We start from the raw sequence: 115,343 nt of genomic DNA, 5'->3' as shown, positions 1-115,343 counted from the left end.
GACGCACGTGCATGGTACCAGAGTTTTTACACCCCAAATAATGCCACCCTGGTGGTCGTTGGGGATGTTAATCCGGCAAAAGTGCATGAATTGGCAAAATTATATTTTAGCCCGCTTAAGAAAAAACCAAATTTTGTACGCAAATCCCAGCAGGAACCGCCTAATCTTGGGGCTAAATCCGTCGCCATCCATGCCCCCGCAAAGCTGCCAATGCTTATGTTTGGCTATTCAGTCCCCAGTGTTAAAACAGCAAAAACCAATTGGGAACCTTATGCTCTGGAAGTGATCGCCGGGATTCTGGACGCAGGGGAAAGCTCACGGTTTGCCAAAAACCTCGTTCGCGGCAGCCATATGGCCAGCAATGTGGATATTTATTACAACTTGTATAACCGATATCAAACACAGTTTGTCCTTTTTGGTATCCCTACTCAATCGCATACTATGGACGAATTAAAAACGGCTTTGCTGCGCGAAATTCATCGTCTGCAAACCGAGCCGGTCAACGAAGTCGAATTGAATCGAATCAAAACACAGATTATCGCCCAGAAAACCTTTGAAAAAGATTCTATTTTTGGGCAAGCGATGGAACTGGGGTTACTGGAAACTATCGGATTGGGCTGGGAAACTGCCGAAGCTTATACGGCTAAAATCGAGGCCATTACACCTGCGCAAATTCAGGAAGCTGCCCAACGTTATTTTAATGACAATACAATCACAGAAGCACGTTTGTATCCATTATTGCAGTCCAAGGAATTACAATGAGAACAATTTACTTTTTATTTGGTTTACTAATCAGCAGTTTAAGTTTAAGCGCTCATGCGGCTTCCTTTAAAACTGAAAAGTGGAATACCAGCAATGGGGCGCGCGTTGTTTTTTACCAGGCTAATGAAGTGCCCATGCTTGATATCAGCGTGGCTTTCGCAGCCGGTTCCGCTTATGACGGCAATTATTTTGGCTTAAGTGCGCTGACTAACCGCCTGCTGGATCAGGGAAACGGCAATCTGGATGCTAATCAGATCGCCGAAAAAATAGCCAATACCGGCGCTCAGTTCAATAGCGAAGCCAGCCGGGATATGGCCATATTGCGCCTGAAAACCTTAACCAGCAAGCCCGCATTAAACGACGCGCTGGACATCTTTACCCTTATCATTAACAAACCCAATTTCAAGCTGGATGCACTTAACCGCGAAAAAAACCAGCAGATCATTGCGATAACCCAGGCGCAAGAATCCCCTGGCGACATCGCCAATAATTTATTTTTCAACAAGCTCTATAAGAATCATCCCTATGCCCATCCAGTCAATGGAACTGTTGACGCATTGAAAAAAATATCCAGCTGGCAGGTTAGGGATTTTTATAAAAAGTATTATGTGGCCAATAATGCCGTTATTGTCATGGTAGGAGCAATCAGCAGCCAGCAAGCCCATGAAATTGCTGAAAGATTGGTTAAGAATTTGCCGACTGGTACTAAAGCGCCTTCAATCGCAAAATCAGAGCCTTTCGCTGGCCCGGAACAGGTTAATTTCAATTTTTCATCTTCGCAGACAGTCCTGAAACTGGGACAAGTAGGCATACAACATGATAATCCCGATTATTTTCCATTAATGGTCGGAAATTACATTCTTGGCGGCGGCTCTTTGGTCTCTCGCCTTTCAAATGAAATTCGCGAGAAAAATGGCCTGACCTATGGAATAAGCAGCCAATTCATGCCTATGCCGGGTAATGGTCCTTTTATGATTAGTTTCTCCACACAGAATAATCAGACTCAGCAAGCACTCAAGATGACTCAGGACACGTTGAATGATTTTCTGAAAACAGGTCCGTCAGACGAAGAGCTAAATGCCACCAAACAGTATCTGATCGGCAGCTTTCCTCTATCGTTATCAAGCAACACAAATATTGCTGGCATGCTCCTGCGCATGAGCTTCTATAATCTACCTGATAACTACCTGGATACTTATGTAGCACGTATTGAAGCAGTAACAACAGCTGACATTAAAAAAGCATTTGATACAACTATTCATCCAGAACGCATGCTACTGGTTAGCGTAGGGAAAATGTGAAAAATACAGTAAGAATCATTGGCGGTAAATTCCGCGGAAAAAAGATTAACTTTCCATCGTCCGAGGGATTGAGGCCTACTCCCGACCGCGTTAAGGAAACCCTTTTTAACTGGCTAATGCATTCCATTAACGGCAAGCGCTGCCTGGATGCATTCGCCGGCAGCGGATCACTGGGATTTGAGGCCTTATCACGCGGCGCCGCCCATGTTGTTTTTCTGGAAGCTTCAAAACCGGTCATTGAGCAACTCCGGAAAACGGCAGCGGCTTTTCCGGCCAATGATATTCAGATAATTCATACTGATGCCCGTCTTTATCTTAAAAAATGCCAGCAGAGCTTCGATCTCATCTTCCTTGACCCCCCTTTTTCGGATAATCTGCAGGAAGCCTGTATTCAGGATATCGCCGAAGCTAATCTGCTTGTACGCGGCGGTTTTCTTTATGTTGAATCCCCAGTGTCGCTGGCACTTGAAACGACTCAGTGGAAACTGCTCAAGGTCAAACAGGCAGGACAGGTATTTTTTTCACTTTATGAAAAACTTTAGGCCCTCTAAGCCCAGGAAAGCCGGTGATTTTCTGACCTCCTGCTTAAAGTACTTCTTGACAAGGTGACAGCCTCCTGTTTCAATCATTGCAGTACTGATCTATTAAACAGCCGAACAAATAATGAACAAAAAATTGGCACTATTGATTGCGACTGCTATCTTATTGCAAGCTTGTAAAGGCACGGGAATCTATAAAAAACCTCCAATGAATGATCCAAGCGATGATGCAACGATTAAACTTGCGGAAGCGGCTTCTTCTATCAGCGATTCCATGCTGCAGATGACCAGAGTCGAGAAAAGTATCGTTCCTCCCAATGTAGATAATACGCTCACAATTCCTAATGCCTACAATCTCCAGGCCAGAGCATCGGTTGACTGGTCCGGCCCTATTGAGGAATTAACCGCACGTATTGCCAAAGCCGCCCATTATCGACTAAGGGTACTCGGCCCGGAGCCTGCTATTCCGGTACTGATCAGTCTTAATGCCAAAGATCAAAGCCTTGCCGAAATCCTGCGGAATATTGATTATCAGGCAAAACACAAGGCGAATATCCATGTTTATCCAAACAGTCAGGTAGTTGAATTAAGATATGTCAAAATTTATTCCTAGTTTAAGTTTTTGCTGCTTGACCCTTTTGGTGGCATGTTCGCATCGGTCCACAGTGACGGTTATTGATACCAGCACACTGCCAGGATTAATCGCGATGGGCAATACCGGCGCTGCTGCACGCAGTATGCCCACCATAGGTAAAATCAGGGAAATGGCGCTGAAGGAAACCGCTTTAAGTCTTGGTGCTCAATCCGGGCTGGCCTGGCGAGCCTGCCAGATTAATGATGAGCTGACAAGACAGCAAAGGACTCTGGATGCGGTCTATGACTTTAATAGCCTTATTCTTGAAAATAATATTTTACCGCCAGTTTTGCTGGAAGGCCGCAACACCTTAAATCTTGCGGATATGCAGACTATTCACGTTTCCGACAGGGTATACAAGGTCGCGAAACAATCTCATTTTGTGACAACCCCTCCCACCTGGCGCCAATATCTGTGGATGGACTACAAAAAACCGGAAACACCCCATGTAAGCCTGCTGCCTAAATGCAAGGAAGAGAAGATAATCTGGAACACTTATGTAGAAAAAGGTTGGAAAAATGGTGTTGACCAGGCGAATACCATCCTGGAGGAAAGTGTTGCCCGTATTAAAGAAGATTTTTCAGGAATGATTCTCTATCGAAAACTTTTAGCCATGAATATGGTTTCTCCTCCCTTTGTATCCCATACCGAATTAGGGATCACCGGGGATGCTTCAGAAATCCACATTGACGATCGCGTCCTGCGTATCACTGCTCTTCCCGGCCTTAACATTAACAGCAAGGAATGGCGTGCAGCGGTGGAGAAAGACGAGAATGCCTTGGAGCAGTTTAAGAATATGGATAAACTGGCGCAGAACACCAATATCACGGTCACCAGCAAAGCCTGGCAGCCTGTAATCGCGCCGGTGAATTAATAGCAATCCCTTCGCAATGAAGACAAGTTAATTCTTCTGAAAAATTGAGACAAAGCGCTGGAATGGCTACACTTAACAGGTGTAGCCTTGATAAGCAAGCGCAAGGTCATCAAGCAACAGGCTAGGCCAAATTAAAGCCTGAATAATTCACAAAATCAATTTCAACTCTTTAAATTCAGGATTGCATATGAGTAACATTAATCTGATGCCAGATGAGCCCACTCGATTCACGCCAATTTTTATGGATAAAATGCTTGAGCATGCCGAAAGTCTGCATGCTTCTGACATCACCATTCAAACGGGTTCGCCCATTTTTGCTGAAGTGTACGGCAGGCTTTTGAAAATCACGAATCGTAGTTTATCCAATACTGAATTGGGTGATCTGATTAACTCGATTTATGGGCCTAACGCCACGACTCAGCTATTATCCGGTAAAGATATCGATACTCACTATGAGTTTCGTCCCAATCGCGGCGTTCGATACCGCTACCGCGTCAATGCCACTGCTTGCCTGGTCGAGGGCCATGATGCCATACAAATCACATTAAGAACGATTCCTACTACCCCTCCAAAACTGGAGACTATGGGACTTCCCGACAATATTCTGGAAGCGATTGCGCCCCAGGAAGGCATTGTTTTTATCACCGGAGCGACTGGTTCGGGCAAATCTACACTTCTTGCTTCTATCATTCGTGAACTGATTGAAACCCGAGAGTCCAATCGGAAGGTTCTTACTTATGAAGCACCTATTGAGTTCGTTTTTGATGAAATTGAAACCATATCGGCAGTTGTCAGCCAATCGGAAATACCAAGGCATTTACCCGATTTCGCAGATGGGGTTCGTAATGCACTGCGTCGAAAGCCTCGTCTGATTATGGTGGGAGAATGCCGGGATGCTGAAACAATCAGCGCGGCGCTTGAAGCGGCATTAACCGGACACCCTGTTTATACCACCCTGCATACTTCTGGAGTAGCCGAAACCATGCGCCGTTTGGTAACCTCATTTAGCGGAGAAGAACGTTTGGGCCGTACCATTGATATTCTGGAAACGATTCGCCTCTGTATCTGGCAAAAACTGGTCCCTACTGTTGATGAAAAACGGGTAGCCTTAAGAGAATACCTGGTTTTTGATGAAGAGGTACGTGATATCCTGCTGGAAGGCGATCCTAATGAAGTAACTTCTCTAACTCGTAAACTGGTGCGTCAGAAAGGCCAGTTAATGACGGTAGATGCCCGGAATAAATTCGAACAGGGAATTATTAGTGAACGGGTTTATAAGTTGATTATGGCGGGTACGAAAGATTATCAGAGAGAATAATTGTAAGGATCGCCTATCAATTAAATCCCCTCGGCTTGTGTCTGAGGGATCCAGAAGACTCGTAGAGAAACACTGGACCCTGCAAGTGCATGAGAATTAAAAGCTATCGTATTCCCGCGGCTTCGACCGCGGGGCCCACACGAAGCCAATTTAATGTTAAGAACACTTGTTTATGACGACCTGTTAAATCCTATTTTTTGGCAACATTGAAACCTGTCTGAGGACCATACTACTCCAACAGGCATGAGCCCCGCGGTCGATGCCGCGGGGATTCGGGGTGGTCTACACCGGGATTCGGGATATTCGCTACCACTGGAAGCGATAGTCGCCATTATTCCCCGGCACTCGCTTCGACATTCGCTCCCGGCGAGCTGACGGCGCTGGCTGCTTTCTTAACACCCTTCATCGCGTAACCGCTGAGCTGTTTATCGATCTGCTGAGCCGCTTTAGCTGTGCTGGCACCAGCGTCACTTATCTGTTTCTTGGGTTCTTCAGCCCATTGCGAGGTTTCCTGGCCAATACCTTCAGGTTGGCCGCCAATCCATCGCAGCACTTTATCAGGAAGATAGGTGATCAGCGTGAACGATTTGGTTACTGCGGTTACATACATCATGGTATAAACGAGAATGGAGAAGAAGAATCCATAAATACCCGCCCATCCTGTATATCCTGTACTTGTATTGATTGCACCCGCCTGCTTGCTCGGATCACCCGATGAACTGCTGTAACTAAAGGCTGAGCCGCTTGGATCCCCCTGAATAAAGGTAACCACATTATAGAAACCGGCATTGATAATCCATACCACCACATAGGACAGGGCTATCGCTGCAATATACCCAATAATCATCATCGCAGGGCGTAAAAAGACATTCATGAGAATCATAATGGCCTGTTCCCCTTTACCGAAGGCACCCTCACCCTCAGGATGGGTGATACCCAAGGCAACAATGGGTGCCGCGACCATCGCCTCAATCACTGCAATCAGCCATGCCATAGTACCAAAGGTAAAAATCATATACGGCAGGAAGGGAATAAAATAGGCCGTAGTAAATCCAATGCTGACCATTGTACCTAACCAGGCAATCAATAGCGGCATTACCATGGCGATCAATGGGAATATGAATACACCAAACCAGGGGATCAATATACTGGTAATCGCCATCATCAGGAGATAAATCCATAGTTCATTGGCAAAGTTGATATAGTTTACCCCCATATTTGCCAGTGCAATGACCGGATTTACCGTAGGCTGCTGAATAAACGATACACCGTAGGTGAAAATCTGAGCCATCCCCTGCAAGGGCACAGAAAGGAAGGTCAGGACCACCATATTGATGATTTGCGCCATCATGGAGAGGAACAGATTAAACAGGGTTACGAAGATAACGTTATATAGCAGCACCCCAAACATTTCGCCCAGACAGAATACGAAGAACAGAATCTGTACCTTACCGCAACTAAAGCTCATTGGTTTGAGGTAAAAGGGGGTAAACGTAATGTTAATCTTCATGGCGAACTTTGGCGCGGTAACAATGCCTGGTTGTCCAGGTAATTGTACCATGGAGGCATTGGTGATATAGCCATAGGTGGTTGAAGAGCCCAGGCCGCTTACTGCTTTATGGCTTATGGAATTAAAGGTCGGGGCATCTAATCCGGAATTTAATACGGTCGATCCATCAATCAGGCCAGCGATGTGTTTTACGTATTTATCATCGCCCTGATACCATTGGCATAACTCGGAGTACTGTCCCTTACAGGTTCCGTCTCCACCAAAGGCATTAGTCATTGTGCTGGTGTCAGCAGAGCTGCTATTAAGACCTGAGTCAGAATCCGTTTGATTCGACAACTTGATATCTGAAGAGTTAATTTTAGCGAGGTCAATAAAGTAACTGCCAGCCATTAGCCATCCCTGAGCTTCTGCCTTGGCAATAAAATCCCTGACATTATCCTTAGTGCTGCTTTCACTGGCCTGCTGGAAAAGATTGAGCGTGGGCAGCATAATCCCATTATAATCCGCCACAGCCCCCTGAAACTCGGTACCATTGAACAGTGGCGCTGTCGAGCTGGAAGAGGAATCACTTCCCCATGAGATACAATCTTTATCCGGGCTGGTACAAGGCACTCCTGTCGACATGTAGGGAACGCCATATTGCTGGATGGCAACTTTTGAGAACTTGCTATCTTTGTCGGAATTCCCTCCTGTTGTACTTTGAGGGTTTAATTTGGGGTCATTATTGACCATCACAGTCGCCACCTGCGATAGATCCTGATACATCTGTTGAATGGCAATCGCCCGGGACATTTTTACAGTGTCGATTTCATTCTTATCCAGAGTTGAAATATTTTTTTCGATTGTTGTAATCTTGTCAGCAGGATAGGAATTCCACTGAATGGTTCCGCAGATCCCATTTAAAAACGCATAGGCAGAATCAGAACCGAAGTTAGGCATTGGAACAGACTGCTTCGAGTTGTTCGGATTATTATTTTGCACAGTAACCACATTCACTGAATTAAGAAAGTCAGGCACATTATTCTGACAAAAATCCTGCATCTGCTTGCTAGGTCCATTGGTACAGGGACCGGAGTTTTTGGCCGATTGATTCTTATATCCCTGCTGGACAGTGCTCAGTGTATTCTGTAATCCAAGCATACAGACTTGTCCCGCCAAAATAGCGGATGCCCCGGTTGCAATGCTGCCATTATCCCCGAGAATTGATTTCATTGGATCCATCTGGGCCTGAACAATCACCCCTCCCCTGTTCAGATAACTTAATGCCGCCTGCCAGACTTTATCAGCTGCCCCAACCCCCTGGACGACTACCCACATGACGAAAATCTGCATCAGGCAGTAACCGGAAGCCTTTGGGATCAAAAGTGCCAAACCAAAAGTGGAACGCAAAGGAACCCAGATAGAAGACCACTTCTGCCCAAGCATCTGGCCTTCATGGGCAGTATTAACGGTAGACACCAGCAGGGTGTACATAATGATGATTCCGCCGAGAGCCAATACCGCAGAGTTAAAGACTCCAAACATGGTTCCCATAATCTGGCTGCCAGTACCATGCAATACGCCGTCAACTATACCAAAGATATTCCCCAGAAAAACAACTGAATAATCACTGGGCGGGGGGGCAAAACTGATAGAACTTCCGCTGCTGCCGGCGCCAGAGCTGTCTTGAGCGATAGCTAATACAGGCATTAAAGCCGAAATCAGACCCAATAATAATTTATTCATGTTTTTCACCTAACAGACCCTTCCTATACCATTCCTTGAAAGAAACTCCTAATCGACGATGCTTAATCTGGTAATACCAAAAGTGATAGCGGAAAGCCAGAGCCAAGGCAATAAGCATTACAACCAGGCTAATTAATACTGCTTTTAGAGAGCCGTAAAATACATGATAACCCGCATAACCAAACATAAAAACAGCCGCGATCACCATAATGATGCTCAGGCGGTATAAACCTTTCTGACGAGCAAGCAACTCGGCATCATCTATATGCAATTCCCGAACAGCCTGTTTGAATGATTCGCCTGTTGTACTCTGTTGGGGGACAAACATTTTTTTAAATCCATTACCCAGGTAAATAGTAAAGGATTTCAAACGATCATAATCAATCCAATAACGAATGTTAAAGATACTCCTGATAATAGTACCTATTCGCGAATGACTTTCTTTTTTCATAAAATTTACTTTCTATGTATTAGATTTTTCTACCACTTACTATACTATAGTAGTTACATAGCCCCCAGTCTATCAATTAGTTTGACAGTAAAAAAAGAGTAAATGTATGCCTGATCTAAGTCATGAAGCCTCAGCCCAATACTGGTTTGAATATGTCGATCCAATGATCTATCGCGTCATCACCTTTATGGAAAGCGTGGAAGACTGGACAATGGATGGCAATCCCGAATTGGAGGCAGCAATTAAACAGCTCGGAGAAGAACTCGATGACATCGATAAAATCGATATGGGAATGCTAGGCCAGGAGGATGCCTTCATTCGCATGGCCGGAAATATTAAATCGGGTCGCGGCTTGAGGCTTTTACAAGCCATTGATACTGTACATCCGGGTAGTGCTTCGCGTATTCTGATTCATGCGGAAGAAACCAGCCTGGGCAGTCACGATCCAGCCGGTTTTTTTCTGAAAAGAAATATTACATTTGAACGCCTGCGCCTGCTGGGACGCGTTTTTTCAGAATATCGCTTAAAACTTGTTGCTCGTGCTCTTGAAGGGGAAGAATAATGCTATTAAAACTGAAACAGGCTTTACCTGCTTTACTGTTAATTTGTACATCGGCCGTGATGGCAGAAGATGCTCCGCCAGCGGGCGGGGATGCCGGCGGGGGAAATCAAAGCGATCTGCCCACCTATCTGCAAAACCTTGGAAAATATTTCGGCTATGACATCACCCAGTACTGTACAACAGGAAGCACCTGTGGCCAGGGAGCCAGCGGCGCGAGTACATTCAGCAATCTGCTATTGAACTCGCAAAATAATCTGAACCCGGAAGTATCCAGTTATTACAGTTTTCTGGGCGCCCTGCTTTCTCCGGGAAGCTCCAGTGGCGGCAGCAGCGGCCAGGGAGCGCCTATCGTTAATGGCGGTTCACAAGGCAACAATACAATCAACAGTCTGGCAGCAACTACATTCCCATCCTATGGCAGCAGTTCAGGAAGCGGGGTGAGCGCTTCAGCCTTAATTGATCAGACTGCGAATAAGCAATACTTGTCTGATCCCGTAAGCCAGGCGGTTTTTAATATTTTAGCCACGCCCAACAGCAGCTACTGCGTCAATAATGATGGCACCTGGAAACAACAATGCCAGTATTTATATCGCAGTCTGGTAATGTCTAATGTTATCGGCACCCTGCCTTCAACTGATCAGTTTTTTACCAGCACCTATACCCAGGGATTGGTTTCACAGTTAAACAGCAATGCCTTACTTTCTCCATTACTGTTTAGCACCAACGCCAGTGGACAAACCAGCACCTCTTCGCCATTGATATCACAGGATTCGCAAAATCAGGGCTTAACAGCCAATAGTCAGGTACAGGAAGCTGCCAATTTTATTCGTTATGTCACTGGACAAGTGAATCCAGTTGCCCTGCCCGATCGAAACACCTACGATTCCTTGTATAATAAAGCACTTAACCTCAGTAAAAATACAGAACTCTCTGATCAGCTCCAGGCCCAAACCACTTTGACTGATTATCTCACCCGCCTTCGCACTTATGCGGCACAAGTATCTGTAGGCGTAAGCAATCTGTATTATATATTGTCAAAACGCATGCCTCAAAGCCTTGGCGGCAGCTCAGGCAATACCACCAGCCAGGCCTTGAGTGAATACACCATGGCAACCTGGCGACTTTTCAACAGCGACCAGAGCAGCAGCACTGGAGGACAACCCCAACAGCAATGGGTGGAGCAAATCAACACGGCCAACTCGGCAACTGTCCAAAAAGAAATCGCTGTTCTACTGGCTGAAATTAACTATCAAATGTATTTAAGCAGACAACAGCAAGAGCGTCTCTTATTAACAGAAACCATTCTGTTACTACAAAACTCCCACGCAGCAGAACCCGACGCAGGTCTCGCTACCGGCAGCAACAGCTCCGACTACCAAAACCCCTCATCCTCTTCGTAAAGGAACCGCGTATCATTGCTTAAAAAGAGGCCCGCGTTTTATACGCGGGATCCTGTAAATCGCGAAATAATACACTGCTGGGCTTTACAGCCCAGCCTACTGCTTTCCACCACCTTCTCCCCGTGGCAGCACTCCAGGGGCTTCAGACAATGTAGGTACGCACTTTGCAAAACATACACGGATATATTTTTGTCCAACTACAGATGTAAAGAAAATACGGGCTGGGATAGTTGCTACTTTTGTCTTTAAGATTAGTTGTTCCGATGCTATTTCATCGTTACTGAAACAATTCGAAATATCAACAAGTGCATAGTAGCTACCTTCAGGCAGGATAGGTTTAAATCCCGCATTAATAAAGTCTGATATCACAATATCACGTTGCATTTGATAAAATTGCTTTAGATTCTGATGATAAGAATCTGGTAGAGACATTAATCCTATTGCGGCATTTTGTAATGGCGTGACAGGGCATACATATAATAAATCTTGAGTTATCGCCATTTTTTTTATTATGTGAGATGGGCCTGCCGCATATCCCAATCGCCATCCGGTAACATTATAAGTTTTGGAAATTCCTGAAACTGTGATGGTTCTTAATTTATTATTATCAAGAGCTGCAAAAGAAATATGTCTATTTGAATCATAAGTCATGTATTCATATATTTCATCTGAAACTACATAAAGGTTGTACTTTTCTGCAATTTTACCTAGAGCCTGAAGCTCTTCTTTTTTAAATACTTTACCCAGCGGGTTTGAGGGATTGCATAGCAGTATTCCGCGTGTATGGCAGTTGATTGACTGTTCAAGTTGCTCCAAATCGAACGATAAATCGTCAAGGTTTAATGGCATTAACCTGACTTTGATACCAAATAGCTCAAGTAAATTGCGATGTGCAGGATAAAATGGCTCAAAAAGCAATACTTCATCACCAGGGTGAAATAGAACTTTAATGGCGCAGCTTAAAGCTCCTGTTGCGCCATGAGTGATTATCACTTCGGTTTCTGGATCGACTGCAATTTGGTTAAATTGGTAAAATTTACTGGCTATTGATTCTCTTAATTCTACAATTCCTTTAGAAGATGAATATCGATGCACATTTTGATCCGCCAGGATATTATAGAAACCTTCTAATATTTGTTTATCTAATGGCAAAGACGAAACGCCCTGGCTTAGATCAATTCCATTTATCTTTTGGCAAAAGCTAGTAATTGATTCTATATCCCACCTTTCTATCATCCGCTCAGGCATTTATATATTCCTTTTTTGCGAACTTAGCCACCAATATGAATAATTTTTGCAGCAAAGCGTTACTAGATAGTTGATACCAATCTCTAAGCTCTTCTTTCATTGAACTTAGTGAAAAGTCCGGAGTCAAAACCGAAAATAAACGAATAATTTGCATGTCAATTAATCGAATTGAGAAACGAAATAATTGTAAAAATTGCTCGAAAATCAAAATAACTTGCCCATCCAATGCATATAACTCATTCTTAATTTGGCTCAACTGCAGAATCGAAATATGATTTGCCTGATTTAATAAAAACTGCACACAAGCACTGGGATTCGAATACCAACTTGCATGCAGCTTTCTCTGAATTTCGCGAGAAATTTTACATAATACCCTTGTAAAACTTTTAACCAAAGACTCATCCAGGTTCAATTGCCATGCCATTTTTACTATCTGGGTGTATTGCTCCCTTTCCACAGATGGTACATAAATTGGTTTTTTAAGAAGAAATTTAAGTGAAGCGATAATACGCACGTAGTCCATTCTCATTTGCATCAATCGGACTAATTCATATTGAGCTGCTCGCATCTCTCCTCCCTTAGCTCTGAATCCTGATTTATCATTTGTGAAAAAAGATACTGCTCGCACTGGCGTATTGTTTGATGTTGTTTTAATAAAGCATCTCGACTCTCACCAAGTAAATTAACAAATCCAGGGCAATTGATAAGAGTACTCGTCTCTTCCAGGATCCCTGTGGTTTTTATTGAAATACTGTGAAAAAAAGGCAAACTCGATAAAACCTCTAAATTGGGTTCATTTCGAATAACTCCAGTAATGGGTGAAATCAGAAAAGTACATAAAAGTCGCTTACGTAAACCCTCTTTATTTTCAGGTCTTAATATTTTATGAAAATTATCCGGATTCAAGTAAGACTCAGCAATCATAGAGATATGATTATAGCCCAGGGCCTCTGTATAGGCTGAAAGATCTATCCCCCCGATCGGTCTTGCAGCTGTCTCAATCAGCACAGGAGTAGAATCATCAACTAGCATGACCTCGCTATGACCCGCACCAAATTGAATGCCTAAGGCATCCAGTGCCTTCTTAACATAATTCGTTAAAGTCATATACAGGGCTTCTTCCTCCAGGGGAGATAAAAGTTCCGCATAATCATAAACAGGTGATGCATTAATAGTTGTTTTGTTAACCCGAATTATGTCAGTAACATAATGCTCCCCGTTATGACTCACCGTATTGACTACATATTCCGTTCCATTCAGGAAGGGTTGAATGAGCAGCTCATCATTTTTCTCACCAAGTGCATTAATAGTATTAATCAGCTTATCAAAAGCTGTTTGCACATCCATCCAGTTCTGGCAAATGACTACACCGTCAGTTCCTGCGCTCGATAACGGTTTAAGCACAACTGGATAGGTTATACCTTGTGTGTCGAGCCAAAAGAAAATTTCTTCGCACCTACGGGTTTTTAGAACCGGGATAAAGTCTACCCCAGCAAGGGCAATAGCCTTCTGCATCTCATATTTATTTCTTCGGGCCACACTCAGTGTTGGATCATTAGTGGTGGGAAGTGACAATTTTTTGCTGATACTGTCCGCCAGTAATACCCCCATTTCAGAGCCAGGGATCACTGCGTTTATTTCAAACTTACGCAACTCGTGGATAATTTCTTCAGTAACGCCTCTCCAAATCAGGTTTTTTATAAAATCCTGTTGTCTGAATGATGCTAAAAAATAAGGATTTATTGTTTCTCCAGGTTGAACATGTATACACTGATATCCACGAGAAATGAATGCAGGCGCCAAGTATTGACCCGTAGAATAAGCCCCAACAATAACTATTACTGTATTTTGAAAATTCATAACTCTTCCTTTTTTATTGGGCTAAAAAGCGGGATTGTTAGCCTCACCAATCCTGTACTAAGCCCTACTCCTGATAAACTTAAAATAATACCTGTTATTTGCAGCAAGCTAATCGGTTGTTTTAAAACTGCAGAAGCTAACAATAATGCAAAGGGAGGCATCAAAAGTGTAATTACCCCAGTTTGTGCAGGACCAATAAGCTTCACACCATTCGACCACCATAGATAGGAGAGCACCCCTCCTAAAACAATGAGATACCCCATATACATGCAAAACTCCATATTTAAATGCTCTGCAATAATCCGGCAATCACCAAAAAAAATCGCAGGAATAAACAGCAAGCTACCTGCAATAGTTGCATAGGCGGTTGTATGCAGTGGAGGCAAGTGAATCAGCACTGATTTACCGAAGATTGAATAAAATGAAAAAGAAAAAGCTGCCAGAATGAGGAGTAGATTACCTAACATATTATTCATGCCAGGATGCAAGCTCCAATCCCCAGTCAATGTGGCCACCGCACCTGCTAAACCTATTAATAAACCAAGATATTGGGAGCGACTTAATTGATCAACAGTCTTGATGTGCGAGAGAAGGACTGTTGACAATGGTTGCACTGTTGGGATTAACAGTGAAGCACTAATTGCCGATGAAAGGGATAACCCCCAATATGCGAAAAGGTTATATGCCACAACGCCAAAAAACCCCATTCCAAGCAAAGGCCATATCCCATCAGACGGAATCGATATCCATCTATATCTTTTAGAACAACAAAGAATCAGAATAAACCCTAGGGAAACGCCGATATTTCGAATCAATAAAGTAGTCATTACTGGCTGTCTGGTTAATGCAAGCTGGCTTATAATAAATGCACCTCCCCAAATAAGCTGGACGAAAATGAGTTGCAAATAGGTAATTACTTCTGCTTTTTTTTCCATACTTTGATACCTACCCTGCTAAAAACCCACCATCAACTGGCAGAATTGCCCCGGTGATAAATGAGGCGTCATCAGATGCTAAAAATAATACAGTCCGAGCCACCTCCGCCGGCAAACCTAATCGTCCGAGAGGATGAATTTGCCCTTTTATTTTTTTTAATTCAGTAATATTGGGAACGGTGCCAATAGCCCTATCAGTCATGGGTGTATCTATAATTCCTGGGGCTACTGCATTAACCCTGATATTATAAGATGCATATTCAACAGCCATAGCCTGTGTCAATAATTTAACAGCGGCTTTGCTTGCACTGTAAATCGCATCCTCTGCCCAAGCTAGAAAAGAAGCCACTGAAGCCATATTAATAATGACGCCTGAATATCGTTCTGTCATATTCCTAAGAACATGTTTTGAACAGAGAAAAACACTTTTCAAATTTGCATCCAGGAGTTGCTGGTATTCTTCCTCCTTGAAATCTATCACTTTGCCTGAAATCTCTATTCCCGCATTATTGAATAAGACATCTATTTGTCCATACTGTTGAATTACACACTCCACCAGCTTCTCCACGCTTTCGGCGTTGCTAACGTCAGCATAATAATAGATACATTTCTGCCCTCTTTTAGAAAAAGACCTGACTACCTCTTCAGATTTTTCACGGTTAATATCTGCAATGATTGTTATGGCCCCTTCCTCCGCAAATTGATAAGCCGTCTCCAAACCAATTCCTGAAGCGCCTCCCGTTATAAGAACAACTTTTTTATCAAACCGATTACTCATGATTAATCCCTTATATTGCTTTTGACAAGCCGCCATCAATGTCGATACTTATTCCGGTGATGTAATCTGCCAACCCGGAACATAGAAAGCTAATTAAAGAGGCTACTTCCTCCGGCTGGCCAACTCGTTTTAAAGGGATACTTTCGCAAATGCTCTCTTCAATTGACTCAACAGAATGACCTGATGTGCTGGATAATTTGTGAACAAATGAATGATATCTTTTCGTTGAAATAAAGCCTGGATTAACCCCCGTTATACATACATTGTACATTGCGGTTATCTTTGAAAATGCTTTAATAAAATTCATTAATCCCGCGTTGATAACTCCAGGCATCATTAAGTCAGAGGCTGGCTGTTTACCTGTTAACCCCAGAACATTAATAATCTTTCCCGAACGCTGTTTTTTCATTGTTTCAAATACGAGCTGTGTTAACCGGATATAACCTAATAATTTTTTCTCACAAGCCTCCATCCAGCTCTTGTCGGAGATCACACTATCCACAGTATTAAAAGGAGCACCATCCGTGCTGTTCACTAAAATATTTATCTTTCCAAAACAACGTAAAGCTTTCGTTATCAATTGTCTGGCTTCTTCAGCGTCATAAATATCAGTCACGAACATTTCAATCAAGCAGTCAGGTAAACGGTTCCGAATAGCTGCTTTTGCCGTTTCTAATGCTTCTTTCGTTCTTCCACATAAAAGTAAATGACAACCCTCTTGAGCTAGTTGCCAGGCAGTTGCTAATCCAATCCCTGAACTAGCTCCGGCAATTAAAGCGACTTTTCCATTCAACTGTAAATCCATATCAAATCTCTCGCGTATACTTTAAAGGCTTATTATAGCGGTGGGGCAAAAACAAATTCAGAGATATAGCTGTTTCCTCAAATGGGTTATATGCACCATGACTAATACTTTCAGGCGCATAATATATTTTCCCAAAATGGAAGTTCTCCTCCTCCTCCCCCACCTGCATGAGATAGTTTCCGTGGACTGCTATCCCAATTTGCTCCCCAAGGTGTCGATGGGCTGGCATAGACGCCTGTTTTGGAATAGTACTTAACATCAACTCACACCATGAACTGACAAAAAAGCACATATTAATTCCTGTTTTTAATGTGCGTTTATTTTCAGGATAAATAAAATAGTCATTCTTTCCAGGAAAGGTTTCGGCTTGGACACTTCGTTTAATATCAAGCCCGACGGCAACTTGTCCTGAGCGGTTGATTGCTGAGTGCGGTACATTGGGAGGGACGGCATAAGCATTTTTCAGCTCATATAACTCCTCTTCCTTTCCATCAATCTGAATAGTGAATGAGCCTTTTAAGGCCATTCCCAGTTGTCGTTCAGGATGCGCATGTTGTTTTAACTCTGCATCAGGCTGAAGATAGGAAATCATTATTGTAGTCTGGTTAGTATCATTTAAGTTGAATATGTAAGAATCAATACCTTCCACAGGACTAATCTGGCGAGCAACCGGAAAAAAATGGCTCATGCCTTGACCTCCTTTTTGATAAATACAGACCATCCCATTCGAATAGCCCCGTATGGCGCACAGCAAACAAGCCCATACTTATTCATCGCATTCCTGTTTGTTAAAGCCAAATCAGCTTTACGCTCAAACACCTCGAGCGCAGCTTTACTGGTGGACTCTACGTACTCTATTTCATAGCCGGATAGACCCATTTCATCAACAAGACTATCCAGCAAATGCGCAGGTGCAGGATGTGAAACAATTCGACAATATTGTCCAGAGGGAATAGTATCTTCTCGCCTTGCTAAGCCATACGGGGGGGTATCGTGTATAAATATTCCGTATAAAGCAATTTTGGGGTTTATGTAGAATAAGTTAATTTTACTATAGGCGTGCGGGACTATAGCTAATGTAAGATCGCCATGAACCAACTCACGAAGTACGCACTTAAAACTGTTTAACAGTATAATTGCAAACTGATCTACCTGCTTCTGCCTAAATCTAAATGTTCGAGTAAAATATATTGTCGCAGCCTCGCTGCTTGTACCTGTAGGCCCCAGTGTGCCTATATTTATTATTTTATTTGACAATTCCATTTCAGCCTACTACATCAATTAGCATAACATTTTGCAATACACTGCATTACATGTATTGTTTGTGCATAATTTAAACGAGGATCTAACAGGCTTTTGTAATTTTTCTTAAAGTCCATTGCAAGACTGTCATTTTCAGAGGATGTATAATCCATACATTCCATTACATTCTGGTGCGTTGCTTCAAGATGGATAGCATTTAGTCGACTACCCATTGCTCTATGAATCAAAAATGAGCTTTTGATTTCCTCAATAATGTTGTTTAGTTTTCTTGTCTTTATTCCTGATCTTAAAATTTCAGTATTCCCATGCATGGGATCACAACTCCATAAAACAGTACGCTTAGTTTTTTCAACTGCCTCTATCAATTGTGGCAAAATGCGGCTGACCTGTTTGACCCCTAATCTTGGGATTAGCGTGATGCGCCCAGGAAGATAGTCAATGTCTAGTGTATTGATTGTTTTTATAAGTTTTGGGATAGGGGTATCTGGTCCTATTTTTATTGCAAGAGGATTGGCAATTTTTTTCAAATAGGCGATGTGCTCAATGCTACTCACAGTACGCTTACCAAGCCAGGGAAAATGCGTTGAAAGGTTATAATATAATCCCGTTCGCTTATCTAATCGTGTTAATGCTTGCTCATAATAAAGCAACAAAGCTTCATGGCTTGTATATACCTGTTGATCTTTTTTTAGCGCTCTATTCCATTGCCTGATTTCTCGATAAATAGATGCAGAGCAATTATAACTTAGAAGCATTCGCCAAGGGTCAGGGGTTCTATATTTTTTGTGAAATTGGTTTACCATATCACCGAAATAAGAATAGATCTTCTCACTTCCAGAGTTCTCGAAGGGATTACTTCTGGGCTTCGCATATTGACCTGCTATCCGCCCCACCTGAAGTGCAGCACTCCCAGTTTTTCTTTGAAAAAAATCAGCTAATTGCTGTATAAACTCCAACTTTGCATAGGTTGTATCTTGATCACACTCATAAAAACTTTCAGCACAATCTCCTGATTGAATTAAAAAATATTCTCCTACCGCTGCTTTTGCTATCAGTTCACGTAGATTATTAATTTCTTTTATTGAAACAACAGGGGCTTGGGATTCTAAAATATTTTGGATATGTGCCAACTCATTTGTTCGATGATGAAATGGAAAAGATTGCTTTTCTTGATTTATGAATTGGTTTGAAGCTTCGAACATTAATTACTCCTTTAATATTATTTAGTCTCCTTGCATACCTTTAGTATTCAGCCCAATTTATTTCGACTTATAATTTTTTGAGCCAGTTACCAAAAGGTAAATAGATGGTATGCTATTTTTACTTTGATGTAAATATTTTCAATTAGTGGGATAAAATTTTTTAGCATATTTTCAAACAAGTAAAAAAATGTTACTCTAAGGTATTTAATGAACGAGGATAGCTTTGACAGAACAATCAGTTAGTTTTTCTTCAGATAGGACAAATGAAAGCTTATCTAATAATCTTGCACTGTTGATGAAGCATAACAATGTTTCAGAAAGTGAACTAGCTCGGGCATTAGGCGTACCTTATAACACGATTCATCGCCTAATAAGTGGGCATACTTCTGATCCTAGAATTTCCACATTAAAGTCTATTGCTGCATACTTTAATGTCAGTTTAGATACTCTACTCAATCCTATTGAGCTGATTAAAAATCCGTTTACAACTAATAATTATCCAAAAGCGGTTCCTATAATTTCATGGGAGCAAGTGTCAAATAATAAGCCATTAAGTCTCGGTAACTATCAAAATTGGGCTAATTGGTTACCCATACCTTTAGCTTCTATTGATAACCTTAGTCAAAATGCTTATGCTATTGAAAGCAGACCGTCCATGTATCCACGTTTCCCTACTGGTTCTTTTTTTGTTATTGATCCTGAATGTAAGCCCATAGATGGTGATTTAATTTTATTTAAAATTAGGAAAGATGGAGCTGTATCCCTTCGCGAGTTAATGATTGATCCCCCCACAATGAAACTATTGCCTATTATTCAGAACTCGGACTCACTTAACTTTGTTGCAAGTGAACACGAAATTATTGGGGTTGTGGTTCTATCCATGCATCAACCAAGAAGAATTAACTGTACCCGACTTTAATCGTTGACTACGGCTATTCGATAAATCGTCCGCTATACTACGAACTATAATCACTTGCATTAGTTGATATATAGCAGCGATGTAAGATAACTTTGCTATGTTAATTAGAACGTTTATTCACATTTTATTATTAATGAGTTACTCAACAACAATATGAAATAATAACTCTAAGTAAGCCAGCTTATATGTTTTGGTATGGGTAAATACTTAAATTCTCTGTTTTATTTTAAAATTATGTAAGTTACAATTTTGTGAATTTTAAGTCAAAAGGAAAAATGGAACAGAATAATTCCAGCTTGACAAGGAACCGAGAAGCAATATCGCTTAAAATTTTGTCATTTATTGCCAATAAAGAAGGTTCTAAAATAGACTGTTTCAGGTTTATTCCTACTGATGACTATTTAGTATTGATCAAATTATTGGATGATAAAGATGCACTCAAAAAGCATTTTATTGAACCACTCTGATTGGAAAACTACACTCCATTCATCAATTGCCCACGGAGGTTATTCCATTCTTCCAAAGAGAAATATTAAATTGTAGCTATTGTGTTTTATTACAGAAAAATGCGTACTTTAGGATGAAGTAAATGAAGTTGTATAAAAAGTTGCTGGCGTGCTTCACCGATAGCAAAAAAGAAAGCAAAACCAAGGGAAAGTTTATTTTATATAAAATTGTTGATTATGATGAAGATAATTATTTAATTCAGTGTATAAATACGCGGGGCATAATTCCAATGTCGCTTGAGGAAATACTCTGTGATGTTGTTATATTGTTTGGGCTACATCCTATTCAATCTTGCTTCGTAGGAATTGAATATATACGTACTAATCTTACGCATCCATTTCTTAAAATAACACAGAAAAACTGCATTAGCAGTTATCAAAATAGTCGTTATGGGAAATATAATCTTTTATTCCAAAATAGAGATGGTTTAGTTGGATTTGAATGCAAAACAACAGATGAAATCTATATAAGAGAGCCCAGCGAGATAGCACTAGCCAAAAAAATTATTGAAGAATTTGATGCGATTCAAGCATTTTATATTGGGGTTATGGCAGGTCGACAATTTGCAAAAAACCCAAATACACAGAGAGAAACCAATAAAAAGAAGCACTTAAGGCTAGTTGTAGGTTAGCTGTATGAAATATAAAATTCAAAAAAAAACATTAATTAATCCTAGCGGCTATCAAGTTTTAGTTATCATCGGCATGTTCTATATGAGCATTATGCTTTGTAATGCGGTCTTGACCAACCGGTATATTGGCAGCAACACCATGTTTGTGTTAGGTGGTAGCTTCTCATCGTGTAAACCTCCCCTTATTAGTGCCAACCGAAACTAGAGTTTTCCGACTTATTTTTAATCAATCTATAATCAAATGGTGACAGATCTCCCAGTGATTCATGCGGTCTTTCTTCGTTATATTCTTTCATCCATTTCCCGGTTATTTCCCGAACTTCATTGAGATTTCTGAACAAATAAAAATCCAGTATTTCATTGCGATAAGTTCGATTAAACCGTTCAATAAATGAATTTTGAGTAGGTTTTCCGGGTTGAATAAACTCAAGAGTAACTCCGTGTTTTTCAGCCCAGTCAGCCAATACCAGAGAGATAAACTCAGGCCCATTATCAAGACGCAGTTTTGCCGGATATCCTCGACTGGCAGCAATGCTGTCAAGCACCCGGGTAACCCGTCGGGCAGGCAGGCTCAGATCCACTTCAATGGCCAGTGCTTCCCGGTTGAAATCATCAACCACATTAAATGTCCTGAATCGTCTGCCACAGTTCAATGCGTCGCTCATAAAATCAGCAGACCAAGTATGGTTAACTGTAGCGGGAACCGCAAGAGGCTCTGGGTTGCGTGTAGGCAATCTCCGCTTTCCTTTACGGCGGATATTCAACTGCAATTCACAGTAAACCCGGTAAACCCTTTTGTGATTCCATGTAAACCCCGCCTGCCTCAGTTTGACAAACACTTTCCTGAAGCCATAACGCGGATAGCGTTCGGTAACTTCCATCAGCTCTTTAATCACCGTCTCATCCTTATTTACTGCCGGCTGATAATAGTAACCTGTGCGACTCAGGCTTAAGGCGGCACAGCTCTGTCTAAGACTCATGCCGTATTCATTTACCAGATAATCAGCCATTTCCCTTTTCTCTGCCGGCTTTAAAGCTTTTTTTCTATCACATCCTTCAACGCACGGTTTTCCAGCGACAAATCAGCGAACATCCGTTTCAGCTTTGCATTTTCTTCCTCAAGTTGCTTCATTCGTTTAATATCTGAGGCCTCCATCCCGCCATATTTAGCTTTCCAGTTGTAATACGTGGCATCGGATATTCCATGCTCACGGCAGACATCCTTTACCAGACGGCCATTCTCTACATATTTTAAAATATTTAATATTTGATGCTCTGTAAATCGGCTGCGTTTCATCGTTTCTCCTCCTCTTGCCTATTATGCCGGAGAAACTCTATTTTTGAATGGTGCTATTTTACGGGAGGGTTACATGGTTAATCCTGTAATCACCGAAGTGAGTCAGGAAACTCAGAATTTTAACCATGGTTGCCTGAGTGTACCCTGCCCAAATCGCTGCGCTGTTACCAGCCCCATGACCATCAGGGTCACTTACCTGGACCCACTTGATGAAATGAGAGAACACGATGTGAACTACACTGGCACTGACGCAGTCGTGTTATGGCATGAGCTCACGCACATCGTATCGGGAAAAACTTATATGGACGTTACTTTTGAGGCTCTTCCCGTGAATGATCTCCTTCAATTTTATAAGCTGATCAATAATGAGCTCCGCCTTCGCAAAACGACCGCTCAGAAAAACATCCCTGAACTAACTGTGCCACCCTTTCATTTCAGCGTCAGGATAGATAATGGGGTGCCTAGACTGGACTCAAAAGTATTAGAAGAAATTATTCCTAAAATTTCAGATGAAACCTTAATGGGTTTAAGTAATCAGGCTCATTGTGTTTTAAAAAGCCGATGACTTCTTATATTTTACCCCCTTTATATTAACGGGCTTGCAATGGCGTCTTTATTCGAGTTAGCACCTCATCAATGGCCTGATACACCAGTTTCTTCTTTTCATCCCATTTCTCGACCACATTCTTCTGCAGCACCTCACAGTTATCAGACAGCCATGAACCATATTTAACTAATAAAAGCGCGCCATTAGCGGTTAAACATGCCCCAAGGTCTTTCTGGACAGTGGAGTCGCAAAGATTGCCTTCGCTATAACAGGTCAGCACAAGCAATTTACCCATTGCCTGCCAGTCTGAAGGCGGTTCCACACCAAGAAACTGTTGGTTGATTACTTTGGGTAATGCCTGATCCACAATCCAGTTGATGTCCTGGGTTTGCAGGCTAAAGGGGCAGGATAAATGTTTGCTGTACTGCTTCAAATCCTTGCCGATGTTAGATAGTTGATGGCCGTCAAAGCATTGTTTGGCAAACAGTGAGGCAGAAAAGATACTCAGTAACCCGAAACACAAAATAGCGAAATAAATCTTTTTCATAAAGCCTCCCATTATTTTACCAGCCTTGCGTGCCTTCCAGGCTGGATTTTTTTATTTTTTTCCAGGTAATACACTTTAGTAAATTCTGCACCGGTAAATAAAATTTGTGCTGAATAATAAATCCAGACCAGGATAATAATCAGGGCACCCGATGCGCCAAACCCCTCTGCAAGATTAGAATGAGAAAGGTATAACCCTAATAAAAACTTGCCCAGGGTAAACAGTAAGGCCGTAATAAAAGCGCCTAACCACACATCTTTCCATCTCAGTAACACATCTGGAATGATTTTAAATATCATCGCAAAAAGAAGGGTAATTCCTGTGATAGAAATCACAAAATTTAAACCATAGCCGAGAAAAGCAAACTGAGGCAGCAACTGTAACAGCCGCGAGCTGATAATCGATAATATCAGCGAAATAATCAAGGATACCAGGAGAAGAAAGCCAACACCAAGTACCAGCGTAAAGGATAAAAACCGATCGGCAATAATTCCCCAAAATCCTCTGTCTGACTTTGGAGTCACCCCCCATACAGTATTCAGGCCAGTCTGCAATGCACCAAAAAAACCGGAAGCGCCAAACAGCAAAATAATGATCGAAACAATTTTGGCGAACAGATGCATGGAAGGTTTGACACTGGAGATCATCATTTTAATTTGCTCGGCTGGTGCCGTTCCAAAGGTTTTGGCAAATTGTTGCAAAAGATTTTGCCGAACACTGTCTGGATCAAAAACCAATCCGGCAATGGCAATGGAAATGATTAATAATGGCGCGAGGGAAAAAATAGTGTAGTAGGATAAACCGGCAGATAAAGTAGCAACTTTATCTGCGCTCCAGTTCTCCAATAAGTGTTTGAATACCCGTTTGAAGTCCATTTTCACGGCAAGTCCATTCCATTACGTGTTTTTTATATCAGCGTCGACTCGCAGAGTAATCGGGCTGAGGACGAACTGCTGTATGTCCAGGCTGGGGAACTATGCGGCCGCCAAATAGTCCAATTCCCTGCTGCAACAATTTCCTTGTTTCTTCTGGCATCCTGGAATTCGGGCTTAAACTATTTAAGGCCCTGTCTAAAGGAGCAGACTGAATTTGCGCAGCCCTTACTGTTGCCTTCAGACTTTCAATGGCTGCAGGTGTTGGCTTATCCCTCATCAAGCGGAGCATATGTGTATAGCTGGATTCGATATCTTTCTGAAAAGCAGGCTGGGGCCGGGGGGTAGGCGCTCTATTTCCAAGGGAAGGATTTGCATTCACTGCCACCCTCTCCATTGCATGTAATCTGGCCTCATCGATATCAATAAGGGTTTTGCTAAATTTGGCAACATCTTCCAATACTTCAATGCGTCTTGTTTCAGCTGCATTCCTTCTTTGCTCCAGGCGGTTCATCTCATGGGCGCGTTTCATATGGAATAATTGTTGCATACCCAACATGCCTTTATGTTGTAAATCCAGCTTCTGCGCTTTATCCAGGAGATGAGGGGTTTGAGGGGGCAAGTCGGTTAATTCATTTTCATGCTCGAATAAATAGACATGCTCGTCCTTCATGATGAGATGATAATGAATGGGCACAAAGAAAGCTGCTTCTTTCAAATTATCCACTTTCATACCAAAAATATTATACATGCGCTTTTCATTGTTAAGTGCGGCCAACAGGTTATGCAGATGCTGGCGATGAATCTTATCCGCCTGTTTTTGCTCTGGGGATATTTTAGGAGCGGCTGTCTGGGCTGCTTTCAATTGTTCCAATCGCTGTAAAATGAATTGCGTCTGCTCTTCGGGATTGCTGCGCTCATAAACAGGCTCTAAATGGGCCTCATGCTCATTGAGCAGCTCTTTCAGAGTGTCGTATTTCTGGGTCAGTTCCTGCTGTTTGGCATCAATGCGTTCAAGCTCTTTCTCAATTTCCTGGGCATCACGCAAACTTTGCTTTAATGCAGCATGAATTATGCGCTCTGAAATCTCATACGCTTCCAGCAGTAACTCCCATTCCAGACCAAAGGGGGGCATTTCCAGTTTAATAGTATCTTGCGTTACTTTGTTACGGGCTAAATCCTGCTTTATCTGTCTGTCGATCTCTGCATTGTATTCTTTTTTAGCTCTGGCTCGTTTCGCAAAAAGAAGCATTAACAGATAAGCCAATGCCCGTTGTGATCTGAGCCTGTCCATTTGCGCCTTTGCGTGAATAGCATCAATCATGGCCTGGTGCTGAGCGATTTCCTTGTAAACTCTGACTTTTGCTTCACGTCCTTCCGGGGATTCCAGAAATTCATGCACATCTTTGGCATTTTTCAATCCAAAAAGGCCAAGGACTTTTTTTACATCACTGCCAGGAACCGAATTTGCCTTCTTTTCCTGCGGAAGATTGTCAAACGACATCAGCCATTGTGAAACAGAATTATGTTGAGAAGGCATTAGGATCCTCGCGTGTATAGAAATTGGAAATATTGTTAATTTTATACGTTTTTGAATTTTTATGCAATTCGGAAAGGAGCCAATTTTGTGCAACTTGTTATGATGCAAACCAGGCCTGAGGTGCACGTTCGATGCGGCATGAGCCCCCGCGGTCGCGCCCTGAGAGAAGTATATGGAAAAACGCTACGTACGCGGTACGTAGACACTGATAATGGTGAAATTTTGTGAGGATCTCAGGGTCGCGCCGCGGGGATTCAGGCGCTATGCCAGGGAGTTCGCGATCTGAAATACTTCTTCGAGCCGTGAAATAACTGCCTTGGTGGAAACAAGCTTCATGGTATCTGGACCATGTGCATGCGTTCCCCACACATTATCGCTTGCCGATTTGTTTAAAACGGAGCTGACTGCTTCGGGATAACAATCCACTGCCAAATGGCGAAAAGTATAGGGCCCTGATACTTCCGCGCTGGTCACGGCATGTAAGGCTATTACCGGTGTGCCGACAGCTGCAGCCATATGGGACGGCCCCGTGTCGGGACAAATAAGAAGACTTGCCTTGCTTATGACTGCGAGAAGCTGCTTGGGTTTAGTCTTTCCTACCAAATCCAGGCATTCGGTTTTTTCAAGGATGCGATCCGCTAATTCCCGATCATAGGGACCTGGCCCGCCCGTCAAAACGGGTTTAGCATTCCAGACCTGTCTCGCGTGCTGGATAATCTCCACATAACGTTCTACCAGCCAACTTCGTTCAGGCTTGCTTGCGGCAGGATTGATTAGCAAAATCGGTCCCTGTTCAGGCAAATGGGTTTCAGCCCATTGATAGTCTGCTGCAGCAATCGGTAAATCCCAACGCGGTGCCAGGGGAGGCAGGGAAAGCGCGTCTGCAAACTTTAAAAAGCCATCCAGGGTATGATCATTCCCCGGAGCAATGGTTTCATTGACAAACCAGCCATGACCATCTTTTGCACGCAAAGAATCATAGCCAATTTTTCGCTTCGCCTTAATCAGGGGATACAGTAAATTAGCACGGAAACTTGCCTGCGGTGCCAGTAGTACATCAAACTGGCGTCCGCGCATCTGTTTATAAAACCGCCAGTAATCACCGAGAGAATCAGGTTTATTCAGTACGATAAACTCAACACCATCCATCCCCTCTACTAAATCATAGGCTGGGCGTGAAATGACCCAGGTAATAGATACATTTGGCAAGCTATCCTGTAGACGCCTGACCAGGGGAACCAACATTAACACATCGCCCAACGCAGACAAGCGCACAATACATATGGATTTAATCATAAAATGCTGCCAAATACAGATTAGGCCGATTTATTTTGCAAGACAAACTTGGAACCACAATAGGGGCATGTTTCCTTGCCGGTTTTCTCGATTGGCAGATATACTTTGGGATGGGAGTTCCACAATATCATTTCATCAGTGGGACAACTCAAGGGTAAATCTTCAGGATGAACAATATACATTTTTTCAGTACTAGCCGGAATCTTTGCGCTTTCAGACATGAAATTCTCCATTAATCGCACCACTATGGGCAGTTAATCAGGAATTATCCAATATTTTATGGATGTTGGCTACGACCTTCTGCATCGTATTGCTTTCCTCCGGAGGAAAATAGCTTATTTGCTCCCAGTGTCTCAACCAGGTCAATTGTCTTTTGGCCAATTGACGGGTTGACGCAATGCTTTTCATACGAAAATCCTCAAAAGAAGAATTTTTCTCGCCAAGATATGCCAGGGCCTGCCGATAGCCAACGCAGCGCATCGAGGGGTAGTCTATTGTCAAAGACCACTTGGCCTGTAGTTGCCTCACTTCTTCAAGAAACCCCTGCTCCAGCATCAGATCAAACCGCATAGCGATTCGCTCATGAAGCCAGGCGCGGTTACCGGGAAAAAGTCCTAAATTAATAAATGAAAACTGATGCTTTGGATCCTGCTGCTGCAAAAAATCAGATAAGGGCTGGCCCGTTGCATAATAGACTTCAAGAGCACGCTGGATACGCTGGCTGTCATTGGCATGGATGCGGGCAGCGGTGCGTGCATCGACTGTTTGTAATTCAAGAAATAAGGTATTAAGACCCTGGCTCATTATCCGCCTCGATAATTCACTGCGAATATTTTCATCGGCTGTGGGTAGCACAGACAAGCCTTGCTGAAGCGCGTTGAAATACATCATTGTGCCGCCCACCAGCAAAGGCCATTTGTCGCGCGAGCGTATTGAATCAATGAGTTGAATTACGTCCTCGCAGAACTGGGCAGCCGAATAACTCTCACAGGGATCAAGAATGTCAATCAGATGATGGGGGGCGCCGTCTAGCTCTTGATCATCCGGTTTTGCAGTGCCAATATTCATCTCACGATAAATCATCGCTGAATCGACACTGACAATTTCAAATGGGAATTGCTGGACCAGGCGGCAGGCCAAAGCCGTTTTACCAGAGGCGGTTGGCCCCATAAGGCAGAATACCAGATTATGCATGCAATAAATCTCGACAACGCTGCTCGGACAAATGAATTGCGATCCCGCTTAAATCAGCCAACCCGTTCAGTTGCTGTTTTAGATAATTAAATAACTCCTGTTTCGAATCTTCAGATGAGAAAACTAATGAAAAATCATAGTGTGCAATCAGCTGCTCGACCACCTGGCTAAAACTGTCCGGGGAGTCTTTAAAAAACGAATCAAGAAACTGTTTAATATTTAAACCGGGCAACATCAGTGGAATCGAACTTATCTGCATTTCACAATCTGATATGCCTAGAAGTGAAATTCCCAGCTGCTCAAGCAAACGCTTTGCCTCAAGTCTTTTATTAAAAATGTTTAAATCCAGAGCATATTTTACAGGAACAAGCAGCGGACGTGAAGCGAGTGGAAGAACGCTTTGCAATAATTGGTTTTTTAAATATTGTCTTTGCAAGTCAGGCAAGTGCACCAGGTATGGTTTTTCGTCAATGGCAATTAGCGCATAACTCGGGTTTAGAATATGCCATTTTTCGTAAGCGGGGTATTTTTGCTTGCTGTCCTCCTTCCGAAGGACTGGAATCGCCATGCGCTCCCTGACATAGGTTGGGGCAGGAGCCTCAAGAGTGAAAGCGGTTGAAGATGGCGGAGAGGATTTGCTTAACACCGCAGCGATTTGCGAACTGATAAAATCATGAATTAAACGGGGTTGCTGGAAGCGCACTTCATGCTTGGTCGGATGAACATTAACATCAACCTGATTGGCTGCAATTTTTAAATAAAGCAGGCAGGAGGGATGCCGTCCCGCATAAAGTAATTCTTCATAAGCCTGACGCACTGCATTATTGAGCAGCTTATCCTTAATCATGCGCCCATTAAGATAAATCCATAACTTATCAATTTGGCTGCGCTGGTAATCCGCATTACTGATATACCCTTCAAGGAAGATGCCATTGAGCTCGCTATTCATATGAATTGATTGTTCCAGAAAGGATTTACCCAGAATTTTTTGAATGCGCTGCCTGCGGCTTAGTTCATCTTTAACCGGGGAAAGATTGAACTGCAATTTTCCGTTATGGCTGAACTGGATGGCCATTTCGGGAGCGGCGAGCGCAAAACGTCTTACGACCGTATCAATCGCCTGGAATTCAATTCGCTCAGACTTCAGAAACTTTTTGCGTACAGGCGCATTGTAAAAGATATCCCGCACGTCAACGGTTGTCCCCTGATTCCGGGCACAGGGTGAAAGCTTATTCTCTTCCCAGCACATGGCATGTGTCTGCTGAGACGGCTTTGAGCTAATACTTAGACGCGACACGGAAGCGATACTGGCCAAGGCTTCGCCCCTAAAGCCCATACTGGTGATCGCATATAAATCATCCAGCCGAGAAATCTTGCTGGTTGCATGCGGAGCGGTTGCCAAAGGGAGATCCTCTGCCAGAATACCAGTGCCATTATCGCTGATTCTGATTTGATTAAGCCCGCCACAGCCAATATCAATCGTAATTTGTGTTGCTTTGGCATCCAGTGCATTTTCCAGCAACTCCTTTACAATCGATGCCGGCCGCTCCACGACTTCCCCTGCAGCAATCTGGTTCGCAACATCAACCGGTAATTGCTGAATTCTCATGACACAGCAGCGGGAATAGTTAATCGTTGTCCCGTTTTGATTGAACTATCATTCAAATGATTAGCGGCCTGTAATGCTGCGACTGTTACTTTATAACGGGCAGCAATTTTAGGAAGAGAATCGCCCGCCTTAACCAAATGGAATGGACCGCTGCTGTTGGCTAAAACCTCAATGCGTGTGCCATGTGGAGGATAGTCCCAGAAATAACCCTTAATTCCCTGGAAAATAGCCTGCGTCAACCGAGCCTGGTAGGCGGCATTTGTTAAATTACTTTCTTCCTGGGGATTAGAAATAAAACCTGTTTCAATTAAAATTGACGGAATATCCGGGGATTTCAGCACCATGAACCGCGCCTGCTCTACCCGGCGGTTATGCAATCTCGTTATGGTGTCCAGATTACGCAGGACTCTTTCGCCCATATGGAGGCTCGCCCCCACCGTTGCGGTTTGCGACAAATCAATCAGGACAGTCCTCACCAGACCGCTTTGATCATCCAGATCAGCCAGATTGACGCCCCCCAACTCAGAGTAGTTTTCTTTCTCCGCCAGCCAGCGTGCTGCTTCACTGGTCGCCCCCCGTTGCGATAAGGCAAAGACCGAAGCGCCATTGGATTGTTGATTTATAAATGCATCCGCATGAATAGAAATAAAGACATCACCATTATACTTTCTGGCAATATTGAGGCGTTCCCGTAAACCGACATAATAATCACCATTGCGCGTCAGTACGGCGCGCATTCCCGGTTGACGATCTATAATATGCTTCAGCTTGCTGGCAATTGCCAGGGTGACATTTTTTTCCCAGTTATGATGCGGTCCTTTAGCGCCAGGATCCTTCCCTCCATGACCTGGATCAAGAACGATAACCACATCACGTAATGAACGGCCAGGGAGCTGACGTACGGGAGCTGGCGGGGTGGATGCATTTGATTTCGATGGTTTGACGACAGCCACCGGCCCATTGCCCGTAGATAAGTCCAGTGTAAACGCATGTTTGGCTTTCGAAGAAGCCCAGGGGCTGGTTCTTAGCATTACGACATCAGTGACTTCGAATACCAGGCGCAAAGTTTGCGGATTCGGCCGACCGCTTCGTACTCGTTTAATCAGCTTATTGCCTTTTAGCTGATTAAGATTGAACACCAGATCGGTGGATTCAAAATCGACGACTACGCGATCAGGATTGGTTAAAGTAAAGACTTTATGGGCAATAGCTGTATCCAGGCTAAAGAAAAGCGACATCTTGCCGTTCTGCTCTTTAATTTCAATTGATTGTAGTTTGGCAGCAAAAATACTTGCGGATACAAGTGTTAACAATCCAAGGAGAATTACTCGAATTTTCATTCTTTACCTTCAAGGCAGGATATAATCTTATCACCAGCGGCGCTTAAGGACTCAATCCTCATTTCGCGTCCGCTCCCAGTTATCGTAAGTGTTATCCAGAGATCCGGATTTTTTATACTTTGTTTTGCCCGCTCCGGCCACTCCACACAAATCATTGCATTATCATCAAAATAATCACGAAAACCAATAAACTCAAGCTCATCTTCATCTTGAATACGGTATAAATCAAAATGATGTATTGGCCAGCGTCCGCAATTATAACTTTCTACCAGAGAAAAAGTAGGGCTTTTTATAACCGAGCTGACTCCCAACCCATTTAGCAAGGCGCGTATGAATGTTGTTTTTCCGGCACCAATTTCGCCTGTGAAGTTCATTATCAGAGGAGAATGTAGACACGCTGCAAAATAAGCGGCAGTTTTCTGCGTGGCATTTTCATCAGCTAATTCAAGGTGCAGCGTTTTTTTTTGCATCACATTATTCTCTTGATGTCTACTTTTGATCTCCGTCTTTGCGAACGAAGTGGAGTAATCAGACTCAGTGCTTCATTCTGGCTCCGCTCTGGTTTGCTTCGCAAGGCTCGCAAAGACCGGGATAGGGTACTCACAAACCAATTTTTGGGCCCAGACGTATTTTATTATTCATCAATAAACGAATGAAGGGCATTATATCACTGGCTAATAAGCCTTTTTCCCCTTCTTCCCCTGCTGCCAGATCACCGGCAGCTGCATGCAGCCACACGCCGAGGCGGGCAGCTTCTGCCAAACTAAATTTCTGAGCAATCAGCCCCGCTATAATGCCGCTCAATGCATCTCCCATCCCGGCACTAGCCATGCCGGGATTACCCTGAGCGCAGAGATATGTCTTCGCTGCATCGGTTCTGATTAAGGATCCCAGCCCTTTTAGAATAATCTGACCGCCATACTGCTGCTGTAATTGAGAAACCGCCTCAAAACGATCTGACTGGATATCATTTATCTTACAATGGAGTAATCCTGCCGCTTCGCCGGGGTGCGGGGTTAGGATCCAGTTATCATCATGCTGGGGATGATCCGCAAGAATGCGTAATGCTGATGCATCAATCACCATTGGCAACTGCGAGGCAATCACTTCATTAAATAATTGCACCGCCCAGTCGTCAGTTCCCAATCCAGGACCAATCACGCAAACGCTGGCCCTTTTTATCAAGCTCAAAATGTCTTTAATCGAACTGATACCATGAATCATCGCCTCCGGCAAACCGGTTACCGGTCTTTTAGCATGTTCCGGTTTGGTAGCCACTGTTACCAGGCCCGCGCCGGTCCTTGCTGCTGCAAGTGCTGCCAGACAAACTGAACCCGGCATCCCTTCCCCGCCGCCAATAATTAACACATGGCCAAAATCGCCCTTATGGCTATTCTTTTTGCGCGGCGCCAGTAAACTTGCTACTTCTTTTTCTTCAATTAAAGTCGCAGCTGGCATTATTTGCGATAAACAGGTTCCGCCCCCCAAATCATCGAGAAACAAATGTCCGCGATAATCCGGCCCATCCATTGTCATCAAGCCGGTTTTGAGGCCTATAAAGGTAATGGTGCATGATGCTTTGACACAATGACCCAGAATGACTCCGGTATCTGCCTGTAATCCAGAAGGTAAATCCAAAGATAAAACAGGCAGTCCGCTGTCATTGATCAAAGCAATTGCAGATTGCAAAGGCTCCCGGACCTGATTTTGTATGCCTATTCCCAATAATGCATCAACAATTAATTCTGCATCATTATCAATCGTATCTTCCATAAATAAAAAAACCACTCCAGCCTGCTGAGCCCGCTCGGCCATTTTCCGAGCCAAAGGCGGCAACTGTTCGGTGGGTTTAAATTGATTAATCAGAACTGAATAGCCCTGTTCATGTGCCAGCCTGGCCAGGACATAGCCATCTCCGGCATTATTACCGCCTCCGCAGAAAACAATTAATTTTCTGACAGCTGGATACTGGATCTGCAGCAGCTTAAACGCGGCACGACCTGCATTTAGCATGAGATCTTCTTCTGAAAAACCCAAATGGCGCTGCATCATTTGCTCGCAGTCCCGTATTTGTCTGGTATTGAAAACTGAAGTGGGCGATTTGATCATGATGTTTTTATTGTTATTGAAGGTATTATTTTTTTGTCTTTACGAACGAAGTAAAGCAATCCAACCTCAGGGATCGCTTCGCTATACTCGTAAAGACATTAATCATTCAGCAAAATCAATCAGATTCTTTTTTAACCAACTTTAGCGCCGGCTTGGGCCGTTGCTTGGGTTCAATCTTGGAAGGTGGTGGCGGCTCATGATATTCCTCGCCAAATTCCATCCCGCGGCCATTTTCCTTTGCGTAGATAGCAAGCACCGCTGCTGGAATGACAAAAATTTGCATCGTTTCACCGGAGAAGCGAGCCGTAAATACAATTCTATCATTTTCAAGATGCAGCCCTCTGCATGCCTGAGGCGAAATATTGAGAACGATTCGCCCGTTATTCACATGAGCCTCAGGAACTTGCACACCCGGATAATTTGCATTGACCAGGATATATGGCGTCATATGATTATCGACAATCCAGTCATAAATGCCCCGAATCAAATAGGGCTTGTTAGATGTCATACTCATAATCAGGCAGCCCGTAATTGTTTCTCAACTTCCGATAAACTGGTTTGGAATGAATCCCGCTTGAATAATCGATGCATATAAGCATGCAATGCTTTTGCTTTTGCAGGAACTTCGATACCCAATTGCGGTAAACGCCATAACAAAGGAGCCATTGCGCAATCCAGCAACGAAAACTCATCGCTCAGAAAATAAGGCTTGTCAGCAAATACGGGGTCGAGACTGACGAGACTCTCCAACAAATGCTGACGAGCTTCTTCAGCCTGCTCATTCCTCTTGATTTGCATTAACAGGTAATACCAGTCATGCTCAATACGATGCATCATTTTTCTGGCTTCTGCTCGTGCAACAGGATATACAGGAAGCAGAGGTGGATGAGGAAACCGCTCATCGAGATATTCCATGATAATTCTTGCTTCGTAAAGAACCAGTTCGCGATCCAATAATGTAGGGATGGTTCCATAGGGATTGATGGAGAGCAAATCGTTCGAGGCTTCACCTTGCTTGGCGGGAAGAATTTCTACATTAACCCCTTTTTCCGCTAATACAATTCTTACCTGATGACTGTAGACATCATCACTGTCAGAATATAAAGACATAATCGTGCGCTTTGTCACAATAGCCATCTAAACTCCTCGTCATACGTTAACTCATGGCATACACATGCAAAAGAGTGCATTTTAGCACAAATTAGCAATCAATGTTTAAGAATAGGCAAAAATTATCATTAAGCCATACCCAGGACTTAAGCTGTCAACACGACGCCTAGTGCCCAATTTTCTCCCAATAGGATTTCTTCAATCGATAAACAACAAACAGGAATATCAGCAAAAATGCAATAACAACCCCGCCGGCCCGATATCTGACCAACTTTGCCGGCTCGCCTACATACACTAGAAAATTAACCAGATCGGTAACGGCGCTATCAAACTCCTGAGAAGTCATTTCCCCAGGCTCAGCAAGCAGCAAATGAGAGAGAAATACATTCCCTTCTGCATCCTTATTTTCCACAGCCACCATTTTTCCAGCCAGAGGTTCCAGTACATTGGGCATCGCCACACCCGGTATCAAAATATTATTGGCACCAAAGGGTCTTGTCTTATCGACATAGAAGCCTTTAAGATAAGTATACAGCCATGAAGGGCCTCTCTCACGCGCGCTGAGAGACAGATCTGGAGGAACTTTGCCAAACCATTGCTGAGCATCCTGCGCGGGCATGCTAATCCTGATAGGATCATAAATTGGCGCCCGGGTGAAAATAAGGTTGCTAACCAGCAGATCCGTATCGATTTCACCGTCAAAAGTAGTTAATCCCAAATCATGGGCCATACGGTTGTAACGCATATATTTCAGGGAATGGCATCCTGAACAATAATTCATGAACATTTTAGCACCGCGTTGCAGTCGAGGCCTGTCCTGAACATCCACATCAACAGGGAGTAGCTTAACATTATCCTCAGCTGCCGCATGGAGTATGCCGGCTAATAGTAAGGAGGAAAGACCAAGGAATAGCTTTTTTCGAATCATCTGGTAATCCTCTCTGGTACGTCAAGATGCTGCTCATAGCGGGTGTAAAACGGCATTAAAATAAAATAGCTGAAATAAATGATCGTGCAAATCTGTGCCAGATACTGACGTATGGGCGTGACTACTACGGTACCTAGATAGCCCAGGGTTACAAAAGCAATTAAAAAAATCAGCAAAGCCCATCGGGAAAGATAACCCTTATAGCGCATTGAACGGACAGGGCTTCTGTCCAGCCATGGCATAAAAAACAGGACAAGAATTGATGAGAGCATTGCAATAACACCGATTAATTTATTAGGAATGGCTCTTAAAATGGTATAAAAAGGAGTCATGTACCAAACTGGTGCAATGTGGTTTGGAGTCACCATGGGATCAGCCGGAGCAAAATTGGCATGCTCGAGAAAATATCCGCCCATTTCAGGGGTAAAAAAGATCACTGCAAAAAATAAAACCAGGAAAACCATTATCCCCACTGCGTCTTTAACGGTGTAATATGGGTGAAATGGGATGCCATCGAGAGGTACCCCCTTTTCATCCAGGTGTTTTTTAATTTCAATACCTTCTGGATTATTGGAACCAACCTTATGCAGGGCAACGATATGCAGGAACACCAGGATCAATAGCAGGAGCGGGATGCCAATGACATGCAGGGCAAAAAAACGCTGCAGGGTGGCGTTTGCCACATTGTAGTCGCCACGTATCCAGGTAACCAATGTATCGCCGACAAAGGGAATAGCACCGAACAATGAAGTGATTACCTGTGCCCCCCAATACGACATTTGCCCCCAGGGCAGTAAATAGCCAAAAAAAGCCTCTGCCAGCAATAGCAGAAAAATGACCATGCCAATCAGCCAGATAAGCTCCCTGGGCTTTTGATAGGATCCATACAGGACGCTGCGAAACATGTGCAAATAAATCACAATAAAAAAAGCAGATGCACCGGTGGAATGCATATAGCGCAGAAACCAGCCATAATTAACGTCACGCATGATGTATTCAACTGACTCGAAAGCCTGCGCCGCAGTTGGCGTGTAAAACATGGTCAGCCAAAGGCCAGTTACCAGCTGGTTTACTAACACGATAGTGGCTAATGAGCCAAAGAAATAAAAAAAGTTGAAATTTTTTGGCGCATAATATTCGCTAATATGCTTTTTCCAGGTGGTAATCAGAGGAAATCGAGCATCAATCCAGTTCAGTAATCCGCTCATGCTTGACCATCCTTTTCATCTTCGCCAATTACAATAAGGTGCTTGTTAACAAATCGGTAGGGTGGAACTTCCAGATTAATTGGCGCAGGCACCCCCTTAAAAACTCTTCCTGCCAGATCGAAGGTGGAACCATGGCAGGGGCAGAAAAACCCGCCTGGCCAATCAGGCCGAAGCTCTCTTTCATTGGGGGTGTATTTGGGCGAGCATCCCAAATGGGTACATATCCCGACCAGAACCAGATATTCTGGATTAATAGAGCGAAATTTGTTTTTGGCATATTCGGGCTGCTGGTCAACCAGCGAATCGGGATCACGTAGTTCGCTATTATGGCCATTTAAATGATCGAGCATTTCGCGAGTTCGTCGGATAATCCATACGGGCTTACCTCGCCATTCGACAGTAACCTGCTGGCCAGGCTCAATTTTGCTTATGTCCACCTCTACGGGCGCCCCTGCTGCCTGTGCCTTTGCACTGGGCATCCAGGATGAGACAAATGGGGTTAAGGCGCATACCGCCCCTATTCCTCCCAATACACCGGTTGTGCGTAATAAAAACTGACGCTTCTGCTCATCAATGACTTCCGGTAGATACTCATCACTATGCTCGGGCTTGATTTCATCATTCACGGTGCTTCTTCCTGTTTACTTCCTTTTATACCGTTTCAGATATTATGATTAAAGCGTCCATATACCGATCGGCATCTAGGTAAACGCGCTTCGATTCCAGAATTCTGATAAAGGTGAAATGTACTATTTATATCAAAGATTTAAGCATTTGCAAATGGAGGAGAATTTTTTTGCCAGAATGAAAGTGCACCTTTCAATGAGCCTGGTTAGGGTTACGGACTGGAAGCCGCCCAAGTAAATGCTTCGTATACATATATCTGATTAGTTTAAACGCTCTACGTACTGCGCTTTATGCGCGATAACCCTAAAAATAGGATGGTGTTGTAATATTTTTACTACATCACTGCCCTGCCTGGATACCGCGCATAAAGCGCGGTACGTAGGCGATTAAGGGTACGTAGACGATTAGCGGTTCATCGGCGCCTGATGGTATACAGCGAAGAAATTCATCGTAAAAAAAACCCCGCAGTAGGCGGGGTTTCGTAAGCATAATTTCGATTAACGTTTTGAGTACTGTGTTGCACGACGTGCTTTGTGCAGACCAACCTTCTTACGCTCAACTCGGCGTGAATCACGAGTCAACAGGCCTTTGGCGCGTAATTTACGACGATAAGAATCAGCTTGGGGCTCAGCGTCTTCAGCCAGATCAATTTCATCATACTGTACCAGTGCCCGGGCAATACCCAAGCGAACAGCACCAGCCTGGCCAGATATACCGCCACCGGCAACAGTTGCATAAATATCGAAACGCTCAAGAACATCAACTGTTTCCAGAGGCTGTCTTACCACCATACAGGCAGTTTCACGGCCAAAGTACTCTTCAAGCGGACGGTTGTTAATTTTGATCTCGCCTTTACCAGGACGGATAAAAACTCTGGCCGTTGAGCTTTTTCTACGACCAGTACCATAGTATTGCTGCAATTCAGCCATATTATTTATTCCTCAATCTCTAGTTGCTTGGGTTGCTGAGCAGCATGTGGATGTTCACTACCCGCATAGACTTTAAGCTTGCGGTACATTTCTCTACCCAACACATTTTTGGGGAGCATACCCTTTACTGCCAATTCGATAATTCTTGTAGGGCTTTTAGCCTGGAGCTTCTCGAAAGAAGTAGACTTAATGCCACCAGGAAACCCAGAGTGATGGTAATACATCTTCTCTTTAAATTTTCGGCCTGTAACAGTCACTTTCTCAGCGTTTGTTACGATAATATAATCCCCGGTATCCACATGAGGTGTATATTCTGCCTTGTGCTTGCCGCGTAAGCGACGAGCAATTTCAGTAGCCAGACGACCTAAAGTTTTGTCGCTAGCATCAATTATGAACCAATCACGTTTAACTTCGTGAGCTTTGGCGCTGAATGTTTTCATTAAATTAACTCCGTACCGCCTTTTATCATTGGTAATCTTTCAATCTTGGACGGGCGATTTTAACCAAAACTGCAATAACCTACAAGTAAAATAAGTAAAAACTTGAACAGAATCTAAAAAAAATATTATTTAAGCATTACTTATCAATTAATAAATGTTCAACAATTTTATTCTTTAATAAATGCTTGTCAACAATTTCATCAATATCCGCTACCGAGGAGTAAGTATACCACACTCCTTCAGGATAAATTACAACACATGGACCTTGGCTGCAACGCCCAAGGCACCCTGATTTACTCACACGTATTTTTCCAGGACCATGTGCACCCAATTCAAGCAAACGCTCTTTAAGGTGCTCAAAATACTCGATGCCGCCAGAATTGGCGCAGCAAACTTTACCATCTGCTTTTTGATTGGTGCATACAAAAACATGCCGGGTATAATGACTCAACAACTATTTTCCTTTTTGCTCAATTTTCGTTTTTAATTTCAGACCAGCCTTAAATGTAACTACCCGTCTTGCAACCACCGGAATTTCTTCCCCAGTTTTTGGGTTTCGGCCAGGTCTTTGCGGCTTATCGCGCAAATTAAAGTTACCAAAGCCGGATAATTTGACATCCTTGCCATTTTCAAGTGCATTTCGAATAGCTTCGAAAAATTCCTCCACCATCGCTTTTGCATCTGGTTTAGATAAATCCAATTCACTAAACAAGGTTTCTGCAATCATTGCTTTACTTAGTGCATTCACGATTTTAATCCCTCAAAGTAATTGAAAAATCATCCTCAAGTGTTCTGAGTATAGCATCAATTACCTGGTTTATCTCATTATCAATCAAGGTTTTATTATCGTCCTGCAGGATAAGCGCAATCGCAGCACTCTTTTTCCCCTGAGGAATATTCTCTCCACGATAGATGTCGAATACATGGAATGACTTTAACCAGTTGTTAGGGATAACCGATTTTACAGCTTTTTCAATGTCTGACATTTGGATAGGGTCATCGATCAGAATGGATAAATCTCGGCGAATCTGTGGAAATTTTGAAATCTGCTTATAACGAACTGCTTCATTGGCCATCAACTCATTTATTCTAAGCTCAAATAGCAACACCTCTTCCTGAATATCCAATGCATCAGCAATCCTAGGATGCAGACTGCCGCACCATCCAGCGGCTTTGCCATTAATCATGATTTGCGCAGATTTTCCTGGGTGCAGCGCAGAATGTTCGGCAGGAATGAATTCTGCGTTTGAAATTTGCAATAAGGCAAATAAACCTTGCAGATCACCCTTAATATCATAGAAATCAAAAGAACGTCCTGGCTCACACCAGTTCATGCCCCCAATTTCTCCAGCAATCAAACCAGCAAGGCAAGGGTTTTCCTGTACTGTACTGCCCTCTATCTGAAAAGTCACGCCCGCTTCGAAAAACTTGATTGAAGTCTGCTGACGATGGATGTTGTAAATCATAGACGCTAATAAGCCAGGCCACATCCCGGTACGCATTTGCGATAACTCACTGGAAATGGGATTGAGTAAGCTCAGCGCAGATGACTGTGGATAGAGTGCATGTTGTAATTCGGGGTCAACAAAGCTGTAGCTAATCGTTTCATGATAACCTCGATCTGCAAAATAATGCGCTGCACGTTTCGAGATCGACTCAGTCGGTGCCATGCTGCCAGGTTGCACAGTGGTTATCATTTTCTGCCCTGGAATGCGATCATATCCCCGAAGGCGGATAACCTCTTCGATTAAATCCACGTCAAGCTGTATATCAAACCGATAGGCAGGAGGTGTCACTTTCCAGAAAGAGTGCTCTTTGCTGATGTGCATTCCCAGGCCCTTCAGGAGCGTAAAGATTTCGGCCTCTTCAATTTCAACACCGGTTAACTGCTTTACCTTTTCAGGATTAAAATGAATACTGGGAAGTGTAGGTATATGCACTTTTTCAGTCACTTCGCTTATTGGCGCTGCTTGTCCGCCGCAAATTTCCAATATCAGGCTGCTTGCCCTTTCAATAGCCTGCAATTGTAGTGTCGGATCAACACCCCGTTCAAAACGTTGGGATGAATCCGTAAACAAACCAAACCTGCGTGCCACACCCGCAATATGAGCAGGGTTGAAATAAGCACTCTCAAGAAATACAGCAGTTGTTTCGTAGTTCACTGCTGAACGCTCTCCCCCCATAACACCGGCGATTGCCAGGGCATTTGCCTTATCTGCGATTACTAAAATATTGTCAGCCAGAGTCACCTTCTGCCCATCCAGTAACTGCAGGGCTTCATTATTTTTTGCAAACCGAACCTCAATATCTCCTGAAAGCGTTTGTAAATCAAAAGCATGCATGGGCTGTCCAAGCTCAATCATCACATAATTAGTGATATCCACTACTGGATGGATACTCCGTATTCCAGCGCGCCGCAAACGCTCACGCATCCACAACGGCGTCACTGCCTGCGAATTGATTCCTTGAATCACCCGGCCGCAATAATGTGGACAGGCTTCCGGCTGCTTTAATTCAATTAATTTTTGCTCGTCAATCACTGGTTTTGACGTATGCATCGCAGCCGGCGCCAATGGTGATTGAGTCAATGCCGAGACTTCTCTGGCAATACCGAGCACACTCAGGCAATCCGCGCGATTCGGTGTCAGATCAATATCAAAAACCTGATCATCGAGTGACAAATATGTCCGCAAATCCTGGCCCAGAGGTGCATCGCTGTCTAATTCAATTATCCCATCGGAACTTTCACTTAGACCCAACTCTGAAGCAGAACACAGCATCCCCTGAGATAATTCACCGCGTAGTCTGGTTTCCTTGATGTGTAGACCGCCAGGCAAATTAGCGCCAATTTGGGCGAGGGCGACTTTTAAACCCTTTCTGACATTTGACGCACCGCAAACTATTGGGAGCTCTTCTTTACCTGTATTTACTTTGCATAGGGTTAATTTATCTGCCTGCGGATGAGGGGTTGTATCTACAACTTCAGCAATTATAACCTGAGTAAAAGAGCCTGCTACCGGGCTAATGGAGTCCACCTCCAGACCCGCCATTGTTAATAGTTCGGCAAGTTCTTGCGCATTAAGAGAGGGTTTTACCCATTCACGCAGCCATTCTTCACTTACTTTCATTATTTCCTCTTAAGGCTTCATTTATCAGGACAAGGTTATTTAAAATTGTTTTAAAAAACTTAAATCATTTTCGAACATCATTCTTAAATCATCAATGCCAAAGTAAAGCATTGCTAATCGGTCCATCCCCATTCCAAAGGCCCAACCTTGGTATTCATCGGGTGAGATATTCACGGCCTTTAATACATTGGGATGAACCATGCCGCAGCCCAGCACCTCAAGCCAACCTGAAAATTTACAGGAGCGGCAGCCCTTTCCAGAACATTGAGTGCATTCGATATCCACTTCAGCTGAAGGCTCGGTAAAGGGGAAATAGGAGGGTCGGAATCTTAGCTTAAGCTCCCGACCAAAAAAATCGGCAAAAAAATCATGAAGCAAGCCGCGTAACTGGGATAAGTTCGCTGTTTTATCAATTAGCAAACCTTCCACCTGATGAAACATGGGAGTATGAGTAACATCCGAATCGCAACGATAAACACGTCCTGGCGCAATCAGGCGCAATGGCGGCTGGCGCTCTTCCATCGTTCGAATTTGCACCGGTGAAGTATGGGTGCGCAGCAAGTATCCATCCCCAAAGTAGAATGTGTCATGCATGGCGCGGGCAGGATGATGCCCGGGGATATTAAGTGCTTCAAAATTATAAAATTCGGTTTCAACTTCTGGGCCGGTTACAATATCGAACCCGAGACGGCTGAAATAATCATTCACTCTTTGTTTAACCTGGGTAACAGGGTGAAGCGAACCCTGATGTGTATTTCGCCCAGGGAGACTGATATCAATTCGCTCATCACTGAGTTTTTTCTGCAGGGCTATTTCTTTCAGATCAATTAATTTATTTTCAATTAAGGTATTGAGTTCCCTTTTGGCCTGATTAACCAATTGACCCATCTTTGGTTTTTCTTCCGCACTGAGATTAACAAGACCTTTAAGGATTTCCGTCAAAAGACCTTTTTTTCCCAGATAATCAATTCGGATAGCTTCCAAAGTTTGTATGTTATTCGCGTCCTGTACGGCCTTGGCAGCTTGTTGCTGTAATTCGACTATGTCTTGCATGATCTTGACCTGCATGTAGAAAGGGAGGCAAAAGCCTCCCTATTCATCTAACAAAATGAAGCTTTATCGATAATAGATCCATTCGATTTCTGCCAGCTGCAACAACTCTGACTGGCAGAAGGAACTATCATCTTACTGTGCTAAAGCAGCTTTGGCCTGCTCAGCAACAGCAGCAAAAGCCTGCTTGTCATAAACAGCCATATCAGCCAGAACTTTTCTGTCCAGTTCGATAGACGCTTTTTTCAAACCATCAATCAATCGGCTGTAGGATAAGCCACACTCACGTGCCTGGGCATTGATACGGGTAATCCACAATGCACGGAATTGTCTTTTCTTTTGACGACGGTCACGATAAGCGTATTGACCGGCTTTGATAACCGCTTGTTTGGCTACTCGGTAGGTACGGCTACGGGCACCATAATAACCTTTTGCTTGATCTAAAACCTTCTTGTGACGTGCTTTGGCAGTCACTCCGCGTTTAACTCTTGGCATTATTCACTCCTCCCCTTAACTACCATGAAGCATACGTTCAGCGAGACGAGCATCACATTGTTTTAATGTACCTGCTGCAACACGCAAATGACGTTTTTGCTTTGGTGATTTCTTGGTAAGGATGTGATTTCTATAAGCGCGTCGACGCTTGATTGAACCACCCGCTGTCTTACGGAAGCGTTTGCTCGCTCCACGATGCGACTTTAACTTTGGCATAACATATACTCCGCATTTGTTTCGCTACTAATGTTAGCTATCAGGCTACTGTCGAGCTCATATACCGGGCAATTTCTATGACAAATACCTGGTATGCAAACTTGTCAGTAATACTAATCAGCCTTTTTTCTTAGGCGACAACACCATGACTAACTGGCGACCTTCACGTTTTGCCTGTTGCTCAACCACAGCATATTCAGCTGTATCGATCATGAGGCGCTCCATGATTTTCATACCAATTTCCTGATGAGCCATCTCACGACCGCGAAAACGCAGTGTAATTTTGACTTTGTCACCATGATTAAGGAACCGTATCAGGTTGCGTAGCTTGACCTGATAATCCCCGTCTTCCGTCGTTGGACGGAATTTTAGCTCTTTGACCTGAATTTGCTTCTGCTTCTTCTTCGCTTCAGACAATTTTTTATTCAGTTCAAACAGATATTTACCATAATCCATAATCTTGCAAACAGGCGGCTTGGCTGATGGCGAAATTTCGACCAGATCATGCCCACTATCCTCTGCTGCGCGTAAAGCTTCTCGCGTAGACACAATGCCCACCTGATTGCCGTCAGCATCAATGAGACGTACCTCAGGTACATTGATTTGTTCATTTACTCTTGCACGATCGCTATCGCGCTTATTTGGTGCAGTAATAGTTTAACCCTCCATCTGATTTTTAGACACGACCTTTGCCTGCAATTTCTTTTCGCAATAGGTCGCAAACACTCTCAATATTCATTACACCTAAATCGACCCCTTCACGCGTTCTTACTGAAACGGAGCCGGCTTCCACCTCTTTATCGCCAATGACCAAAAGGTATGGAATTTTTTGTAAAGTGTGCTCGCGAATTTTAAAACCAATTTTCTCATTTCTCAAGTCAAAACTAGCTCGGATTCCCTGTTTTTGCAAAATTTTTGTTACTTGCTGGCCAAATTCCTGTTGTTTTTCACTAACCGTGAAGACCATGGCCTGAAGTGGAGCAAGCCAAAGCGGCATTTTTCCAGCATAATGCTCAATAAGAATTCCCATAAACCGCTCAAATGATCCGAGAATCGCCCGGTGCAACATTACCGGATGTTGCTTGCTGCCATCTTCAGCAATAAAGGTTGCGCCCAGTCGTACCGGCATGGAGAAATCAACCTGGATAGTACCGCACTGCCAGATTCTGCCCAGACAATCCGATAATGAACATTCAATTTTCGGGCCATAAAATGCACCTTCTCCCGGCGCGTCCTGCCATTGAATATTATGGCTTGCCATTGCCTGCTTCAGTGCATTTTCTGCCTTGTTCCATACCTCATCGCTGCCTACCCGCTTTTCGGGTCTTAAGGCCAGGCGGTACTTAATTTCACTAAAGCCAAAATCAGTATAAACGGACTGCACCAGCTCCAGCATCATGGCCACTTCGGACTGTATTTGCTCTTCTGTACAGAAAATATGCGCATCATCCTGCACCATGTTACGCACCCGCATTAAACCATGCAGAGATCCTGAAGGTTCACAACGATGGCAATTGCCAAATTCAGATAAGCGCAGCGGCAAATCCCGATAGCTTTTCAATCCATTATTATATATTTGTACATGGCAGGGACAATTCATGGGTTTAACTGCATACAGCCGATTCTCTGTTTCAGTAATAAACATTTCGTCTCTGAAATTATCCCAGTGCCCTGATTTTTCCCACAGGGAACGATCGACTAATTGTGGGGTCTTTACTTCCTGATAACCAAAATCTGCCAGGCGGCTACGCATGTAGCGCTCAAGCTCCTGATAAATAGTCCAGCCGTTAGGATGCCAGAATACCATGCCTGGCGCGATATCCTGAAAATGAAACAGATCAAGGGCCTTGCCCAATTTACGATGATCTCTTTTCTCCGCTTCTTCAATACGATGCAAATAAGCATCCAGCGATTTTTTATCATTCCAGGCGGTGCCATAAACACGCTGCAGCATTTCATTATTGGCATCTCCACGCCAATAAGCGCCTGCCAGTTTGGTGAGCTTGAATGCTTTCAATTTTCCAGTGGATGGCACATGCGGACCCCGGCACAAATCTTCAAAATCACCCTGGCGGTATAATGAAATAACCTCACCCTGAGGAATCTCGGCAATAATTTTAGCTTTATACTCTTCACCCAAACTTCGAAAATAATCAATGGCTTCATCTCGCGGCAGTTCACGTCTGGAAACGGGATAATCCGCCTTGGCCAACTCCATCATTCTCGCTTCAATACGCTCCAGGTCTTCCGGAGTGAAGGGCCGTTCAAAGGCGAAATCATAATAAAAGCCATCTTCAATCACAGGTCCAATTGTGACTTGGGCACTTGGAAATAATTGCTTGACTGCCTGGGCTAATAAATGCGCTGTAGAATGACGGATTACTTCGAGACCCTCTTCCTGTTTATCAGTCACAATGATTAAATCGCAGTCCTTATCAATTAAATAGCTGGTATCAACGAGCTTCCCATTAATCGAGCCAGCCAGGGCAGCTTTTGCCAGCCCCGGGCTAATAGTATTTGCCACTTCATAGATGGTTACAGGCTGTTCAAAGTGTTTAATTTGTCCATCAGGCAATTTAATATTAGGCATCTTTATTCCTTCCGCATCAGATTGAAGCAAGTTCCAGCATAATGCACAGAGAAATTTACAATTCCGGCATCATCAATGTATATATTGGCAAAACCTACAGACTAACCTATTTTTGAACACAGGTAAAGCGCTAAGTACTTAAGCAATAGGTCGTTAGAAAGGAGGAAGTTTTTTATTTATCAGAATCCCAGGGCATTTTGAAGAATCAAACAGTATTAATCGGTTGGGATGGTAGGCACGAGTGGGATCGAACCACCGACCACCACCATGTCAAGGTGGTGCTCTACCACTGAGCTACGTGCCTAAAAAATCGTTTTGAACACAACGTTGGGCATTATATTAAAGCTCCTATCACAAAGCAAATAGTTTATTAAAATTTCAAAACATAAATAAAAAAGGCTTGAATGGACTGCGATCTATTCAAGCCTGACACGGCGAGGTTAATTGCCATGGGTTAAACCACTACTGACAGTTACTGGGGTAATTTGTTCCATCTTCATACCACCCATCTCTATCAGTGCTTTGTGAAATCGTTTCCGTTGACTTCGAAGCTCATCTTAGCAAAAAAAAATTAAATGTCAACTATTAATTTCTAAAGGAAACTTAAAGTTTCCAAAATATATAATAATTGCGATAGAGTTTCTAATTTGTTACACTGGCGTATCACTTCTCTAATTATTCAAAGATGGAAAAAGTTGACCTGAGTAAACAGTTTTCTTACCGATTGCGTGATGCAATGATTTCTGCGGGATTAAACTCTCAACGCTCAACTTCAGGTGTTTGTATTCATCAACTGGCAACTATAACGGGTTATTCTGTACAGATATGCAGACGCTATTTACGTGGCGAAGCAATACCAGAACCAACCAAACTGGTTGAAATTGCGGAAAAACTAAAGGTTTCACCCGGATGGTTATTATTCGGAGACAGTCTTTTACAACAGCCTGAAGGGAAAGAAACGCTCCTGATTCACAAGAATCTGCTGCACTATATTTTCACGCGCGCAGGAGATCTATATAATGCGAGCCATAATAGAGATGAGATAGCCAATTTTTTGCTGGATCTTATCAAGGATGTAAGTCAGATAAACGCAAACTCTGAGCAAACCAGGAAGATTATTGATTTGGCTCTGTCATCTGCTGGCCATTTTAACCATTAGCATGGAACGTTTTAAGCAAATTCATGGAAACCAGTCGTATTTTAGCAACAGCGCATCCGCAAATGATGGAACTTTTGTTTAGCCGCAAGGATAGAGTCCAGCGTGTATTCAGTGACGTGCTAGGACTAAACCAGATTCATCATCTTTCAATTAGTCTAATTGATACGCAATCCCGTATTCTGATTATCTCATCCACACCAGCCATGGAATTTAATCTATTTACCCGTGGGCTATGGGAATATGACTTAACCTATCATCCCGACTGGTATCAGCGGTGTGAGCAGGCTAGCTGGCAATCACTCTATCTTCCAACGCGTTATGATGAGTTGTATTACTTGCGCCAGGTCAGACACGAGCTTCCGCTTGGCACTTCTATTGCTGAATCGCGAAATGGCAAATATTTTATTTTTTCATTTGGGAGCAATAACGCCTGCGTGCAGGCGCAGTCTTTATTTCGTCATGAAAAAGAAGGACTGGCAAAAATAGGTCGGTATTGCAGCAGTTTGCTTGAGCATTTCTTTTATGAGTTATGACTATCAGTGCTTCGACTGAAGCGAAGCACTGATAGTGGAGCTATTGATAATGTATAATAACACCCGCTTTTGCGTTTTCACTTAACTCTAATGCTTTCGTGATGGCTTCTTTTTTATTTTTAAAATGACCGCTGGCTCTGGATGCCCCCTGTTTTTTAATAGCCCAGCCGCGGTCATCTGCAAATACATAATAGAAAGCATTTTTAGAAGGTTTTAAACTCAAAGCCTCCGCTAATAGTTTTTTTATGATGATTAAGTGTTCTTGTTCCTGCTTTAAAGCGTCCATAAACGCTTCAGCAATCTCGACGAGTCCATTCTGAGCCGCTAACTCAATTAATGTTTCCCACGCGGCATTATCGGTAAGTTCGACAGTTAATAAGGCTTCCAGCACCTGCGGCATTGTTGTTCTTGGATCGGTTAATACCTGAATTATCCCCATTCCCAAAACACCGCTCACGTCTGCACAAGGGGTCATCGCGGTTGGATCGGCTTTTAATTGATTGATTGCTTTTTCAACCATAGCCATATGCTCTGCTTCCTCATCGCGTAGATGCTGGAACTCCTCGCACAGCGCCGGCATTTTAAAACCCTTGGCTTTTGCCAGCGCTGCATCATACAAACGCACCCCTGATCGTTCATAAGCAAGACGTTCTCCCAATTTATCAATTAATAATTGAAACCCAGGTTTCGGCAACTCGCCATTTACTGCCTGAGGGATACTGCCTACAGGATTAGCCTCCGCAGTCATATGGCTGCGTTCTTTTTCAAGTAAGCTGATATCACCAGCCACATCAGGCGGAAAATCACTTTCAGCATTCAGCATTGACTCCAGATTCTGTGGCTCCAGTAGAGCACCTGTAAAATTTTGTCCCTGATATTCTTTCATAGTAGACTCCTGTCTTAGTGTCGAGAGCTGCTAAGCTCAGTTCCCGGACGCCACTGATACCCTGCAGAAGCAATTTCGGCCGGTACACCTTGTGAATTCATGTACTCTCTATATCGCAGTGACTCAGCATCTTCTTTTTCCAAAGGCACAAATTGAGTGCCGCAGGTTCGCAGGTTAACTTCTTCATTAAGCACTTTACGCACAAATGCTCTTTGACTTTTAAATTCGAGCATTGCCGGCATATTTCCAGTCAGCAATTCCGCGGGATCCCTTTTCTCATACTGTTTAAATAAACTACAAGCCAAATGGTAATGGCCTAATTCATAATCCAGGAATCGCTCCCACATTGCTTTTATACGGGGATTACCTTCCTGCTCAACACAACTCAAATATATATAAATTTCCATGAGCTCATGGACTATCCATTTTTCAATGAGTGTCTCCTGGGGATCCATTAATGAACCATATTGAGTGACGTGCTGCTCTTCAATGGATGCGATTTCCGCATAGAGCTGTCTGGCAATGGGATCCGCAAAGAGCGGTCCTATGTTCATGTAGTAATCATGTGTCTGAAACTCAGCCGCAGTAATCATCGCTGCATGAATTTTCGTAATGAGTTGGGCCTTCTCTTTTTGATAGGAGTTACGTAAATCATTTTTCGGAGAGCGATGATGCTCTGTTGTGGGCCGGCCGGGTACAAGATCGGTATAGCCCTGCAAGATATTATTGGCATCTTTACCCTCAAGCCGATCCAGCATTGCGGCATAGCGGTAAAGATGATCAAAATCCTCGAGCAGCCCGAACCGATAGGTCTGCGCCTGATAAGGATCAGGTTCTTCTTTTGCTACTGCTGCAGTGACCTCAATAGCCACCTGCTCATAAGCAATCGTCGTTTCAAGCGGTGAATGATCAGCAGATAAAAGCCAGTTAATCTGGGTGGCCTGATGTTGTTCTACTCTCCTCACCTCTGCGAGCGGAAGCTGGAGCTCTTTGCTGAATCGCGATAAAAAATGTTTTGTCCTCAATGCATCCAGCTCAATACCATTCAGTAGAATAATGCGCACTCGGGTAAACGCGTCATCATCTAGCTTACTGATTGGGTTTCCTGCCAGTTCTTTCCAGGTAAATTGCTGCTTATCAAGGGGACAGCCTTTTTCTTCCAATAGAGATAGAAAGTTATTTGTCATAGTAAACTCCTTTTTAAGGACTAGCGCGTTCATCATCCTGAACAGTTGATATTTTTGGTTTATATTATAACTATAGCAAGTGTGCAATTTTTACCCAGATCATGCCTCACTCTATATATGAAATATGAAGGAGAAGATATGACAATCGGGAAACTCATGTTTATTGGTGGTGCAGAAGCACAAAAAATCGATGACTCAAAAAATTCAGAAAAGTATCGCTTTGAACTGTTAGAGGAACTATTTTCTGATTTACGGGTCGAAAAAATTGAGATTATCACCACACCAACGGATGAATTCGAAAGAATGAGAAAAAAATACAGTACTGTTTTTGATAAAATTACTGGCGTGAGACCCCAGTTTATCGTTCTTGAAAAAAATATGCCTGACAAATATAACGAACGTCTTGAGAATGCCGATGCAATTTTTTTCACCGGAGGCAATCAGGAGGAAGTACTGGATTTGCTGAGCAAAGAGTTTATTCAAATTATCAGCAGCCGCTATCGAGAAGACAAACTAATTCTCGCAGGCACCAGTGCCGGCGCAATGATTCTTGCCGATCAAATGATTTGTGAGGGGGGAAATGAAGCCTCGCAGGTTGACGATCATCTAAAAATGAAACCCGCTATTGGGTTATTGTCAGACTCTATCATTGATACACATTTTATTCAGAGAGGACGATTTGCCCGCCTGGCACATGCGGTTAAGCGCTTCCCAAACCATATTGGATATGGCATTGAGGAGAATGCCGCCTTGCTTGTTGAAAATGGTAATCATGCCAGCTGTTATGGTGGCGGGACATTAACTATCATTGACGGCCGGGGTCTGCATAAAACAGATTACAATATTAACAAGACACTCAGTAATGAATTCGTACTTAATCTGAAAGTTCATTTATTGATTAAGGGCTGTCAGTTTAAGCTCCCTTATTTTGAACAGGTGCATTGCTGATTTTTCCCGGTTGCAGGCAACCGGGAGTGCAGCGGACGGATTAGGATCCTAACATCCGCTCTTCTTCAAAGAATGTAACTTTGCCGGTTTTAATATCGTGCACGCCTGCTACTATGCCCACCTGTCCCTTATCAAGCAAGTCACGGATAATAGGACTTTGCTCTCTAATCTGGCGGACTACATTTAAGGCATTATTGCGTGCAATCTGGTTAAGCAGTTGAGGGCTCGTACAGCTTTCAGTACCAGCCTGCTTTTTGGATTCAGCGACCACCGGTTTAATTTTATCAAGAATATGATCAAGGTGCCCCAGACTCACGTTTTCACAGGCACCAGCCATGGCGCCACAGGAGGTGTGCCCTAAAACCACAATGAGACGTGAGCCCACCACTTTGCTTGCAAATTCCATACTACCTAGCATATCATCGCTCAGCACATTACCAGCTACCCGCAGGATAAACAAATCAGCCAGCCCCTGATCAAAAAAGATTTCAGGCACACTACGCGAGTCCATACAATTAAGCACTACCGCCCAGGGATACTGGCCATAGGAAGATTGTTTAGCCTGGGCACGGTAGTTACGCTGCTGCATTTTCCCATCTAAAAAGCGTTGATTGCCCTCTTTAAGTTTCATCAGCGCCTGTTTTGGAGTTAAACTTTGCTGCTTCTCCGCAGTACTGATTTTTTCAATGAGTAACACTTCTTCCACTGAAGCAGCAACGGTCGACTGCATCCAGGCCAATGACATAGCCGCTAATAGGCATCTGATAATAGACATGTTCGTTCATCCTTGAGAAAAGTATTAGTTAATCAGTTTCCCAACTCCAATTCAACCCATATCGGTGCATGATCCGATGGACGTTCCGCACCTCTTGCTTCTTTATCTATGCGGGAAGCCAGGCAACAAGATACCAGCTCATGGCTAAGCAGGATGTGATCTATCCGCAGGCCGCGATTACGGCGAAACGATGCCGCGCGGTAATCCCACCAGGTAAATTCAATTTCATTTTCCGGGAAAAGACGAAAGCTATCTTTTAGCCCCAGGCTTAACATATTGGTAAATGCCAAACGCTCTTCAGGGCTCACCATTACCCCGCCAACCCATTCCAAAGGGTCATGGACATCGCGGTCTTCCGGCGCGATATTAAAATCACCGAGCACCACCAGTTTAGGATATTGTTTTAGCTGCTCTTCAATATAAGCGTTCATTTTAGCCAGCCAATTGAGCTTGTATTGATATTTGTCGGAACCAACAGTAGAACCATTTGGAATATAAAGGTTGATAAAGCGTATTCCCTCAAATGTCATCGCCAGGATTCGACGTTGCGGGTCAGCCAGATCGGGGATATCCGTAACGATCTCCTGTGGGGCAGAGCGGCTAATGACTGCGACGCCGTTATAGGATTTCTGTCCTGAAAACACGACATGATAGCCCATCTCCCTGAATAAATTGGCAGGAAAGTTGTCATCAAGCAATTTGGTTTCCTGCAATGCCAGGATATCAACCTCATTTTTTTGAATCCAGTCGATGACTTGTTCCAATCTTATTTTCAGAGAATTCACATTCCAGCTGGCTAATTTAAGCACACCAATCTCCATTGTATTCAATAACCAAGGGGGCATGATCAGACCAGCGATCTGCAGAATGTATAGAAACCGCCTCGACTGACTCGGTCAAACCAGGTGTGATCACCTGATAGTCAATTCGCCATCCTATGTTATTGGCTCTTGCGGTTTTACTGCGCTGAGACCACCAGGTATATTGATCAGGATGCTGATTTTTAACCCGGAATGCGTCAACAAATCCCATTTCGCCAAAAAGCATGTCCATCCAGGCGCGCTCTTCCGGCAAAAATCCAGAGTTCTTTTGATTAGACCGCCAGTTTTTCAAATCAATCTGCTTGTGGGCGATGTTGTAATCGCCGCAAAGAATCAGTTCTCGCCCCTCTTTTTTCAGATTTGTCAAATGGGCGGCAAACCGTTTGAGGAAATCAAATTTGACCTCCTGCCGAATCTCCCCGCTTGTTCCAGAGGGAAGATAAAGGGAGACTACGCTCAGTTTGGGGTAATCAAACTGAATATACCGCCCCTCCTTATCACAAAAATCAAATCCAAGTCCTTTGACAATGCGCTGCGGCTTGTGGCGAGCATAGATGGCAACGCCGCTATAACCTTTCTTCTCGGCATCATAATAGTCGCAGTGATAGGATTCGGGATGATAAATCTTATCGGAAAGCAGTTGTTCAAGTTGCGCCTTGGTTTCCTGAATACATACAAAATCAGCATTCTGATGTTTTAGCCAATCATAAAATCCGCTCCGTGCTGCTGCACGGATACCATTTGCGTTAAAACTGATTACTTTCACAATTGACCCTTTATAACTTCTGGTAAAAATATAGCATAGAATTGAAAAGCCCTGGTGCTATCCGCTGGGCTTTACAGCCCAGCCTACGTTCAGGCTAGTATTCTATCGGATTGACCGCTAAATCAAAATAGTTTGTATCCAGCTCTATGATTCATTATTAGTATCGTTTAGGATATTTCTCTTCACTTTACAAGGACAGTTCCATGAGATTTATACGGCATTCCCTATTAGCTAATCTGATTGTCCTTGCCATTTCTTTACTCTGTGCCTGTAATCGAGAACAGCCAAAACCCACAGCCGCCCCGGCTCCTGAGGTGGTTGTCGCCTATCCTCTGAAAAAGAAAATTATTGAATGGGATGAGTACACTGGACGTTTTCAGGCTGTCCAGGAAGTGGACGTGCGGGCAAGGGTAACCGGCTACCTTCAGGAAATTAAATTTAAAGACGGGCAACGGGTAAAAAAAGGCGATGTGCTTTTCATTATCGACCCCAGATCTTTTGATTATGCACTGGCACGGGCGCAGGCGGAATTCGAAGTAGCCAAAAGACGCTATGAACGCGCAATCAAACTGCAAAAGGCCAGTTTTATTTCAACAGAGGTTATCGATCAGCGGTTACAGGAGATGCAAGTTGCGCAAAGCAGAGTAAATGAAGCGAAATTAAATGTCGAATTTACCCAGGTCACTTCCCCCATTAACGGCAAAATCAGCCGATATTTTGTGAGTGTCGGTAATCTTATTCGTCAGGACGATACCGTGCTGACCCGGGTAGTCTCGGTAGATCCGATTCATTTTTATTTTGAAGCAAGCCAAAATGATTTATTGAAATATATTCGCCTTGATCGAGCCGGAAAACGACCCAGTTCCGATCGATACCCCAATCAGATCCTCATTCAGCTTCCTGATGAACAAGGCTTCCCGCATCAGGGCAAAATGGATTTCGTCGACAATGTGGTTGATCAGGAAACCGGCACTATTCAAGGCCGGGCACTGGTTCCCAATCCCGATGCAGTGATTTATCCAGGACTGTTCGGCAGGGCACGGCTGATTGCCAGCGGAGAATACGAGGCTTTATTGCTGCCTGATAAGGCCATTAACATGGAACAAAACCGTCAGTTTGTTTATGTCGTGGATGACAAGAATCAGGCAAAGCGGGTTTATATTGAATTAGGACCTTTACGCGATAGCGGTTTCTATATCATCCGAAAAGGATTGAAGGCTAACGAAAAAGTGGTAATTGATGGATTACAGCGCATTCAGACTGCCGATCAGTTGGTCAAACCGAAACTAATTACACTCAAGGAATAGCTGTCTCCATGAAAATTGCTCATTTTTTTATAGACCGGCCTATTTTTGCAACAGTTATTGCTATTATCATTGTCCTCGTTGGCAGCCTTTCCTATTTGAATCTGCCTGTTGAACAATATCCTCCAATTGTTCCCCCTACTATTCAAGTCACTGCCCAATATCCAGGCGCTGATGCTAAAACAGTTGCCGCTACAGTCGCCACGCCCATTGAACAGGAGGTCAATGGTGTTGAAAATATGCTTTACATGGACTCACAATCTACCAGTGATGGACAGATGCGCTTGACTATCGCTTTCAAAATTGGAACCGATCTGGATCAGGCACAGGTTCTGGTACAGAACCGGGTTGCCATTGTAGAGCCCAAGCTCCCGGAGGAAGTAAGGCGGATTGGCATTACAACAGTTAAAAACTCCCCTGACCTGATGCTGGTCATTAACCTTTTTTCCCCGAACAATCAGTATGATCAAACTTACATCGGCAATTATGCTGTGCTACAGATACGCGATAAAATCCGCCGCATTGAAGGGGTGGGCGATATCCGTCTTTTTGGCGCCAGTGAATATGCTATGCGCATCTGGCTTAATCCTGACCTGATGAATTCGGCAGATATTACCGTTAGCGATGTGTTAGCTGCCCTGCGCTCGCAAAATGTCCAGGTAGCCAGTGGTATTTTAAATCAGCAACCACAGGAGAATCAGTTTGGCATTGAATTCAGTATTGAAACGCAGGGAAGACTGGTTACACCTAAAGAGTTTGAAAAAATCATCATTAAATCAAAGGACGGCCGTATTGTTTATCTGCGTGATATCGGGCGGGTTGAGCTGGGAACACAGAACTATCTGATTAAAGGCTGGCTGAACAAATATCCTGCAGTCGCATTACCAGTTTTTCAACGTCCGGGAACCAATGCACTGGAAACTGCAAAAGAAATTGTGCAGGCCATGAAGGAGCTTTCCCCCCGCTTCCCCCCAGGCTTGACGTATAAAATTGCCTACAACCCCACTTTATTTGTACAGGAATCGATCAATGCTGTTCAGCATACTATTTTCGAAGCAATTATATTGGTGGTGCTGGTCATTATCATTTTCCTGCAAACCTGGCGAGCAGCTATCATTCCGGTTATCGCTATTCCCGTTTCCTTAATTGGAACTTTTGCGGCAATGGAGGCCATTGGATTCTCCTTAAATTATCTCACTCTTTTTGGCCTGGTTCTGGCCATTGGTATTGTGGTCGATGATGCCATTGTGGTTGTCGAGAATATGGAAAGAAATATCCATAATGGCATGGAACCGCGTGAAGCTGCCCGAAAAACCATGACTGAAGTAGGCTCAGCACTGGTAGCCATTGGCCTCGTATTGGTTGCGGTGTTCTTGCCTACCCTATTTCTGCAAGGAATTTCTGGAAAGTTCTATCAGCAATTTGGGGCGACAGTTGCAGTTGCCACGATCATTTCTGTTTTTGTTTCCTTAACTTTAAGCCCGGCACTGGCGGCACTTTTACTTAAAAAGAGACCGGAGAATTACCAGCAAACCCTTCCAGTCTGGCGAAAACCGTTTAACCGGCTAGCCGCTGGATTTAATCATTGCATGGAAAGCGGTTCCGAGAAATATGGCAGGCTGGTCTGTAAACTAACACGCCGAAATAGTTTAATGGTTGTAATTTATACAATCTTAATCTTTTCTACTTTATTCCTCTTTCGAAGTATTCCCGGCGGTTTTATTCCGAAACAGGATATCGGTTATTTTATTGTATCCATTCAGCTACCCTCCGGCGCCTCCCTTTCCCGTACTGACAAGGTAGTCAGGCAGGCAATTGACAAACTGCTGGCCATTCCTGGAGTGGCCAATGCCGTTGGTTTTACAGGCTTCTCTGGCGCAACATTTACTAATTCTTCCAACAGCGGTGCAGTATTTGCGGTTCTTGAACCGTTTGATGAACGGCAGAAAAAGGATTTGTCTTATGATGATATTCTTAACCGCATGCGTCAGGAGATGGGAGGGATACTGGATGCCAACATCGTCGTGATACCACCACCGCCAGTACGAGGCATTGGTAATGCCGGCGGTTTCAAAATGATGATACAGGATCGTGCCGGAATCGGTACTGATGCGCTTGAAAGAGCGACCTTAAACCTGGCAGCCCATGCTAATCAGGCAGAAGCAACCACTTCCGTATTTACTTTCTTTGAAAATAAAACTCCCCGTCTTCGTCTAAATTTTGACAGAGATCGTGCTGAACGCCTGGGGGTCAGAGTAGCCAGTGTCGTTGAAGCCCTGGAAGTGTACTTGGGATCAGTATTTATCAATGAATTCAATTATCTGGGCAGAACATTCAGGGTTATTGCCCAGGCAGACGCCAATTACCGATTAACCCCCGATGATGTTTTGCGTTTAAAAGTCCGGAATGAAGAGGGACAAATGGTGCCGATTGGGTCCGTAGCCAGAATTGAAAACACGACCGGCCCTTCCCGCATTCCCCATTTTAATCTGTATCCAGCCATTGAATTATTAGGCGATACTAAACCTGGTTATAGTTCAGGAACGGCATTGGACACTATGGAGCAGCTGGCTCGTCAATACTTACCTTTTGGTATTGACTTTGAGTGGACTGAAATCGCATTCCAGGAAAGAGCAGTCGGCAACACCGCCGTATTAGCCTTTACACTCAGTGTGATTTTTGTCTTCCTGCTGCTTGCCGCCCAGTATGAGAGCTGGATTTTGCCTTTGGCTATTATTTTAATCGTCCCGATGTGCCTTTTTTCTTCTCTTCTTGGGATTAAGTTATTGGGTATGGCTAACAATATAATGACGCAAATCGGTTTCCTGGTATTGGTGGGCTTAGCCTCAAAAAATGCTATTTTGATTGTGGAGTTCGCCCGCCAGCTAGAAAATAGAGGCGAAAACCGCTGGAATGCAGCAATTGAAGCCGCTCGCCTGCGTCTACGCCCTATTTTGATGACCTCCTTTGCATTCATCCTCGGCGTTTTCCCGCTGGTGGTTGCACAAGGTGCAGGGGCAGAAATGAGAAGGGCATTGGGAGTTGCCGTATTTAGCGGAATGCTTGGTGTTACATTCTTTGGTTTAATATTTACACCGGTATTCTATGTGATTACCAGTTATCTGGGATCGCTTTGGGCCAAAAGGAAACATCAGTGATCGACTGTTGGGCTTTACAGCCCACCCTACAACAGATTGATAGTAGGCTGGGCTGTGAAGCCCAGCGAATCCCACTGTTGGGCTTCACAGCGCAACCTACTTAGCAGAGAAATGGCCCGAGGAAATCTTCATTACTCAATGGGCAATGCTCTACTCCCTCTAACAATTGCAATTCCTGTGCTTTCCGGACAAAATCATCCGAATTTTGCACGATGCACTTCACTAACTCAACCAGGGCTTGCTGGCAATACATGCTGTCGCAGAGGGTCGAATAATATTCGATCCCTAACACAACCCGGGCGACTGCCGTCAAACAATTATTGGGACGCAGCATCCGACCGTCCTTTCGGGTGGGATACAAATGGTATGGCTCTTTTTCAGTGATCAAATCAGTCGTTCTCGACAAATACTCCTTCAGAGTGACTTTAACTCCAGGCCCTAAAGGTAATTGGACTAACAGCAACGGATAATGGCCCTCTAGATTTCTTGATCGCTCATGCCATTTAGTAATGTCTGTTTCAAAAACGCTATATTGCGGACTATAGACGTTCATTTCTTCATTGAGAATTTCATTTGAAGACTTACCTTCAAATTGCGGATCACGAAAGGCATTACGCTTGTCCACTACCGAAGCGGTATTCGGCCTTTTACTGATATGCCCGAGGATTCCTCCTTTCTGATCTGTCAGAAATGAAAAGCCATGACCTGGATAAAGCCCGGATCCTTTGCTCATTTTCTGAGTGGGGGTTACACCGATGAATAAGGAATTAGGGTATTTCTTGACCATATCGACTATTGAGCCAATAACCTGCGTAGGCGGATTTTTACTAAGCTCATCATGATTTTTATGAAACTTTACATAGTCCTGATGTAAATTTATTTGCAACAAGTGTCCGATATTGGAATGCTCGTGGCTGAACGAAAATTCACGATGCTTTGTTACCAGATGTTCGCATCCGCTTGCTATGCCGCGTTTTTGCTGCGATGAAAAACTGACTGCTAATTTTGCACTCTGTTGCATATGCAAGGATTTGAAAAAACTATACATAAGACTCTCTCAGTTAAACCAAGATTATCTGTTCCATTGATAAATATGGTGTGAAGAAGACGTAACGCTAATTGCCCTTAGTTCCTGTGTGAGCACCATGCTGTAATAACAGCGACAGATTAGTGAAGGAGACTAAGAAGCAGGAGCACCTCATTCTTAATTGCTCCAATAACCACAGTAACAGCGGGGGAAGAGGTTTGGGGGCTAATATGGATGAAAGAATGAGTTGCATGCATAATGACTTCTCTAGCAAGTTGAATTTATTTTACCAATACAATGTGTACTGTAACTATACATGATGCGGAGATTGTTATCAATACACCGCATTCACTTCAGAGTAAAGCCAACAGCGGTTTAGATCCTGGACTGTTTGAGAGCAGCCTCGGCGAGACGCTGGCCGAGTCGGCGGGCCAAAACAATTTCATCCTCGGTTAAAGGCTGTTGATTATCCAGGCCGGCCACATGGGTGGCACCATAAGGAGTACCACCCGATTGAGTGGTATTGAGTGCCTGTTCGGTGTAAGGGATCCCTAGAATCATCATGCCATGATGCAGTAAGGGGAGCATCATACTCAACAAGGTGGTTTCCTGGCCCCCATGCATGGAGCCAGTAGACGAGAATACGCAGGCAGGTTTATCCACCAAGGCTCCCGACAACCACAGGGAGCTGCTCGAATCCAGAAAATACTTCAGCGGTGCCGCCATATTCCCAAAACGGGTGGGACTTCCCAGCGCCAAACCGCTGCAATGCTGCAAATCATCAAGACTGGCATAAGGCGCTCCTTCCTCAGGAACCGGGGGCGCAATCGCTTCACAGGTTGGTGAAACCGCAGGTACTGTACGAAGTCGAGCCTCAATTCCACCCACGCACTCCACCCCTCGTGCGATGTACTGGCCTAGTTGAGCGGTTGCGCCTTTGCGCGAATAATACAATATCAGAATGTACGGTTTTTGCGTCATTATTGTGTCCTTCTTCTAGCTCACTGCTGGTTCAAGAGCAGCTATTTTGATGTTGGATTTTACAAGACTTAAGACCACAGCGCTCATCGCCAACCCACCTGTCGCAAGAAGCATTGGCAAGCTCGCGCCTACCTGGGCTATCAATCCTGTAAAAAGGGAGGTTAATCCAAAACACAATGCCATAATAGAGCCGGTAACCCCCATTACCCATCCCTGCTCTTGGGCACTTACCAAGTGTGAAAAAATAGTCAGGAGCAGTGAGTATGCAACCGACAGGCTAATCCCAATAAAGAAGGTAGCCATCCAGGCTACCCAGGCCTCTTGAACCAAAAGCATCAGCAGTACCTGGGATGCAGTCACTAATAACCCAACAATCACCACCAGGTTATATTCAAATCGTTTTGTACAGAAATCAACGACATAACCGCATCCCACACTAAATCCAAGTCCCATGAAAGCGAGAAAGAATGAATTTTCCATGACGGAATAATGATACTTTTGAAACAGATACAGGGGAATGAATGAAAAATAATTACTCCAGCCAAAAATCATGATCAGAAGCACCACAGAATATTTAGCAATTTTCGGATGCCTGAAGGCTGAAATTATAATATGAATGGCATGATGCCAGCGTATTTTGATTTTCTCCTTGCCTTCCCCAAAAGTCTCTTTAAAAGAAATTGCCAGGATAATGGCATTAAAAAGGGAAATCGCAGAGGCAAAATACATCGGGGTTGCAAAATTAAACCAGCTAATCAGGCGAGAGTCCGAAAGAACACCGCCAAATACGGGTCCGAGTACGAAGCCTAAGGATACGGCAAGTAGAATCCAGCCGATATTCCTAGCCTTATTTTCCTCAGAACTGACATCGACAATCGCTGCCTGGGCAATAGGCTGGCTTCCGGCTGTAAAACCGGCAATCATTCTACCTAGAATTAAAGCCCAGAAACTGCTGCATAGAATAGCAATGGCCGATAGTAAATAGCCTAAAAATGCACCAATCAGACAAATCATTAATGATTTTTTACGGCCAACGCTATCGGATAGATCCCCTAAAATTGCGGCGCCAAAAAACCAGCACAGCATAAAAATTCCAATGGTAAGCCCATAGTAAAAATCACGCATGCCCTCACTCAGCGAAGTTGGGAGAAAACCGGAAGTCGGCTCAATAATAATGGCATTGAGTATAGGAAATAATAACCCCAATCCCATGCCGTCAATAAATAATACAAGAAACAGCGGCAGAATGGCCGTTAGCGATTTTTGCTTAGTCATCATTTTAATCCTTAAAAACAGATCTCTCCTGGCAAACTGAATGAAGTATACCGAATGCAAGAGAAATTACGTGTAGCGTTTGAAACAAACAGGGGATATGCGCGGGGCATAATGGGCGCTTAGTTATTCATTTTATTAGCCAAACCAAAAATAACAGTCGATTGAAGTAGTATGGGTTATTTATATTAACAAAAAGTTTAATGGATAGCCATAGATGAGTAATCAATGTATAATACATGACCGTTTTTGCGTATTTATACCAATGTCGCAGCCATTAATTAACATCACCCGAAAACAGGCCTTGTATTTCGCAGGCTTTCTGGTGCTATATCAGTTTCTGACCTATATCGCTAATGATATGATCATGCCTGGAATGATTCATGTGGTTGCCTCATTTAATGGATCCGAATCGTCCATTGCAACTTCGCTCACGGTGTATGTTCTGGGAGGCGCCAGCCTGCAGCTTTTTCTGGGGCCGCTTTCTGATGCATTCGGCAGACGCCCAGTCATGTTGACCGGTGTAGCACTGTTCCTTATTTTTACCCTGTGGATAGCCGCTTCAAACTCGATGGCTCAGTTTTTAATGGCCCGTTATTTTCAGGGTATGGGTCTTTGTTTCACTGCAGTAGTGGGCTATGCCACCTTGCAGGAAATCTTTGCTGAAATGGATGCTATTCGCCTTATTGCTATCCTTTCCAATGTCGCCTCACTTGCACCACTGGTCGGTCCCTTGGCGGGCGCTGGCTTCATTCTATTATTCCACTGGCGCGGTATCTTTTTATTAATTGCTTTTCTTGCTGTTGCAGCCATGCTGGGTCTGAAATATTTTATGCCTGAATCAGTAGGGGCAGTGAAGAAAGACGGGGAAATTATTCCTAAAATTTCCTTAGCCCCCAAAATAGTGGCCAATAATTATCGCCGGTTATTATTGAATAGCGAATTTATGATCGGCGCTATTGCTTCCGGCATTATGGCTATTCCATGTATTGCCTGGATTGCAATTTCTCCCATCATTTTAGTAACGGATGCCCAATTAAGCGTCATTCAGTATGCACTCTGGCAATTGCCAATCTTTAGTGCCGGCATTGCAGGCAACTTCTATTTGCGCTGGCTGACAACGCATCGATCGGTCAAGCAAATAATTATTAACGGATCTTTCATTTTCAGCTTTGGTTTGTTGCTCTGCTATTTATTACCCTTGTTATTTTCTTCCAGCTACATCTGGCTCATGCCCGGCCTTGTTATCTATGGATTCAGTTTGGGAGCGCTTACTGCTCCTTTAACCCGTCATGTACTATTTAGCACGGCAATTGCCAAAGGGACCGCGTATGCGATGATCAGCTTAATCAGTATGTGCGCGCAGGCGCTTGGCGTAGAGATAGCCAATCGGGTCTATGTAGCGCATAATAACCTTCATTTTGGACTGTTTTGTTTTGGCGCCGGCATTGCTTATCTTTTGGGGTTATCACTGATGTTTAAGCTCTCATCCAAGAGGATCTCAGGCGGACTTAGCCAATCGGCACCAGTGGTATAATAGGCAAAACACTATTGATAAGGGATATGGGCTCTAATGGACTGGAAAATCCAGCTAAAAAGACAATATGAAACCTGCAAGCGTTTCATCTATTTTGTAGTCAACAATTTTTTCGAAGATGACTGCACCTATCGCGCATCAGCACTGGCCTTCACCAGTCTTCTGGCTATTGTCCCGCTTATGACCGTGGGCTTATCCATTTTGTCCTCTTTCCCGGTATTCCAGGGATTGATTGAACCCTTGCAAAATTTTATTTTTGCAAATTTTGTCCCCGCTACTGGAGCGGTCATTCAGACTTATATTCAGCAGTTTACCGCGCAGGTTTCAAAATTGCCGGTATGGGGCGTTATTTTTCTTATCGTCACCGCCCTTTTGGTGATGGTCACTATCGAAAGGGCCATGAATAAAATCTGGCGGGTGAATTGTGCCCGTCATGGCGTCTCCGCTTTTCTACTGTATTGGACCATCTTATCACTTGCGCCCGTGCTTTTAGGATTAAGTCTTGCAGCAAGCTCCTACCTTTTTTCATTACCTTTATTAAAAACGCCATTGACACCCTCTTTTCTGCTGAATTACCTGCCTTTCTTTTTGTCCTTAATCGGTTTTACCTTTCTGTATGTCGTAGTACCCAATCGCCCTGTCCAGCTCCGCCATGGATTCTGGGGCGCTTTGTTCGCTACGGTTTTATTTGAATCTGCCAAACATGCCTTTGCCTATTATTTGGGACGGTATAATACTTACCAGCTTCTATATGGCGCCTTTGCAACGGTTCCGATCTTCTTTGTCTGGGTGTACTGGGTATGGATTATCACATTGATGGGTGCAGAAATTTCCTATGCTCTGGCGGTCCATCATCAAAGGCGGCAAGGCCAGCCTCTGCCAGGCTTTTTACATGCCTTACTATGGTTATATTGTTTATGGCAGGCCCAGCAAAATGGCAGAGGCCTTAGTTTGGAGCAATTGACTGAATCCAGTGACAGACCTTATGCAGTGGATATCGGAAAAATGATTGAGATTCTGGAAGATTTGCAATTAATTCATTCGGACCATGATGAAACCTTCCACTTAAGCCGAAATCTGGGAGAGTTTTCAGTTTACTGGTTAAGCCAGCAATTACCGTTTCAATTGCCTTCACAGATTGAATTGAAAAATGATCACTGGCAACCCTGGTCAGGTATTTTTAATGAAGCCGACAAGCAATTAAAAAATACCTTATCCATTTCCCTGCATGAGTTATTCGGGCGCAGTCACGTTAGCGCAAACGCTAATTGACTGTCCGAACGGCTTAGATTTTCCCGCGATTGCTCAAGATCGGCAGTTCTTACCTCATCAAGATGGCGGACAGCCGCCAAATCACCCACAGCATGCGTGGGTACATAAATCTCATGTCCCTCACAATGAGAGAGTGCCCTGCCGCCATCCCATCGCGCCATTGCAAAATCAAAACCGAGACCAGAAAAAGCGGAGGAAAGCGGGAACCAGAATTCAACCTCGGTAGCGTAATCAATAAATCTAAGACTGCGCGGCAGTGTTTCCCCGCTAAATAGAGATAAAGGATCCGCCCAACTGCCTGGCCGGCAATATTCGTGGGCAATGTGCGCGGGTACATCCCGCTGCGCCTTGCCAACCTTCATCCATGCTTCTACTCTCTGATGATAACTTAATTTACCATAAGTAGCCGTATAACTTTCTAATTCAGTAATTAATGAATGAAAATCAAACTGCAGTTTTGTACTGAGGGATTTTGCCGGAGAAGAGCAAAAGAAAGAAAAAATACCCTTTGGGCGGTACTTCTTCAAGATTTTTTTGAGCCATTCATATTCAGTTGCGGTAAACGATACATTTTTATAGTTTTCGACAGTAGCTTGTTGTATCTTTGCGCTTCGTTTTCCTATCATCTTTTGCAATTGGTGGAATTCATCAGCGTTTAAATTTTTCAGAACAAAACTCATGTCATAATGTGCGTTTTGATAAGCGATTCCGTGTTGTTGATAAACAAGTCCATAGCGCTCGATTGCATCAATTCTTTCTAGCAGGAATGCTTTGGTTTCCTCATCCATATGACCTTCCAGCATACGCTGCATATGGGTATCTTTAGCCCAATAGGCATATTCATAGGCGGTACAATGAAAGCTGCGTCCAGAGTAATCAGTCAATCTACCAGGCGTCCGAAGTAAGTTCTGTTTGTCCCGGGATGATTCTAAAACACTATAGGCCTCATCTTGCCTGCCTTTTCCCACATAATCCAAAAGCTCGCAAACTTTAAATGCAGGTAAAGCCCGAACGTCCTTGGGAAGTCTTTTCCATTGTACATCACTCAATTTATTTCTGAGGTCAGCAGGTTCGATTTCAACAGTAATAGCAGGTTCACCCTGAGGGATGGCCATATTGGGATGCAGGTGCGACTCTTGGCGGATCTCGGCAAAATAGGCCTGGTTTTTTGGGGTTGTAGGAATGATGTTCGAAGCATCCGTGCAAATTAAGCCCTTGTGGGCAATAAAAATAGCATTTTCCCCTTGGGCTTCGGTATCCAGAAACATGAAATCATCCATGTGCGGGTTTTCTTTTGTAGCCGTCACAATGCGATAGGTGGTTTCAAATTTTTGGATAATCGCCTCTTTATCCAGTGAGTCAAGCTCTCGTGATAATCCAAATTCATTCTGATGTTGATTGAAAAATGCCGCAATATGTGACTCTACATTCTCACCAATACTCAATGAATGTGCTACAACATTGACAAGCTCCTCGCTTAAAGATGATGAGTTGTCTAAAACCTCTCCAAAATTTTTATCGCTGAAGCCCTTGGACCTACAGTAGACATTTAAAACGCCAAGGTAAAACTGCGTCATTAGGGAGAGGCTTTCTGCTTGATGCTCCTTATTATTATAAATTCCAAGATAGAATGGCGAACCCGGAATCATCTGCCACAGCTCGGGTGCACAGATGCCTAATACTGCATCAATATAGTCTTTCGCGGATGTATCCTCAGCAAACCCCATAAACTTGTCAATCTGCTCTTTATTAACTGGCGTTTTAATGCCCTCATTAATCCAGTTGTCCACATCGATCTTAATATTAAATTGCTTTGCACACTGTGATTTTAACAGACCCCTGATATCGTCAAATGTCGCTCCTTGAGGGAGTCTTTCTAATACACTATTAATAAGGCTTTTTCTAGGGTCTGGTTTTTTCAATACCAGTTCTGCAAAGAGTCTCTGCATTTGATTATACAAGGGGGATAGCGGCGCACCTTGAGCATCATTTTTTCGATTAATTGTAAAAACAGGATTCACAACATTGGACAGAGGGTCTTGAGTCTCAGGCCGCAATTGAATGCCGTATAAATTGGAATCCTTTTCAAGAATTCTGTCCACCTCATTCTGATAACTGGTCCACATTTCAACAAGCGCCTCAATGTAGATGTTGATTTGAGCCAGGCGCTCTTTCTTGGCCAGGTAAAGCACATCACTCTCTTCTAACAGGGACATATGAAATTCTAGCGTGGCTTTATAAGAATCCAGTTCCAGGACGGCACCGCCTTCAAAAAATGCTTTTAACTCAAGGTTGGATTTACAGGTGTTATCGGTGCTTACATGAAGACCTGCGGTAAAAGGAACCAGGAGGTGAACACGATTGTTCGCATGATTAATATAGAGATAACGAGAATTACTGGGTTCGATTAATGGTATTCGCATAAGCCGCATTTCTGTTCAAAATTAAGCCTATTATAACCCAAGCTATAGCCACATGCCTCTGTTTTGAACTTAATGTATCAATTTAATTTAAATGTAGTCTGTTTGAGCTGCAGCAAACGAAAATAGTATTAGCCTTTATGTTGGGCCTAAGCCCAACACAGGTAAATTTATCAATCTTTTTTACCGCCGCCATCTTGTTTATTGACAGTACGCCAGGCTCTTTCTTCAGCTTCTTTATGGGAAACACCTTTCTTCTCATAGCCTTTCTCAATATGTTCAGCTTTCCGTTTCTGTTTGGCTGTGTAACTTGATTTATCTCCACGTGGCATGATCCACCTCCTTGCTTATACAAACTTTAATTATAATTATAGCAAATGGCTTTTTCCGACAAGGTTTTTCAAAAGGGCTATAGTTAAAGAGTGAGTTTTAGAAAAGGAGATCGTTATGACAACCTGTCAGGTATGTGGAAATAATTACCAGAATCCTTTAATTATTCAACAAAATGGCAATCACTACACTTTCGATTGTTTTGAGTGTGCGATTCAGGAGTTAGCGCCAGAATGCAAACATTGCTCTTGTAAAATTATTGGCCATGGCGTGGAAGCAGAAGGGGAATATTATTGCTGTGCCCATTGTGCCCGAGAGGCAGGAATCTCTGAGGCTCAAGACCATGTGTAATAAATACAGATTTATTCCGTCAAATAATCCGCCAGCAACTTCTGGAAATCAGCAAGACTCAGAGGCTTTATCAATAAGTCATTCATTCCTGCCGAAAGGGCCTCTTCATTCATGGCATGTACGGTTAATCCAATAATAGGGACGGAAGGCTTGCCATTCGCAACCTCCCATTCCCTTATTTTTTTTGTCAGTTCCAAACCCGAAAAATCAGGTAATCCCAGATCGGTAATTATCAAATCAAATTCATGTTCTGTAGCCAAAGAAAAAGCTCGTTCGGCATTGTCAGCGGATAACCAGCGGCATTGGCTTTGCTTGGCTAAGCTTTGAATTGTGGTCAAGGCAATTAAATTATCTTCTACCAACAATATGAAAGGAATTGGCATTCTTTCAGATCCTTAAAAGCCATAAACAGTAATGATCATGGCTTATCAATAATTTGACACACTATCATCGTTTCATATTTCATCCATATAAGGATTATAGTCTGATGAAAGCCTCCTGTCATAGTTATCACTTAAATCGCAGCGTCCGAGATCCCAATTGAAAGCAGACGCTTTTACGATTATAAAATATATCGAGCCAGATCTTCATCATCTACCAGCTTGCCAAGATGTTTATCGACATAGGCCGCATCAATGTGAACTGCTTCACCCGATTTGTCCGTCGCTTCAAAAGAAACAACCTCCAAAAGGCGTTCCATTACCGTATACAAACGTCTGGCACCGATGTTTTCCGTGCGCTCATTCACTTTCCAGGCGACCTCCGCAATGCGGCGAATGCCGGTATCATCAAAGGTCAGCGTTAGCCCTTCGGTTGCCATTAAGGCTGAATATTGCTCTGTCAATGACGCGCTGGGCTCTGTAAGAATTCGCACAAAATCCTCTACGCTTAATGCCGAGAGTTCGACACGGATGGGTAAACGTCCCTGAAGTTCGGCGATCAGATCGGAAGGTTTGGCAACATGAAATGCGCCTGAAGCGATAAAGAGAATATGATCGGATTTGATCATGCCGTATTTAGTCGAAACCGTTGAACCTTCTACTAAAGGCAGCAGATCACGTTGTACCCCCTCTCTTGACACCGAGCCGCTCATTCCATTTTCTGAGCGTTGTGCGACTTTGTCCAGCTCATCAATAAATACAATGCCGTGCTGCTCGACTTTTTCGATAGCTTTTTGCTTGATATCATCTTCATTGATTAACTTGGCCGCTTCTTCCTCGCGCAGGATTTTCATTGCTTTGACGATTGTCATTTTGCGCGTTTTGGTACGTCCGCCCCCGACTTGCTGAAACATAGACTGCAATTGGCTGGTCATTTCTTCCATGCCTGGAGGAGCCATTATTTCAATGCCGACTGGTGAAGAAGCAATTTCTATTTCTATTTCATTATCATCCAGCTTGCCTTCCCTTAGCTGCTTGCGAAACACCTGACGGGTTGAGCTTTCTTTTTCGCTGGCCATCATGGTGCCGCGGGCAGCAGGCAGCAAGGCATCCAGGACACGCTCTTCAGCAGCGTCCTCAGCGAGGTGTTCAACCTTTCTCATGGCTGTTTCACGCTCCTGCTTGATAGCGATATCAGCCAGATCCCTGATTATTGAATCAATATCGCGTCCTACATAACCTACTTCTGTAAACTTGGTTGCCTCTACTTTGATAAACGGAGCCTGCGCCAGTTTTGCCAGACGGCGGGCAATTTCAGTTTTACCCACCCCGGTTGGACCAATCATCAGAATATTTTTTGGCATAATTTCATTACGCAATGCATCATCTTCAATCTGCATGCGCCGCCAGCGATTACGCAGTGCAATCGCCACTGCTCTTTTGGCTTCGTCCTGTCCAATTATAAATCGATCTAACTCCTGAACAATTTCACGCGGAGTCATCATAGTATTACTCATGCTCACTATCCAATTCTTCGATGGTTAAATTATGGTTGGTGTAGATACAAATCTCACCGGCAATTTTTAAACTTTGCTCTACGATTTCCCGGGCAGATAAATCGGTATTTTCCAATAAAGCCCGTGCAGCTGATTGGGCAAAAGGACCGCCGGAGCCAATAGCAATCAGGCCATGCGCCTCTGGCTCAATCACATCGCCATTACCGGTGATAATCAATGATGCTTTGTGATCAGCAACGGCTAACAGGGCTTCCAGTCGGCGCAGTATTTTGTCAGTGCGCCAGTCTTTTGCCAATTCAACGGCAGCACGTACTAAGTGACCTTGATGCATTTCCAGCTTACGCTCGAATCGTTCAAATAAAGTGAATGCATCTGCCGTACCCCCGGCGAAACCAGCGATCACTTTGTCTTTATACAAGCGCCGCACCTTCCGTGCATTACCTTTCATCACTGTGTTGCCCATGGTCACCTGACCATCGCCCCCAATAATCACTTTATTCCCCCGGCGAACGGAAAGAATGGTAGTACCGCGATACTGTTCCAAGGCCAATCCTCTTTTTCATAAGTCAAAGCTGTCAAATGGGGGTCAATTCAGGAATTTCAATGGATACTGGTAATATTTTTTACGGGCTGTAGCCAGAGTCATACGATCCCGCGGCGAGGTCCCACGTATCCCCGCGGCTTCGACCGCGGGGGCCATTCAACCATGCAGGACTAGCAAAAATTTTTCAGGTGGGCAGCTTAATGGATCCCGCGGTCAAAGCCGCGGGAATTCGGCAGATCTTAGCCGCGGGTATTCGGCAGGGTCTTCGCCGTAGGATTCGAGTACGGACTTACCCTGAGGTCTCAGCAGGTCATACAGCCCTGCTTTTCGCAATGCTGGCAAAGGCCTTTCAACTCAATAGTTGATTGGCCAAGATTGAACTGACAATCTTCGGTTAGCTGTTTAATCAGTTCCCTTAACTGCTTGTTGTAAATTTCCTGCACCTGATGACAGTGGTTACACACCATCAGGAGTTCAGAAGGAAAATGCTGCTCCGGCTGTTTGCACAATGTATAACATTGGATGGACTCGACCTTGTGTACTAACCCGGCAAAAACAAAGTAATCCAGCACCCTGTAAACAGTGGGCGGCTGGGCATTAATTTTTGTTTCCAGCAAATGCTCAAGAATTTCATAGGCTTTTAATGGCCTGTTAGCTGACCACAGAATATAAAGAATAGACTTTCGAAGAGAAGTCAGACGGTTATTAATGAGTCCTTTGCAATAAAGATTAAAGGACTCAGGATATATCATGGCTGGCTGCCGCCTTCAGAAACGAGACGCCATTCTCTAGTGGTTCAATACCAAGAAACTCGGCAATACTCTGCCCCACATCGGCGAAGCTGTCCCTTCGTCCAATGAAGCAGCCTTTTGTTTGCTTGCCAAATGCCAGAACTGGAATATGTTCGCGGGTATGATCAGAGCCCGGTTGAGTGGGATCACAGCCATGGTCCGCAGCAATTACCACTAAGTCATCCGCTTGTAATATATTGATTAGCTCAGGGAGTCGTGCATCAAAGGCTTCCAGTGCCTGCGCATAGCCAGCCACATCCCGCCGGTGGCCATAGGAAGAGTCAAAATCAACGAAGTTGGTGAACAGTAAACTGCCGGCAGGTGCGGTTGCCATAGCGGCGAGTGTGGCATCAAACAAGGCCATATTGCCATCGGCTTTAACCGTTTGCGTTAGTCCCTGGTGTGCGTAAATATCAGCCACCTTTCCTATCGCAATCACCTCTCTGTTAGAGGCTTTTAATTTATCAAGTAAAGTCGGTGCGGGAGGAAGCGTGGCATAATCTTTCCGATTGCCAGTCCGCTTAAATGCACCTGGTTTGCCAATAAAAGGACGTGCAATGACGCGACCAATCTGGTATTCATCCACCAGACGGCGAGCAACCTCGCAAATTCCATAAAGCCTTTCAAGGCCAAAATACTCTTCATGCGCAGCAATCTGAAAAACACTGTCTGCTGAGGTGTAAACAATGGGTTTATTGCTGATGATGTGCTCTTCACCCAATTCATCAATAATGGTGGTTCCGCTCGCATGCTTAAGACCCAGCACACCAGCGATTTTGGTTTCTCTTATAAAATCAGCAATTAATTTTTCCGGGAAACAATTGGGGGCATCTGGAAAATAGCCCCACTCGAATAAAACGGGTACGCCAGCCAATTCCCAATGGCCGCTTGGCGTGTCCTTCCCCAGACTTTGCTCAACCGCATAGCCATAATATCCTGCGGGTTCCCCCAGGCTGCCTAAATCAACCAGAGGAATACCTGTGCTGGCTAAAGCGGCATGGTAGAGCCCCAGTCTGGCGAGATTGGGAATCGATAGAGGGCCATGGCGCAGCTCTGCGCGATTAGCTTGATCTGCAGCGCAGGCTGCATGAATATGGCCAAACGTATCTGCGCCCAGATCACCATATTTGCCGGCATCCTGGCTAGCGCCAATGCCGAAAGAATCCATCAACAGAATACATACGCGACCGACCATTTTACTCCTCCACATGCCGTCCATGGGTTTCTTTCAATCCCCATAAGGCCAGCCATGCGATAATTAAACCGACAGGTAAAATGATTGCAGCGAACTGATAATCGCCTAAGGAGTAGACAGGCGTTTCGCCATGCATTTGCATTTCCCCATGACTCATTAATAGCACACTAAACAGATTCTGATAAATAATGTAACCGCCCTGGGTTAATATAGAAATCACACTGACTGCTGTCGCAGTAATTGCAATAGGGCTCTTTTCTGCAACCAGCGCATAGCTAATTACTTGTCCAGCAGTAAAAAATCCGAGCAGGAAAAATAACACTTTCATTACGGGTAAGGACACTGGCGCATAGAGAACAAGCACCAGGATGGCCAGTGAAACGATTACACAAGCTTTCATCGGCATAACCCGCAAGGCCAGTTTATCAGATATCCAGCCAATTAAAGGGCCGCCGATAATTGCGCCAAGAAAGAGCAATGTATTAACCATGGCCGCATCTTCTTTACTGACTCCCAGACGCTGCACAAGATAAAGAGAACCCATCATCGCTCCAAATACGGCAATGGCCATATTCATCAAACTGGTACACAAGGCAGCTCTTAAAGTCTGGGTATTCAAATAGGTCTGTTTTGCAACTGCCAGCAGGTTCAAAGATTTAGGAGAAGTGGATTGCTTCTGTTGTTTCTTTTCAAGAATACCAAAGAACATCAGAGCAAGCATAATCATTCCTAGCCATCCGACCTGGGTTAAGGCCTCCCGCCAACCGACCTGGGAAACCAGTTTTGTCAGAGGATATTGGGCTAGCATGCCGCCGGTCATGGCAATTGTCACAATAATACCGGTTACCATCGCCATTTGCCGAGGCGGGAACCATCGCGATGCCAGACGAATAGGGCCAAGGAAGCAAAAAGCGCTGCCGATGCCGGTGACAAAACGACAAAACAATGCAAGGTAAAAGGAATGTGAATTGGCAAGAATAAATGTGCTTAAAACGCACAGGAACATGGCTAGCAGGACGGTTTTCTTAGTGGAGTATCTATCGAGGACGAAACCGGCGACAAACAGAAAAATGACGTTTGAAACATAATAAATACTGGATAACAACGCCATTTTATCAGCCTGGATATGATAATCCTGCATGATATTATCAGCAATTGAGGCAAACATATTGCCCTGGATAAATTCATAAAAGAAAAATAAAGACGCACTGACACACACTATCCAGGGAAGCAATGATTCACGCAGTTTGCCAGTTTCTCTGTATTCTTCTACCATCTGCATATTCACTCCTTAGTTGATATGTTTGCAGTGCGTTTCACGCATGAGCATAGAGGTAATGAAAGCCAGGATTATAGTCAGGGGAAACATCCACATCGCAAACTGAAAATCCGCTGTTGCATAATTTTGGGAGCTAGTGCCCGCATGGTTTTGAATCAGAAAACCAAATAACACCTGCCCAACTCCGCCGCCGCCCATAATGAGCACAGAGGCGATCCCGGTCGCAGCCCCTGTGTTGTCGGAAGAATTGCTTTCTGCAATTAAGGGGTAACTAATCACCTGGGTACTGGTAAATAATCCCAGCATGAAAAACAGCATGCTTAATTGCAGCTGTGATAAATCCATATTAAAAAACAGTGGTATTACAACGATTAAACTGCCCAGCGCCCCGGCGATCATCAAGGGCTTTCGTTTCCCCTGGTAATCAGACAACCAGCCGACTAATGGACAGCCGATTATACTGCCGATAAAAATCATACTGACCACATTGCTGGCAGCCATTTCCGATAACTGATGCACTTGCTGAAGATAACTTGCCCCCCATAAAGCACACAGCACCATAATCGGCAAATTCAGGAAAGAGGTATATAAACCGGCCAGCCAGGTTTGAGGATTGGATAAGGCCCTGAAAAAGCCGGGAAGCAGTGCGGAACGAGAATAAGAAACAGGTTTTGTTTTATGGGGACTATCCTGAATATTTACTGCAATCCATGCCAGCAGCAATCCACCCACTGCGCTATCGATTAGCAGCGCATTTCGCCAGCCAAAATTATTAACCAGTTGCGCCAAAGGCGTATGTGCTGTCATTCCCCCCAAAAAGGCCATCGTTACTAAAGAGCCAATAACAAATGCCTGGCGGCGAGGAGGAAACCAGCGGGATACTAAAACCACACAGGACAGAAAACAGAAGGCATTGCCGATTCCTGAAAGGAAATGAAAGATGGAAGCCAACAGAAACGAATGGGTAACGGCAAAGCCTAAAGTGCCGATCACACAAACAAACATGGCAGTCAGGATAACCCGGCGCGTCGAGAAGCGGTCAAGAATTAAGCCTGCAGGCAATAGAAAGAGAATATCTGCCCAGAGATACATGCTGGACATCCAGCTCAATTGGGCTGCATTTAAACCAAAATCATCCCTTAATGGCTGATTGATCACATCAAAAATATTTAGCTGAAAAAATTCATAGAAGAAAAACAAGCCAGCAGAAAGACAGACTAACCAGGCTTTCATACCCCCACGAGGCGCTACCGCAACACTCGAATCCAAGGCCAATGAGTCAGACAAGCATTCCCCCAGGAATAGACGCTAAAACTGGGGCGCATTATATCAAATATTTGCGTGAATTGGTATCTTTATTGGACAAAGTATTTGCAATTGAAGATTTGATGAAGCCCGTGATGAAGTATAAGCCTAATTCCAGGAGCTTTGCATTTTTGACTCACCCAGCCTAATATGTCATTACTATTTAAATTAGTAAAAGGAATTAACCATGATTTCCGTAAAGGGATATGCAGCCCTGCTACCTAAAACACCGCTTACCCCCTACAGCTTCGAACGCAGAGCCACTGGCGAGCATGATGTATTGATTGATATCAGATATTGCGGCGTTTGCCATAGCGATATCCATCAGGTACGCGATGAGTGGGGGCCAGGCTTGTTCCCCATGGTACCAGGGCATGAAATTGCGGGTATTGTGCGTGAAGTAGGTTCAAAAGTCAGCAAGTTTAAAAAAGGCGATCATGTCGGTGTCGGCTGCTTTGTCGATTCATGCCGGCACTGTGAAAATTGCCTTGAGCACCAAGAGCAATATTGCCTGGAAGGAATGACACATACCTATAATAGTAAAGAAAGAAATGGCGGACAAATTACCCTGGGCGGCTACTCCAGCGAAATTGTTGTTGATGAAAATTACGTACTGCGCATCCCGGACAACATTCCACTAGATAGTGCAGCGCCGCTCTTTTGTGCAGGGATAACCCTCTACTCCCCCCTTCGCCACTGGAATGCCAGTCCAGGTAAAAAAGTCGCTATTATCGGATTGGGCGGGCTTGGGCATATGGGCGTTAAACTCGCCCATGCCATGGGAGCAGAGGTGACTGTGCTCAGTCAGTCGATGAAAAAAGAAGCCGATAGCAAACGTCTGGGGGCTGATCATTTTTATGCAACCAGCAATCCTGAAACCTTTAGCAAACTGGCTAATCATTTTGATTTGATTATTAATACCGTATCCTCAGCCATTAACTGGGGGGATTATACTCAGCTTCTTAAAACAAATGGCACCATGGTGATTCTCGGTATTCCACCGCAGGATATTCCAATTGCCGCCATACCGCTGATTGCCAGCAGAAGAAGCATCGCCGGCTCTTTAATCGGTGGTATCAAAGAAACCCAGGAAATGCTGGATTTTTGTGGGAAACATAACATCAGCTCGGATATCGAACTGATTCCTATCAGTCATATCAATGAAGCTTATGAACGCGTTCTTAAAAGCGATGTCCGTTACCGCTTTGTAATCGACATAAAAAGCCTGAATGACAACTGATACAGGCAAACTATTTTTCAAGGAGAGAAATGAATGGCAAAAGTACTTTGTGTTCTTTATAACGATCCGGTAACAGGCTATCCAAAGTCCTATCCCCGGGAAGAAATCCCCACCATTACCCATTATCCGAATGGCCAAACAGTCCCCAATCCCCAAGGCATTGATTTTACCCCGGGCGAATTATTGGGTTCTGTATCTGGCGAATTGGGCTTGCGCCCTTTTCTGGAAAAAATGGGGCATCAGCTTGTGGTTACATCAGACAAGGAAGGTTCTGAATCCGTGTTTGAAAAAGAATTAGCGGATGCGGATATTGTTATTTCCCAACCCTTCTGGCCTGCCTACCTGACTGCCGAGCGTATTGACCGGGCAAAAAACCTGAAACTGGTCATTACTGCCGGGATCGGCTCAGATCACACGGATTTAAATGCAGCGATTGCCAAAGGGATCACTGTTGCCGAGGTGACTTACTCCAATAGCATCAGTGTTGCTGAGCATGTGGTGATGATGATATTGGCGCTGGTGAGGAACTATATCCCTTCCTACCATTGGGTCGTCAATGGCGGCTGGAACATTGCCGATTGCGCCGCCCGTTCCTACGATCTGGAAGGCATGACCGTAGGCTCTCTGGGTGCCGGAAGAATCGGCCTTGCAGTAATGAAACGTTTAAAACCCTTTGATGTAAAACTTCATTACACTGATCAGCACCGTTTGCCGGAAGCCACTGAAAAAGAGTTGGGTCTGGTTTATCACAAAGATGTAGAGTCCATGCTTCCTCATTGCGATGTGTTTACTATTAATGTTCCCCTGCATGCTGAAACCGAACATTTAATCAATGATGCGCTCATCAGCAAAATGAAAAATGGCGTTTATATTGTCAATACAGCCCGTGGCAAAATCTGTGACCGCGATGCGATCGTCAGAGCATGCAAAAGCGGCAAAATTGCAGGTTATGCAGGAGATGTTTGGTTTCCTCAACCAGCGCCGGAAGATCATCCCTGGCGCAGCATGCCCCACCATGCCATGACGCCTCATATTTCGGGAACGAGCCTATCCGCACAGGCGCGCTATGCGGCAGGAACCCGCGAAATACTGGAGTGCTGGTTCTCAGGAAAACCAATCCGTGATGAATACCTAATCGTCGATAACCACGAGCTTCGCGGAGCAGGCGCTCATTCTTACACCAGCGGCAAAATTTCAGTTGGTGAAGAGGAAATGAAGTAGCCTGGGGATGAACACATTACATAACCCGGCACACAACTACTCCTGAATGCTCTACTTACCGCGACATGTTCGCGGTATCCACAGGCACTGCGGACAAGCCCATAGGCATCTACACGAATGCAACGAAATATCGAATGCTCGCGGCACTGACCATCTCACCCCGCACCATCGAATCCCCGCGGCAGCGACCGCGGGGCCCACACGAAGCCTATTTAGAATATCGGTTTTGCTAATTGAAGGATGATGTTTGAAAGACTTGTTCCTAACTGCTTTTATTGCTATTTTTGGCAACATTGGATTCCTCTGAAAAGCATGTTCGGCCACCAAACATGGGCCCCGCGGTCGCAGCCGCGGGGATTCAGAGATAATCTTCGTTCGCGGTATCTCCGCCCTTGCCAGAACCCCGGAAAAGATGTACAAGGTAGGCTAATTCAAGCTAGAGGATTCGCATTTGAATCAGGACCATCAAACGCCTTATGAGACACTTAGTCCAGACACCATACTGAATGCTGTTGAAAGCACCGGTTTTCTTTGCACAGGCAGCCTGCACGCACTCAACAGCTATGAAAATCGTGTTTATCAGATAGGAATTGAAAATGCGGAACCACTCATTGCCAAATTTTACAGGCCTCATCGATGGAGTTCAGCGGCAATCCTGGAGGAGCATCAGTTCTCGCTGGAATTGGTGCAGCATGAAATTCCGATCATTGCCCCTCTAATCATAAACGGCCAAAGCCTGCACCATTACCAGGATTTCCGATTTGCACTTTTCCCCAGGCGCGGCGGACATGCCCTTGAACTGGATAATGATGAACAACTGGAATGGATGGGGCGATTTATAGGACGTATGCATCGAATCAGTGCCAGCCAGTCATTTCAGCACCGCATCCAGTTAAATCCGCAAAGTTATGGCCATGATCCTTATAAGCTTCTCATGGAGCAGCGTTTTGTTCCTGATTATTTAACCGCCAATTTTACCAAGACTGTCGAAAAAGTATTGGAGAAAATAACAGAGATTTTTAACTCGATAGGGCCTATCGATCAAATAAGGCTGCACGGGGATTGTCATGCAGCCAATATTCTATGGAGGGAATCAGGCCCGCATATCGTCGATCTGGACGACTGCCTGATGGGTCCCGCAATCCAGGATATCTGGATGTTACTTTCAGGCGAACCGGCGCAAATCCGTTCGCAGCTGGATAAAATATTAGACGGTTATTATGAGTTCCATGATTTTAACCTGCGCGAACGTCATTTAATCGAGCCCTTACGGACATTACGCATGCTGCACTATTCAGGATGGCTGGCAAAGCGCTGGGCCGATCCGGCGTTTCCATTGAGCTTTCCATGGTTTAATACCCCTGTTTACTGGGAAAATCTGATAAGGAACCTCAACGAACAGATTGACCTGCTCGATCAGATTGAATTCTAGCGGGAAGCGTACTGTCATATGCAATCGACATTGAATTTATTTATTCCCCGAACTGACAAATAATGAACATTTTGTTAAAATTATTATAAATATTATTTGCGGAATCTAAAATGCCGGGTTCAGAACCATCGAATAACAAGCGACACAGCACTGGAGAGCAAAGCTCTAATAAACGACAAAAAAGCGATAAACATTCTGCTGCTTCAACCCAGCGGTGGTCTATTGACCAATCCTTTCGTAATCTTGCAGAACTGGTAAAAAAAAATCCCTCCCCAGATGAAAAACGTTTTTTTTCAGACAACCTGGCGAATATTGAGCACATTTTGACGACAACCCGGGATTTGCACAACCTTCAGTTTGAAAATGCTTCGGTTTCTACAAACTTATCAAAATTTATTTCCAATTTACGCGAACTTATCAATGGCGGCTATCCTGTATCGTCCTTTCCTACGGCCCTTATTGTCAAAATACTGGAGAGCATTCTCCGTGAAGAAAATCCAACTGCATACTCATTAACCACCATATTGTCTAGCCTGGGCTCAACATTACAAAGAGTTATTGACCAGAACATTCCTGCTGATTTGATTGAACGAGTAGTCGTCAAAGCAGTCAAGCTGCATGCGGACTATAGGGCATTAAAGGCTTGCATTATGGGGATATCGCAGCTCAACGAACACAATCGAATCGACGGACAAATACACGCACGCAGCTTGCAGGAAATCCTTCCATTAGTAAAATGGCGCGAGGATAATACAATTATTACGTCGGTTCTTTGTGAACTATTAAAAAATCTCAGAAAAAATGAAAAATTATCAGGCAACGTAAGTGCTTATCAGATTAGTCATTGTCTGGCTCATTTCACTCTTAGCAGTCGCAACGAATATAACGCAAATACTCACGATAAATTTGGTAAAAAAAGCCGCAGTTTTATTTTTAATAACCTGAAAACATTAGGTGATTATAAATGCATAACTGATAGTTTCGAAATGGAAGATCTCATTCATGTATTAAAAGAATTTCTCCATTATCCGGAATATGACAACTACATAGGTAATTATGTTTATTACCTGGGAACATTAGCTTCCCAGGGGCATATACTGGGCCGAGCTTTAGTAGCTGACTTAATGAAATGCCTTAAAACGATCTCCAGCAACAGTGACAGCCTGGGGCTTGCTCTTTATGGCATCGGATTTTTGTCCGATAACAATGCAATTAAGGGACGCATTAGCCTTGATGAAATTTATCAGTATTTTATTAAGCAAAAAACCTTACAAAGAGTTTCTCAGGGCATGGTTGCCCTGGGATTTTTGTCCAGGGATAACATGCTATTCGGCAATTTGCCTCTAGCCCCATTAATCGCATTTATCACCCCCTTTCTTGGAAGTAATACGGTAGCGGATGAAAATCCTGCCCATTCGTATGTGTCTATTTTGGTGAATCTGCAAGAAATATTAAAAAAAGGGAGTTTTGAGGGAAAGGTTCCGCTTGGCTTTATCAAAAAAATATTTACTGAACTCTTAAAAAACTGGACCACCAAACAACTGGGCATGGCATTAACTATGCTCAATGAACTCCTGATACGTGGATACATAAGCCAATGGGAGGGAGCCTGGTTAAACGCGCTTTTAATGGAAAGAAGGATAAGCCAGCACATTAATTATGAAGCCAATCGCGATGAAGCCATCTCTATTTTTTCTGCATTAGCCCAGATTTCGGAAAATTATTTTAATTTCGATCGCTTATTGTTTGATTTAGCTGAGAGGATTCTACTCACTGAACACATGGATATAGAGGATGCTTTGGAATTCCTTGATTCTGCAAAATTACTGGCTCAAAAAGATATAAAATATCTGCCCTACTTCCTCAGGACTCTTAATTTGATCCCAGCTTATTCTGACCTGGATGAAGAATATCAGGATCTTATAGAAGTACTGGCCGAAGATTTAAGACAAGCCCCTCATTTGCAAGAATTAATGCAAGAGAAGTTGAAAATTCCACCCGGTAAAATAACGCGCTTCGCAGCTCCAACAGCCTCATTGTCCACGCGAGAAAGAAGATCCTCAGGCCTTAATCCACGCAATCCACCAAGCAGGGAAGGCAGGCTCGAAGCAGACGACATATCGTTGCCAATGGGAAGCGCGGAATATCAATCAGCCATCGTCAATGAGACGATGCTGGAAGACGGGGAGGTATCTTTGCCAAGGCCACCAAGAGAATCCAGCTCAACCACTATAAACACAAGGGATATTATTCGTACCTCAAATAGGCCAGGTTTCGATCTTTACACCGCCATTTCCAATCACAGAAAAGCGGAATTATGCACCTTATTGGGTATCGAGGATAAAGTATATTTACGGAAATTTAGACGAGTGCGCCAAACACCAGGGGGAAACAACAGCTCACCCCATGAAGATCTCCCTCCTACTAATTCTGAAGATCTGGTATTTGCATTTTTTACCCTCGACAATGATATTCTTTCTGATCTCATAAGAAACATCGAAAATGCGGATTATTTACTAGCCTTATTTGACGCTTGCTCTATAAAGAAACGCTTCGAGCTGGCAAAAAATACTCCCTGCATCCCTTTGATTATTCAAAATTTTCATTCACTGGCTGAACTAACCCGCTTTGTTAAAATCCTAACCTTTGAATTTCAATATTACAGAGACCACAGGGCTGTTCTTCAGCTTAATGACGAGTTAACGGCGCGGCGCCGTAAAAATCCAGGGGAGGCGAATCAATTATTGGTCTTGCAAAAGATCTTTTTAAAACGCGCCCTCAGGAATCATCTCAACCATAATCATGTCCGCCCCCGGATAGAGGACGCATTGGCCGCAGTACAAAACGAATTGGATAAATTACCCCAACCGGCTCCAACAGCACCGGTGGTCAACCAGTCTTCTTTTTTTAGGCAACCTCCACCCTCATTCAGAAAACCGCTCAGAAGGATTGAATCCCCACCTCAAGAAACGCCTATTCCTGAAAAACCAGCAAGACCTGAGAGGCCAATGGGTTTGGCCCGAGTTAAAATCAATTGTAACTATTTCTATGAAACAGAGGATATACAAGCCATTCTGACCGCTCGCATAAACCATTTACTGGCTCAGCAACCCTCTTTACCCAGGGTGTCTGTTATTGCTTGCTCACAGTTAAATCAGCAAGGCAATAATATTGCGAATGTTTTATTTAATTACCTGGAATATGAATCACTGGGTGACTCAGAGACCTTGCTTATTCCCATTCAGGATCATATGCATTGGGTTGGTTTACGGGTTGATATACGAGATAAAGCCATTGTGAAGGTCAGTTATTTTGATAGCAACCGTGGGGAGAATTATGACTATCGGGAGGATGAAAGATATGAAGAGATACGCAAACAATTACGAGAAAATAATTTCATCGGTAATGAAGAAGAATTAACGATTCCGCCTCGCTGTATGCAACAACCTGATGGCTCAAGCTGTGGTGCATGGCTTATAGAAAATTTTTATTGTGACCTCAAAGGACAGTGGTACAGGCCGGAACCGCAAGCCGCTGTCATCAGAAAATTGCATCTTGATACCCTGTATTCAGAAAGGCGCGATTATTATGCCAGTTTCGCTCCAAGGCAGGCCTCAGGGCGAAGTTCAATGCCAAGCGAAAATGACCAACGCAATGCACATGGTTTGAAGCGCTAGTCTTGGGATTATCTGGAGCTGGTAAAAGATTTCCAATCACAGCTCCGTACCGCGCTTTATGCCTGAGGGATCCTCGCAATGTTTGAACGAATAGAAGCAATACAGCCCATATTGTATTAGCACCGTTCGGCCTGAGGACTGAGGAATCCCCTCATTCTTATTACGTATTTTTTGAATGAAAAAATGAGGGGATCCTCAGCCACGGCGCCGGCCCATAGGTATACACAAATGCACTCGAATCCCCGCGGCTTTGACCGCGGGGCCCATGCCTGTTGAAGTATGTGGTGCTCAGACAAGTTTCAATGTTGCCCCAAAATAGGATTTAACAGATAGTCATAAAACATGTGTTCTTAACATTAAATTGGCTTCCTGTGGGCCCCGCGGTCAAAGCCGCGGGGATTCGATAGCTTTTAATTGTCATGCACTTGTGTAGATAGCTATGGGCGCCGACCGCGGTCTGAGGAATCCCTTCATTTTTATATAGTCAGCGTATGACTTAACAATTGCTCAAACAGATCTATTGATTAAAATTTGCGAGGATCTCTCAGGATTTATGCGCGGTACGTAGGCACACTTAAAGTATAAAACGAAAACACAAATTACCGTCCAGCTAGGTTCGCAAAATTAACTGCTTGCCTGAGCGCGAAGGAACTTTTTCACCCGGTAACAGCACCCCGACCAGATTCAACGGATCAACCGCAAAAATAGAAATTTCCTGCTGCCCTGCCGACTGCTGCGCGGCGGCCCTTAAGGAATCGACGGCATAAGCCAATGCAAATTGCTCACCCGTGAAACCGCTGATGAAACGCCCGCCGCGGATTTCCCCCTGGGCTTCCAGGCGGCGGAATCCTGTCAATAATTCAGACCAGGATGCGGCTATTTTTTCCCGCATCACTAATTCACGAAAACAAACGCCATAGCGCTTTAGTAAAATCCGGCAGATTGATTCAATGCGCCGCTCCGCCTCCACTGGCTTGGCAGCACGCAGTAAGGACCAGCGTCCCTGGCTGAATAAACTATGCCGCCGCGGACGCCGTCCTGTGCGGCGCTGCGGATCAATCATCGCGCGCAGGTTGTCAAAGCTGTCCGCAGTAATCAAGCCTGCTGCCACCAACTCCCACAAAGCATTTTCGACTTCTGCTTTTAACTTCTGCACATCGCTGACAATATCACTGAAGAATGAAGCGCCATGGCTTTGCAGATAATCATAGACCAACTGCGCGTTATAACTTAACATCTGGAGTTCATCAGGAGTGAAGCCTGATTTTCCTGCCAGCCATCCGGACTCTTCCCTGATTAAAAAAGTAATGGGCGTAATACTGTTTGCCTGTATTGATTTATAACTGCTGATTTCATTTTTTTCTTTTAGGGACGATTCAATAGTCGGATGCAGGCTGGGCCTTCCCCACATAACCATCCCTGACAAGCAGAGGCGATCCAGCAGATCAGGATTGTAATCACTTACCCGCTTTGCAAAAATTTGCTTTTCCCAGGCGTTGGCCGGAATTTCATAAGCTTGCAGCTGGCGTATTATTTCTAAAACCCCCTGTTCACCTTTAAGCTGGCTTCCAGCGGAAATATGCTGCCATTTGGCTAGCCAGCGAATAAATTTTGCAGCACTAACTGGCTCAATTTCCCTGCGCAATTTGGCCAGCGTTTGCTGGTGTATCCTTGCCAGTAATCGACGCTCACACCATTCCAGCCCAGCCTCTTTACTGCGAAAATGCCCGCGCAGAATTTGACCGCTGGCTTCAAGCCTCAATAAGCTGTTACAGACCTCCGCTTGAGGCAGTTTTAACCAATGGGCAAGCTCCGCCTCATTGACCGGCCCAAGATGCTGCATCCATCCTCTTAGCATAGTTAATAAGGCCTCGTCTGTATCATAAACCTGCGTATCCCAGTCAATTAAATCATGGGTAAACTTCGCTTGAGGATAAATGGCTAGAAACGGATTCTTTTTCTCGGCAGCAACCCAGAACGAATTCCCTTCGGAAAGGGCCATACCCGCCCGGTTACCATGCAGTAACTGCTCAAAAAAAACCGACCAGGCATCAGGAAGACGCGGATTATCCCTGGCAAGACCAATCATCGTTTGCAGAAAATCATGCAACTCATCAGCATTGCGTATATCAGGCCAGGCTTGACGTTGAACGTCGGCAATAACCTCCGGATCGAGTTGACCAATATTTCCCTGCAGCGATTCCGGTAACACCCTTCTCATCGCGACCGCACGGGTCCGCCGCTCCTCCAGGGGGGCATCATCAAGAAAAGCGTAGGGATTAGCATTGAGAATCTCATGTGAAAACACGGAAGGTGTGGGCGTATCGACGGCTATACAATGAACGTTTCCAGCTTTTATAGCCTTCAATAGCTGGCGCAATCCATCGATATCCATAGCCTCAGTCAGGCAATCTTTAATCGTTTCATCGACCAGTGGATGTTCTGGCAGCTCAACATCCTGTCCCCCTAAATTATCCTGACAGGCCGCCGCCTGAGGAAAAACAGCGGCGAGCAAATCATCCGACCGCATCCGCAATATATTGGGCGGCACTTTTCGCCCGCTGCGATAACGCTGCAAGGCCAAAGCCCGGATGGCATCCCAGCGCCAGCGTGTAGTGAAGACCGGGGATTGTAATACTGCCTGCACTAATACTTTTTTTATTGTTGCAGGGTTAAGAAAATGAAATACATCTGCAAGTGGAAAACTGTGCTGCTCAGCCAGGGAAATCGCAAGGCCGTCATCGGTAGCTGCTGCCTGTAGTTCAAAATTAAAGGAACGGCAAAAACGCTTGCGCAAAGCCAGACCCCAGGCTTTATTAATCCGCGCTCCAAAAGGGGCATGGATAATTAACTGCATGCCGCCGGATTCATCAAAAAAACGCTCCGCAATAATTGTTTCCTGACTGGGGACGGCACCCAGGAGGGCGCGCCCCTCAATGATGTAATCAATCATTTGACGAGCGCCGCAGCGGCTCACCCGGCAATTGGCCATCAGCCATTCGCCAGCCCCCTCTTTTACTTCCGGTTCATTTTCAACCACTAAAGGCAGTAATTCATCAATCTTTTTCCGCAGATTGGAGACTTGCAAAGACAATTCCTTGCTGCGCGCAGGCGCCTCACCCAGCCAGAATGGAACGGTGGGAGCCGCCCCATGCGCATCTTCAACGATAACCCTGCCTTTGGTATTTTCAATTTTATGGACCCTCCATGACGTGTTGCCCAATAAAATCACATCACCCTTGTGGCTTTCCACAGCGAATTCTTCATCAAGCGTCCCGACAACCACTTCCTCAGGTGCCGCAATCACTGTAAACAAATTCGTTTCAGGAATGGCACCGCCATTCATAATCGCAGCCATACGGCTTCCCCTTCTGGCTTTAATTATCCCATTGATTCGATCATGAAACAGGTAGGCTCCATAGCGGCCGCGTGAGGCAGCAATTCCCTCGCTGAGCATCTCAAGCACGCGGTTAAAGACTTCTCTCTTTAGATTACGGTATGGGTAACTTCGTTTCACCAGCTTATAGAGCTCCCCCTCATTCCAATCATCAGTGGCACAAGCTGCGACAAGCTGTTGGGCCAGGATATCCAGGGGTTGCTCGGGAATAATCAATTGATCAAGATCACCGCTGTAAATGCCATAAACCAGAGCAGCACATTCCAATAGTTCATCGCGGGTAGTAGCAAAAAAATAGCCTCTGGAAATCGCGCCATGCCAATGGCCTGCACGGCCGACGCGTTGCAAAGCCACAGCCAGTGCACGCGGTGAACCGATTTGGCAAACCAGATCGACAGAGCCAATATCAATGCCTAACTCCAGCGAGGCAGTGGCAACAATGACTTTTAATGCACCAGTTTTCAAACCATTTTCAGCAGCCAGGCGTAGTTTACGGGATAAACTGCCGTGATGAGCCGCAACCAGATCTTTGCCAATACGCGCAGCCAGATGATGCGACATGCGTTCTGATAATTTTCGGGTGTTGACGAAAACCAGGGTAGAACGATTCCGCATGGCCAGTTCTGCAATACGATCGTAGATTTCATCCCAGACATCATTCGAAGTCACCGATTCCAGCGGAGTTCTGGGAACTTCCACCTGAAGCTCCAAATGGCGCTGATGGCCGATATCTACAATATTGGGAACAGCGCGGCCATTGCCATTTAGAAATTGCGCCACCTGTTCAATGGGTTTTTGTGTAGCTGACAATCCAATCCGCACCGGCAGTTGCTTGCTTAACCTTTCCAAACGTTCCAGGGACAGGGCGAGATGGGAACCTCTCTTACTATTCACCAGGGCATGGATTTCATCAACGATGACCGTTTTCACCGTACTTAACAGCGAGCGGCTTTTTTCAGCAGTCAACAACAAATAAAAGGATTCCGGAGTTGTAACCAGAATATGCGGCGGCTTTTTTAGCATCGATTGCCGCTCTTTGGCCGGCGTATCGCCTGTTCTGACCGCCACCCGAATTTCGGGCATATCAATACCAGCGCTTATTGCCTGTTGCTGGATTTGCTTTAAAGGGCCCAAAAGATTTTTCTGAATATCATTGCCCAGGGCTTTTAGCGGCGAAATATAAATCACCTCGGTTTGATTACTCAACTCACCTGCTGCAGCCGCTCGAACCAGTCTGTCTATACAAACCAGAAAAGCAGCAAAGGTTTTGCCGGAACCTGTTGGTGCAGAAATTAAGGTATGCTGTCCGGCCAAAATACCGGGCCAGCCCTCGATCTGTGGTGCAGTGGGCGTCTCAAACTGGTTAACAAACCATTCCTTGATTAAAGGATGAGCCCAGTCAATGCTTTGTGGATAAGAAGAAGTCATGGCCTATAGTATAGCAATTGTACAAAATAGAGTAATCCCGTTAAAGAAGGGGCTGCCAATTTGCAAAAAAGCAATTTCAATTCTAAGTTTACTAGATAAACAGGGAATAGTGAGACCATCATGCTAGCCTTCGACCAGGAAAAAGCCGAACAGTTCTCCGAACAGTTATTATCATTGCTAAATCATGCCGCATTGGCCCTGATGATATCCATAGGGCACCGCAGCAAGCTATTCGATACAATGAGTACAATGGAGGCATCTAACAGCGAGGCAATTGCCAAAAGTGCCGGCTTGAATGAGCGCTATGTACGGGAATGGCTAAACGCCATGGTTACCGGCGGAATCATCGATTACGAGGCGGAGCAAAAACTTTACCATCTGCCGCCCGAACATGCTGCCTTCCTGACCCGGGCATCCTCTCCAAACAATATCGCGGTAATGGCCCAATTTATTCCTATACTAGGTAATGTCGAAGACCAGATCCTGGATGCTTTTATGCATGGCGGCGGAGTTCCCTATGAGGCTTACCACCGTTTTCACAGTGTCATGGCAGAGGAAAGCAGTCAGACTATTTATATGGCTTTACTGGATAAGATTATTCCAATGGTGGGCGGTCTGCAAGAGCAGCTTATCCAGGGTATTAAAGTACTCGACATTGGCTGCGGTTATGGACGTGCGCTCAATCTGATGGCAAAAAACTTTCCCAACAGCCAATTTTATGGCTTTGATTTATGTGAAGAAACCATTATGAACGCCAATTCGTTAGCCGCGCAGGAAGGACTCAATAATATCCATTTTCTCCGAAGGGACCTGGCAAAATGGCATGAGCAAAATCAATATGACTGTATTACCAGCTTTGATGTCATTCACGATCAGGCGCATCCGAAAGAAGTCCTAAGGGCTGTTTATCAAGCTTTAAAACCACAGGGAGTGTTTCTAATGCAAGATATCAAGACTTCGAGTCACGTAGAAAATAATAGCAATCATCCAATTGCACCGCTGATTTATACTATTTCCTGTTTACACTGTATGACCGTATCACTGTCGCAGAATGGTGCAGGCCTTGGTGCCGCATGGGGAGAAGAGCTGGCTGAGGAAATGCTGAAAGAAGCAGGCTTCACCCAGATAGAGAAGCGCTATCTTGAACATGACATTATCAATACTTACTACATTGTGCGCAAATAGAAGATTTTATAGCCAATCGATTCTATAGTTTAAACAAGCGCTTTTTACAGGTTGATACAGATGCGTATTTTCTATCAGGTTGCAGCGATTTTTCTAAGCCTGATGATGTTATCTAATCAGGCTCAGCCCTCTGGTACGCTGCTTAATGATATTCACTCATCGTTAAATCCCACCCTGCACTCGCAGATTATACATCCTGTTTCCATAACCGAGATTCAGAATGCTGTCCATACTGCCAGGCAATATGGGCAATCGATTAGTATTAGCGGGGGCAAGCACTCTATGGGCGGCCAGCAATTTGGTTCTGGCACAATCCATCTCAGTATGTCGAAGTTTAATAAGGTGATTGGCCTGGATAGTGCCAATGGAATTGTCGAAGTGCAATCGGGCATTGAATGGCCGCAACTGGTGGCATGGCTGCAGAAAAATCAGCCCAATCCGCCGCTTTGGGGTATACGACAGAAGCAAACCGGTGCAGACAATCTCAGTATAGGCGGCGCATTGTCATCCAATGTGCATGGCCGGGGACTCAATATGCATCCCATTATTGCCGACGTGGAATCATTTACACTCATCGATGCCAATGGTGATTTGCTGGAATGCAGCCGCAGGCAAAATCCTGAATTGTTTAAGCTTGTGATTGGCGGTTATGGCCTGTTTGGAGTGATTGCGACTGTCAAGCTCAGGCTTTCTCCGGTTACCACCTTACAGCGTGAAGTGAAGCTGATTACTGTTGACCAGTTTATTCCTCTGGTTACTAAAAAGATCAATGAAGATTATTTATACGGCGACTTCCAGTTTGCTATTGATCCGGCATCCGGGGATTTCATGAAAAAAGGGATTTACTCACTTTACCGCCCAGTGGATACAGAATTTAATCCTGAAAAATCACAGAAAGAATTATCGAGTCAGGATTGGACAAAGCTCCTGTTATTGGCTCATAAAAACAAGACAGCCGCCTTTACGATTTATTCTAAATATTATTTGGGAACTAATGGACAAATTTATCGTTCCGACACCCATCAAATGGGATTTTATCTGAATAATTATCATCAATTCATTGATAAAAACTCTTCAGAAATGATCAGCGAAATTTATGTTCCACGCGATCAGCTAAGCTCTCTTTTTACAGAGCTGCGTGAAGACTTTCGTCAACACAAGGTCAATATGATTTACGGCACTATACGCCTTATCAAAAAAGACAGTGAAAGTTATTTGCCCTGGGCAAAACAGGACTATGCTTGTATTGTTTTTAACTTTCATGTGGAACATACAACAGAGGGTATAAGCAAAGCAAAAGAGGATTTCAGACTGATTATTGACCGGGCCCTTCAGCATAATGGCAGCTATTTTCTCACCTATCATCGCTGGGCAAGACAAGATCAGGTTATCGGTGCTTATCCTCAATTTATCGAGTTTTTAAAGCTGAAAAAGAAGTACGATCCAGAGGAGGTTTTTCAATCCGACTGGTATCGCCATTATAGGAAAATGTTTAACCTGGATAACAATGCGATCTAAGCGATTTACATGATATAATTCAGTGAATTTTTTTAATCATTAACTTCTATGATAAGGCCATTGGTTTTCTTTCTTTCTCTTGCGATTTTCCTGTCAAACCTGGTACAGGCTAATACTTATAAAAGTAGTATCAAACCAATTCCTCAGTCTATCCAGAAAAAAATGAAACAATACACCTGGCATCCAGGTTGTCCTGTCCCGATTAACCAGCTGGTTCTGGTAACCCTACCCTATTGGGGATTTGATCAAAAAACCCATTTTGGACAACTGATTGTCCATCAGGAAATTGCAGCTGAAGTGCTTAGCATTTTTAATACCCTCTATAAAGAAAAATACCCTATCCAGCAAATGCGGTTGATGGAAGATTTTGAAGGCAATGATGAATTAGCCATGCAGGCGAATAATACCTCTTCTTTTAACTGCCGCGAGGTAACTAACCAGCCAGGAATTTTCTCACAACACAGTTATGGCCGGGCTATCGATATTAATCCACTGATTAATCCCTATGTCAAAGCCGGGATTATTTTGCCGCAACAGGCTGCACCATTTGCAGATAGAGCACAGCCTTATCCAGGTAAAATTACCATTAACACCCCTTTCTATCAGCTTTTCAAATTGCGGGACTGGGATTGGGGCGGAAGTTGGTTCGACTTGCAGGATTACCAGCATTTTGAAAAACGGGCAAATGGTGAAAAGAGAAATCCGTATGGATACTTCACTCAGCTCCGATCTGGATTGCATCGCCAAGGCTCGCAATGACGGGGCAAGGCCTAATACGCCATTCACTCCCGTCTTTGCGAACGCAGTGAAGCAATCCAGATTCGATGCCTCATTCAAGGCTCCGATCTGGATTGCTTCGCCAAGGCTCGCAATGACGGGGCAAGGCCTAATACGCCATTCACTCCCGTCTTTGCGAACGCAGTGAAGCAATCCAGATTCGATGCCTCATTCAAGCTCCGATCTGGATTGCTTTGCCAAGGCTCGCAATGACGGGGCAAGTGCCTAATACGCCATTCACTCCCGTCTTTGCGAACGAAGTGAAGCAAGCCAGCTTCGGAACTCCTGATATAGTTCAGGTTGTCCATAATCAAAATTTATGCTTAGTTTAATTAAGGGGCTTTGGCAACACCGAAGAAAGTTCCTGTTGTTTCCACTCAATAACAACAAAGGAGCTTGTGATTATGGCAAACGGAACAAGATCAGCAAGAGAATCCAAAAATAAACAAAAAGATTTGTGGAAGCCCATGGATCATACCCGCGGGATAATTAGCCGCTGGGGCAGCCAGTTACTCAATGCCGATTTATCCAACCAGGATATAAAAAATCTTGAGAGCGAGATTCTACAAGGAAGCCGTTACCACCCCATCAATGCGGCCTCCGATCAAAAGCTGACATACAGTGATGCGGCCTATACACAAAAAGAAGCCATGATTGATTTTATTCTGGCGGTTTGCCCTTATTTGTCATTACAGAATCTGCATCAGTTCACTTCAATGGCATTAGCCAAGGAAACAAATAGCCTTGACAATACCTTCTTACGTAATAATGAACTAGCGCGCTATTTACTGGTTTATGAAGCGGGAATCTATGCAGGTAGCGCCCCCAAATTACAAGCCATGTTTCTATCCCATTTTAAGGCCATTGCCTTCCATTTTAGTGAAGAAGGCTGGCTTAATATTATTAATCACAGCATCTTGCAAACACTTAACAACTTAAAGAAAGATTATGCAGGCTTTGAAAATCTACAGTCGCCAGAAGGTATCGATCCTGAAATTGTTCAACGCTTAAAAGAGCCGCAGTTCGAGGCGTCTTTCGCCAGGGATCAGGATCAGCCGCCTCTTCCCGCATGGTTCTGTCCAGAACAGAATGAAAAAAAATGCCGCCACAAACTGCATTTCTTCGGCTTCCGGCAAAAGGAGCGACCATTTGAGCAAATGGACATTAACCCTTCTCAAAACATGTAAGCAATTAGCGCAGCCCAGTAAGGTCGAGTACATACTGCGCTGTGCTATACCCTACTTTTACTTCCCCGAATTTCGTGATATTTTGCCAGGCTCGAAGTTTCAGAAAGGCGATTTCCATGCCGCAGCTTCATTTATCCTCACAAGAGAAAAAAATAATTGTACTCGCTGCCCTAGGGGGTGCACTGGAGTTTTACGACTTCATTATTTATGTCATTTTCGCCCCACTAATCAGTGAGATTTTTTTTCCAAAAACGGATCCACTGGCCTCTTTGATGAGCGTCTATGCAGTCTTTGCGATCGGCTATTTTATTCGTCCGCTAGGTGGAATCATCTTTAGCCATTTTGGCGATAAATACGGGAGAAAGAAAACGTTTCTCGCCTCCATCATCCTAATGGCGGTACCGACTTTTTTGATAGGTCTCTTGCCCACATACGAGCAATTAGGGATCGGCGCCAGCATACTGCTTATTTTGCTTCGTGTCCTCCAGGGCTTAGCCATTGGCGGCGAAATTCCCGGTGCATTGACGTTTACCTGCGAGCATGTCGTAAGACTACGGCGAAGTTTCGCCTGCGGCGTCATTTTTTCTTTTCTTAATATCGGAATTTTGTTAGGCAATAGCCTGAGCATGCTGCTTAACCAAACTCTTAGCGCTGGGCAATTAGCGAGCTATGGCTGGCGCATCCCCTTTCTTCTCGGGGGGGTTCTGGGTCTAATCAGCTTTATTGTCCGTCGTCAGCTGAGCGAAAGCCCCCTGTTTCTGGCGTTTCAATCACAGCATTCACAAAATCGCCTGCCTTTTGCCGAAGCGGTCAATCATCATTGGCGGGAAATATTACAAGGCATAGGGATAACCGTTCTCCCCTGTGTCGTCATTAATCTATTATTTCTATATCTGCCGGGTTATTTATCGACTGTTCTCACTTACCCTAAGCAACAAGCCAGCCTGTTCAGCTCCACAACGCTAATAATCTATACCTTCCTGCTCTTATTTGTCTGCTGGCATGCGGATCATTGGGGCCGGCGGCGGCTGCTTGGACTCGGCGCCATCAGCTTTACTATTTTTTCGTATCTGATTTTTCTTGTTTTAAGTTTTGAAACAACAGGCAGCCTGGGAATAGCCTTAGTGCTGATAGCTCTCTTAAGCAGTATGATTATGGTTTATCCAAGCCTGCTCATAGACTTGTTTCCTACATCGATACGGTTTACGGGTATTGCTATCGCCTACAACATAACTTTTGCGATATTCGGCGGACTAACGCCCTTGCTTGCCACTCTTTTAATAAAATTCACAGAAAACAAGCTTGCACCAGGATTTTACTTAATCTTCTGTGCCCTGCTCTGTCTATTCTCACTCACAACAATCCGGACGTTGTGTTTTAACCAACAGGGTCCTGGTAAAGTCCAAAGCAAATTATCCGCTTTTTCGGAGAATAATGTATGAAACAATTCAGCAAATTGCTTATCCCGGCTTTTTTCTTAAGCTGGTTTTTTTCAGGCAATGCACAAGCCTGGTACGGTGTGTATGGCGGGGGCGGCTGGTACGGCGACCGCCATCACCATGGCTATGAGCGCGGTTATGGCTGGGGTGGCGTTTATGGCGGCGGCTGGGGGCCTGGACCCAATGTTATTATCAATGTTCCCGCTGAACCACGCTACTATGTCCCCTGTGAAACGGTCCGCATCTGTGACGAAGCCACTGACCAATGCTGGCTTGAAAGGCATTGCGGTTAATTTTGATCTCCGCGATAAGCTGCTTATCGCGGAGACTTCTGCTCCTTAACAGTACTGATTATCATCCCACTAGTAACCTTTTTGGTCGAGTCTTGTCTACACTAAAATAATTGGCAACCAGAAATCCTCTGGAGTGAGGCATGTCCTGGACTGAACTATTTAAGAAAATTGATGCAATCATCTTTGATTTCGATGGGGTGATTTTTGATAGTGAGCTTTTGCACTACGAAGCCTGCAGCCATGTATTGAGGCCTTTAGGGACAGCCCTCAGCTATGAGGAGTATGTAGAGCACTATCTGGGTTTTGTTGATAAGGAAATGTTTCCCCGCCTCATGCGTAACAAGAATCACTTTTTTACTGCAGAGGAGATCAATGCGTTAATCGATCAGAAAGTAACCGCCTACACCCGCATTATTCAGAACAGGAGCGAATTGCCCCTGATTGAAGATTTTGAAGAATTCCTTTTCACAATCATTTCCAAAGTGAAGCAATTAGGGATTTGCAGCGGATCTTCTAAAAGTGAAATTTCTGCTGTATTTTCCAAAGTGGGGCAAGGCAATCTTGCACAATATTTTCACACCATCGTGACTGCAGATGATGTGAAAGCGGGTAAACCATCACCTGAAGGTTATTTATTGACTGCGACTAAACTGAACGTAGCTCCCGAACGCTGCCTGGTGTTTGAAGACACGCCACATGGGATCGAGGCCGCCAAAAATGCCGGCATGCATGCCATTGGCCTATTAACTACCTATAAGCAACTGCATATCCCCAATGCAGACAAAATTGCTACGGGCTTCAGACAATTACTGGAGGACATCGCTGCACAAACTCAGAGTCCCGGCAGCATAAGAGGGGTTTCATGATAAACTCGCGGTTGAAGCCAGCTATCTACATAAGTGCATGAGAATTAGAAGCTATCGAATCCCCGCGTACAGTTAACCGTCCGAATCCCCGCGGCGTCGACCGCGGGGCCCACACTAAGCTAATTTAATGTTAAGAAGACTTATTATGACAACCTGTTAAATCCTATTTTTTGGCAACATTGAAACTTGTCTGAGGGCCATGCTACTCCAACAGGGGCATGGGCCCCGCGGTCGACGCCGCGGGGATTCGAATGGGGAAAACATTTGTAGTGAAGCCTTCGAGACGCCACTAAAGCGGCTCCTCAGGCCGAACGGATTGGATAGAAGCTGAAGTTTTTTATCCACAATTGATTCTCATCCAGTCTTTGCATAGAATAATTCTTCCTGCATTTTTCCTGGCAGCGCCTTCATTCTAATCGCTTCTTGAGATCTCATCTATTGGAGATTAATAATGTTTTTAAAGGGATTTTTAATTTTATTGCTGCAAGGGATGCTTGCTGCGCACTCATTTGCACAGGCTGTTACCCGGCTGGCGAATCCTGAACTGTCAGTGCTTCAGAAAGCCCGACAGCTTGGACCGGTTAATCCAGAGAAAAAAATTCGCTTTACCTTATGGTTAAACCTTCGTAATAAAGAGAAACTTGATAAACTGCTCAAAGCATTATACGACCCGCAAAGTCCTGATTTTCAACGCTTCCTGAGTGCCGAAGACGTTCAGCGCGATTATGCACCCGATAAGGATACTATTAAGAAAATAGAATCCTATTTTGTCCGTCATGGCATGCAGGTCAAGCCAGTGTATTCCAATATGGAAATCACCGCCAGCGCTCGGCAGATTGAGCAGACTTTTCACATAAAGCTAAATAATTACCGCTATAAAGGCAAGCTTGTTTATGGCAATGACCAGGCAGCTCTTATTCCTCCTGAGATTGCGGCTCATGTAGCGGGAATCAGTGGTTTTAGTAATATCCCTTATGCCAGCCCTAAACGGCGCTTCAAAGCGAAAGAAACAAGCCTGCAAAACTGGCAGCCTCAGGAATTAACATTGATTTGGGATGCATTCAAGCCTGCCGCTACCCCTACAACCAAGTCACTGGAAGGTGTCTCCGGACACCATTTGCGTACTGTCTATCAGCTGGATCAGGTGATGCCTGTCAATGGTGTAAGCATCGACGGCACAGGCCAGACTATTGTCATTATTGATGGCTGCGGCAGTTCAACGCCAGCGCAGTTATTGACTCATGTTCACCGGTACAACACAGAAAATGGCTTACCGGCACTGGATGCCAGTAATTTTGCGGTAGTCAAACCCGATGGGTCTCCCTACACCGGCCCCTGTGCCAATCCCAATGGCTGGGACGGCGAGATCATTCTGGACATCGATGCCTCGCACACCATTGCTCCGAATGCCAATATCGTTCTGGTGATGACCGATGATGTAAATAATGCAGAAGTGGCGCATACCCTTAACACCATCACCAGCAATAATTTCTCCATTGCCGGTTTTCCCAATGCTTATGTGGTATCCAATAGCTGGGACAATGATGTCGAGCATGCCTTTGAATTACTCGAAGCGCCTCTGCAACTTTCTGCAGCACAGGGATTAAGCGTTAATTTCGCGGCCGGCGACTGCGGTGACCAAACCTATAACAGCAGCTGGACCTGCACCGCCATGGGTGTCCAGCCCAGCGTGCAATATCCTGTTAGTTCGGCCTATGTAACGGCGGTCAGCGGCACCAGTCTGTTTGTCGACAACCAATGGAATTATGCGTTTGAAACGGGCTGGGGAACATTAGTCAATGGCTCCTTTTATTCCGGCAGTATGGGCGGAGTCAGCAAATTCCGCAGTGCACCCGCCTGGCAAAGTGCTATCAGCAGTTTTGAGGTCGGCGGCTATCCTCTGGGAACCAATAACAAGCGTGCCCTACCCGATATCGCCATGCTGGGCGATCTTTACACCGGCTTGCTCACTTATTCAGACGGCTGTAATCCTTGCTGGGATGGCGGGGCCAGCCTGGCAACCCCTCTGTTTTCGGGCGCACTTACCCTGGTGAACCAGGCCAGAGCGGCTCTGGCAGGAGGTCCAAAACCGATAGGTCTCGCAGCCCCCTATTTGTATATTTATAACGCCAATTTATTGCAAACCCAATCGCTTCGCCTGATTACCCCGCCTCATCAGATCATCAGCGGTGCAACACCGATCAACGGGGGGCCTCTTTCCGCCTTCCAGTTACATGATCCATTTTTTAATCAGGATATTGGGTTTAATTGGGACTCTTCACTTAGCATTGTAGAAAATCAATTCTGGAATGATGTGGTAGGTGTCGGCTCGCCCAACATGCCCAACTTCATTCAAATAATGGCCAGATTGTGAGAATAACGGTGAATAACATAAAACGACTCTTTACACTATCCAAGGGGCTAATTCTATTCTTTATCAGCGGATTGACCCAGGCCGGTTCACCAGTCTTTACAATGACTCCACAAACTCCTGTCGCCCTCCAGCTTAAGGCAGGACAGACGGCAACCGTCAAATATCTGGTTACGAATCAGTCATTAAAAATGCACAGCATTGTCTTGAAGCCTATTCCCGGTATAAGGCAATTGACTGGTGCCGGCATCTGCCCCAGCCCATTTACCCTCACGGCCAAACAGTCCTGCATATTAAGCCTTGAAGTAATTGCTAACCAGCTCCCGGGCAGAGTTACGGGCGGCCCCATTATTTGCCAAGTGGGCCCTGACGGCAGCCCCAGTCCTTTTCTTTGCAATCAGCCAAGCCCCCTTAATAGTTTGAATATCACAGTCCACCCGATCAACCAGTACACGGTCAGCAGCAGTGCCGGCAATGGCGGCAATGTTTCACCTGCAGGGACGCAAACAGTTAATAGCGGCAGCAGCTTGTCATTTACCGCGACACCATCACCCAATTTCGCTGTATATCAATGGATAGTAGACGGCGGGGTAGCGCAAACTGGAGGAAGCAGCTTTACGCTTTCTAACATTGTCGCCAATCACCAGCTGCAGGTTACATTTACGGACAATACCCTGCTTTATAGCGGCGCTCAAAACGGTAATCTGTATTATTCCTTCAACGGCGGGGGCAATTGGCAAACAACAGCGCAAATGCCGGGTGGCGGCAGTGCTATTAATAGTTTATGGCTCAATCCCCTGGTGATCTATACCGGTAATGCCAACGGATTTGTCTATTTTTCAACCAACAATGGCAGCAGCTGGCAGCAAAGCACCTCGCCTGATGGCAGTGCAGTGAATGCTGTTTTTGTTTATAACAACATCCTTTATGCAGGGACTGCCAGTGGTCTTATTTATTCCTCAGCGAATAATGGGAGCAGCTGGAGCCCTCTCGCCCCCCTGGATGGTAGCCCGGTTGATGCAGTTTTCATTAGTGCTGCAGGATTTTATGCCGGTACAGGGAACGGCAATGTCTATTATTCAGCAAATAATGGCTTGAGCTGGACAGCAATCAATGGCCAGGTTGACGGCAGTGCGGTGAAAGGCGTTTATGTCGCCAATAATAGCTTGTTTGTTAATACCGCTAATGAATATGTTTATTCCAGTACGGAATTAACAGGCGGGGGTAACTGGACCGCAATTGCGCAGACCGTATTCAGTCTTTTTGTCAATTCGGCTGGCAGCCTATTCGCAGGAACCCAGGGAGGCTATGTATTTCTGGTCAGCCAAGGCATTGAGTTAGGTTTTGTAGCGTATAGTCCGATTAATGCGGTAGCTGTTTTAAATTAAATTTTGCCCTAAGGCGGGGGCTCCTGTGCTCAGCGGCGCATGGGCCCCGCGGTCTTCGCCGCGGGGATTCGTCCCGTCGTATTCCCCAGTGAAGACCTCCCGTCTTCCCGCGGCGAAGACCTCCCGTATTCCCGCGCGAAGACCACCCGTATTCCCGCGGCGAAGACCGCCCGTATTCCCGCGGCGAAGACCGCCCGTATTCCCGCGGCGAAGACCGCGGGACCCATGTAATCGCCATCTGGACTGATCAATAAGATCGCTGCTGCGGCACAATACATTCTGAGTCTACCTTAGGTGCACATGAGGGAGCCGTTTTGCAATCCTTTTTATGAAGTCGGTGATTATTGCTTCTCGACGAGTCGAATCCCGCCCTCTTCGATGATAATTTCACCGCGTTTATACAGCTGGCCAATGGCACTCTTAAAGCTTTTTTTGCTTTCATTAAATCGCTGCATTATTTCCAATGAGGAGCTTTTGTCATGCAAAGGCAAAAAGCCGCCGCTTTTATTGAGCTCAGTCATTATCCGTTTTGCCAGTTCCTGGATATTTTCCTGCCCTGTTTTCCTGAGAACGACATCAATTTTGCCATCGTCACGCACTGTTTTAATATAGGCTTTTATTTTTCGGCCATAGTGCAAGGTTTGAAAAATGTCTGATGCGTGGATCAAGCCCCAATGGCTGTTATTAATAATCACTTTGCGACCAAGCGGTGTAGTCTCAGCAATGATCACTTCCACCTCCTCGCCCGGTTTAAACTGGCCCGGTTTTTTGCCCAAAAACCGATCCAGTTTGGAGCTGGCAATGATGCGGCCCTGATTATCGAGCTTTGCATAAACCAGATAGGACTTATGCTGCTCCATTGGGCGCTGCTGTTCGGGAATGGGAACCAGTAAATCCTTATCCAACCCCCAGTCCAGAAATGCCCCGACCCGATTCACATCAACCACTTTCAGAAGCGCACATTCGCCGACCTGAATTGTGGGTTTGGATGTTGTGGCAATCATTCGATCATTGGAATCGAAATAGATAAAAACATTCACCAGATCGCCAAGGCCTGTATTTTTGGGGACATATTTATTGGGTAACAAAACCTCCCCCCAATCATAAGCGTCCAAATAAACACCAAAGGAGACCTCTTTAATTACTCTTAACTGGTTATATTGCCCGACTTTTATCATTCATCTGCTCGTTTTTTTACTGAGCAGAAGCTTATCATAAAAAGGTCTCGCTGTACTGGGAATTTAGAACGCCGACAAGCCATCCAGGCACATTAGGCCTGCCTTCAGGGTCACCACACTACTCGCTTTTATTGGACTATAATATAAGTAGTAGATTGTATAAACATCTTTCCCTCCCGCGAAATTGTAATCACATTATACCTTTTCTAATACTCAATAATGCACTTTTACCAGGAATAATTATGTTTATTTATACTGCAACCGTCTATTTCGATTCTCATATTATCAGCACCAGATCAAGTGATGATTTAGATGATCTTTTTATATGGATGTTAATAGAGGGGGATACTAACTTTGGAGACTCTAGCGGTCAAATAATTAATAATACGAATCATGAAGTAGTAAAAAAATTCAGAAAAAACTCTTTTTTAAATTGAAATGAGTTTGTTCATGTTCATCTTTAGACAACGCTAATTTTACTGTCCAAAATTAAGAATTGGTTCGTGCAACTTCAAACCACCTCGATTTCGACAGGAGCAATACCATTAATACCGAGTTTTTTTGCAGCAGCAAAGGATAAATCTATAATCCTGTTCGATAAAAAAGGCCCTCGATCATTAATCCGAACCACAATCGTTCGGCCATTATTTAAATTTTTTACTCGCACACGGGTTGAAATGGGGAGTGTTGGATGGGCTGCTGTCATCGCATACATGTTGTAGCGCTCTCCGGTTGCTGTTTTTGCATGCCGCGTGCGTGAGCCATACCAGGAGGCGACGCCTTTTGCTTTGTAGTGTTTGGCTGACTTCATTACATGATATGTTTTTCCTTTGACCACATAGTGATCGGGACCATTTGGTTGCTGATGAGTACAAGCAACCAGAAGTATTGGTAATAAAACGGTAATAAATCGCTTAATGGTTAACAATATTGTATCAAATTTCATCAAGTTATCTTCTACTTCTTCAACGGTTTAGGCCAAGCATAACCGATTCGCTTTTTTGACTCAATTCGTTAAATTACTTTTAAAGCGCATATCGTACCCCCCCATTATAGCTCCAGCCATGGAAACCATAGTTTCCCAAGTCTTGCTGATTGGCTATATCCCCAAAAATCGTGAGGCTTGGGCTTAAGTGGCCGCTCACTCCACCCCGTAGTTGCAGCATTGAGCCAAATTTTCCAGTAGCAAAGCCAATATTGCTTATCTGAACGGAATGCCCTCCCCCTAATCCCTGCAATAAATTGCCTTCAAGATATGTTGTAATAGAATGATTTGTTGAGCTCTCAGTCCGTATTAAGCGCAACCCACCCCGGAAAATACCTTGCCTTGGATGCTCCCAATCGACAGAAATCTGATTGATATCAGTTCGAGAATGAAGTTGCAGCTGCTGATAAACTACTTGTAATTCTGGCTCCAGGACAAGCTGATGCCAATTCAGTGGCAGGGGATAACCCGTCTCTAATGACACATCAAAGTTGTTACCGGTTAACCTGGCTAAGCGGCTATGAGAAAGATTATCAATATGGCCATTAAAACGCCCCCCGGCAAGAATAGCATCCCAGTACCAGCCTGACTCTGCCTGCCAGGTAAGTAAGCCCGACACTGTTTCGGTATGGGCTGGATTGATGCTTTGCCCGTCAATTGAATCGGGTTTGAAGTTAAGATCCCCCAATGCGCCTGCCAATCCTATACGCAGTATCCCTCCCTCATTCCGGACTTTCATGAGATTAGAACCAAATTGAACTGCTGCATATCGGCTGGAAAAATTATAACCATATTCAGTGAAATTGCGATTGCTGGAATAATCCAAATGCTCGCCATAGCCTCGCACAAAAAACTCATAGTCGTTCTTATTCCTATCATTACGAATTTCCCCAAGCCGGCGATGAAGTTCACTGACATCTTCAAACTCTGCAGCAAACAATGCCTGTGGTGCAGAAATGTAAGCCGGAACCTGGACGGCTACAGCCAAACGCGGTTCTGTGACAGGCCTATTAGGGATCACGGGACCTGATGGAGTCATGTAGACACTTTGTAAGCGATAATCCCAATAATCGTCTGGATTACCCACCAAATTTTGCAAGGGATCAGCAGGACCATTGATTGAATCGGGTCCATAAGCATTCAGCTGGAATCGATAGGGTAAACTAGGAATAATGAGTTCATTATTAATTAGCTGAAAGGTTGATGAGGCCGCACTGCCAGCAACCTGGACTAATGAAATGCCAGAGGATGCCGATGGCATCGGGCTTATAAAAGGCACAGCGTTAAAGGGAATGACGGTAACGACAGTATTATCTGAGGCATTACCTGCAATGAGCAGCCTGTCCGTGAGCTGATTGGCTAAGGGGCCTCCGGCATTTAAATAGCTGCTTAGCGTCAAAGCGCCCTGAAGCATCCCCGTACTATAATTGCCATTTACCTGTAAAACGTTACCGATCGCTAACTGCCCGGCAATATTAATTAGTCCGGCATTAATTAAATCAGACCCGAGAGTCAGGGTTCCAATGGCACTGCCAGCGAGGTTTCCTAAAGAATTACCTGCTCCCAGACTGCCTTGATTATTAACGATACCATTAATCAAGCCATAACCTGTTAAAATGGTGTATGGATTAACCTGAACCGAACCGGGTCCAGTAAGCGCAGCGGTTGGGCTGCTGGAATCACCAATAATCAATGCCCCTTGATCAATGAGGGTATTCCCTTGGTAAGAATGAACATTATTAAGTGTAAGCGCAGCTGGCCCCACTTTTTGCACTCCCCCGCTGCCAGTCAGGATACCAGAATAAATTTCATTAATGACCTGATTAAACTCGACCAATCCATTATCGCTAATAAGCGGCATCAGACTGCTGGCAGCACCGGATAAAATACCTCCCGGGCCGACCAGCATGGTTCCAAGATAATTGGTATTATTCCCTGTTAAGATGAGTTTTCCGGCTATTACAGATGCAGCTAAAGGATTAGCGACATGAGCATTATCATAATTTCCCAAGGAACCGGAAAGTGTCCAGATGCCGCTATCCTGTTTGATTAAAGTTCCAAAATTATTAAACTCACCCGATAAAGTATCCGATCCCAAACCGTTGAGTGTCAGTGTATTTGAACCGCCACCGCCATTCACTGAGCCAGTAATGACAGAGCCCGTATAAACATTTAACGTGTCATCACCATCGCCGAAGCTTAAATTTCCGTTTAATATAGCGCCTGTTTGCTGGGTAAAAATAACTCCCTCAGTACCAAATTGACCTATTATTTCATTGCTCGGTCCCGCTGTAATGGTCCCAAAATTGTTGACAATATTTTGTCCAAATCCTGTGTTTTGGTTTTGAAAATAGATGGCCGTACTATTCCCGGCTTTAATCGTGCCATAATTTGTTATGACATTGCCATCGCCGATAAGATTGACGGCCTCTGAAAACAGCCCTGGTCCATTTGCTTCAACCCGGGCGCCCAATCCAATAGTCAAACTGGATTGAATATTAAATTCTATCGTGTTTGGCCCGGCGCCATACCCACCGCCGTTATTATCGCCTAGATTCGAAACCAGGGCATTTTCACCAATTATAATGATGGCCCTGTCGCCTAATGAAATAGCCGGCATATCGCCTGTAGTGATAGAAGCGCCGGGATCTAATGTTACTTGCCAGTCATCACTTGCAGGGCCGTTCCCTACTTTAGTCACTGTCACACCCGTGCAAACTACAACAGGCCCCGGTGTACAGGCAGCAAAAACCAGTGCGGGAACTGTGAACTGCAATAAAAAAGCAGCGACAAATACTTTCCCTGTATTATTAGACATAGACAATCCTGGATATTGGGAGAATTTTTTTCCAGTTAATACTAAAGTATTTAATGTCGTCTAACAATGCTCAGAGGTGTGAGTAGGAAGGAGGAAGCGGTTGCTACAATTTCCCTGTCTTCACCGGAAATTTCCACTGCATACTGTTCTAATCTGCTTTAAAGTCCAGTTCCGCTTTGTGAATGCACCGGTGTAATATTTTCATCAGTCATTTCTGGCTCAGTGTTCCATAACAGGGGATCCGCTAAAGACTGTCTGGCCTCCACCTCTTGAAAAAATTGGTGGATACGTCCCCGGATTTCACGCATTACCTTTGGGGTTAAATTTGCACGCGCCTGCAAAAGCTCCTCGGTTCTCACTTCATCGAGGCGGCTTATAGCTGCCAAATCGGCCTTCACACCCTCCGAGGTGGGCCACAGCACCAGATTAGCAGTCACTTGAAAGCTCCACCGTAATAACGCAAATTTAGAGCCGAGACCCGCCTGGGAGAACCAGGAATCATGGCATCCAGTTGACCAATTATAAATTGTTAACCCCCGGGGTAAGCTTTCTTCCTTGAATGTAGGCACAGGGGCAAAGGACCGATCTTTTCGGCAATATTCCTGGGCGACATGGGCAGGTATATCGCATTGCGCTTTGCCGACCGCTATCCATGCTTCCTGTATGGCAATTAAATTATCAGCATCACACCAACCATCATAACCATTTACAAAGGCTTGGAGTGCCTGCTTTAATGGGCCAAAATCAAAATGAGCGGAGCAGTGTTCCTCGCCATGTTGTTGATAGCGAAGTCCGGCGGCCTCTATGGCATTAATGCGGGTCAGCATTTGCGCCCTGGTCTCCTCATCCATATGGCGCTCCAGCATGCGTTGCATATGGGTGTCTTTCGCCCAATAGGCGTATTCATAGGCAGTGCAGTTAAAGGTTCGCCCCGAGTAATCGGTGAAAATGGCGGGGGTCTTAAGCAGCGTCTGTTTGTTTTCTGCTCTGTCTAAAAAAGCTTCGGCCACATCTTGGCTGCCACGGGCCACCTCCTTGAGGAAATACATGCTCGGGTAGATGGGATGCGCACGGCATTCGTCTTGAACGGTCTGGGGCAGATAGTTCAATTGACTTTCACTGAGCCGGGTCAGCAACGTTTCAATCTCTACATCGATTTCGGTAACCACCACTTCATTCTGGGAAGGAATTACCCCATCGTGTGCAGCAAAATCCGTTCGAACCCTGGCAAAGTATTCAGGGGTAGCCCATGCGGCTACAGGGTCGACGACTTCGGCAAAGTTAGCACAAATAGCGCCCTGGTGAACGACAAACTTCACCGCCTCCCCCGCTGTCTCGGTATCTAAAATCATAAAATCATCCATATGGGGATTTTCATCAGTGCCAGTTACCGTGAGCCAGGTCCGTTCAAATTTCTGCTGAACGGCTGTAATATCATTTTCATTCAAAGCACGCGACAGCGCAAAATGTTCCGCTTTGGCATTACAAAACGTACAAATCGCTTTTTCCACCTCGCCACCCGTACTTAATGTGTTCGACACAAGCTGCACTAAGTCTTTGCTTAAATCAGTGGATGCATCTAAAATCACGCCAAAATTTTGCGTGCTTATCCCTTTCGCTTTGCAATACACATTCAGGTTGGCGAGAAAAAATTGAGTCATGATGGACAGGCTCTCTGTTTTTATATCAACAGGGATGTTGTCTGGAATGCTATAAAAAAAAGAAGTGTTGGCTGGAATGGTTACCCACATCCTTAACGCGCAAGTATCTAAAAGGGCATCAATATTTTCTTCTGGTGTTGCAGGGTTTGTTGGTCCACATCTCAATAACTCATTGATGTGATTCTGGTCTACCATTTGTTTGAACGCTTTATCACCCACCCGCCTAAAATAACTTGTAAAATCAATGTCCTGATTAAATAATTCTTTGCATTTTTGAGTTAGAACCTTTCTGATTTTCTTAAAACCCGGCGATTCAGGTAATGCCTCCAATACTGCGGTGGTAAGCACCGACCGTGGATCTTGAAGAGCAATCTCTGTGCTGGGGAAGATGTCTTGCATGGCATTATACAAGGCAGACAAGGGCGTTCCTGTGGCATCATTCTTTCGCTCAAGACTAAAAGCAGGGTTAATGACAATGGAAAAGCTATCCTGGTATCGGGGTCTTAATTGAATGCTGTATAGATTGGAAGGCTTGGCTAAATAAGCGTTTATTGCATTATTATAGCTCATTGGAGCATGCTCAGAACCGCTCTGCATGCTTGAAGCGGCACTTATATAAGCTTCTATCTGGGTAAGCCTGCCTTCCTTCTCTATTCGTAGCGGATTGCCTGCTTCAAGCAAGGCAATATCAAAAATTAATGCATCCTTGTAAGCATTTAACTCCTGAAGTGCTCCGCCTTCAAAAAAATCTTTTAAGGCTAGCCTCGCCCGGCAGGTATTATCCGTACTAATCTCCTGGCCTCCAACAACCGGTACCATGAGATGAATTATACCTTTATTGATATAGATGTAGCGGGGCGATAAAGGTTCTCTTAAGGGTATGCGCATATTCAGAACTATTCACGTATTCATTGAGCGACAATTATAATACATAATGATTTAAAGTTAAACAGTTTAATCCTCCTCTCAAGTATGGAGAGGGCTTTAACTCGAAAATATAGCGTAGTACTTGTTGATCTTATTGTGTGAAAAAGAAGGTAAATTTTCTTTTTCGGTGTTTTCGTCAAGCGCCTCAGCAGGTTGAGTTCTATCAGCGAGATCGACAGCTAAAGCATTTCGAAATCGTTGGGTTCTTTCGCGGGCAGATTCTAAATTTTCTGCTTCCCTTGCCTGGACATCCTGAACAGGCTGATCTGGCAATTGGGAAAGCGCAGCAATAAATGAAGCCTGTTGATGAGATTCTGGTAAAGACTGTTCAAATAAGTATTTCGGAGCGCTATGAAGAAATTCAATGCTTACTTGCGCCCCCTTGATGCTTATTTTGAAATTTTGATTCTTCTCAGGTAAAAACTCAGTCTCTGAGATTCTTACCAGTTTAATTTCCTTGTCGAATTCCTTGCAAATTAAACCGCCCTCTTTGATAAATAACTCTCGCTTCTCCTTAAAGGGGTTCTGATAAACTCCCACAAATGTTCCCAAAACCGGGAGGAATTCCTGATTTCCTTTTTGGTACTTCTGCACCAGATTAAACCAATCCAGACGCAGTTGTTTAGATTGGTCACCAGGCGATGACCTAATCGCTGCCTCAAAATGACTCCTTGCTTTTTTAACAGCCCCAACCCCACCCCCATTTTCTGCTATCATCCCTTCCAGTGTTTCTTTCCATCCCGGTTTATCACTTTGAGGATATTGAGGCATTTTTTCAAATAATGCTTGTGTCTCACCAATTGGTGCTAAATCAGCAGAACTCAATATTTGAGTGGCAATACTCATTCCCTGCTCAGAATTTGTAAAAAATGCCGCCCCTTTTTTATCGGTGACATTAATTGCCATAAAAGAGCGCGTGTCAGGGTTTTCACCATATTGGTAAGCAATTACTTTATTTTCTGCATTTTTATAAATGTGCCAGCCTAACCCGCAGGTTTCCGTGATGCTATAAACTTTTGTTGGCACAAGTCTGGTGCTCAATGCCCTTGTTTCTGCTTGGGTAGATTCGTTTATTACGCGTTTTAACTCATACAATTCGGTTTTGCTGAAAGAAACAAGCTTATAATTATCAGCTGTTGCATTCTTGAGAAATCCAGAGACATTATCCGCTTTGCTGAGTTGCACAAACTCTTCTAGTGTCAAACTCGAAAGTGCGAAACTCGTTTCGAACTCAAATGCCTGCTGGAAAACAGGATCGTCCATATTCTTTAACCAGGCAGTCATGAATTTTGAAAAATCATTGGACGTAGTGAGTAGTGTTCCGGCCGCATTAAGGTGAGGGGTATGCCCTGCTTTTGATGTTATCGCCAGGATATCGCTTTTGAATGAAAGATTAGTCAGTTTTGCGACCAGGTTAGTTAAATCAACTCCCGAAGGAATAGAGTCGGGTTCTGCCATTCCCTTCACATAGTACCTAGGGGGATTTTCAGATAAGTATATTATACCCTTTTCAGCGTTATTAAGGGCTGACAATGATGACATTAATTCAAGCTCATATCTAAGATCAGCAATACTCTCATGAATTGGTGTTGCTTGCCCCAGCTCCGTATGAACCATCACAATATTGCTGCTGCCTGGTTGAGGTAAAAATGTGGAATGCCCCATTTCTAAAGGTCCAAACACATATTCTCCTGCCATGGTCTCTAAATTTTTTCCCGTTTTTATCTCAAGGGTTTTTTGTAAGAAAAGAAATGCTTCCCCGGAATAGGAATATCCGCTGCCCAGCTCTGAACCATCCGCAAAAGATAATGGAGAGGACAAGTCAGACCCTGTTCCAAAATTGGGCAAGCCAGTGGTGTGTGATAAAACATGCCGCGCTGTTAAATGCATCGCTTTTTCAGGGTATTCACCATTCACCTTAAGTCGTTCATACTCTTGGCCTTTTTTTTGCAAAATAGGGAGTAAGGGTTCATCCAAATCAATTTGCTTCTCTTTGACCAATTGTAAGACCAAATAAGTAAAGACAATTTTACTCAGTGAAGAAGCCGGAAATTGGGTATCACTATCTACATCATTCCCGCCAGCATCGTTCATGTTTTTTTTGCCAATAGCAAGTGAAGTGCTTACAAATTCCCCCTTACTGCTTTCTTTGGACTCGACATAGACATAAGCTGTAGCTGGAATGTGGGAAGGCTCTGTTATTTTCTGTAAGGCTTGAATAGATGGTAAAGGCATGGTTTTGGAATATTTTTAAAGATATATTAGATTATAAGACAGAATACTGTATAAATTTTAGCCTCTTCGTTCGTCAGACAATAATAGTAGGACAGATTAGGGCGCGCCGTGTTATTTTACCTCTCTTCAAGTTTGGCAGTTTCAAACTGTATTTTGATTCAGGAAAGATAATCACCATAATCCATAATTATTTTGATTTACTTAGCTGATTAAACGCTTTAACCATTCGGCAAATCAATTTTAATTTCGGATCCAAAGGCCAGGCGCAGGGCATTAACAATTGCAAGAATATCAATGCATTCTTGCAAAATTGCACCCCAAACCGGATTAATATAACCTGTTGCGGCAAATCCCATACCCACAAGGCTCAAAAGCATTCCTCCTATAGCACTTTGTGCTGCAATATTTCTCGTAGCGATACTTAAATGTAGTAATTCATCTACTTTATTTAACGTGTTTTCCATAATTACAGCGCCGGCAGCCTCGGCAGTAACATTGCTATGCTGTCCAAAAGCAATTCCTACAGTGGCTGCGGTTAAAGCGGGTGCATCATTGATACCATCCCCCATAAACACAGTAGGGGCTTTTTTTCTTTCACTGCGCACGATAGCTAATTTTTGCTCCGGACTTTGTGACGCATGTATTTCTGTAAACGGAATTAATTCCGCCAGATAATTAACCTCGGACTCCCTGTCTCCGGAAACCAACATAATTTTTTTAAATTGATGGGCGGGTTTCAAATGGCTAATAAATGATTTGCTTTCTGCTCTTGGTGCATCGTGAAAATGTAAGGTTGCCGCATATTGGCTATCAATTAAAATAATGCATTCCAAACCTGGGGAAACGGGAGGGAGTAATGATTGAGAGTCAGGCAACATCTCTAATAATTTTTTTCGGCTGGTAACGCTCACTTTTCGATGATTAATCATACCGTTTAAACCCTGTCCAGGCTTCTCCGACACATCCGTGGATTCTAATAAATCAATATGCCGCTCTTTTGTTGCTTTAATTACAGCAGTAGCAAGAGGATGCTTGGAATAACGCTCAAGGCTGCCGACATATTGCAGGATTTGCTCTTTTGTATAATTTGGAGTGCTATGAATTTCGGTTAAGCTGGGTTTTCCGTAGGTCAGTGTCCCTGTTTTGTCAAAAATAGCAGTTTTGCAGGTAGGTAACCTCTCCAAAACAATTGGGTCTTTAATGATAATAGCCTGCTTTGCAGCCCGGGAAATTGCACTAATAATCGTAATGGGGATAGCGATTAATAAAGGGCATGGTGTAGCAATAACCAGTACCGCAAGAAAACGGATGGCATCATTTGTAAAATACCAGGTGCCCGCTGCGAATAACAAGGCCAGGGGTGCAAAAATAGCCCCAATTTGATCCCCTAATCGGCGAATCGAAGGGCGTTTTTGTTCTGCTTCTTCTAAAACTTTCACAATAATCGCAAACCGTGAATCGACTGGCAGCCTCGACGCTTGAATGATTAGCACCGATTCTCCATTGATAGCTCCTGATAAAACGGATGCACCGAGCGCCTTGGAGATTTGATAAGGTTCTCCGGTAAGATAGGATTCATCCATGGAACCATTACCCTCAATGACTATGCCATCAACAGGGCAGGTTTCATGCGGATAAATCACAATTTCATCATTAATATGAATGTCAGCCACTGGAATATCTGAAATTTCACCATTAATCTTCCGGTGGGCAAAACTGGGCATTCGCTTCACCAATGCCATTAAAACAGAAGACGCTTTATGCCGCGCATAACGCTCTAATGTCTGACCACTGGCTAGCATCAGGATTATTAACGATGCAGCCAAATATTGCTGCAAGATGATCCCTGTGACTAAAGCAATTGCAGCCAGGGAATCCGCACCAAAATTACCCTTTAGCAGTTTTAAAAATATTTGCAAAAATAACGGGATTCCTCCAATGATAATTAAAGCTAATAAAGCAAGATTGGCAAACCAGAAGTTTGCTGCGCTTAGCGTGAGATAGATGCTGATAGACAGAAGGGAAAGGAACACGATAAATGATTGCCATTTAGATTGTAAAAACTGCCATAGGCTACTTATTGCATTTTCCTTCTTCATCCGACTGCCTTAATTTTAATGAATAATGATAACGGCCAATCCGCTAAAGCGTCCATATTGAAAGCGTGTACCTGAAAACTGGATTCCCATATGAGATTTGCTAAAAAGATAATATATTGATTATAGATTTGTTTTTGGAGTAATTAATGTATTCTTTCAACATTGTAATCATTTATCTTTTTTTACAAATGTGTTTTATGTGGGGATTATATCGGCTCTTAAAAAACCCCTCTGTTGTTGATGTTTCCTGGTCAATAGGCTTAATGATTTCAGGGTTGATTCATTTAGGCTTCGCTCCTTTAAGTTATCGTACTCTCCTGATTAGCTCACTCCTGACTCTATGGGCTTTACGCCTTGCAGCCTATCTATGGTACACAAGGATCAGAAAGGGACATGTTGACAAGCGGTATGTTGAACTCAGCACCCATTGGGAAATAAGCCCTTCCCTTGGTTTCTTTATTAATTTTCAACTCCAGGGGCTGCTTATTCTTATCATTTCCAGTGTATTCTTCCTGATTAGCAAATCAGGATTAACCCATATTACCGCGATAGATAGTCTTGCATCTTGCATTATTGTGGCAGGAATCATCGGAGAGACCCTGGCTGATTTGCAGCTGCAAGCATTTAAAATGCATCATAAGGGCGAGGTGTGTAATAAAGGTTTATGGAATTATTCGCGCCATCCTAACTATTTTTTTGATTGGTTAAGCTGGATGGGATTCGCTTTGTTTGCCATTCAGTCAACCATGGGGTATGCTGCCCTTCTTTCCCCGCTGATGCTTTACCTAATTTTTACCCGGATGACAGGCCCCTTGACAGAAAGGGGCTCTGTAAAATCACGGGGACAAAAATACCTGGAGTATCAACAGCAAACGTCGATGTTTTTTCCCTGGTTTAAGAAAAAAATCGACTCTGAATAAAGGCTGCAAATAAGCTGCTCAGGCCACATAAGACCATTCCCCAGATAAGATCGATTAGGGTGATCTTCAAGGGCCAGTTTGCCAGGATGGAGTAATTGGTGAAATCATAAATCCCATAAGTCACTAATCCAAGCATCACGCCTCCAACCAGCGCCTGCAAGTATTGGCCTTGTGCAGCAGGTAGAACAAAATAAACAATCCCTAATGTGATGCAGACATAAACGACTGCTGCTGCCCACCAAACAGGAGCCATACCCTCTCCTGACTTACGCAACAAGGTTCCAATGTGTTCTGCATAAATGGTTTTAGCGATAAGGCCTAACCAAATCATATCCAATAAAAAAACACAAATCATCGTTGAAAAGAAAATCCCTGTCATTTTCATCACGGCTCTCCATGAGGTATTATTTGCATCGAGTGGAACCTATACTACTTCTTGTTAATACTTGAAGTCGCTTATATTCTCATTCATAGTAAGCCTTTTCAGGGCTAATGCACAGGGATTTTTGGCTCGCTATTTCATAATCGCAGCACATAGCCCCGGAGATCGTCATGACAAAATTGTGTTTTATTTTGGGTGATCAGCTCAGTGAATCACTTTCCTCGCTTACTGCTATCAATAAAAAGGATGATCTCGTTTTTCTTTGTGAAGTAATGGAAGAGGCGACTTATGTAGCACATCATCCTAAGAAAATTGCTTTTCTATTTTCAGCGATGCGGCATTTCGCAGGACAGTTAAAAGCACTCGGTTACCGCGTCCGATACACTCAATACAATGACGCTGATAATGCGGGTTGTATCCAAAAAGAATTACAAAGAGCAATCCTGGAAGAAAAAATTTCGGAGGTACATGTAACTTATCCCGGCGAGTGGCGTGTTCTGGATAAAATAGAAAGCTTAAAAAAACAATTATTGATTCCCCTTATCATTCATGAAGACACTCGATTTTTATGTTCGATAGATGAGTTTAAGTATTGGGCAAAAGATAAAAAGCAATTGCGCATGGAGTTTTTTTACCGGATGATGCGGCAAAAGCATCATCTTCTGTTGGATACCCGGGGAAAGCCTGCCGGAGGCAGCTGGAACTATGATGAACAAAATCGAAAAAACGCAAATCACATTAAAAGCTTCCCTCCTCGTCTAAAATATCCCCTCGATGAAGTCACTTCAGAAGTTTTAAATCTGGTGGAAAAGGAGTTTTCCAATCATTTTGGCCATTTACATCCCTTTCATTTTGCAGTGACTCGCGAACAGGCCCTTAATGAGGCTGACTACTTTATAGAACATTGTTTAATGTATTTTGGTGATTACCAGGACGCTATGCGCTCTGATGAGGTCAATTTATACCATTCCAGATTGTCTTTTTATTTGAATGCAGGGCTTTTACTGCCTTTAGAGCTATGCCGTATGGCAGAAGAGGCTTTTAAACAGAAACAAGCCCCATTAAATGCTGTGGAAGGCTTTATTCGTCAAATTCTGGGATGGCGTGAGTATGTCCGCGGCATCTATTGGCTATTGATGCCTGAATATGGAAACAGAAACTATTTTAATGCATCCAGGCCTTTGCCGGCGCTATTCTGGGGGGAAGATACCCAGATGTTTTGTATGAAAGAAGTGGTGCGACAAACTCAAGTTGAAGCCTACTCACACCATATTCAGCGTTTGATGATTACCGGTAATTTTGCCCTATTGGCAGGCCTTAATCCTAAAGAAGTCTGTGAATGGTATTTGGCCGTGTATGCCGATGCATACGAATGGGTGGAGTTACCCAACACACTAGGGATGGCCTTGTACGCGGATGGGGGGATGATGGGGAGTAAGCCATATGCCGCCAGTGGAAAGTACATTCATAAAATGAGTAATTTTTGCAAGTCCTGTGTTTATAATCCTGCCGAGATACTGGGCGAAAAAGCCTGCCCCTTTAATTCTCTCTATTGGAATTTTCTAGCCCAACACCAGGACAGGCTTAAAAGCAATCCACGTCTTCGTTATGCTTATTTGAATTGGGATAAAATGACCCTGGACAAGAAAAAGGCGCTTCTTGCCAAGGCAGCAGAAGTACTTGCCGCATTAGATTCTGGCAGTTAAATGAAACCATAATCATTAGCCCCCAAATCGAGCCCCTGGCTTAAATGAAAATGAGAGTACAAAAGTAACATTCAGTCTTCAAAATTTTTAAATAAAAATTCAAATAGTGTTCCATCAATGCGGCCAACCCATGTGAGCCGCATTGGTTCTTTCCGTATTTTTATTTAAGGCTGTTAGGTACGACGCCGCCACTTTCGGCGAGCTTAATCATAACCTGCTTGTGAAGCCAGACATTCATCTCAGCCGAACCGTCGAGGGCTCCAGTGTAGCCAAGTTCCTGGGCAAGCTGCTTGCGGGCGCTAAGGCTTGAATCGAGATTCAGTAGCTTCATCAAATCGACAATGGATTGTTTCCAATTGTAGTCCTTACGACCAGTAGTATCAGCGACCTTTTGGATCATCGCTTCGACTTCGGCTTCTGTCATCGGCTTTGGGGTGGAGTGGGCTACCGCCGTGTTGCCGCCGGTGACCACTGGTGTAGCTGCTTTTGCAGTTCCAAAAATTGCGGAAACGATGCTACCAAAAATGCTCATGACTTCCTCCTTGACTAAATTCCGAGCGCATCGCTGGCGCACGTTCTTGGTTAAGTCTAGTATTGCGCCATGGGCATGTCGCTTCCCTTGATTTCATAACATGAAACATAGGGCAACAGAAGAGGGTGAAGCATTTACTCCAGCATCGCCTCACTATTGGAAAGGCTCAATCAACGCAATTTAAGTTGCTCCTCGCGCTTTTCAATCATTTCTTCGGACACAGTAGCTGAGCGAGTTTTAGTTTTACTCCAGATTTTAAAGCGGTGTTGATTTAACTGTTGATACTCATCAAAATCACGCTTTACTGCATTCACCTCTTCACTTGTTTTGCAATTTTCCAAAGCTAACTCCAAGCGCTCAAGAATTTCATTTTTCTTAGAGCTATGCGTTAACTTACGTCCCAATTTATAACTATTGAATGCATTAAATAATGCAGAAGTTAGTGCTACGAATGGCTGGATAACTGCTTGTTAAAATTCATTGTATTCTTTACTTCTCTACGTTCATTTCGATTCAAAAGTGTTAGCAGTTTATGTTCCGGGGCTAATTGATTATGCATACCTGTAACGGAATTAATATTTTTATCCGCATCATCTACAAAAACAACTGCTCCAGCCCACACAGGTTTGTTTCTTACAAACATCTCGTAGAAATAAGACTTTTCAGTTTCTGCTATAAGTGCTCTATGCTCTGAAACACTGTTACAATCTAAAAAGTGTCTTATAGTGGAAGCAGCCGTTTGATAAATCTCAGCCTCTTCATTACTCCAACCGTCAATTCCTGCACTGACATCTGCAAACGCCTTACAAGGCACAGCATCATTGAAGTGGGTCAAAGGCACAAAACGCTCTTGATCTAGAAGATCATAAATGGCTTCCTCCGTTGTTGTTTCGCATAACGCTTGATAAAAAGTTTTGAGTAATTCTTTATCTTTATTTCATAGTAAATCAGCTGCACAAATAGTGCCATGTACAGTCAAACCCTTTGATTCTAAATACTTGGTTAATGCTTTTCTCTCTTCCACAGTATGTTGTCTTAAACTCATTGAGCTAAATAAATAAATATCTTTAACTCCATTTTCAAGTAACGTATCAATTAAATTATCGTTATATTCAACATTTGGGGGTTGGCCAAACATCAAAGTATTATCAACATCTAGGAGCGCAACCACTCATTTTTGTTGAATTGTCATCTATATTCACGGCATAAAACTACTGAAGGCTTACACTAACATAGGACTTTCTCCTTCTCGTTTAATCCTCTCAGTGATTGCTTGAATCCTGTCTCCCAGTTATTTAGGAGACAGCTCATGGGTTAACAGGATAATGGTCTGAATTCATTTCAACCGCAATGGCTTAAGGCCATACTAATCTTAAATATTCTACTAATAAAACTTGAGAGAATAAGTGTACTGATTTACTGTATGTTTCTAAGCATAGAGCGAACTAAGGACTGGACATGGACTTTGATAAACTATATCAGCAGCGGCTTTGCCCGGCTGAAAAGGCGGTTAATTTAATTCCTCAAACCGCTGTTATTTCGATGGGGATGCGTGTGGCAACTCCGCCCGCCTTATGCCATGCTTTAGCACAACGAGCCAGAGCAGGTGATCTTAAAGAATTAAAAGTGTATTACCTGCGCTGTGGCGATGTTGCTTTAGATACTATTTTTCACGAAGATGTACTTCATATCATTAAGCCTTATTCCTCAATGATGTCTAAGGGAGAAGTCTTATTAGCTCAGCGCGGTTACTCAATAGGAAAAAAGTACATAAACTTTGTCCCAGTGAGCTTTAGCCGCTACCCTGGCACCATCAAATCCATTACCAAACTGGATGCGTTTATAGTCACCGTTGCACCAATGGATGAATTTGGTTTCTTTAATTTAGGGACTAATGGAGACTACGCTATCGAATTGGCTCGTTATGCAGATAAACTGATTGTGGAAGTTAATGAAAATATGCCGAGAACAGCAGGTTCCACGTTAGTGCATGTGAGTGAGGTGGATGCTATTGTTGAAAATACAGTACCCCTTATTGAAGAGCCTTCAAAGCCTGCTAGCGATTTAGATAAAACAATTGGACAACACATTACTGCTTTGATACCCGATGGGGCTACCATTCAAATGGGAATAGGCGGAGTGCCCAATGCGGTGTGTGAACAATTAACCAGTCATAAGAATCTGGGTATACACACTGAAGTGCTTACAGCAGGCATGGTCGATTTGATTCAACAAGGCATTGTTACCAATACAAACAAAACGCTTAATCCTTACGTCAATGTGTTTACTTTTGCGATTGGAGATAAGGCACTCTATAAGTTTATTAATAACAACCCCTCAATGGTTTGTCTGCCCGTGTCCTACGTAAATGAACCTATGATTATTGGCAATAATAATATGATGACGTCTGTTAACGCCTTTATTGAAATAGATTTCAGCGGTCAAGT

The 115,343-nt window shown here is 44.1% G+C and carries 101 protein-coding genes and 1 tRNA gene (2 of these 102 cut by a window edge); 35 read left to right on the top strand and 67 right to left on the bottom strand.

The genetic code is table 11. From position 1 onward, the window contains the following. The 6 genes from DYH42_RS02760 to dotB form a co-directional block, all read left to right on the top strand. Nucleotides 1-762, top strand: partial view of a M16 family metallopeptidase gene (locus tag DYH42_RS02760; protein ID WP_058522239.1) — the 3' portion only. It extends 564 nt beyond the left edge of the window; 762 of the gene's 1,326 nt are visible here — the last part of the coding sequence; its start codon lies beyond the left edge, outside the window; its stop codon occupies nt 760-762. Next, complete coding sequence (locus DYH42_RS02755) at nt 759-2,063, top strand: M16 family metallopeptidase (protein WP_058522240.1); 1,305 nt, start codon at nt 759-761, stop codon at nt 2,061-2,063. Before DYH42_RS02760 ends, DYH42_RS02755 begins: the two co-directional genes overlap by 4 nt. Then, entirely contained in the window at nt 2,060-2,605 is a 546-nt protein-coding gene (gene rsmD, locus DYH42_RS02750) for a 16S rRNA (guanine(966)-N(2))-methyltransferase RsmD (RefSeq protein WP_058522241.1), read from the top strand. Before DYH42_RS02755 ends, rsmD begins: the two co-directional genes overlap by 4 nt. A 121-nt stretch (nt 2,606-2,726) precedes the next feature. After that, complete coding sequence (gene dotD / locus DYH42_RS02745; RefSeq protein ID WP_058522242.1) at nt 2,727-3,215, top strand: type IVB secretion system lipoprotein DotD; 489 nt, start codon at nt 2,727-2,729, stop codon at nt 3,213-3,215. Then, on the top strand, nt 3,196-4,110 hold the full coding sequence (locus DYH42_RS02740; RefSeq protein WP_058522243.1) for a type IV secretion system DotC family protein: 915 nt from the start codon (nt 3,196-3,198) through the stop codon (nt 4,108-4,110). The genes dotD and DYH42_RS02740 overlap by 20 nt, the downstream gene beginning before the upstream one ends. 205 nt (nt 4,111-4,315) lie before the next feature. Further along, a complete protein-coding gene (gene dotB / locus DYH42_RS02735) occupies nt 4,316-5,428 on the top strand; it encodes a Dot/Icm type IV secretion system ATPase DotB (RefSeq protein WP_058522389.1) in 1,113 nt (370 codons plus the stop codon). A 331-nt stretch (nt 5,429-5,759) separates the two neighbouring features. Here the strand turns inward: dotB and dotA are convergent, their stop codons facing one another. Both dotA and icmV read right to left on the bottom strand, forming a co-directional pair. Next, nucleotides 5,760-8,663, bottom strand: coding sequence for a type IVB secretion system protein DotA (gene dotA / locus DYH42_RS02730; RefSeq protein WP_058522244.1), 2,904 nt, complete (start codon nt 8,661-8,663; stop codon nt 5,760-5,762). After that, the gene (gene icmV / locus DYH42_RS02725) at nt 8,656-9,114 is read right to left on the bottom strand and encodes a type IVB secretion system protein IcmV (RefSeq protein ID WP_058522245.1); all 459 of its coding nucleotides are present in this window, start codon (nt 9,112-9,114) and stop codon (nt 8,656-8,658) included. The genes dotA and icmV overlap by 8 nt, the downstream gene beginning before the upstream one ends. A gap of 106 nt (nt 9,115-9,220) precedes the next feature. On the opposite strand from icmV, the gene icmW reads away from it, so the two are divergent. Both icmW and icmX read left to right on the top strand, forming a co-directional pair. Then, entirely contained in the window at nt 9,221-9,676 is a 456-nt protein-coding gene (icmW, locus tag DYH42_RS02720; protein WP_058522246.1) for a type IVB secretion system protein IcmW, read from the top strand. Further along, entirely contained in the window at nt 9,676-11,076 is a 1,401-nt protein-coding gene (icmX, locus tag DYH42_RS02715) for a type IVB secretion system protein IcmX (RefSeq protein ID WP_058522247.1), read from the top strand. The genes icmW and icmX overlap by 1 nt, the downstream gene beginning before the upstream one ends. A gap of 96 nt (nt 11,077-11,172) precedes the next feature. Here icmX and DYH42_RS02710 read toward each other — a convergent pair whose 3' ends face one another. From DYH42_RS02710 to DYH42_RS02670, 9 genes are read right to left on the bottom strand one after another with little or no spacing between them, the layout of a single operon-like run. Next, nucleotides 11,173-12,324 (bottom strand): pyridoxal phosphate-dependent aminotransferase, encoded by a 1,152-nt coding sequence (locus DYH42_RS02710; RefSeq protein WP_058522248.1) that lies wholly within the window; start codon nt 12,322-12,324, stop codon nt 11,173-11,175. After that, complete coding sequence (locus tag DYH42_RS02705; RefSeq protein WP_058522249.1) at nt 12,317-12,892, bottom strand: chorismate mutase; 576 nt, start codon at nt 12,890-12,892, stop codon at nt 12,317-12,319. The genes DYH42_RS02710 and DYH42_RS02705 overlap by 8 nt, the downstream gene beginning before the upstream one ends. After that, on the bottom strand, nt 12,868-14,184 hold the full coding sequence (locus tag DYH42_RS02700) for an ATP-grasp domain-containing protein (RefSeq protein ID WP_058522250.1): 1,317 nt from the start codon (nt 14,182-14,184) through the stop codon (nt 12,868-12,870). Before DYH42_RS02700 ends, DYH42_RS02705 begins: the two co-directional genes overlap by 25 nt. Beyond that, entirely contained in the window at nt 14,181-15,119 is a 939-nt protein-coding gene (locus DYH42_RS02695) for a DMT family transporter (RefSeq protein ID WP_058522251.1), read from the bottom strand. Before DYH42_RS02695 ends, DYH42_RS02700 begins: the two co-directional genes overlap by 4 nt. 10 nt (nt 15,120-15,129) lie before the next feature. Continuing rightward, on the bottom strand, nt 15,130-15,897 hold the full coding sequence (locus DYH42_RS02690) for an SDR family NAD(P)-dependent oxidoreductase (RefSeq protein ID WP_058522252.1): 768 nt from the start codon (nt 15,895-15,897) through the stop codon (nt 15,130-15,132). A gap of 10 nt (nt 15,898-15,907) precedes the next feature. Further along, nucleotides 15,908-16,702: an SDR family oxidoreductase gene (locus DYH42_RS02685; RefSeq protein ID WP_058522253.1), complete on the bottom strand. Its 795-nt coding sequence runs from the start codon at nt 16,700-16,702 to the stop codon at nt 15,908-15,910. Between the two features lies 1 nt (nt 16,703). After that, the gene (locus DYH42_RS02680) at nt 16,704-17,390 is read right to left on the bottom strand and encodes a cupin domain-containing protein (RefSeq protein ID WP_058522254.1); all 687 of its coding nucleotides are present in this window, start codon (nt 17,388-17,390) and stop codon (nt 16,704-16,706) included. Then, on the bottom strand, nt 17,387-17,965 hold the full coding sequence (locus DYH42_RS02675) for a hypothetical protein (RefSeq protein ID WP_058522255.1): 579 nt from the start codon (nt 17,963-17,965) through the stop codon (nt 17,387-17,389). Before DYH42_RS02675 ends, DYH42_RS02680 begins: the two co-directional genes overlap by 4 nt. 14 nt (nt 17,966-17,979) lie before the next feature. Then, a complete protein-coding gene (locus DYH42_RS02670) occupies nt 17,980-19,167 on the bottom strand; it encodes a 3-deoxy-7-phosphoheptulonate synthase (protein WP_058522256.1) in 1,188 nt (395 codons plus the stop codon). A gap of 223 nt (nt 19,168-19,390) precedes the next feature. Here DYH42_RS02670 and DYH42_RS02665 point away from each other — a divergent pair, with 223 nt between their 5' ends. Both DYH42_RS02665 and DYH42_RS02655 read left to right on the top strand, forming a co-directional pair. Beyond that, complete coding sequence (locus tag DYH42_RS02665; protein WP_237758939.1) at nt 19,391-20,086, top strand: helix-turn-helix domain-containing protein; 696 nt, start codon at nt 19,391-19,393, stop codon at nt 20,084-20,086. A 589-nt stretch (nt 20,087-20,675) separates the two neighbouring features. Continuing rightward, the gene (locus tag DYH42_RS02655) at nt 20,676-21,224 is read left to right on the top strand and encodes a hypothetical protein (protein WP_058522259.1); all 549 of its coding nucleotides are present in this window, start codon (nt 20,676-20,678) and stop codon (nt 21,222-21,224) included. Nucleotides 21,225-21,409: 185 nt separating this feature from the next. On the opposite strand, the gene DYH42_RS02650 is transcribed toward DYH42_RS02655, so the two are convergent. Beyond that, nucleotides 21,410-22,521, bottom strand: a protein-coding gene (locus DYH42_RS02650; protein WP_115316899.1) for an IS3 family transposase whose coding sequence is annotated in 2 segments (ribosomal slippage) — nt 21,410-22,269 and nt 22,269-22,521 — 1,113 coding nt in all. Because the reading frame shifts where the segments join, the coding sequence is not laid out codon by codon here. Nucleotides 22,522-22,594: 73 nt separating this feature from the next. On the opposite strand from DYH42_RS02650, the gene DYH42_RS02645 reads away from it, so the two are divergent. Continuing rightward, the gene (locus DYH42_RS02645; RefSeq protein WP_115316924.1) at nt 22,595-23,086 is read left to right on the top strand and encodes a peptide deformylase; all 492 of its coding nucleotides are present in this window, start codon (nt 22,595-22,597) and stop codon (nt 23,084-23,086) included. A 25-nt stretch (nt 23,087-23,111) separates the two neighbouring features. Here DYH42_RS02645 and DYH42_RS02640 read toward each other — a convergent pair whose 3' ends face one another. The 26 genes from DYH42_RS02640 to DYH42_RS02515 all read right to left on the bottom strand — a co-directional run bounded on the left by DYH42_RS02640 (nt 23,112) and on the right by DYH42_RS02515 (nt 46,600). Beyond that, nucleotides 23,112-23,615 (bottom strand): hypothetical protein, encoded by a 504-nt coding sequence (locus DYH42_RS02640; RefSeq protein WP_131793030.1) that lies wholly within the window; start codon nt 23,613-23,615, stop codon nt 23,112-23,114. A gap of 11 nt (nt 23,616-23,626) precedes the next feature. Continuing rightward, nucleotides 23,627-24,490, bottom strand: a complete 864-nt coding sequence (locus DYH42_RS02635) for a YihY/virulence factor BrkB family protein (protein WP_058523098.1) — start codon at nt 24,488-24,490, stop codon at nt 23,627-23,629. A gap of 37 nt (nt 24,491-24,527) precedes the next feature. Then, nucleotides 24,528-26,027: a hypothetical protein gene (locus DYH42_RS02630; RefSeq protein ID WP_058523099.1), complete on the bottom strand. Its 1,500-nt coding sequence runs from the start codon at nt 26,025-26,027 to the stop codon at nt 24,528-24,530. Between the two features lie 261 nt (nt 26,028-26,288). Continuing rightward, a complete protein-coding gene (locus DYH42_RS02625) occupies nt 26,289-27,323 on the bottom strand; it encodes a glycosyltransferase family 9 protein (protein WP_058523100.1) in 1,035 nt (344 codons plus the stop codon). A 20-nt stretch (nt 27,324-27,343) separates the two neighbouring features. Next, the gene (locus DYH42_RS02620; protein WP_058523101.1) at nt 27,344-27,544 is read right to left on the bottom strand and encodes a zinc-finger domain-containing protein; all 201 of its coding nucleotides are present in this window, start codon (nt 27,542-27,544) and stop codon (nt 27,344-27,346) included. A 37-nt stretch (nt 27,545-27,581) separates the two neighbouring features. Beyond that, a complete protein-coding gene (miaA, locus tag DYH42_RS02615) occupies nt 27,582-28,517 on the bottom strand; it encodes a tRNA (adenosine(37)-N6)-dimethylallyltransferase MiaA (protein WP_058523102.1) in 936 nt (311 codons plus the stop codon). Further along, nucleotides 28,510-30,126 carry a DNA mismatch repair endonuclease MutL gene (gene mutL / locus DYH42_RS02610; RefSeq protein WP_058523103.1) on the bottom strand — a complete coding sequence of 539 codons (1,617 nt, stop codon included), beginning with the start codon at nt 30,124-30,126 and terminating at the stop codon, nt 28,510-28,512. The genes miaA and mutL overlap by 8 nt, the downstream gene beginning before the upstream one ends. Then, entirely contained in the window at nt 30,123-31,466 is a 1,344-nt protein-coding gene (locus tag DYH42_RS02605) for an N-acetylmuramoyl-L-alanine amidase (RefSeq protein WP_058523104.1), read from the bottom strand. The genes mutL and DYH42_RS02605 overlap by 4 nt, the downstream gene beginning before the upstream one ends. Then, nucleotides 31,463-31,936 carry a tRNA (adenosine(37)-N6)-threonylcarbamoyltransferase complex ATPase subunit type 1 TsaE gene (gene tsaE, locus DYH42_RS02600; protein ID WP_058523105.1) on the bottom strand — a complete coding sequence of 158 codons (474 nt, stop codon included), beginning with the start codon at nt 31,934-31,936 and terminating at the stop codon, nt 31,463-31,465. The genes DYH42_RS02605 and tsaE overlap by 4 nt, the downstream gene beginning before the upstream one ends. Nucleotides 31,937-32,066: 130 nt before the next feature. Then, nucleotides 32,067-33,575 (bottom strand): bifunctional ADP-dependent NAD(P)H-hydrate dehydratase/NAD(P)H-hydrate epimerase, encoded by a 1,509-nt coding sequence (locus DYH42_RS02595; protein WP_058523106.1) that lies wholly within the window; start codon nt 33,573-33,575, stop codon nt 32,067-32,069. 115 nt (nt 33,576-33,690) lie between these two features. After that, nucleotides 33,691-34,089 (bottom strand): ClpXP protease specificity-enhancing factor, encoded by a 399-nt coding sequence (locus tag DYH42_RS02590; protein ID WP_058523107.1) that lies wholly within the window; start codon nt 34,087-34,089, stop codon nt 33,691-33,693. Between the two features lie 2 nt (nt 34,090-34,091). After that, on the bottom strand, nt 34,092-34,712 hold the full coding sequence (locus DYH42_RS02585) for a glutathione S-transferase N-terminal domain-containing protein (RefSeq protein WP_058523108.1): 621 nt from the start codon (nt 34,710-34,712) through the stop codon (nt 34,092-34,094). Nucleotides 34,713-34,851: 139 nt separating this feature from the next. Continuing rightward, nucleotides 34,852-35,613 carry a cytochrome c1 gene (locus tag DYH42_RS02580; protein WP_058523109.1) on the bottom strand — a complete coding sequence of 254 codons (762 nt, stop codon included), beginning with the start codon at nt 35,611-35,613 and terminating at the stop codon, nt 34,852-34,854. Next, a complete protein-coding gene (locus tag DYH42_RS02575) occupies nt 35,610-36,821 on the bottom strand; it encodes a cytochrome b (RefSeq protein WP_058523110.1) in 1,212 nt (403 codons plus the stop codon). Before DYH42_RS02575 ends, DYH42_RS02580 begins: the two co-directional genes overlap by 4 nt. Then, nucleotides 36,818-37,447, bottom strand: coding sequence for a ubiquinol-cytochrome c reductase iron-sulfur subunit (gene petA, locus DYH42_RS02570; RefSeq protein ID WP_058523111.1), 630 nt, complete (start codon nt 37,445-37,447; stop codon nt 36,818-36,820). Before petA ends, DYH42_RS02575 begins: the two co-directional genes overlap by 4 nt. Before the next feature lie 498 nt (nt 37,448-37,945). Continuing rightward, a complete protein-coding gene (gene rpsI, locus DYH42_RS02565) occupies nt 37,946-38,377 on the bottom strand; it encodes a 30S ribosomal protein S9 (RefSeq protein ID WP_058523112.1) in 432 nt (143 codons plus the stop codon). Between the two features lie 5 nt (nt 38,378-38,382). Continuing rightward, nucleotides 38,383-38,817, bottom strand: coding sequence for a 50S ribosomal protein L13 (gene rplM, locus DYH42_RS02560; protein WP_058523113.1), 435 nt, complete (start codon nt 38,815-38,817; stop codon nt 38,383-38,385). Between the two features lie 136 nt (nt 38,818-38,953). Beyond that, entirely contained in the window at nt 38,954-39,271 is a 318-nt protein-coding gene (locus DYH42_RS02555; RefSeq protein ID WP_172464982.1) for a (2Fe-2S) ferredoxin domain-containing protein, read from the bottom strand. Then, nucleotides 39,272-39,565: an integration host factor subunit alpha gene (locus DYH42_RS02550; RefSeq protein ID WP_058507819.1), complete on the bottom strand. Its 294-nt coding sequence runs from the start codon at nt 39,563-39,565 to the stop codon at nt 39,272-39,274. Between the two features lie 4 nt (nt 39,566-39,569). Further along, complete coding sequence (pheT, locus tag DYH42_RS02545; RefSeq protein ID WP_058523114.1) at nt 39,570-41,945, bottom strand: phenylalanine--tRNA ligase subunit beta; 2,376 nt, start codon at nt 41,943-41,945, stop codon at nt 39,570-39,572. 39 nt (nt 41,946-41,984) lie between these two features. Continuing rightward, entirely contained in the window at nt 41,985-42,998 is a 1,014-nt protein-coding gene (gene pheS, locus DYH42_RS02540; protein WP_058523178.1) for a phenylalanine--tRNA ligase subunit alpha, read from the bottom strand. A gap of 132 nt (nt 42,999-43,130) precedes the next feature. Continuing rightward, nucleotides 43,131-43,490 carry a 50S ribosomal protein L20 gene (rplT, locus tag DYH42_RS02535; protein ID WP_058523115.1) on the bottom strand — a complete coding sequence of 120 codons (360 nt, stop codon included), beginning with the start codon at nt 43,488-43,490 and terminating at the stop codon, nt 43,131-43,133. Nucleotides 43,491-43,505: 15 nt separating this feature from the next. Then, nucleotides 43,506-43,706, bottom strand: a complete 201-nt coding sequence (rpmI, locus tag DYH42_RS02530) for a 50S ribosomal protein L35 (RefSeq protein WP_083503088.1) — start codon at nt 43,704-43,706, stop codon at nt 43,506-43,508. A gap of 117 nt (nt 43,707-43,823) precedes the next feature. After that, nucleotides 43,824-44,360 carry a translation initiation factor IF-3 gene (infC, locus tag DYH42_RS02525; RefSeq protein ID WP_058523116.1) on the bottom strand — a complete coding sequence of 179 codons (537 nt, stop codon included), beginning with the start codon at nt 44,358-44,360 and terminating at the stop codon, nt 43,824-43,826. A 22-nt stretch (nt 44,361-44,382) separates the two neighbouring features. Then, complete coding sequence (thrS, locus tag DYH42_RS02520; RefSeq protein WP_058523117.1) at nt 44,383-46,296, bottom strand: threonine--tRNA ligase; 1,914 nt, start codon at nt 46,294-46,296, stop codon at nt 44,383-44,385. A gap of 229 nt (nt 46,297-46,525) precedes the next feature. Continuing rightward, nucleotides 46,526-46,600: transfer RNA gene (locus DYH42_RS02515), tRNA-Val, on the bottom strand. A gap of 381 nt (nt 46,601-46,981) precedes the next feature. Here DYH42_RS02515 and DYH42_RS02510 point away from each other — a divergent pair. Then, nucleotides 46,982-47,455 (top strand): helix-turn-helix domain-containing protein, encoded by a 474-nt coding sequence (locus DYH42_RS02510; protein ID WP_058523118.1) that lies wholly within the window; start codon nt 46,982-46,984, stop codon nt 47,453-47,455. 23 nt (nt 47,456-47,478) lie between these two features. Next, a complete protein-coding gene (locus DYH42_RS16690; RefSeq protein ID WP_058523119.1) occupies nt 47,479-47,988 on the top strand; it encodes a hypothetical protein in 510 nt (169 codons plus the stop codon). Nucleotides 47,989-48,028: 40 nt separating this feature from the next. Here DYH42_RS16690 and DYH42_RS02500 read toward each other — a convergent pair whose 3' ends face one another. Next, a complete protein-coding gene (locus DYH42_RS02500; RefSeq protein ID WP_065232796.1) occupies nt 48,029-48,874 on the bottom strand; it encodes a demethoxyubiquinone hydroxylase family protein in 846 nt (281 codons plus the stop codon). A 14-nt stretch (nt 48,875-48,888) separates the two neighbouring features. Then, complete coding sequence (locus tag DYH42_RS02495) at nt 48,889-50,061, bottom strand: hypothetical protein (RefSeq protein ID WP_058523120.1); 1,173 nt, start codon at nt 50,059-50,061, stop codon at nt 48,889-48,891. A gap of 138 nt (nt 50,062-50,199) precedes the next feature. Here DYH42_RS02495 and DYH42_RS02490 point away from each other — a divergent pair, with 138 nt between their 5' ends. Beyond that, on the top strand, nt 50,200-51,009 hold the full coding sequence (locus tag DYH42_RS02490) for a cyanophycinase (protein ID WP_058523121.1): 810 nt from the start codon (nt 50,200-50,202) through the stop codon (nt 51,007-51,009). Between the two features lie 40 nt (nt 51,010-51,049). Here the strand turns inward: DYH42_RS02490 and DYH42_RS02485 are convergent, their stop codons facing one another. From DYH42_RS02485 to DYH42_RS02475, 3 genes are read right to left on the bottom strand one after another with little or no spacing between them, the layout of a single operon-like run. Next, entirely contained in the window at nt 51,050-51,784 is a 735-nt protein-coding gene (locus DYH42_RS02485; protein ID WP_058523122.1) for a carbonic anhydrase family protein, read from the bottom strand. A gap of 32 nt (nt 51,785-51,816) precedes the next feature. Further along, nucleotides 51,817-52,593 (bottom strand): exodeoxyribonuclease III, encoded by a 777-nt coding sequence (xth, locus tag DYH42_RS02480; RefSeq protein WP_058523123.1) that lies wholly within the window; start codon nt 52,591-52,593, stop codon nt 51,817-51,819. Then, nucleotides 52,586-53,371 carry an exodeoxyribonuclease III gene (locus DYH42_RS02475; RefSeq protein ID WP_058523124.1) on the bottom strand — a complete coding sequence of 262 codons (786 nt, stop codon included), beginning with the start codon at nt 53,369-53,371 and terminating at the stop codon, nt 52,586-52,588. Before DYH42_RS02475 ends, xth begins: the two co-directional genes overlap by 8 nt. 203 nt (nt 53,372-53,574) lie before the next feature. Here DYH42_RS02475 and DYH42_RS02470 point away from each other — a divergent pair, with 203 nt between their 5' ends. Further along, entirely contained in the window at nt 53,575-54,678 is a 1,104-nt protein-coding gene (locus DYH42_RS02470) for an efflux RND transporter periplasmic adaptor subunit (RefSeq protein WP_058523125.1), read from the top strand. Between the two features lie 8 nt (nt 54,679-54,686). Beyond that, nucleotides 54,687-57,833 carry an efflux RND transporter permease subunit gene (locus DYH42_RS02465; protein ID WP_058523126.1) on the top strand — a complete coding sequence of 1,049 codons (3,147 nt, stop codon included), beginning with the start codon at nt 54,687-54,689 and terminating at the stop codon, nt 57,831-57,833. A gap of 100 nt (nt 57,834-57,933) precedes the next feature. Here the strand turns inward: DYH42_RS02465 and DYH42_RS02460 are convergent, their stop codons facing one another. From DYH42_RS02460 to DYH42_RS02450, 3 genes are all read right to left on the bottom strand, one after another. Further along, nucleotides 57,934-58,881 carry a hypothetical protein gene (locus DYH42_RS02460; protein ID WP_058523127.1) on the bottom strand — a complete coding sequence of 316 codons (948 nt, stop codon included), beginning with the start codon at nt 58,879-58,881 and terminating at the stop codon, nt 57,934-57,936. Nucleotides 58,882-59,235: 354 nt separating this feature from the next. Continuing rightward, a complete protein-coding gene (gene wrbA, locus DYH42_RS02455; protein WP_058523128.1) occupies nt 59,236-59,841 on the bottom strand; it encodes an NAD(P)H:quinone oxidoreductase in 606 nt (201 codons plus the stop codon). 15 nt (nt 59,842-59,856) lie between these two features. After that, nucleotides 59,857-61,119 (bottom strand): MFS transporter, encoded by a 1,263-nt coding sequence (locus DYH42_RS02450; protein WP_237758987.1) that lies wholly within the window; start codon nt 61,117-61,119, stop codon nt 59,857-59,859. Nucleotides 61,120-61,378: 259 nt separating this feature from the next. Here DYH42_RS02450 and DYH42_RS02445 point away from each other — a divergent pair, with 259 nt between their 5' ends. Beyond that, nucleotides 61,379-62,650 carry an MdfA family multidrug efflux MFS transporter gene (locus DYH42_RS02445; protein ID WP_058523179.1) on the top strand — a complete coding sequence of 424 codons (1,272 nt, stop codon included), beginning with the start codon at nt 61,379-61,381 and terminating at the stop codon, nt 62,648-62,650. Between the two features lie 36 nt (nt 62,651-62,686). Next, a complete protein-coding gene (locus DYH42_RS02440; RefSeq protein ID WP_058523130.1) occupies nt 62,687-63,922 on the top strand; it encodes a YihY family inner membrane protein in 1,236 nt (411 codons plus the stop codon). Here DYH42_RS02440 and DYH42_RS02435 read toward each other — a convergent pair. Continuing rightward, nucleotides 63,898-66,345: a hypothetical protein gene (locus DYH42_RS02435; protein WP_058523131.1), complete on the bottom strand. Its 2,448-nt coding sequence runs from the start codon at nt 66,343-66,345 to the stop codon at nt 63,898-63,900. The genes DYH42_RS02440 and DYH42_RS02435 overlap by 25 nt on opposite strands. 170 nt (nt 66,346-66,515) lie before the next feature. Next, nucleotides 66,516-66,674 carry a hypothetical protein gene (locus tag DYH42_RS16510; protein WP_058523132.1) on the bottom strand — a complete coding sequence of 53 codons (159 nt, stop codon included), beginning with the start codon at nt 66,672-66,674 and terminating at the stop codon, nt 66,516-66,518. Between the two features lie 115 nt (nt 66,675-66,789). Between DYH42_RS16510 and DYH42_RS02430 the strand changes: the two genes are divergently transcribed. Then, nucleotides 66,790-67,023 (top strand): hypothetical protein, encoded by a 234-nt coding sequence (locus DYH42_RS02430; protein WP_058523133.1) that lies wholly within the window; start codon nt 66,790-66,792, stop codon nt 67,021-67,023. A gap of 11 nt (nt 67,024-67,034) precedes the next feature. On the opposite strand, the gene DYH42_RS02425 is transcribed toward DYH42_RS02430, so the two are convergent. From DYH42_RS02425 to DYH42_RS02395, 7 genes are all read right to left on the bottom strand, one after another. Beyond that, nucleotides 67,035-67,406, bottom strand: coding sequence for a response regulator (locus DYH42_RS02425; RefSeq protein WP_058523134.1), 372 nt, complete (start codon nt 67,404-67,406; stop codon nt 67,035-67,037). A 179-nt stretch (nt 67,407-67,585) separates the two neighbouring features. Continuing rightward, the gene (gene hslU / locus DYH42_RS02420; protein WP_237758989.1) at nt 67,586-68,920 is read right to left on the bottom strand and encodes an ATP-dependent protease ATPase subunit HslU; all 1,335 of its coding nucleotides are present in this window, start codon (nt 68,918-68,920) and stop codon (nt 67,586-67,588) included. Then, nucleotides 68,913-69,464 carry an ATP-dependent protease subunit HslV gene (gene hslV, locus DYH42_RS02415; protein WP_058523135.1) on the bottom strand — a complete coding sequence of 184 codons (552 nt, stop codon included), beginning with the start codon at nt 69,462-69,464 and terminating at the stop codon, nt 68,913-68,915. The genes hslU and hslV overlap by 8 nt, the downstream gene beginning before the upstream one ends. A 302-nt stretch (nt 69,465-69,766) precedes the next feature. Next, nucleotides 69,767-70,216, bottom strand: a complete 450-nt coding sequence (locus tag DYH42_RS02410; protein WP_058523136.1) for a Fur family transcriptional regulator — start codon at nt 70,214-70,216, stop codon at nt 69,767-69,769. Next, nucleotides 70,203-71,450, bottom strand: coding sequence for a phosphopentomutase (locus tag DYH42_RS02405; RefSeq protein ID WP_058523137.1), 1,248 nt, complete (start codon nt 71,448-71,450; stop codon nt 70,203-70,205). Before DYH42_RS02405 ends, DYH42_RS02410 begins: the two co-directional genes overlap by 14 nt. Before the next feature lies 1 nt (nt 71,451). Then, entirely contained in the window at nt 71,452-72,732 is a 1,281-nt protein-coding gene (locus DYH42_RS02400) for an MFS transporter (protein WP_058523138.1), read from the bottom strand. A 9-nt stretch (nt 72,733-72,741) separates the two neighbouring features. Continuing rightward, entirely contained in the window at nt 72,742-73,962 is a 1,221-nt protein-coding gene (locus tag DYH42_RS02395) for an MFS transporter (protein WP_423202287.1), read from the bottom strand. 259 nt (nt 73,963-74,221) lie between these two features. Between DYH42_RS02395 and DYH42_RS02385 the strand changes: the two genes are divergently transcribed. From DYH42_RS02385 to DYH42_RS02370, 4 genes are all read left to right on the top strand, one after another. Continuing rightward, nucleotides 74,222-75,274 (top strand): NAD(P)-dependent alcohol dehydrogenase, encoded by a 1,053-nt coding sequence (locus DYH42_RS02385; protein ID WP_058523141.1) that lies wholly within the window; start codon nt 74,222-74,224, stop codon nt 75,272-75,274. 33 nt (nt 75,275-75,307) lie between these two features. Then, nucleotides 75,308-76,495 (top strand): NAD-dependent formate dehydrogenase, encoded by a 1,188-nt coding sequence (locus tag DYH42_RS02380; protein ID WP_058523142.1) that lies wholly within the window; start codon nt 75,308-75,310, stop codon nt 76,493-76,495. Nucleotides 76,496-76,946: 451 nt separating this feature from the next. Next, nucleotides 76,947-77,927, top strand: a complete 981-nt coding sequence (locus tag DYH42_RS02375; RefSeq protein ID WP_058523143.1) for a serine/threonine protein kinase — start codon at nt 76,947-76,949, stop codon at nt 77,925-77,927. 110 nt (nt 77,928-78,037) lie between these two features. After that, nucleotides 78,038-81,604, top strand: a complete 3,567-nt coding sequence (locus DYH42_RS02370; RefSeq protein ID WP_058523144.1) for a Ulp1 family isopeptidase — start codon at nt 78,038-78,040, stop codon at nt 81,602-81,604. A gap of 610 nt (nt 81,605-82,214) precedes the next feature. Here the strand turns inward: DYH42_RS02370 and DYH42_RS02365 are convergent. After that, nucleotides 82,215-86,429 (bottom strand): DEAD/DEAH box helicase, encoded by a 4,215-nt coding sequence (locus tag DYH42_RS02365; RefSeq protein ID WP_058523145.1) that lies wholly within the window; start codon nt 86,427-86,429, stop codon nt 82,215-82,217. A gap of 120 nt (nt 86,430-86,549) precedes the next feature. Between DYH42_RS02365 and DYH42_RS02360 the strand changes: the two genes are divergently transcribed. The 9 genes from DYH42_RS02360 to DYH42_RS02320 all read left to right on the top strand — a co-directional run bounded on the left by DYH42_RS02360 (nt 86,550) and on the right by DYH42_RS02320 (nt 97,453). Then, on the top strand, nt 86,550-87,614 hold the full coding sequence (locus DYH42_RS02360; RefSeq protein WP_058523146.1) for a class I SAM-dependent methyltransferase: 1,065 nt from the start codon (nt 86,550-86,552) through the stop codon (nt 87,612-87,614). 60 nt (nt 87,615-87,674) lie between these two features. Next, nucleotides 87,675-89,132 carry an FAD-binding oxidoreductase gene (locus DYH42_RS02355; protein WP_058523147.1) on the top strand — a complete coding sequence of 486 codons (1,458 nt, stop codon included), beginning with the start codon at nt 87,675-87,677 and terminating at the stop codon, nt 89,130-89,132. A 48-nt stretch (nt 89,133-89,180) separates the two neighbouring features. Continuing rightward, nucleotides 89,181-89,891, top strand: coding sequence for a M15 family metallopeptidase (locus DYH42_RS02350; RefSeq protein ID WP_058523148.1), 711 nt, complete (start codon nt 89,181-89,183; stop codon nt 89,889-89,891). A gap of 422 nt (nt 89,892-90,313) precedes the next feature. Further along, nucleotides 90,314-91,096 carry a hypothetical protein gene (locus tag DYH42_RS02345; protein WP_058523149.1) on the top strand — a complete coding sequence of 261 codons (783 nt, stop codon included), beginning with the start codon at nt 90,314-90,316 and terminating at the stop codon, nt 91,094-91,096. 116 nt (nt 91,097-91,212) lie between these two features. Next, the gene (locus DYH42_RS02340) at nt 91,213-92,538 is read left to right on the top strand and encodes an MFS transporter (protein WP_065232797.1); all 1,326 of its coding nucleotides are present in this window, start codon (nt 91,213-91,215) and stop codon (nt 92,536-92,538) included. Then, nucleotides 92,535-92,828, top strand: coding sequence for a hypothetical protein (locus DYH42_RS02335; protein ID WP_058523150.1), 294 nt, complete (start codon nt 92,535-92,537; stop codon nt 92,826-92,828). Before DYH42_RS02340 ends, DYH42_RS02335 begins: the two co-directional genes overlap by 4 nt. A gap of 140 nt (nt 92,829-92,968) precedes the next feature. Beyond that, the gene (locus DYH42_RS02330) at nt 92,969-93,694 is read left to right on the top strand and encodes an HAD family hydrolase (RefSeq protein ID WP_058523151.1); all 726 of its coding nucleotides are present in this window, start codon (nt 92,969-92,971) and stop codon (nt 93,692-93,694) included. A 451-nt stretch (nt 93,695-94,145) separates the two neighbouring features. Continuing rightward, nucleotides 94,146-96,068: a S53 family peptidase gene (locus tag DYH42_RS02325; protein WP_058523152.1), complete on the top strand. Its 1,923-nt coding sequence runs from the start codon at nt 94,146-94,148 to the stop codon at nt 96,066-96,068. A gap of 8 nt (nt 96,069-96,076) precedes the next feature. Then, on the top strand, nt 96,077-97,453 hold the full coding sequence (locus DYH42_RS02320; protein WP_131793049.1) for an InlB B-repeat-containing protein: 1,377 nt from the start codon (nt 96,077-96,079) through the stop codon (nt 97,451-97,453). A gap of 341 nt (nt 97,454-97,794) precedes the next feature. Here DYH42_RS02320 and DYH42_RS02310 read toward each other — a convergent pair whose 3' ends face one another. The 6 genes from DYH42_RS02310 to DYH42_RS02275 all read right to left on the bottom strand — a co-directional run bounded on the left by DYH42_RS02310 (nt 97,795) and on the right by DYH42_RS02275 (nt 109,356). Then, nucleotides 97,795-98,631, bottom strand: a complete 837-nt coding sequence (locus DYH42_RS02310) for a CvfB family protein (protein WP_058523155.1) — start codon at nt 98,629-98,631, stop codon at nt 97,795-97,797. Between the two features lie 511 nt (nt 98,632-99,142). Next, on the bottom strand, nt 99,143-99,577 hold the full coding sequence (locus tag DYH42_RS02300) for a septal ring lytic transglycosylase RlpA family protein (RefSeq protein WP_058523157.1): 435 nt from the start codon (nt 99,575-99,577) through the stop codon (nt 99,143-99,145). A gap of 79 nt (nt 99,578-99,656) precedes the next feature. Next, on the bottom strand, nt 99,657-102,434 hold the full coding sequence (locus DYH42_RS02295; protein WP_058523158.1) for an autotransporter outer membrane beta-barrel domain-containing protein: 2,778 nt from the start codon (nt 102,432-102,434) through the stop codon (nt 99,657-99,659). A 158-nt stretch (nt 102,435-102,592) separates the two neighbouring features. Next, nucleotides 102,593-104,983: a hypothetical protein gene (locus tag DYH42_RS02290; RefSeq protein ID WP_065232799.1), complete on the bottom strand. Its 2,391-nt coding sequence runs from the start codon at nt 104,981-104,983 to the stop codon at nt 102,593-102,595. A 96-nt stretch (nt 104,984-105,079) separates the two neighbouring features. Beyond that, nucleotides 105,080-107,257 (bottom strand): serine hydrolase domain-containing protein, encoded by a 2,178-nt coding sequence (locus DYH42_RS02285; protein ID WP_058523159.1) that lies wholly within the window; start codon nt 107,255-107,257, stop codon nt 105,080-105,082. A 218-nt stretch (nt 107,258-107,475) separates the two neighbouring features. Further along, the gene (locus DYH42_RS02275; protein ID WP_058523161.1) at nt 107,476-109,356 is read right to left on the bottom strand and encodes a heavy metal translocating P-type ATPase; all 1,881 of its coding nucleotides are present in this window, start codon (nt 109,354-109,356) and stop codon (nt 107,476-107,478) included. A gap of 146 nt (nt 109,357-109,502) precedes the next feature. Between DYH42_RS02275 and DYH42_RS02270 the strand changes: the two genes are divergently transcribed. Further along, nucleotides 109,503-110,276 (top strand): DUF1295 domain-containing protein, encoded by a 774-nt coding sequence (locus tag DYH42_RS02270; RefSeq protein WP_058523162.1) that lies wholly within the window; start codon nt 109,503-109,505, stop codon nt 110,274-110,276. Here DYH42_RS02270 and DYH42_RS02265 read toward each other — a convergent pair. Beyond that, entirely contained in the window at nt 110,251-110,661 is a 411-nt protein-coding gene (locus tag DYH42_RS02265) for a DUF2177 family protein (RefSeq protein WP_058523163.1), read from the bottom strand. The genes DYH42_RS02270 and DYH42_RS02265 overlap by 26 nt on opposite strands. A 167-nt stretch (nt 110,662-110,828) precedes the next feature. Between DYH42_RS02265 and DYH42_RS02260 the strand changes: the two genes are divergently transcribed. Beyond that, nucleotides 110,829-112,364, top strand: a complete 1,536-nt coding sequence (locus DYH42_RS02260) for a cryptochrome/photolyase family protein (protein ID WP_058523164.1) — start codon at nt 110,829-110,831, stop codon at nt 112,362-112,364. 160 nt (nt 112,365-112,524) lie between these two features. Here DYH42_RS02260 and DYH42_RS02255 read toward each other — a convergent pair whose 3' ends face one another. The 4 genes from DYH42_RS02255 to DYH42_RS02240 all read right to left on the bottom strand — a co-directional run bounded on the left by DYH42_RS02255 (nt 112,525) and on the right by DYH42_RS02240 (nt 114,067). Further along, the gene (locus DYH42_RS02255) at nt 112,525-112,896 is read right to left on the bottom strand and encodes a DUF3597 domain-containing protein (protein ID WP_058523165.1); all 372 of its coding nucleotides are present in this window, start codon (nt 112,894-112,896) and stop codon (nt 112,525-112,527) included. A gap of 170 nt (nt 112,897-113,066) precedes the next feature. Then, nucleotides 113,067-113,300 carry a hypothetical protein gene (locus DYH42_RS02250; protein ID WP_058523166.1) on the bottom strand — a complete coding sequence of 78 codons (234 nt, stop codon included), beginning with the start codon at nt 113,298-113,300 and terminating at the stop codon, nt 113,067-113,069. A 41-nt stretch (nt 113,301-113,341) separates the two neighbouring features. After that, entirely contained in the window at nt 113,342-113,737 is a 396-nt protein-coding gene (locus tag DYH42_RS02245; protein ID WP_058523167.1) for a hypothetical protein, read from the bottom strand. A 96-nt stretch (nt 113,738-113,833) separates the two neighbouring features. Next, on the bottom strand, nt 113,834-114,067 hold the full coding sequence (locus DYH42_RS02240; RefSeq protein ID WP_131793048.1) for a hypothetical protein: 234 nt from the start codon (nt 114,065-114,067) through the stop codon (nt 113,834-113,836). Nucleotides 114,068-114,354: 287 nt separating this feature from the next. Here DYH42_RS02240 and DYH42_RS02235 point away from each other — a divergent pair, with 287 nt between their 5' ends. Beyond that, nucleotides 114,355-115,343, top strand: partial view of an acetyl-CoA hydrolase/transferase family protein gene (locus DYH42_RS02235; protein WP_058523169.1) — the 5' portion only. 325 nt of this gene lie beyond the right edge of the window; only the first 989 of its 1,314 coding nucleotides appear in the window; the start codon lies at nt 114,355-114,357; the stop codon falls past the right edge of the window.

The sequence above is a fragment of the Legionella birminghamensis genome, assembly GCF_900452515.1.
In the GTDB taxonomy this organism is placed as follows: domain Bacteria; phylum Pseudomonadota; class Gammaproteobacteria; order Legionellales; family Legionellaceae; genus Legionella_C; species Legionella_C birminghamensis.
The sequence above is the reverse complement of the archived record's forward strand: the minus strand, read 5'-3'. Positions and strand labels throughout refer to the sequence as shown.

What these genes read in the sequence shown, in the direction of transcription:
- DYH42_RS02755 (WP_058522240.1), top strand. Translation starts at nt 759, where the DNA reads ATGAGAACAATTTACTTTTTATTTGGTTTACTAATCAGCAGTTTAAGT.
- dotD (WP_058522242.1), top strand. Translation starts at nt 2,727, where the DNA reads ATGAACAAAAAATTGGCACTATTGATTGCGACTGCTATCTTATTGCAA.
- DYH42_RS02740 (WP_058522243.1), top strand. Translation starts at nt 3,196, where the DNA reads ATGTCAAAATTTATTCCTAGTTTAAGTTTTTGCTGCTTGACCCTTTTG.
- dotB (WP_058522389.1), top strand. Translation starts at nt 4,316, where the DNA reads ATGCCAGATGAGCCCACTCGATTCACGCCAATTTTTATGGATAAAATG.
- dotA (WP_058522244.1), bottom strand. Translation starts at nt 8,663, where the DNA reads ATGAATAAATTATTATTGGGTCTGATTTCGGCTTTAATGCCTGTATTA.
- icmV (WP_058522245.1), bottom strand. Translation starts at nt 9,114, where the DNA reads ATGAAAAAAGAAAGTCATTCGCGAATAGGTACTATTATCAGGAGTATC.
- icmW (WP_058522246.1), top strand. Translation starts at nt 9,221, where the DNA reads ATGCCTGATCTAAGTCATGAAGCCTCAGCCCAATACTGGTTTGAATAT.
- icmX (WP_058522247.1), top strand. Translation starts at nt 9,676, where the DNA reads ATGCTATTAAAACTGAAACAGGCTTTACCTGCTTTACTGTTAATTTGT.
- DYH42_RS02710 (WP_058522248.1), bottom strand. Translation starts at nt 12,324, where the DNA reads ATGCCTGAGCGGATGATAGAAAGGTGGGATATAGAATCAATTACTAGC.
- DYH42_RS02705 (WP_058522249.1), bottom strand. Translation starts at nt 12,892, where the DNA reads ATGCGAGCAGCTCAATATGAATTAGTCCGATTGATGCAAATGAGAATG.
- DYH42_RS02700 (WP_058522250.1), bottom strand. Translation starts at nt 14,184, where the DNA reads ATGAATTTTCAAAATACAGTAATAGTTATTGTTGGGGCTTATTCTACG.
- DYH42_RS02695 (WP_058522251.1), bottom strand. Translation starts at nt 15,119, where the DNA reads ATGGAAAAAAAAGCAGAAGTAATTACCTATTTGCAACTCATTTTCGTC.
- DYH42_RS02690 (WP_058522252.1), bottom strand. Translation starts at nt 15,897, where the DNA reads ATGAGTAATCGGTTTGATAAAAAAGTTGTTCTTATAACGGGAGGCGCT.
- DYH42_RS02685 (WP_058522253.1), bottom strand. Translation starts at nt 16,702, where the DNA reads ATGGATTTACAGTTGAATGGAAAAGTCGCTTTAATTGCCGGAGCTAGT.
- DYH42_RS02680 (WP_058522254.1), bottom strand. Translation starts at nt 17,390, where the DNA reads ATGAGCCATTTTTTTCCGGTTGCTCGCCAGATTAGTCCTGTGGAAGGT.
- DYH42_RS02675 (WP_058522255.1), bottom strand. Translation starts at nt 17,965, where the DNA reads ATGGAATTGTCAAATAAAATAATAAATATAGGCACACTGGGGCCTACA.
- DYH42_RS02670 (WP_058522256.1), bottom strand. Translation starts at nt 19,167, where the DNA reads ATGTTCGAAGCTTCAAACCAATTCATAAATCAAGAAAAGCAATCTTTT.
- DYH42_RS02655 (WP_058522259.1), top strand. Translation starts at nt 20,676, where the DNA reads ATGAAGTTGTATAAAAAGTTGCTGGCGTGCTTCACCGATAGCAAAAAA.
- DYH42_RS02645 (WP_115316924.1), top strand. Translation starts at nt 22,595, where the DNA reads ATGGTTAATCCTGTAATCACCGAAGTGAGTCAGGAAACTCAGAATTTT.
- DYH42_RS02640 (WP_131793030.1), bottom strand. Translation starts at nt 23,615, where the DNA reads ATGAAAAAGATTTATTTCGCTATTTTGTGTTTCGGGTTACTGAGTATC.
- DYH42_RS02635 (WP_058523098.1), bottom strand. Translation starts at nt 24,490, where the DNA reads ATGGACTTCAAACGGGTATTCAAACACTTATTGGAGAACTGGAGCGCA.
- DYH42_RS02630 (WP_058523099.1), bottom strand. Translation starts at nt 26,027, where the DNA reads ATGCCTTCTCAACATAATTCTGTTTCACAATGGCTGATGTCGTTTGAC.
- DYH42_RS02625 (WP_058523100.1), bottom strand. Translation starts at nt 27,323, where the DNA reads ATGATTAAATCCATATGTATTGTGCGCTTGTCTGCGTTGGGCGATGTG.
- DYH42_RS02620 (WP_058523101.1), bottom strand. Translation starts at nt 27,544, where the DNA reads ATGTCTGAAAGCGCAAAGATTCCGGCTAGTACTGAAAAAATGTATATT.
- miaA (WP_058523102.1), bottom strand. Translation starts at nt 28,517, where the DNA reads ATGCATAATCTGGTATTCTGCCTTATGGGGCCAACCGCCTCTGGTAAA.
- mutL (WP_058523103.1), bottom strand. Translation starts at nt 30,126, where the DNA reads ATGAGAATTCAGCAATTACCGGTTGATGTTGCGAACCAGATTGCTGCA.
- DYH42_RS02605 (WP_058523104.1), bottom strand. Translation starts at nt 31,466, where the DNA reads ATGAAAATTCGAGTAATTCTCCTTGGATTGTTAACACTTGTATCCGCA.
- tsaE (WP_058523105.1), bottom strand. Translation starts at nt 31,936, where the DNA reads ATGCAAAAAAAAACGCTGCACCTTGAATTAGCTGATGAAAATGCCACG.
- DYH42_RS02595 (WP_058523106.1), bottom strand. Translation starts at nt 33,575, where the DNA reads ATGATCAAATCGCCCACTTCAGTTTTCAATACCAGACAAATACGGGAC.
- DYH42_RS02590 (WP_058523107.1), bottom strand. Translation starts at nt 34,089, where the DNA reads ATGAGTATGACATCTAACAAGCCCTATTTGATTCGGGGCATTTATGAC.
- DYH42_RS02585 (WP_058523108.1), bottom strand. Translation starts at nt 34,712, where the DNA reads ATGGCTATTGTGACAAAGCGCACGATTATGTCTTTATATTCTGACAGT.
- DYH42_RS02580 (WP_058523109.1), bottom strand. Translation starts at nt 35,613, where the DNA reads ATGATTCGAAAAAAGCTATTCCTTGGTCTTTCCTCCTTACTATTAGCC.
- DYH42_RS02575 (WP_058523110.1), bottom strand. Translation starts at nt 36,821, where the DNA reads ATGAGCGGATTACTGAACTGGATTGATGCTCGATTTCCTCTGATTACC.
- rpsI (WP_058523112.1), bottom strand. Translation starts at nt 38,377, where the DNA reads ATGGCTGAATTGCAGCAATACTATGGTACTGGTCGTAGAAAAAGCTCA.
- rplM (WP_058523113.1), bottom strand. Translation starts at nt 38,817, where the DNA reads ATGAAAACATTCAGCGCCAAAGCTCACGAAGTTAAACGTGATTGGTTC.
- pheT (WP_058523114.1), bottom strand. Translation starts at nt 41,945, where the DNA reads ATGAAAGTAAGTGAAGAATGGCTGCGTGAATGGGTAAAACCCTCTCTT.
- pheS (WP_058523178.1), bottom strand. Translation starts at nt 42,998, where the DNA reads ATGCAAGACATAGTCGAATTACAGCAACAAGCTGCCAAGGCCGTACAG.
- rplT (WP_058523115.1), bottom strand. Translation starts at nt 43,490, where the DNA reads ATGCCAAGAGTTAAACGCGGAGTGACTGCCAAAGCACGTCACAAGAAG.
- rpmI (WP_083503088.1), bottom strand. Translation starts at nt 43,706, where the DNA reads ATGCCAAAGTTAAAGTCGCATCGTGGAGCGAGCAAACGCTTCCGTAAG.
- thrS (WP_058523117.1), bottom strand. Translation starts at nt 46,296, where the DNA reads ATGCCTAATATTAAATTGCCTGATGGACAAATTAAACACTTTGAACAG.
- DYH42_RS02510 (WP_058523118.1), top strand. Translation starts at nt 46,982, where the DNA reads ATGGAAAAAGTTGACCTGAGTAAACAGTTTTCTTACCGATTGCGTGAT.
- DYH42_RS16690 (WP_058523119.1), top strand. Translation starts at nt 47,479, where the DNA reads ATGGAAACCAGTCGTATTTTAGCAACAGCGCATCCGCAAATGATGGAA.
- DYH42_RS02500 (WP_065232796.1), bottom strand. Translation starts at nt 48,874, where the DNA reads ATGAAAGAATATCAGGGACAAAATTTTACAGGTGCTCTACTGGAGCCA.
- DYH42_RS02495 (WP_058523120.1), bottom strand. Translation starts at nt 50,061, where the DNA reads ATGACAAATAACTTTCTATCTCTATTGGAAGAAAAAGGCTGTCCCCTT.
- DYH42_RS02490 (WP_058523121.1), top strand. Translation starts at nt 50,200, where the DNA reads ATGACAATCGGGAAACTCATGTTTATTGGTGGTGCAGAAGCACAAAAA.
- DYH42_RS02485 (WP_058523122.1), bottom strand. Translation starts at nt 51,784, where the DNA reads ATGTCTATTATCAGATGCCTATTAGCGGCTATGTCATTGGCCTGGATG.
- DYH42_RS02470 (WP_058523125.1), top strand. Translation starts at nt 53,575, where the DNA reads ATGAGATTTATACGGCATTCCCTATTAGCTAATCTGATTGTCCTTGCC.
- DYH42_RS02465 (WP_058523126.1), top strand. Translation starts at nt 54,687, where the DNA reads ATGAAAATTGCTCATTTTTTTATAGACCGGCCTATTTTTGCAACAGTT.
- DYH42_RS02460 (WP_058523127.1), bottom strand. Translation starts at nt 58,881, where the DNA reads ATGTATAGTTTTTTCAAATCCTTGCATATGCAACAGAGTGCAAAATTA.
- wrbA (WP_058523128.1), bottom strand. Translation starts at nt 59,841, where the DNA reads ATGACGCAAAAACCGTACATTCTGATATTGTATTATTCGCGCAAAGGC.
- DYH42_RS02450 (WP_237758987.1), bottom strand. Translation starts at nt 61,119, where the DNA reads ATGATGACTAAGCAAAAATCGCTAACGGCCATTCTGCCGCTGTTTCTT.
- DYH42_RS02445 (WP_058523179.1), top strand. Translation starts at nt 61,379, where the DNA reads ATGTCGCAGCCATTAATTAACATCACCCGAAAACAGGCCTTGTATTTC.
- DYH42_RS02440 (WP_058523130.1), top strand. Translation starts at nt 62,687, where the DNA reads ATGGACTGGAAAATCCAGCTAAAAAGACAATATGAAACCTGCAAGCGT.
- DYH42_RS02435 (WP_058523131.1), bottom strand. Translation starts at nt 66,345, where the DNA reads ATGCGAATACCATTAATCGAACCCAGTAATTCTCGTTATCTCTATATT.
- DYH42_RS16510 (WP_058523132.1), bottom strand. Translation starts at nt 66,674, where the DNA reads ATGCCACGTGGAGATAAATCAAGTTACACAGCCAAACAGAAACGGAAA.
- DYH42_RS02430 (WP_058523133.1), top strand. Translation starts at nt 66,790, where the DNA reads ATGACAACCTGTCAGGTATGTGGAAATAATTACCAGAATCCTTTAATT.
- DYH42_RS02425 (WP_058523134.1), bottom strand. Translation starts at nt 67,406, where the DNA reads ATGCCAATTCCTTTCATATTGTTGGTAGAAGATAATTTAATTGCCTTG.
- hslU (WP_237758989.1), bottom strand. Translation starts at nt 68,920, where the DNA reads ATGAGTAATACTATGATGACTCCGCGTGAAATTGTTCAGGAGTTAGAT.
- DYH42_RS02410 (WP_058523136.1), bottom strand. Translation starts at nt 70,216, where the DNA reads ATGATATATCCTGAGTCCTTTAATCTTTATTGCAAAGGACTCATTAAT.
- DYH42_RS02405 (WP_058523137.1), bottom strand. Translation starts at nt 71,450, where the DNA reads ATGGTCGGTCGCGTATGTATTCTGTTGATGGATTCTTTCGGCATTGGC.
- DYH42_RS02400 (WP_058523138.1), bottom strand. Translation starts at nt 72,732, where the DNA reads ATGCAGATGGTAGAAGAATACAGAGAAACTGGCAAACTGCGTGAATCA.
- DYH42_RS02395 (WP_423202287.1), bottom strand. Translation starts at nt 73,962, where the DNA reads ATGAAAGCCTGGTTAGTCTGTCTTTCTGCTGGCTTGTTTTTCTTCTAT.
- DYH42_RS02385 (WP_058523141.1), top strand. Translation starts at nt 74,222, where the DNA reads ATGATTTCCGTAAAGGGATATGCAGCCCTGCTACCTAAAACACCGCTT.
- DYH42_RS02380 (WP_058523142.1), top strand. Translation starts at nt 75,308, where the DNA reads ATGGCAAAAGTACTTTGTGTTCTTTATAACGATCCGGTAACAGGCTAT.
- DYH42_RS02370 (WP_058523144.1), top strand. Translation starts at nt 78,038, where the DNA reads ATGCCGGGTTCAGAACCATCGAATAACAAGCGACACAGCACTGGAGAG.
- DYH42_RS02365 (WP_058523145.1), bottom strand. Translation starts at nt 86,429, where the DNA reads ATGACTTCTTCTTATCCACAAAGCATTGACTGGGCTCATCCTTTAATC.
- DYH42_RS02360 (WP_058523146.1), top strand. Translation starts at nt 86,550, where the DNA reads ATGCTAGCCTTCGACCAGGAAAAAGCCGAACAGTTCTCCGAACAGTTA.
- DYH42_RS02355 (WP_058523147.1), top strand. Translation starts at nt 87,675, where the DNA reads ATGCGTATTTTCTATCAGGTTGCAGCGATTTTTCTAAGCCTGATGATG.
- DYH42_RS02350 (WP_058523148.1), top strand. Translation starts at nt 89,181, where the DNA reads ATGATAAGGCCATTGGTTTTCTTTCTTTCTCTTGCGATTTTCCTGTCA.
- DYH42_RS02345 (WP_058523149.1), top strand. Translation starts at nt 90,314, where the DNA reads ATGGCAAACGGAACAAGATCAGCAAGAGAATCCAAAAATAAACAAAAA.
- DYH42_RS02340 (WP_065232797.1), top strand. Translation starts at nt 91,213, where the DNA reads ATGCCGCAGCTTCATTTATCCTCACAAGAGAAAAAAATAATTGTACTC.
- DYH42_RS02335 (WP_058523150.1), top strand. Translation starts at nt 92,535, where the DNA reads ATGAAACAATTCAGCAAATTGCTTATCCCGGCTTTTTTCTTAAGCTGG.
- DYH42_RS02330 (WP_058523151.1), top strand. Translation starts at nt 92,969, where the DNA reads ATGTCCTGGACTGAACTATTTAAGAAAATTGATGCAATCATCTTTGAT.
- DYH42_RS02325 (WP_058523152.1), top strand. Translation starts at nt 94,146, where the DNA reads ATGTTTTTAAAGGGATTTTTAATTTTATTGCTGCAAGGGATGCTTGCT.
- DYH42_RS02310 (WP_058523155.1), bottom strand. Translation starts at nt 98,631, where the DNA reads ATGATAAAAGTCGGGCAATATAACCAGTTAAGAGTAATTAAAGAGGTC.
- DYH42_RS02300 (WP_058523157.1), bottom strand. Translation starts at nt 99,577, where the DNA reads ATGAAATTTGATACAATATTGTTAACCATTAAGCGATTTATTACCGTT.
- DYH42_RS02295 (WP_058523158.1), bottom strand. Translation starts at nt 102,434, where the DNA reads ATGTCTAATAATACAGGGAAAGTATTTGTCGCTGCTTTTTTATTGCAG.
- DYH42_RS02290 (WP_065232799.1), bottom strand. Translation starts at nt 104,983, where the DNA reads ATGCGCATACCCTTAAGAGAACCTTTATCGCCCCGCTACATCTATATC.
- DYH42_RS02285 (WP_058523159.1), bottom strand. Translation starts at nt 107,257, where the DNA reads ATGCCTTTACCATCTATTCAAGCCTTACAGAAAATAACAGAGCCTTCC.
- DYH42_RS02275 (WP_058523161.1), bottom strand. Translation starts at nt 109,356, where the DNA reads ATGAAGAAGGAAAATGCAATAAGTAGCCTATGGCAGTTTTTACAATCT.
- DYH42_RS02270 (WP_058523162.1), top strand. Translation starts at nt 109,503, where the DNA reads ATGTATTCTTTCAACATTGTAATCATTTATCTTTTTTTACAAATGTGT.
- DYH42_RS02265 (WP_058523163.1), bottom strand. Translation starts at nt 110,661, where the DNA reads ATGAAAATGACAGGGATTTTCTTTTCAACGATGATTTGTGTTTTTTTA.
- DYH42_RS02260 (WP_058523164.1), top strand. Translation starts at nt 110,829, where the DNA reads ATGACAAAATTGTGTTTTATTTTGGGTGATCAGCTCAGTGAATCACTT.
- DYH42_RS02255 (WP_058523165.1), bottom strand. Translation starts at nt 112,896, where the DNA reads ATGAGCATTTTTGGTAGCATCGTTTCCGCAATTTTTGGAACTGCAAAA.